95 protein-coding genes, 1 tRNA gene and 2 riboswitches (1 of these 98 running past the window's edge) are annotated in these 115343 nt (G+C 49.3%); of the genes, 48 read left to right on the forward strand and 48 right to left on the reverse strand.

The window, feature by feature from the left end:
• Positions 1–199: 199 nt before the first annotated feature.
• The 4 genes from ACXAF9_RS10610 to ACXAF9_RS10625 all read left to right on the forward strand — a co-directional run bounded on the left by ACXAF9_RS10610 (position 200) and on the right by ACXAF9_RS10625 (position 5721).
• Entirely contained in the window at positions 200–529 is a 330-nt protein-coding gene (locus tag ACXAF9_RS10610; protein WP_475073844.1) for a helix-turn-helix domain-containing protein, read from the forward strand.
• 107 nt (positions 530–636) lie between these two features.
• Positions 637–1662 carry an S-methyl-5-thioribose-1-phosphate isomerase gene (gene mtnA / locus ACXAF9_RS10615; protein ID WP_475073846.1) on the forward strand — a complete coding sequence of 342 codons (1026 nt, stop codon included), beginning with the start codon at positions 637–639 and terminating at the stop codon, positions 1660–1662.
• A gap of 134 nt (positions 1663–1796) precedes the next feature.
• Entirely contained in the window at positions 1797–4655 is a 2859-nt protein-coding gene (rapA, locus tag ACXAF9_RS10620; protein ID WP_475073848.1) for an RNA polymerase-associated protein RapA, read from the forward strand.
• Positions 4656–4812: 157 nt separating this feature from the next.
• The gene (locus ACXAF9_RS10625) at positions 4813–5721 is read left to right on the forward strand and encodes an EamA family transporter (protein ID WP_475073849.1); all 909 of its coding nucleotides are present in this window, start codon (positions 4813–4815) and stop codon (positions 5719–5721) included.
• 46 nt (positions 5722–5767) lie between these two features.
• Here the strand turns inward: ACXAF9_RS10625 and ACXAF9_RS10630 are convergent, their stop codons facing one another.
• The 4 genes from ACXAF9_RS10630 to ACXAF9_RS10645 are packed head-to-tail and all read right to left on the reverse strand — an operon-like array spanning position 5768 to position 8132.
• On the reverse strand, positions 5768–6187 hold the full coding sequence (locus ACXAF9_RS10630; RefSeq protein WP_475073851.1) for a phnA protein: 420 nt from the start codon (positions 6185–6187) through the stop codon (positions 5768–5770).
• A 3-nt stretch (positions 6188–6190) separates the two neighbouring features.
• Positions 6191–6736, reverse strand: a complete 546-nt coding sequence (locus ACXAF9_RS10635; protein WP_475073852.1) for a 1,2-dihydroxy-3-keto-5-methylthiopentene dioxygenase — start codon at positions 6734–6736, stop codon at positions 6191–6193.
• Between the two features lie 46 nt (positions 6737–6782).
• The gene (gene mtnC, locus ACXAF9_RS10640) at positions 6783–7460 is read right to left on the reverse strand and encodes an acireductone synthase (RefSeq protein WP_475073854.1); all 678 of its coding nucleotides are present in this window, start codon (positions 7458–7460) and stop codon (positions 6783–6785) included.
• A 3-nt stretch (positions 7461–7463) separates the two neighbouring features.
• The gene (locus ACXAF9_RS10645; RefSeq protein WP_475073855.1) at positions 7464–8132 is read right to left on the reverse strand and encodes a methylthioribulose 1-phosphate dehydratase; all 669 of its coding nucleotides are present in this window, start codon (positions 8130–8132) and stop codon (positions 7464–7466) included.
• A gap of 312 nt (positions 8133–8444) precedes the next feature.
• Here ACXAF9_RS10645 and purT point away from each other — a divergent pair, with 312 nt between their 5' ends.
• Entirely contained in the window at positions 8445–9629 is a 1185-nt protein-coding gene (purT, locus tag ACXAF9_RS10650) for a formate-dependent phosphoribosylglycinamide formyltransferase (protein WP_475073858.1), read from the forward strand.
• Between the two features lie 116 nt (positions 9630–9745).
• Here the strand turns inward: purT and ACXAF9_RS10655 are convergent, their stop codons facing one another.
• Complete coding sequence (locus tag ACXAF9_RS10655) at positions 9746–9964, reverse strand: bacterioferritin-associated ferredoxin (RefSeq protein WP_475073860.1); 219 nt, start codon at positions 9962–9964, stop codon at positions 9746–9748.
• Positions 9965–10115: 151 nt separating this feature from the next.
• On the opposite strand from ACXAF9_RS10655, the gene bfr (ACXAF9_RS10660) reads away from it, so the two are divergent.
• Together bfr (ACXAF9_RS10660) and bfr (ACXAF9_RS10665) are read left to right on the forward strand one after the other, a co-directional pair.
• Positions 10116–10580: a bacterioferritin gene (bfr, locus tag ACXAF9_RS10660; protein ID WP_475073861.1), complete on the forward strand. Its 465-nt coding sequence runs from the start codon at positions 10116–10118 to the stop codon at positions 10578–10580.
• A gap of 15 nt (positions 10581–10595) precedes the next feature.
• On the forward strand, positions 10596–11066 hold the full coding sequence (gene bfr, locus ACXAF9_RS10665) for a bacterioferritin (protein ID WP_475073864.1): 471 nt from the start codon (positions 10596–10598) through the stop codon (positions 11064–11066).
• Positions 11067–11099: 33 nt separating this feature from the next.
• Here the strand turns inward: bfr (ACXAF9_RS10665) and ACXAF9_RS10670 are convergent, their stop codons facing one another.
• Complete coding sequence (locus tag ACXAF9_RS10670; protein ID WP_475073865.1) at positions 11100–11918, reverse strand: phosphotransferase family protein; 819 nt, start codon at positions 11916–11918, stop codon at positions 11100–11102.
• Positions 11919–11957: 39 nt separating this feature from the next.
• A riboswitch (TPP riboswitch) is annotated at positions 11958–12052 on the forward strand.
• Between ACXAF9_RS10670 and thiB the strand changes: the two genes are divergently transcribed.
• The 3 genes from thiB (at position 12050) to ACXAF9_RS10685 (ending at position 15264) form a co-directional block, all read left to right on the forward strand.
• Positions 12050–13030: a thiamine ABC transporter substrate binding subunit gene (gene thiB, locus ACXAF9_RS10675; protein ID WP_475073867.1), complete on the forward strand. Its 981-nt coding sequence runs from the start codon at positions 12050–12052 to the stop codon at positions 13028–13030. Its footprint overlaps the riboswitch before it by 3 nt.
• 19 nt (positions 13031–13049) lie before the next feature.
• Positions 13050–14657, forward strand: coding sequence for an ABC transporter permease family protein (locus ACXAF9_RS10680; RefSeq protein WP_475073868.1), 1608 nt, complete (start codon positions 13050–13052; stop codon positions 14655–14657).
• Positions 14644–15264: an ATP-binding cassette domain-containing protein gene (locus ACXAF9_RS10685; RefSeq protein ID WP_475073869.1), complete on the forward strand. Its 621-nt coding sequence runs from the start codon at positions 14644–14646 to the stop codon at positions 15262–15264. The genes ACXAF9_RS10680 and ACXAF9_RS10685 overlap by 14 nt, the downstream gene beginning before the upstream one ends.
• An 81-nt stretch (positions 15265–15345) precedes the next feature.
• On the opposite strand, the gene pyrC is transcribed toward ACXAF9_RS10685, so the two are convergent.
• On the reverse strand, positions 15346–16383 hold the full coding sequence (pyrC, locus tag ACXAF9_RS10690) for a dihydroorotase (protein ID WP_475073870.1): 1038 nt from the start codon (positions 16381–16383) through the stop codon (positions 15346–15348).
• A 335-nt stretch (positions 16384–16718) separates the two neighbouring features.
• Here pyrC and ACXAF9_RS10695 point away from each other — a divergent pair, with 335 nt between their 5' ends.
• A complete protein-coding gene (locus ACXAF9_RS10695) occupies positions 16719–18935 on the forward strand; it encodes an NADP-dependent isocitrate dehydrogenase (protein ID WP_475073872.1) in 2217 nt (738 codons plus the stop codon).
• Positions 18936–18987: 52 nt separating this feature from the next.
• Positions 18988–19557 (forward strand): hypothetical protein, encoded by a 570-nt coding sequence (locus tag ACXAF9_RS10700; RefSeq protein ID WP_475073874.1) that lies wholly within the window; start codon positions 18988–18990, stop codon positions 19555–19557.
• 114 nt (positions 19558–19671) lie between these two features.
• Here the strand turns inward: ACXAF9_RS10700 and fldB are convergent, their stop codons facing one another.
• Complete coding sequence (gene fldB / locus ACXAF9_RS10705) at positions 19672–20178, reverse strand: flavodoxin FldB (RefSeq protein ID WP_475073875.1); 507 nt, start codon at positions 20176–20178, stop codon at positions 19672–19674.
• A gap of 338 nt (positions 20179–20516) precedes the next feature.
• Here fldB and ACXAF9_RS10710 point away from each other — a divergent pair, with 338 nt between their 5' ends.
• The 5 genes from ACXAF9_RS10710 (at position 20517) to ACXAF9_RS10730 (ending at position 25697) form a co-directional block, all read left to right on the forward strand.
• A complete protein-coding gene (locus ACXAF9_RS10710) occupies positions 20517–21788 on the forward strand; it encodes a nitrate- and nitrite sensing domain-containing protein (protein WP_475073877.1) in 1272 nt (423 codons plus the stop codon).
• 265 nt (positions 21789–22053) lie between these two features.
• Complete coding sequence (locus ACXAF9_RS10715) at positions 22054–22863, forward strand: formate/nitrite transporter family protein (RefSeq protein ID WP_475073879.1); 810 nt, start codon at positions 22054–22056, stop codon at positions 22861–22863.
• Positions 22864–22915: 52 nt separating this feature from the next.
• A complete protein-coding gene (locus ACXAF9_RS10720) occupies positions 22916–24646 on the forward strand; it encodes a bifunctional protein-serine/threonine kinase/phosphatase (protein WP_475073880.1) in 1731 nt (576 codons plus the stop codon).
• A 65-nt stretch (positions 24647–24711) separates the two neighbouring features.
• Positions 24712–25314, forward strand: a complete 603-nt coding sequence (locus tag ACXAF9_RS10725) for a methyltransferase family protein (RefSeq protein ID WP_475073882.1) — start codon at positions 24712–24714, stop codon at positions 25312–25314.
• Between the two features lie 56 nt (positions 25315–25370).
• Positions 25371–25697 carry a DUF1904 family protein gene (locus ACXAF9_RS10730; protein ID WP_475073884.1) on the forward strand — a complete coding sequence of 109 codons (327 nt, stop codon included), beginning with the start codon at positions 25371–25373 and terminating at the stop codon, positions 25695–25697.
• On the opposite strand, the gene ACXAF9_RS10735 is transcribed toward ACXAF9_RS10730, so the two are convergent.
• Positions 25698–25973 (reverse strand): HNH endonuclease, encoded by a 276-nt coding sequence (locus tag ACXAF9_RS10735; RefSeq protein WP_475073887.1) that lies wholly within the window; start codon positions 25971–25973, stop codon positions 25698–25700.
• A gap of 426 nt (positions 25974–26399) precedes the next feature.
• Between ACXAF9_RS10735 and ACXAF9_RS10740 the strand changes: the two genes are divergently transcribed.
• Positions 26400–26885, forward strand: a complete 486-nt coding sequence (locus ACXAF9_RS10740) for an EAL domain-containing protein (protein WP_475074152.1) — start codon at positions 26400–26402, stop codon at positions 26883–26885.
• Between the two features lie 93 nt (positions 26886–26978).
• Here ACXAF9_RS10740 and ACXAF9_RS10745 read toward each other — a convergent pair whose 3' ends face one another.
• A complete protein-coding gene (locus ACXAF9_RS10745; protein WP_475073889.1) occupies positions 26979–28277 on the reverse strand; it encodes a D-serine ammonia-lyase in 1299 nt (432 codons plus the stop codon).
• A 134-nt stretch (positions 28278–28411) separates the two neighbouring features.
• A riboswitch (yybP-ykoY riboswitch) is annotated at positions 28412–28533 on the forward strand.
• Positions 28534–28582: 49 nt separating this feature from the next.
• On the opposite strand from ACXAF9_RS10745, the gene ACXAF9_RS10750 reads away from it, so the two are divergent.
• Positions 28583–29155 carry a manganese efflux pump MntP gene (locus ACXAF9_RS10750; protein WP_475073891.1) on the forward strand — a complete coding sequence of 191 codons (573 nt, stop codon included), beginning with the start codon at positions 28583–28585 and terminating at the stop codon, positions 29153–29155.
• Between the two features lie 253 nt (positions 29156–29408).
• Here the strand turns inward: ACXAF9_RS10750 and ACXAF9_RS10755 are convergent, their stop codons facing one another.
• Entirely contained in the window at positions 29409–29783 is a 375-nt protein-coding gene (locus tag ACXAF9_RS10755) for a hypothetical protein (RefSeq protein WP_475073894.1), read from the reverse strand.
• A gap of 339 nt (positions 29784–30122) precedes the next feature.
• On the opposite strand from ACXAF9_RS10755, the gene ACXAF9_RS10760 reads away from it, so the two are divergent.
• The 3 genes from ACXAF9_RS10760 to ACXAF9_RS10770 all read left to right on the forward strand — a co-directional run bounded on the left by ACXAF9_RS10760 (position 30123) and on the right by ACXAF9_RS10770 (position 32608).
• Positions 30123–31028, forward strand: a complete 906-nt coding sequence (locus tag ACXAF9_RS10760) for a DUF6685 family protein (RefSeq protein WP_475073896.1) — start codon at positions 30123–30125, stop codon at positions 31026–31028.
• 334 nt (positions 31029–31362) lie between these two features.
• Entirely contained in the window at positions 31363–31899 is a 537-nt protein-coding gene (locus tag ACXAF9_RS10765) for a thermonuclease family protein (protein WP_475073898.1), read from the forward strand.
• 415 nt (positions 31900–32314) lie between these two features.
• Complete coding sequence (locus ACXAF9_RS10770; protein ID WP_475073900.1) at positions 32315–32608, forward strand: hypothetical protein; 294 nt, start codon at positions 32315–32317, stop codon at positions 32606–32608.
• Between the two features lie 337 nt (positions 32609–32945).
• On the opposite strand, the gene ACXAF9_RS10775 is transcribed toward ACXAF9_RS10770, so the two are convergent.
• The 5 genes from ACXAF9_RS10775 to pspF all read right to left on the reverse strand — a co-directional run bounded on the left by ACXAF9_RS10775 (position 32946) and on the right by pspF (position 37837).
• Positions 32946–33089 carry a hypothetical protein gene (locus tag ACXAF9_RS10775; protein WP_475073902.1) on the reverse strand — a complete coding sequence of 48 codons (144 nt, stop codon included), beginning with the start codon at positions 33087–33089 and terminating at the stop codon, positions 32946–32948.
• A 306-nt stretch (positions 33090–33395) separates the two neighbouring features.
• A tRNA-Ser gene (locus tag ACXAF9_RS10780) sits at positions 33396–33483 on the reverse strand.
• Between the two features lie 131 nt (positions 33484–33614).
• Positions 33615–34865 (reverse strand): cell division protein FtsZ, encoded by a 1251-nt coding sequence (gene ftsZ, locus ACXAF9_RS10785; protein ID WP_475073904.1) that lies wholly within the window; start codon positions 34863–34865, stop codon positions 33615–33617.
• A gap of 92 nt (positions 34866–34957) precedes the next feature.
• Positions 34958–36286, reverse strand: a complete 1329-nt coding sequence (gene ftsA / locus ACXAF9_RS10790; protein WP_475073905.1) for a cell division protein FtsA — start codon at positions 36284–36286, stop codon at positions 34958–34960.
• Between the two features lie 474 nt (positions 36287–36760).
• A complete protein-coding gene (gene pspF, locus ACXAF9_RS10795) occupies positions 36761–37837 on the reverse strand; it encodes a phage shock protein operon transcriptional activator (RefSeq protein WP_475073907.1) in 1077 nt (358 codons plus the stop codon).
• A 196-nt stretch (positions 37838–38033) separates the two neighbouring features.
• On the opposite strand from pspF, the gene pspA reads away from it, so the two are divergent.
• The 3 genes from pspA to ACXAF9_RS10810 are packed head-to-tail and all read left to right on the forward strand — an operon-like array spanning position 38034 to position 39460.
• Entirely contained in the window at positions 38034–38699 is a 666-nt protein-coding gene (pspA, locus tag ACXAF9_RS10800) for a phage shock protein PspA (RefSeq protein WP_475073908.1), read from the forward strand.
• 41 nt (positions 38700–38740) lie between these two features.
• Entirely contained in the window at positions 38741–38980 is a 240-nt protein-coding gene (pspB, locus tag ACXAF9_RS10805; protein ID WP_475073912.1) for an envelope stress response membrane protein PspB, read from the forward strand.
• A gap of 33 nt (positions 38981–39013) precedes the next feature.
• Entirely contained in the window at positions 39014–39460 is a 447-nt protein-coding gene (locus tag ACXAF9_RS10810; RefSeq protein ID WP_475073913.1) for a PspC domain-containing protein, read from the forward strand.
• A gap of 17 nt (positions 39461–39477) precedes the next feature.
• On the opposite strand, the gene ACXAF9_RS10815 is transcribed toward ACXAF9_RS10810, so the two are convergent.
• Together ACXAF9_RS10815 and ACXAF9_RS10820 are read right to left on the reverse strand one after the other, a co-directional pair.
• Entirely contained in the window at positions 39478–40857 is a 1380-nt protein-coding gene (locus ACXAF9_RS10815; RefSeq protein WP_475073915.1) for a DNA recombination protein RmuC, read from the reverse strand.
• A 4-nt stretch (positions 40858–40861) separates the two neighbouring features.
• On the reverse strand, positions 40862–41212 hold the full coding sequence (locus ACXAF9_RS10820; RefSeq protein WP_475073917.1) for a hypothetical protein: 351 nt from the start codon (positions 41210–41212) through the stop codon (positions 40862–40864).
• A gap of 214 nt (positions 41213–41426) precedes the next feature.
• Between ACXAF9_RS10820 and ACXAF9_RS10825 the strand changes: the two genes are divergently transcribed.
• From ACXAF9_RS10825 to gcvP, 7 genes are all read left to right on the forward strand, one after another.
• Positions 41427–42065, forward strand: a complete 639-nt coding sequence (locus tag ACXAF9_RS10825; protein WP_475073918.1) for an O-methyltransferase — start codon at positions 41427–41429, stop codon at positions 42063–42065.
• 95 nt (positions 42066–42160) lie between these two features.
• Positions 42161–44470 (forward strand): intermembrane phospholipid transport YdbH family protein, encoded by a 2310-nt coding sequence (locus tag ACXAF9_RS10830; protein ID WP_475073920.1) that lies wholly within the window; start codon positions 42161–42163, stop codon positions 44468–44470.
• 84 nt (positions 44471–44554) lie between these two features.
• Positions 44555–44701 (forward strand): YnbE family lipoprotein, encoded by a 147-nt coding sequence (locus ACXAF9_RS10835; protein ID WP_475074154.1) that lies wholly within the window; start codon positions 44555–44557, stop codon positions 44699–44701.
• Positions 44702–44732: 31 nt separating this feature from the next.
• Positions 44733–45086 (forward strand): YdbL family probable chaperone protein, encoded by a 354-nt coding sequence (locus ACXAF9_RS10840; RefSeq protein WP_475073922.1) that lies wholly within the window; start codon positions 44733–44735, stop codon positions 45084–45086.
• 23 nt (positions 45087–45109) lie between these two features.
• Positions 45110–45637: a disulfide bond formation protein B gene (locus ACXAF9_RS10845; RefSeq protein ID WP_475073923.1), complete on the forward strand. Its 528-nt coding sequence runs from the start codon at positions 45110–45112 to the stop codon at positions 45635–45637.
• Positions 45638–45668: 31 nt separating this feature from the next.
• The gene (locus ACXAF9_RS10850; protein ID WP_475073925.1) at positions 45669–46724 is read left to right on the forward strand and encodes a lipid A deacylase LpxR family protein; all 1056 of its coding nucleotides are present in this window, start codon (positions 45669–45671) and stop codon (positions 46722–46724) included.
• 172 nt (positions 46725–46896) lie between these two features.
• The gene (gene gcvP, locus ACXAF9_RS10855; protein WP_475073929.1) at positions 46897–49785 is read left to right on the forward strand and encodes an aminomethyl-transferring glycine dehydrogenase; all 2889 of its coding nucleotides are present in this window, start codon (positions 46897–46899) and stop codon (positions 49783–49785) included.
• Between the two features lie 89 nt (positions 49786–49874).
• Here the strand turns inward: gcvP and ACXAF9_RS10860 are convergent, their stop codons facing one another.
• The 3 genes from ACXAF9_RS10860 to ACXAF9_RS10870 form a co-directional block, all read right to left on the reverse strand.
• Positions 49875–52226 (reverse strand): TonB-dependent receptor, encoded by a 2352-nt coding sequence (locus ACXAF9_RS10860; RefSeq protein ID WP_475073932.1) that lies wholly within the window; start codon positions 52224–52226, stop codon positions 49875–49877.
• Positions 52227–52292: 66 nt separating this feature from the next.
• A complete protein-coding gene (locus ACXAF9_RS10865) occupies positions 52293–53216 on the reverse strand; it encodes a FecR family protein (protein ID WP_475073936.1) in 924 nt (307 codons plus the stop codon).
• On the reverse strand, positions 53216–53743 hold the full coding sequence (locus ACXAF9_RS10870) for a sigma-70 family RNA polymerase sigma factor (RefSeq protein WP_475073940.1): 528 nt from the start codon (positions 53741–53743) through the stop codon (positions 53216–53218). The genes ACXAF9_RS10865 and ACXAF9_RS10870 overlap by 1 nt, the downstream gene beginning before the upstream one ends.
• 234 nt (positions 53744–53977) lie before the next feature.
• Between ACXAF9_RS10870 and ACXAF9_RS10875 the strand changes: the two genes are divergently transcribed.
• The 5 genes from ACXAF9_RS10875 to tal all read left to right on the forward strand — a co-directional run bounded on the left by ACXAF9_RS10875 (position 53978) and on the right by tal (position 60715).
• Positions 53978–55978 (forward strand): DUF2207 domain-containing protein, encoded by a 2001-nt coding sequence (locus ACXAF9_RS10875; RefSeq protein WP_475073943.1) that lies wholly within the window; start codon positions 53978–53980, stop codon positions 55976–55978.
• Between the two features lie 54 nt (positions 55979–56032).
• Complete coding sequence (locus ACXAF9_RS10880; protein ID WP_475073946.1) at positions 56033–58003, forward strand: DUF2207 domain-containing protein; 1971 nt, start codon at positions 56033–56035, stop codon at positions 58001–58003.
• A 58-nt stretch (positions 58004–58061) separates the two neighbouring features.
• Entirely contained in the window at positions 58062–58631 is a 570-nt protein-coding gene (locus ACXAF9_RS10885; RefSeq protein WP_475073949.1) for a LemA family protein, read from the forward strand.
• Between the two features lie 108 nt (positions 58632–58739).
• Entirely contained in the window at positions 58740–59723 is a 984-nt protein-coding gene (dusA, locus tag ACXAF9_RS10890; protein WP_475074156.1) for a tRNA dihydrouridine(20/20a) synthase DusA, read from the forward strand.
• 38 nt (positions 59724–59761) lie between these two features.
• A complete protein-coding gene (gene tal, locus ACXAF9_RS10895; RefSeq protein ID WP_475073951.1) occupies positions 59762–60715 on the forward strand; it encodes a transaldolase in 954 nt (317 codons plus the stop codon).
• Between the two features lie 1198 nt (positions 60716–61913).
• On the opposite strand, the gene ACXAF9_RS10900 is transcribed toward tal, so the two are convergent.
• From ACXAF9_RS10900 to cobB, 11 genes are all read right to left on the reverse strand, one after another.
• A complete protein-coding gene (locus tag ACXAF9_RS10900) occupies positions 61914–62402 on the reverse strand; it encodes an STAS domain-containing protein (RefSeq protein WP_475073954.1) in 489 nt (162 codons plus the stop codon).
• Positions 62402–63649: a PP2C family protein-serine/threonine phosphatase gene (locus ACXAF9_RS10905; RefSeq protein ID WP_475073956.1), complete on the reverse strand. Its 1248-nt coding sequence runs from the start codon at positions 63647–63649 to the stop codon at positions 62402–62404. The genes ACXAF9_RS10900 and ACXAF9_RS10905 overlap by 1 nt, the downstream gene beginning before the upstream one ends.
• Before the next feature lie 58 nt (positions 63650–63707).
• Positions 63708–64418, reverse strand: coding sequence for an MlaA family lipoprotein (locus ACXAF9_RS10910; protein ID WP_475073958.1), 711 nt, complete (start codon positions 64416–64418; stop codon positions 63708–63710).
• A 132-nt stretch (positions 64419–64550) separates the two neighbouring features.
• Positions 64551–65465: a porin gene (locus ACXAF9_RS10915; protein WP_475073960.1), complete on the reverse strand. Its 915-nt coding sequence runs from the start codon at positions 65463–65465 to the stop codon at positions 64551–64553.
• A gap of 313 nt (positions 65466–65778) precedes the next feature.
• Positions 65779–69702 carry an ATP-dependent RNA helicase HrpA gene (gene hrpA, locus ACXAF9_RS10920; protein ID WP_475073962.1) on the reverse strand — a complete coding sequence of 1308 codons (3924 nt, stop codon included), beginning with the start codon at positions 69700–69702 and terminating at the stop codon, positions 65779–65781.
• A 68-nt stretch (positions 69703–69770) separates the two neighbouring features.
• Positions 69771–71423 carry an AMP-binding protein gene (locus tag ACXAF9_RS10925; RefSeq protein ID WP_475073964.1) on the reverse strand — a complete coding sequence of 551 codons (1653 nt, stop codon included), beginning with the start codon at positions 71421–71423 and terminating at the stop codon, positions 69771–69773.
• Positions 71420–72253 (reverse strand): class II glutamine amidotransferase, encoded by an 834-nt coding sequence (locus ACXAF9_RS10930; RefSeq protein WP_475073966.1) that lies wholly within the window; start codon positions 72251–72253, stop codon positions 71420–71422. The genes ACXAF9_RS10925 and ACXAF9_RS10930 overlap by 4 nt, the downstream gene beginning before the upstream one ends.
• A 5-nt stretch (positions 72254–72258) precedes the next feature.
• Positions 72259–72705, reverse strand: a complete 447-nt coding sequence (locus ACXAF9_RS10935; RefSeq protein WP_475073968.1) for a bactofilin family protein — start codon at positions 72703–72705, stop codon at positions 72259–72261.
• Positions 72654–73598 (reverse strand): M23 family metallopeptidase, encoded by a 945-nt coding sequence (locus ACXAF9_RS10940; RefSeq protein WP_475073969.1) that lies wholly within the window; start codon positions 73596–73598, stop codon positions 72654–72656. The genes ACXAF9_RS10935 and ACXAF9_RS10940 overlap by 52 nt, the downstream gene beginning before the upstream one ends.
• Before the next feature lie 131 nt (positions 73599–73729).
• Positions 73730–75100 carry a nucleotide 5'-monophosphate nucleosidase PpnN gene (ppnN, locus tag ACXAF9_RS10945; RefSeq protein ID WP_475073971.1) on the reverse strand — a complete coding sequence of 457 codons (1371 nt, stop codon included), beginning with the start codon at positions 75098–75100 and terminating at the stop codon, positions 73730–73732.
• Between the two features lie 121 nt (positions 75101–75221).
• Positions 75222–75938: a Sir2 family NAD+-dependent deacetylase gene (gene cobB, locus ACXAF9_RS10950; protein ID WP_475073973.1), complete on the reverse strand. Its 717-nt coding sequence runs from the start codon at positions 75936–75938 to the stop codon at positions 75222–75224.
• A 138-nt stretch (positions 75939–76076) separates the two neighbouring features.
• On the opposite strand from cobB, the gene ACXAF9_RS10955 reads away from it, so the two are divergent.
• From ACXAF9_RS10955 to ACXAF9_RS10965, 3 genes are all read left to right on the forward strand, one after another.
• Positions 76077–77465: a PhoH family protein gene (locus ACXAF9_RS10955; RefSeq protein WP_475073975.1), complete on the forward strand. Its 1389-nt coding sequence runs from the start codon at positions 76077–76079 to the stop codon at positions 77463–77465.
• Positions 77466–77558: 93 nt separating this feature from the next.
• A complete protein-coding gene (yidD, locus tag ACXAF9_RS10960; RefSeq protein WP_475073977.1) occupies positions 77559–77834 on the forward strand; it encodes a membrane protein insertion efficiency factor YidD in 276 nt (91 codons plus the stop codon).
• Between the two features lie 64 nt (positions 77835–77898).
• The gene (locus tag ACXAF9_RS10965) at positions 77899–80142 is read left to right on the forward strand and encodes a hypothetical protein (protein ID WP_475073979.1); all 2244 of its coding nucleotides are present in this window, start codon (positions 77899–77901) and stop codon (positions 80140–80142) included.
• A gap of 62 nt (positions 80143–80204) precedes the next feature.
• Here ACXAF9_RS10965 and ACXAF9_RS10970 read toward each other — a convergent pair whose 3' ends face one another.
• On the reverse strand, positions 80205–82379 hold the full coding sequence (locus ACXAF9_RS10970) for a TonB-dependent receptor (RefSeq protein WP_475073981.1): 2175 nt from the start codon (positions 82377–82379) through the stop codon (positions 80205–80207).
• A 254-nt stretch (positions 82380–82633) separates the two neighbouring features.
• Entirely contained in the window at positions 82634–83497 is an 864-nt protein-coding gene (locus tag ACXAF9_RS10975; protein ID WP_475073982.1) for a mechanosensitive ion channel family protein, read from the reverse strand.
• Positions 83498–83689: 192 nt separating this feature from the next.
• Between ACXAF9_RS10975 and ACXAF9_RS10980 the strand changes: the two genes are divergently transcribed.
• Complete coding sequence (locus ACXAF9_RS10980; protein WP_475073985.1) at positions 83690–84259, forward strand: TIGR04211 family SH3 domain-containing protein; 570 nt, start codon at positions 83690–83692, stop codon at positions 84257–84259.
• A gap of 63 nt (positions 84260–84322) precedes the next feature.
• Here the strand turns inward: ACXAF9_RS10980 and mqo are convergent, their stop codons facing one another.
• Positions 84323–85807 (reverse strand): malate dehydrogenase (quinone), encoded by a 1485-nt coding sequence (mqo, locus tag ACXAF9_RS10985; protein ID WP_475074158.1) that lies wholly within the window; start codon positions 85805–85807, stop codon positions 84323–84325.
• A gap of 519 nt (positions 85808–86326) precedes the next feature.
• Here mqo and ACXAF9_RS10990 point away from each other — a divergent pair.
• Complete coding sequence (locus ACXAF9_RS10990; RefSeq protein ID WP_475073988.1) at positions 86327–86569, forward strand: GrxA family glutaredoxin; 243 nt, start codon at positions 86327–86329, stop codon at positions 86567–86569.
• A gap of 254 nt (positions 86570–86823) precedes the next feature.
• On the opposite strand, the gene recD is transcribed toward ACXAF9_RS10990, so the two are convergent.
• The 4 genes from recD to ACXAF9_RS11010 are packed head-to-tail and all read right to left on the reverse strand — an operon-like array spanning position 86824 to position 95805.
• Entirely contained in the window at positions 86824–88683 is a 1860-nt protein-coding gene (recD, locus tag ACXAF9_RS10995) for an exodeoxyribonuclease V subunit alpha (protein WP_475073990.1), read from the reverse strand.
• Complete coding sequence (recB, locus tag ACXAF9_RS11000; protein WP_475073991.1) at positions 88680–92285, reverse strand: exodeoxyribonuclease V subunit beta; 3606 nt, start codon at positions 92283–92285, stop codon at positions 88680–88682. The genes recD and recB overlap by 4 nt, the downstream gene beginning before the upstream one ends.
• A gap of 1 nt (position 92286) precedes the next feature.
• Complete coding sequence (gene recC / locus ACXAF9_RS11005; protein ID WP_475073992.1) at positions 92287–95535, reverse strand: exodeoxyribonuclease V subunit gamma; 3249 nt, start codon at positions 95533–95535, stop codon at positions 92287–92289.
• Positions 95536–95589: 54 nt separating this feature from the next.
• Positions 95590–95805 (reverse strand): hypothetical protein, encoded by a 216-nt coding sequence (locus ACXAF9_RS11010; protein WP_475073994.1) that lies wholly within the window; start codon positions 95803–95805, stop codon positions 95590–95592.
• A 194-nt stretch (positions 95806–95999) separates the two neighbouring features.
• On the opposite strand from ACXAF9_RS11010, the gene ptsP reads away from it, so the two are divergent.
• Both ptsP and ACXAF9_RS11020 read left to right on the forward strand, forming a co-directional pair.
• The gene (gene ptsP, locus ACXAF9_RS11015; RefSeq protein WP_475073996.1) at positions 96000–98261 is read left to right on the forward strand and encodes a phosphoenolpyruvate--protein phosphotransferase; all 2262 of its coding nucleotides are present in this window, start codon (positions 96000–96002) and stop codon (positions 98259–98261) included.
• A 124-nt stretch (positions 98262–98385) separates the two neighbouring features.
• The gene (locus tag ACXAF9_RS11020; protein ID WP_475073999.1) at positions 98386–99189 is read left to right on the forward strand and encodes a response regulator; all 804 of its coding nucleotides are present in this window, start codon (positions 98386–98388) and stop codon (positions 99187–99189) included.
• Between the two features lie 59 nt (positions 99190–99248).
• Here ACXAF9_RS11020 and ACXAF9_RS11025 read toward each other — a convergent pair whose 3' ends face one another.
• From ACXAF9_RS11025 to ACXAF9_RS11065, 9 genes are all read right to left on the reverse strand, one after another.
• Positions 99249–101042 (reverse strand): methyl-accepting chemotaxis protein, encoded by a 1794-nt coding sequence (locus tag ACXAF9_RS11025; RefSeq protein WP_475074001.1) that lies wholly within the window; start codon positions 101040–101042, stop codon positions 99249–99251.
• A gap of 175 nt (positions 101043–101217) precedes the next feature.
• Positions 101218–101985 (reverse strand): M48 family metallopeptidase, encoded by a 768-nt coding sequence (locus ACXAF9_RS11030; protein WP_475074003.1) that lies wholly within the window; start codon positions 101983–101985, stop codon positions 101218–101220.
• A complete protein-coding gene (locus ACXAF9_RS11035) occupies positions 101985–104021 on the reverse strand; it encodes a transglutaminase TgpA family protein (protein WP_475074005.1) in 2037 nt (678 codons plus the stop codon). The genes ACXAF9_RS11030 and ACXAF9_RS11035 overlap by 1 nt, the downstream gene beginning before the upstream one ends.
• Positions 104018–104959, reverse strand: a complete 942-nt coding sequence (locus ACXAF9_RS11040) for a DUF58 domain-containing protein (protein ID WP_475074007.1) — start codon at positions 104957–104959, stop codon at positions 104018–104020. The genes ACXAF9_RS11035 and ACXAF9_RS11040 overlap by 4 nt, the downstream gene beginning before the upstream one ends.
• 14 nt (positions 104960–104973) lie before the next feature.
• Entirely contained in the window at positions 104974–105891 is a 918-nt protein-coding gene (locus tag ACXAF9_RS11045; RefSeq protein ID WP_475074009.1) for an AAA family ATPase, read from the reverse strand.
• A 115-nt stretch (positions 105892–106006) separates the two neighbouring features.
• On the reverse strand, positions 106007–106489 hold the full coding sequence (gene slyD, locus ACXAF9_RS11050) for a peptidylprolyl isomerase (RefSeq protein ID WP_475074010.1): 483 nt from the start codon (positions 106487–106489) through the stop codon (positions 106007–106009).
• Between the two features lie 123 nt (positions 106490–106612).
• Entirely contained in the window at positions 106613–107605 is a 993-nt protein-coding gene (locus ACXAF9_RS11055; RefSeq protein WP_475074012.1) for a hypothetical protein, read from the reverse strand.
• Between the two features lie 508 nt (positions 107606–108113).
• Entirely contained in the window at positions 108114–109418 is a 1305-nt protein-coding gene (locus ACXAF9_RS11060) for a M18 family aminopeptidase (protein WP_475074015.1), read from the reverse strand.
• Positions 109411–109980 (reverse strand): FKBP-type peptidyl-prolyl cis-trans isomerase, encoded by a 570-nt coding sequence (locus ACXAF9_RS11065; RefSeq protein WP_475074017.1) that lies wholly within the window; start codon positions 109978–109980, stop codon positions 109411–109413. The genes ACXAF9_RS11060 and ACXAF9_RS11065 overlap by 8 nt, the downstream gene beginning before the upstream one ends.
• A 169-nt stretch (positions 109981–110149) precedes the next feature.
• On the opposite strand from ACXAF9_RS11065, the gene ACXAF9_RS11070 reads away from it, so the two are divergent.
• The 4 genes from ACXAF9_RS11070 to ACXAF9_RS11085 all read left to right on the forward strand — a co-directional run.
• Entirely contained in the window at positions 110150–112237 is a 2088-nt protein-coding gene (locus tag ACXAF9_RS11070) for a carboxy terminal-processing peptidase (protein WP_475074021.1), read from the forward strand.
• A gap of 42 nt (positions 112238–112279) precedes the next feature.
• Positions 112280–113065 carry a hypothetical protein gene (locus tag ACXAF9_RS11075; protein WP_475074024.1) on the forward strand — a complete coding sequence of 262 codons (786 nt, stop codon included), beginning with the start codon at positions 112280–112282 and terminating at the stop codon, positions 113063–113065.
• A gap of 182 nt (positions 113066–113247) precedes the next feature.
• Positions 113248–114930 carry a 30S ribosomal protein S1 gene (gene rpsA / locus ACXAF9_RS11080; RefSeq protein ID WP_475074026.1) on the forward strand — a complete coding sequence of 561 codons (1683 nt, stop codon included), beginning with the start codon at positions 113248–113250 and terminating at the stop codon, positions 114928–114930.
• A 92-nt stretch (positions 114931–115022) separates the two neighbouring features.
• Positions 115023–115343: the beginning of a M48 family metalloprotease gene (locus ACXAF9_RS11085; RefSeq protein ID WP_475074028.1), read on the forward strand. Its footprint extends 1548 nt past the window's final position; 321 of the gene's 1869 nt are visible here — the first part of the coding sequence; the start codon lies at positions 115023–115025; its stop codon lies off the right edge, out of view.

Below are 115343 nucleotides of genomic sequence, written 5' to 3' on the forward strand. Positions count from 1 at the left end.
GGGCTCGAGGCCCCAATGACTGTTCGAGTTATTGCTATAGAGTCACGCAGCGCTACACACTTGTTATCGGTCTCTCGTAAGAGGAGCCGTCAATGCACCGAGCTGCTGCATGAAAGCCCTCAATGGCCGTTGAGGGTGGGCCTCTAATTTACCCTTAAAACAACAGGATTAACCATACAAGCAATTCAGCCAATAGGCGTTGGATGCCGTCAGCCACTACCACTGGCCAGGTAACGTTCGTGAGTTAAAGCACACGATTGAGCGCGCTCACATTTTGGCGGTCGAAGAGATCTCCACTCAGGAGCTGCCTTCGTTGTTTGAACACCTTAACGACGATGCCGACGTTTCACTGGATGACATTAAACCCGGCACAACCCTTAAGGACGCCGAGAAGGCGTTGATTATGGCCACACTCGATGATTGTGAGCACAACAAAACTCAGGCCGCCGACCAATTAGGCATCAGCATCAAAACGATTTACAACAAGTTAGAACGCTACGATGAGGACAATACCGAGAAATCGGCTTAACCTCTCGCATCGATACACAGGCCGGTTATCTGGCCTTTTTCGTTTTTCCCAAACCATCCATCCCGTATACTTCGGTTTTTCTTAAGCTGACAGAGCCCTCAAGCGCCATGAACTCCTTATTTGCGACGAGCATCCGTTACGATCAAAACGCTCTATTTGTCCTCGACCAACATAAGTTACCTCACCAAGAGGTTTGGCTGGCGTGTGACAGCGTTGACGATATGGAATCCATGATCCAGCGTTTGCAGATTCGTGGCGCCCCCCTGATCGGCATTGGCGCAAGTCTGTTACTTGGGCACATTGCAGATACTCAGAAGCCGACCCAAGCTCAGTTCATTGAATATGCCGAGCGCCTAAGAAAAGCACGACCAACCGCCGTCAACTTGATGAACAATATAGATAGCCTGCTTAACGTGGTTGCCACATCGGGAATCGAGGCGGTTAGCCAAGAAGCGGAGCGACTCTTTCACGAAGATGTCGCACTCTGTAAAGCGATTGGTGAAGCCGGAGCTTCGCTCATTGGGGATAAAGCGAACCTATTAACCCACTGCAATACGGGCAGCTTAGCCACCGCCGGAATCGGCACAGCCATCGGCGTGATTCAAACCGCGGCCGAGCAAGGTAAACATGTGCATGTCTATGTGGATGAAACCCGCCCGCTCCTTCAAGGCGGTCGATTAACCGCATGGGAGATGAAAAAACTGGGCGTTGATCACACATTGATTTGCGACAACATGGCGGCCTTACTGATGCGGGCGGGTAAAGTCGATGCCGTTTTGGTAGGGGCCGATCGCATCGCCGCCAATGGGGACTTTGCCAATAAAGTCGGCACCTATTCGTTGGCGGTCAATGCGCATTTTCATAAGGTGCCTTTTTACGTCGTGACGCCCTATACCACCATCGACCCACACTGCCCAAATGGCGACGCGATCCCGATTGAAGAGCGCGCGGCCGACGAAGTACGCGGTGTCAGCGGCGCGTTTGGCGATGTCATTTGGAGCCCCGAAGAAGCCCCGGTGTTTAACCCTGCGTTTGATGTGACCCCAGCCCAATTGATCACTGGCTGGATTTTGGACAAAGGCGTTTTCAACCAAACGGATGTCGAAAACGGCGTGCTGACTCAGTTTTCATAACGGTAAATTAGACGGAACTCTCAACGATACCCGCACTCATTTAGAATAAATTAAGGTGTGCGGGTTTAAACCCATCGTCTAAACTTCTATCATTCACGCCCCTTTGCAACCGTCAAACGAGAGAGCTTTATCCCTTGTCAGCGTCAGAATTCATTCCCGGCCAACGATGGATCAGCAATCCAGAGCCTGATCTTGGACTTGGCATGGTCGTCAGTATTGACGATCGTCGTGTCACCCTTAACTTCCCAGCCGCCGAAGAAGAGCGCACCTACGCGATCCATAATGCCCCGGTCAGCCGAGTGCAGTATGCCGTAGGCGATGTGATCCAAACCGCCGATGGTCAAACCGGCGAAATCAAAGATCGCTTCGATAACAACGGCTGTCATATTTACCTGTGTGAGGATGAGTCAGGGAATGAGCTCATCGTCCCCGAGATCAATCTTGAGCACAGCGTGCAGTTTAGCCGCCCACAAGATCGACTCTTTGCTGGCCAAGTTGATAAGCTCAGTCAGTTCCGTTTGCGCATCGACACGCTGGAGCATCACCACACGCAAACCTCGGCAACCACCTTCGGTTTAGCCGGTGGTCGCGTGCAGTTACTGCCGCACCAGTTTTACATTGCGCACGAAGTGGCACACCGTTTTTCACCCAGGGTACTGCTCGCCGATGAGGTGGGTTTGGGTAAAACCATCGAAGCGGGTTTGATTGTCCACCAGCAACTGCTGACCGGCCAAGCCGAGCGTGTCTTGATTACCGTACCTGACAGCCTGATCTATCAATGGCTGATCGAGATGCTGCGCCGCTTCAACCTAAAATTCAGCATTATGGATGAGCTTCGCTGCACAGCGATGGAGCTCTCGGGCACTGACAACCCGTTTGAAAGCGCGCAACTGGTTCTGTGTACGCAATCCATGCTGACGTCGAATCCAGAACGTCTGAATCAGATGCTCAACTGCGATTGGGATTTGATGGTTGTCGATGAAGCCCACCACTTGGTGTGGGACGAAGCGGAACCTGAGCCCCTGTATCAAGCGGTTGAATCCTTAGCTAAGGCGATTCCGGGACTCTTGCTGTTAACCGCAACGCCAGAGCAACTGGGCATCGAAAGCCACTTTGCGCGTTTGCGACTGCTGGACCCAGACCGTTACAGCTCGTTAGATGAGTTTAAAGAAGAGCAAGGCCATTACGATGAGGTCAACACCCTGGTTCAAACCTTAACCAGCGAGCAAGGCCTTACCCTGCTATCCACCGATACCCTGCTTCGTGGTCAGTTGGATCAGTACCTTGGTGAAGGCACCAGCGACACACTGATTAACAGTGAAGACCCTGAGGCCACATTGGATGGCTTGATTAACCAGCTGCTGGATCGCCACGGCACAGGCCGCGTTCTGTTTCGTAATACGCGCGATGCCGTTCCAGGCTTCCCGACTCGTGTCTTGATCCCGCATCCGCTGTCGGCACCGCACGAGATGGATTACCGACCTACCGACGGCCCAATCGAGACGCATCTGCGCCCTGAACTTTGGCTCGGTGATAACTGGTTGGAAGAAGACCCGCGCGTCGAGTGGCTGGACGAATGGCTTAAAAAGCATCGCACCGAAAAAGCCCTGCTGATTTGCGCCAACGCAGATACCGCACAAGCGTTAGAAGAGTTTTTACGCTTACGCAAAGGCGTACGCTCGGCCGTCTTCCACGAGAAGATGACCTTGATCAACCGTGACCGCGCCGCCGCTTACTTTGCAGACGAAGATGAATACGCGCAGGTTCTGATCTGTTCCGAAATAGGCAGCGAAGGCCGCAACTTCCAGTTTGCACAGCACCTGATCATGTTTGACCTGCCGTTGAACCCAGACCTTCTGGAACAACGTATCGGTCGTTTGGACCGTATCGGTCAAAAACACGATGTCCAGATCCATGTGCCGTACTATGAAAACAGCCCTCAAGCGGTTCTGATGCGTTGGTTCGATGAAGGCATTAACGCCTTCCGTCACACCTGCCCTGCCGGCCAAGAGCTGCTCAACCAGTTTGAAGAGCCACTTACCCAGCTGATCAGCGAAGGTCTGGATGAAGCGGTTTTCGAAGGTTTGATCGAAGCATCGAAGGCGGCAACTCAGGCAATTCATGCTCGCTTACAAGCCGGTCGCGACCGCTTGCTGGAGATGAGTTCATGTCGCCATACCGTGGCTGCGGCGCTTCTTGAAAGCGTTGAAGAGCACGAGATGCGAACGCCGCTTCGTAACTACATGGAGCGGGTATTTGACCAGTTTGGTGTGGATCAACAAAGCGACACGACTCACTCGGTTATTTTGCACCCAACGGATCAGATGGCGGATCACCGCTTTCCGGGGTTACCGGATGAAGGCTGCAAAGCAACCTACGCGCGTGAAGAAGCCCTCTCCCGAGAAGACATGCAGTTTATGTCGTGGGAACACCCCATGGTGCAAGGTGCGATGGAGATGATCCTTGGCAGCGACTTTGGTAACGCTTGTGTTTGCACCGTTAAACTTCCGCCACTGCAACCTGGCAGCATCCTAGTAGAAGCGGTGTACACCCTACACTGCGCCGCGCCAAAAGCCCTGCACTTGCAACGCTACCAAACGCAGCCGATTGTGCGTGTAGTGATGGACAATAATGGAAATGACTTATCCAAAATCATCACCGGCGAGCACCTTAATAAGCTGGGTGAACGGGTAAAACGCCATGTGGCGCAAAACCTGATCCGCCATGCAAAAGAGGTGATCTCGAACGTATTGGATAAATCCGACGCGATCGCTCGCAAACAGGAACAGCCCTTGGTTGACGCGGCCTTGAGCAACGCCACTCAAGAGCTCGATGGTGAAATCAGCCGCCTTGAAGCCTTGATGAAAGTGAACCGCTCCATCCGAAGCGAAGAGCTTGAACACCTTCAAGAAAAGCGTGAAACCATCCTTCGTCACCTAGGCGATGCACAGCTTCGACTCGACGCCATCCGTGTTGCAGTCGTTAACGAGTAAAGCTACATTTGATCACTCTTCCGTAAGGCAGGACTCACCTGCCTTTACGTCCTTAGAAGAGTGGTCATCCCTTCTGATTCTGCCGACGTGTGTGGCACTCATCACAAAGCATTTCGACAGCCTGTAAGGCTCTGACCTCGAATCATTTGAGGTATTTATGACGCTGCGACACTGGGGGTTAGCACTGCTGGTTGTGATTGGCTGGGGGCTTAACTTTGTGGTTATCCGTTTCGGTTTAGATGAGCTGCCACCGCTGTGGCTGGGCATGCTGCGCTTTGCAGCGCTTGGCTTAATTGCTGTGGTCTTTATTAAACCGCCTAAGCTCCCGATGAAGCAGATGTTGGCGTACGGCTTAACGCTCTCTTTTGGTCAGTTTGCGTTTCTGTTTGTAGCCATGTACTACGGCATGCCAGCAGGCCTTGCGTCTTTGGTGCTGCAATCCCAAATGCTGTTTACTCTTCTCTTTGCTCGCCTCTTTTTAAACGAGAGCTGGCAACCGCAGCAGTGGTTAGCGGTGGTGGTTGCCATTCTGGGCTTAACCCTACTGGCATCACAAACCGCCGATACCCAGATGACCACCATCGGTTTCGTGCTCACCATTGCTGCCGCGATGTGCTGGGGTGTGGGGAACATCGTTAACCGTAAAATTGCCTCAAGTGGCAATGTGGATCTGATCAGCTTGGTTGCCTGGGGCGGTATGATACCAATCATCCCTTTTGCAGCCTTGTCGCTTATCTTCGAAGGGCCAGAGCTGATCATGGAATCGATGGCGGCCGCCACACTGAACTCAGTCTGGGTCGTGCTGTACCTAAGCGTAGTCGCCTCACTGTTTGGTTATGGCGTATGGGCGTATTTGATGCGTCAGTACCCAGCGAGCACAGTTGCGCCGCTCACCCTCTTGGTGCCGATATTCGGTTTATTAAGTGCATGGGTCTTATTGGGCGAACAAGTAAACGCGCTACAGATGCTCGGGGTCGCCATTTTGATGCTCGGTCTGCTGATCAATACGTTTGGCGGGAAGGTGATTCAGCGCTTTAAAAAGCGCACGCTGGCAACCGACGTTTAAATTCACAGAGACAGGAGACTTAAAATCTCCTGTCTCTGAACGTGCATTAGGCCTTCATGCCGATCTGCCATTGATCAACCCAAGCTTGCTCGTCTTCTACTAAAAACACCTGTTCAAGCAACTCTTGCGCCCATTCGACGCCCAGCTTCTCATTCAGGTGATTTAACATCACCACGGCGGTGACCTTAGCGGGTATTACTTCGCTCCACATGGTGGTGCCCAAGCAGCGCCAACGATTAGGCTCGATGCGTTTTGGGTGCTCAATCTGCTCTTTGCAGGTCTCGCAGATCATGAGGCAACGCTCGTATTCTGGCTCAGTCGGTACCGGTGGTACTTCAAAAATACTCAGCGACACACCACTGTCTTGACACACCTCGCACTGCGAGCCGCACCGGCGCACCAGATCTTTACCAAACAGGCTTAGCTCTTGTTGACGAGCCTGATGCTTATCGCGTCCTTTAGACATGGATTATCCTTCAAACATCGGAAAATGATTGGCAATGTCATTGCCGGTAAAATGCGCCACCCAACCTTCTGGATTATCAAAGAAGCGGATCGCGGTAAAGTTGGGGTTAGGCCCCATATCAAACCAGTGCGTTACGTTAGCGGGTACCGAGATGAGATCATCTTTACAGCAATGCACTTGATAGACCTTATCGTCGATGTGCAAATAAAACACCCCTTCACCGGCCACAAAGAAACGCACCTCATCTTCGGTGTGGGTATGTTCGCTTAGGAATTTCTGACGCAACGCATCTTTATCTGGGTGATCAGACGACAACGAGATCACATCCACCGTTTGATATCCCTCACCGTCCACCAAACGCGTAATCTCAGACTGGTAGGCCGCAAGGATCTCCTCGTTGCTCATGCCTTGTGTAATCGGGGTATCGGCTTCCCAACGCTCAAAGCGAACACCCGCGGCATTCAGTGCGGTTTGGATCTCCTGCCCATCGGTTGTATTCAGTAGAATCTCGTTCGCGTTATCGTCGCGGGCAATGGTTAATGCACTCATGACTCTTTTCCTTTATTGGCTCGCACCCTTACGGGTTCTTTTATTCTTAAAAACGGATCTGGCTAAAATCGGATACCCAGGTGTGGGCCGGTCGCTTTGGCGCCTCATCACGGCATAACAAGATCGTCTCGTACCCCGCCTCTTTTGCGGCATCAAGCTCCGCCTCGACATCCGATAAAAACAGAATATCCGAAGGGGTAACGTTCATCGCTTTGGCGATCGCATCGTAAGCGGTGCGTTCACGCTTTGCCCCGGTGCGCGTATCAAAGTAGTGATCAAACAAGGGCGTCATATCACCAAAATCGCTGTAACCGAAAATCAGCTTTTGTGCTTCAACCGAACCCGACGAAAAGACATTCAGTGACAGGCCTTTGGCTTTCCATTCAGAAAGATACTGATGCGCATCCTCATAGACATGCCCGGTAAACGCCTTTTGCTGATAGCCATCGGCCCAGATCATCCCCTGCAAAGCTTTTAACGGGGTGATTTTCTGGTCGGTATCAATCCAATGGATCAGTATCTCTGCTACGCGCTCCAACGAGGCGTTTGGCTCGGCCGCCGCGTCTTTTACGGCATCGATTTGAGCCTGCACATCCGGCTGATCGTGATGCGCCAAAACAAAATCCTTCATGGCCTTGCGCGCATAGGGAAACAACACATCATGCACAAAGCGGATATCCGTTGTGGTGCCTTCAATGTCCGTTAAAATGGCTTGGATGCTCATGCTTTACTGTCCTTCTTTCTGATAGACACTGGCCGAGTCTGTACCCAAGCGACGCATCTCCAGCTCGCAGGCAAACAAAAACTCCAGCCCTTCGATGTGACGACGCGCTTCTGCCATCGTCTCGCCCCACGCATACAGGCCATGCCCACGGACTAAAAAACCCCATGTGAGCGGGTTTTGATGCCAACGCGTTGCCAAACGTTCTGCGAGCTCGGTCATGTCTTGGGTGTTATCCAAAATACAGATTTGAATCGCTTCATCGTGGGTGGTGTTACCCGCCAATGACTTTTGCATCTCAAACCCCGCTATTGTCAGGCTATCTCCAGCGGTTAAACGCGACAAGACCGTTGAAGCGACCGAGTGTGTATGCAGCACGGCACCAATGCTTGGGTTCAGTTCATACAATTTGGTGTGCAAGAGCGTTTCGGCCGAAGGGGTTAAGCTGCTCTTTACGGGCTGGCCCTGAAGGTCCACTCGTAATAGATCATTCGGCTTTAAAAACCCTTTATGGCGACCCGATGCCGTTACCAAGGCACCACTGAAATCCTCTTCGTGAAAACGAATGGAAAAGTTACCGCCTGTGGCTGGGCACCAACCCTGTTGATCGATCCACTGACCGGCTTCGATAATGGACTGACAAGCGTCTTGCCAATCATGCGCGTCTAAAGTCATCTGTTTTCTGTATGTAAGTCATCAAAGATGGCGCGTAGTGTACGCCCAAGGGGCATTATTGTGCCAGAAACGTACCGAGGAATCGCTAGGATGGAAAATAAGGTCAGGGGCGGCACGAAGCCGCCCCAACAGGAGCCGAAATGATTTCGGCTAAGAGGCCCAGAGGGCAATCGAATTCACAAGGACTCACGGATGGCGATCACATGAGGTTGATAAAACCAGTATAGACCACTCACCCTTTTTGCCAATGTCCGATTTTTCCAGAAATCCCGTATAATCGGTGAATCCATTTCATAAAGAGGATTACGCCCCATGGCTACACTCGGTACTCCCTATTCAGCGCATTCGACCCGTGTTCTTTTATGCGGCGGAGGCGAGCTTGGTAAAGAGGTCGTTATTGAACTGCAACGCCTTGGGGCCGAGGTCATTGTGGTCGACCGCTATGCCCATGCACCGGCCATGCAAGTCGCCCACCGAAGCCATGTGATCTCCATGCTTGATGGTGAAGCCCTGCGCGAAGTGATCGAAGCCGAGCAACCTCAGTACATCGTCCCAGAGATCGAAGCGATCTCAACCACCACCTTGGTGGATATGGAGCGCGAGGGTTATACGGTGATTCCTACCGCAAAAGCCGCCCAGCTGACCATGAACCGCGAAGGCATCCGTCGACTGGCCGCAGAAGAGCTGGGGCTTTCGACCTCCCCTTACCGTTTTGCGGAAACAATCGAAGAGTACAAGGACGCCATTAAAGAGGTAGGCCTACCGTGCGTAGTCAAACCCATCATGAGCTCATCCGGTAAAGGTCAGAGCACCGTCGCCAGCGAAGAAGAGATCGAAAGCGCTTGGCAATATGCCCAAGAAGGCGGTCGTGCCGGTGGTGGTAAAGTGATTGTCGAAGGGTTTGTCGAGTTTGATTACGAGATCACCCTATTAACGGTTCGCCACATCGATGGCACATCCTTCTGTGAGCCGATCGGCCACGTGCAGAAAAACGGTGACTACCAGCAATCATGGCAGCCACAGGCGATGAGTGATGCAGCACTGGCCAGCGCTCAAAACGTGGCAGCAAAAATTACCGAAGCCTTAGGAGGCCGAGGCATCTTTGGCGTCGAGCTGTTCATCAAAGGCGATGAAGTCCTCTTTAGCGAAGTATCACCTCGCCCGCATGACACAGGTTTAGTTACTTTGATTTCTCAAGATCTTTCAGAGTTCGCATTGCACGCCCGTGCCATTCTAGGCTTGCCAATTCCGAATATTCACTTCCATGGACCAAGTGCCTCCAGCGTGATCTTAGTCGAAGGCCAATCCAAGGACATTCAATTTGGTAACTTAGGTGCCGTATTGACCAACCCCAACACACAGCTGCGTTTATTTGGTAAACCGGAAGTGGCTGGAACACGTCGTATGGGGGTCGTTTTGAGCCGTGCCGAACAGCTTGAGACGGCGCTAGAAACCGCCAAAGCGGGTTCCGCCAGTGTCGAGATTACGCTTAACTGAGAGGCGTCATAAGAGTCAGATTCATTCACCATAAAAAAAGACCTCAATTGAGGTCTTTTTTATAGTGCGTTTGTTTTTTAGCTGTCATAAAAAGGAAAAACTAACCTGATAGTTTTTCAAACAGCTGAGTAACTCATTGAATCAATTTCATCACGATCAAAATGGCTCTTGATCAAGTCACGAGCAACACGGGTGCATTTTCCGCAACAGTTGCCGACAGAAAGGGTTTTGTTCAGTTCGCGAACCGTATTTGCCCCCTCTTCTACCGCTTGGAGGATCTGAGAATCGGTTACACCGTTGCAAATGCAGACATACATAATGCTAATCAATCCCATTTGTTTAATAGAATGATAATAGTTCTCATAATCCTTTATATCAAGACAAATACGACGGTTTTCAATTACTATTTTTCAAGAAAAAATTGACTTGCGTTAATTAAATTCATGTTTACACTTACCAGCATCAAACATATCTGGAGACTTCCTCATGCAAGGCGATAAACAGGTCATTGCTATCCTAAATAAAGTGCTGACCGCTGAACTTACGTCTATTAACCAATTTTTCCTGCATGCACGCATGTACAAAAACTGGGGTCTGGATGAGCTCAACAGCAAGTCTTACAAAAAGTCCATCAAGGATATGAAACAAGCGGACGAGCTGATCGAACGCATTCTGTTTTTAGAAGGTCTTCCAAACCTTCAACACCTAGAGCGTCTTCGCATCGGTGAGCACACCGAAGAGATGCTGCAAGGTGATATGGACTTCCAAAACGAACAGCTGAGCTTGCTGCGCCAAGCGATCGCCTTGTGCGAAGAGAAGTCCGACTACGTTAGCCGCGATATTCTGGAAGAGATTCTGGAATACGAAGAAGAGCATCTGGATTGGATCGAGACACAGCAACATCTGATCAAATCCATGGGTATCGAAAATTATCTCCAGAGCCAAATGTAATCGAGGTTTATCACAATGAAAGGCAATCAACGCGTCATCGACGGCTTAAACTCTTTATTGGCGATGGAGCTGGCCGCTATGGATCAGTACTTCATCCACTCCCGCATGTACCAAGACTGGGGCTTGGAAAAGCTTTACGAGCGCATCGATCACGAGTTTGACGATGAGAAAGGTCACGCGGCCCTCTTAATCGAACGTATGCTGTTCCTGGAAGGCGTGCCAGATATGGTTACCCGTGAAGGCCTGAAAATCGGCTCCGATGTGGTTGAAATGATCGAAAGCGATCTTCGCATCGAGTACGAAGTAGGCAACCGATTAAAAGAAGTGATCAAGATCTGTGAAGAAGAGCAGGACTACCAAAGCCGCGAGATTTTGGAAAAACTGCTAGAAGATACCGAAGAAGATCACGCTCACTGGTTAGAGCAACAGCTGCGTCTGATCAAAATGATCGGTATGCCAAACTACGTTCAGAGCCAAATGGCGTAAACGGACGGTAATTGGTTCATTCAATAAGGGGGCTTAGGCCTCCTTATTTGTATTTAGCACCCAGAGTTTCTCGAGTGCCTGCATCCAGTCCTTTGCACGCTGCATCCCCTCCTCAAACACGGTTGCACTCATTAACGAATCCAGCTCTAAACTTTGATGGATCTCTAAAGCTGGTATCCTCCAATATCGCTCTAAGCTGTAAAAATCCGCCCATGGCTGCCCAAAGCCTGCGTATTCCCAATCAATTAAGACAGGCGTATTCCCACGGTACAAACAGTTACCAGGGTGAAGATCATGATGCACACACCAAGGCTCAAGCGTGGGCAAAGCGTTAAACGCTGCCACAACTTGGTCCAAACTCTGGATATGACCTTGCGTGTGTAGGTCATCCCGATAAGCTTGCCAAAGCCCCTCATAATCCAGATAAAGCGATTGATCATTCGGTGGCGGCAGCGACTTAAGCGCTTTTACCAAAGCAAGAATGGCTTGGCCTTCCAAACGAAGATTTGACCGTTGTGATTCAAGATAAGGCATCACCAGCCACCCCTCCCCCTCAGCAACCATAGGGACGGCTTGTGCCAAATCATCTTCAGTTGGCAGTAGCGAGAGCAAGGTGAGGATTTTCTTTTCCCGCGTGGCACTCGCCCCTAACGGCAAAGCCGTGGGGCTGATGCGCAAAACCACCGAAGGCTTCTCATCCCCCACTCGGTTACCCACCCAAAGGGCGTTTGTCGTACCTGTGTGGGATAACGGTTGCCATTGCAGGGTTTGACCAAGCTGTGCGTGAACACTCTGCAATAACATCGGAGACAAGAGATTAGATGAGGCTTGATGATCGGTCGTGTTGGTCATTGAAGGAAGCGTATTAAAAGTCAGTTGTGTTACACTTTGCCGCACTTATCGGGGTGCCTGAGCATGGGGCTGAGATTACACCCGTCGAACCTGAAACGGATCATACCGGCGTAGGGAATAGGAAACCAACTATGAAGTACTTTACACGCACCGCTTTACTGGTCGCACCTTTCATGGCTACTCAAGCGTTCGCTTCGGATCTTACCATTTATACATACGATTCGTTTAACTCCGAATGGGGCCCAGGCCCACAATTAGAGAAGGCCTACGAAGCGCACTGTCAGTGTGACATTGAGTTTATCAGTGTGGACGATGGCGTCAGCATTCTAAATCGTGCACGCATCGAGAGCACCTCGACCAAGGCCGATGTCCTATTAGGTCTGGATGAGTCGTTGATGAAAGCAGCCAAAGCGGAAGAATTGGTTCAAACCCACAACACGGACTTATCGGGATTAACCCAAGCACTCGGCTGGGATGACAACACCTTTGTCCCCTTTGACTATGGCTACTTTGCGTTCATCTATAACAGTGAAACAACGCCTACGCCGGTGGACTCATTAAAGGCTTTGGTCGAATCGGACGCTTCTGTCCTCTATCAAGACCCACGTACCAGCACACCGGGACAAGGTCTGCTCTTTTGGATGAATGCTGTGTACCAAGAGGACGCTGCTCAAGCATGGTCACAACTTGCTAAGCACACGGTAACCGTGACGAAAGGCTGGTGGGAAGCCTACAGCATGTTTCTAGAGGGTGATGCGGATTATGTACTCAGCTACACGACCTCCCCGGCTTACCACGAAGTGGTGGACGGTACGTCCAAGTATAAAGCGGCTCAGTTTGAGGAAGGCCATATCCGACAAGTGGAAGTGGCGGCCATTTCGGCGTATTCAAAGCGCACCGAACAGGCTAATGATTTCTTGGCGTTTTTAATTTCGCCTGCCGCCCAAAGCATCATCCCAACCACCAACTGGATGCTTCCGGTCATTGACGGTGTCGAGCTGCCCAACGCATTTGATCATCTGGTCACGCCAAAAGCGGTTGATGTACCGCTGGGTGATCTAATCGACCATCGCAGCGACTTTATCAAGGTGTGGCGCACCTCGGCTCAATGAGGCTGGGCTGATCTCACTCATGATCAATACCCACCCTACCCCAGCGTACCGAAATGCTGGGGTTATCCTGTTGTTTGTCCTATTACTGCTACCCAGTGCCGGTGCCTTTTGGGGTTTAACCCAGCAAAAAGGTGGTGGGCTTGATCTTGCACTGCTCGGCGACCCGTACCTTCAACAAATCATTGGCTTCACGTTAAAACAAGCTCTGCTCAGTGCCGCCTTAAGCACAGCCATTGCGCTGCCCATCGCTTGGTGTGTTTTTAAACGTCCAGATACGCGTTTTAAAGCCGCCTTTTTATGGGGGTGTTTACTCTGTTTTATTGCCCCAACGCTCGTGGTGGTTACAGGCTTAGTGGCCTTATTAGGGCGCTCTGGGCATGTAACAACTTGGCTTAATGAGCTTGGCATGGATGGCTGGAACCTTTATGGCCTATCGGGCATTTTACTGGCGCACCTTTTCTTGAACGTCCCTTTTGCCATACGTACTTTTTATGCCCAATTAAACACCTTGCCCGACACCAGCCTAATGCTGAGTCGCCAATTAAAATTAAGCACCTGGGTGCACTTTAAACGCATCGAATGGCCCATCTTGCAGGCAGTGCTTGGCCCCGTATTTGGGTTCATTTTTATTTTGTGCTTTAACAGCTTTGCGGTGGTGCTGGCCTTAGGTGGCGGGCCAAAATCGACCACGCTGGAAGTCGCCATCTACCAAGCCCTGAAATACGATTTCAACATCCCAGAAGCCTTGCTGCTCTCTTGGTGTCAGCTTGTCATAGCCGGTGGGCTTTACTTTGTGTTTACCCGAAAAGAGAGCATCCATCGCCAAAGCATGGAGCGCCCAACCCCCTTTCGCCATTTGCGCTATGCAACCGGTCCCTTAGGGGTGCTCTGCTTTTGGGTTTTAGCGCTTGTTGCCTTTTTATGGACACTGCCTTTTTGGTCACTGCTGCCAGGACTCAGCGCCTTTTTTAAAGCAAGCTCACTAGAGCGGTTGATCCCACCCACACTGATTACCCTATGCCTTGGCCTCGCGTCAGCCTTGATCAGCGTATTCTTAGCTTACCTAGCATTGAATCCCATGCGCCGCGCACTGCTCGGTGGCAAGACACGATACGCACAAGGGTTAAGCTGGTTGGCGTCCCACAGTTTATTTGTGCCTGCGATGGTGCTCTCGGTGGGTATTTTCATCGCTCTACTCGGTACGATTGATCTTGAGCGCTATGGCTTAGTGGTGATCGCACTGTTAAACGGTTTTCTGTTAATGCCCTTTGCGCTGCAGCGCTTAAAGCCTGCATTGTGTTTGTACGATCAACAAAACCACGCTTTGGTTTCATCGTTAAAACTGCCCCCACGAAAGGCGATGCGCTTAGAGTGGCTCTACGCCAAAGCCACCATCAAAAATACGTTTGGTTTTGTGATGGTATTGGCCATGGGTGATGTGGCCCTATTTGCTATTTTTGGCCCCTCTGGCAGTACCTCATTACCTTGGCTGATTTACAGCTTGGCAGGCTCCTATCAAATCGAAGCCGCCAGTGGCGCGGCACTGACCCTCTTAATGCTCTGCGCCATTATATTAGGCATCTGCGAAACAGACCCACATCGGAGAGAAACGCATGCTCAACATTAACAACGTCTGTTACCGTTATGCGCCCTCCAACGCCTTAATGCGATACCAACTCTCGGTCAGTGAGGGAGAGATTCTCGCACTGCAGGGCGAAAGCGGTGTTGGTAAAACCACCTTGTTGTACTTAATTGCAGGGTTTTACGCACCAGAGTCCGGGCAGATATTCTGGCAGGGAACCTCCCTTACTGATTTACCCGTCGATCAGCGCCCTGTGTCCTTTTTGTTTCAGGATCACAACCTGTTCGAGCACATCAGTGTCTGGGAGAACCTGCAACTGGGGTTCGGTCAAGATCAGCCGCCGAAAGAGGCCCTTCGCGAAGCCGCCGTCCATCTAAAAGTGGAGGATCAACTCAATAAAATGCCATCGCAACTCTCTGGCGGACAACGCCAGCGCATCGCGTTGATTCGAACCCTGTTACGACCGGAGCCGATCATACTGCTCGATGAGCCTTTTGCAGAACTGGACCCAAGCACACGTCAGCTAGCCACAAGGTGGACAAAAGACACGGCCAAACAACAGGGTAAAACAGTGATGATGGTAACCCACCAGAAAGAGGATGTAGAAAGTGTGGCCGATCGCAGCTTATATCTGCGGTTAGATCTGGTCTAGCCATACCAACCACGATGAACTCGTACGCACAAAAAAGCCGGTTGAAACCGGCTTTGAGTTAACATTTTTTTACGAAGTCGCTTACGGCGTTTCGATCTTCCAATCCACGGTTTGGCCTGCATAGAAAGGCACAATTGGGCGGCCATCTGGCAAAATGATCTGATCCGGAATGGTCCAGCTCTCTTTCACTAAAGTCACAGTGCCTTGGTTGCGCGGCAAGCCGTAAAAATCAGGGCCGTGCAAGCTGGCAAAGCCTTCCAACTTATCGAGCGCATCCAACTCTTCGAAGACCTGGGCGTACAGCTCAAGAGCACTCCAAGCGCTGTAGCAGCCAGCACAGCCACACGCATTTTCTTTAGCTTCTTTTGGGTGTGGTGCAGAATCAGTCCCCAAGAAAAACTTAGGCGAACCCGATTGAACCACAGCGCGCAGAGCCTCTTGGTGAGTGCGGCGTTTGAGCACTGGCAAACAGTAGTTGTGCGGCTTTACCCCACCCACTAACAGATCGTTACGGTTCATCATCAAATGCTGAGGTGTAATGGTCGCCGCTACATGGCCGGACTGCCCTTGCACAAACTCTGCCGCATCTTGGGTGGTGATGTGTTCAAACACCACTTTCAATTCTGGGAAGGCTTTTACAATTGGTGCCATTTTTTGATCGATGAACACTTTTTCGCGATCAAAAATATCAATGTGCGAATCCGTGACTTCACCATGCACCAACAGCAACATGCCCTCTTCTTGCATCACCTCAAAAACCGGATACAAACCCTCTAGCTGGCTGACCGCCGCCGATGAGTTGGTCGTTGCACCGGCTGGGTACATTTTGGCAGCTACCACACCTGCAGCTTTCGCAGCACGAATCTGATCGGCTGAAGTGTCGTTGGTGAGGTAGATGGTCATCAAGGGTTCAAACGCTGAACCTTGTGGGCGCGCTGCAAGAATACGATCGCGGTAAGCGATGGCATCGTCTGCCGTTTTAACCGGTGGAACCAAGTTAGGCATAACAATCGCACGTGCGAAACAGCGCGCTGTCGCTGGTACAGTTTCTTTTAAGATGTCCCCATCACGAAAGTGTAGGTGCCAATCATCCGGTGTCTGGATTGTGATGCGTGTCATACCGATTCCCACAGTCTTACTCATTGTCGAAGGCCCATAGTATACGTCTTTAAGAAGCCCCCTGCGACGCTAAGCGATGTCGTAATATTTCGGATTAACCTATTGAATAAGGTGAAACTGACCGCAAAGGTGTTTAGAATGTGCTCGCTTTGTAATTTTTTTACAAAAGCCAGAGGTGCATTAGCCTTTAGTGCATAGTCCTGGCGTATAACAGGATCAGCACTTTCGGTATAATTGCCCCAGTTACAAAAAATGGCTTGACCGGTGGAACGGGACGATCACAAGTTGTCTCAACATCAAGTCTTAGCTTTCCAGCTAAACATTCGGGGATGAACATGACTAAACAAACTATCTACTACACCCTCACTGATGAAGCGCCTTATCTTGCAACCGCTTCATTTTTACCTATCGTACGTACCTTCGCACAAGCGGCAGATATCGACGTAAAAGTAACCGATATCTCTCTGGCGGCTCGTGTTTTGGCTGCTTTCCCCGACTACCTGAACGACGATCAAAAGATCGAGGACGGTCTGGCTTTCTTGGGTGATCTGACTCAAGACCCTCACGCTAACATCATCAAACTGCCAAACATCTCTGCATCGGTTCCGCAGTTAAAAGCGTGCATCAAAGAGCTTCAAGGCCAAGGTTATGCGGTACCTGCGTTCCCTGATGAGCCATCATCAGACGAAGAAAAAGACGTTCGCGCACGTTACGGTAAAATCCTAGGTTCTGCGGTAAACCCTGTACTGCGTGAAGGTAACTCTGACCGTCGTGCACCTGCTGCGGTTAAAGCCTACGCTCGCAAGTTCCCACACTCTATGGGCGCTTGGAGCAAAGCTTCACGCACTCACGCCGACTACATGCGCGGTGGTGACTTCTTCTCCAGCGAACAGTCCATCACAATGGAAAACGAAGGCGATGTGCGTATCGAGTTCGTATCTAAATCCGGTGAGGTATCACTGAAGAAAGAACTGCACCTGGAGCAAGGCGAAGTTCTGGACAGCATGTACATGAGCTGCAGCGCTCTGCGTGATTTCTTTGAAGAGAGCCTGAACGACGCGAAAGAAACCGGCGTTATGTGGTCTTTGCACGTTAAAGCGACCATGATGAAGGTATCTCACCCCATCGTTTTCGGTCACGCGGTAACTGTGTTCTACAAAGAAGTGTTCGATAAGCACGGCGACCTGTTTGAAGAACTGGGCGTTAACCCAAACAACGGTTTGGGCAGCGTTTACGACAAAATTCAATCTTTGCCGGAGTCTAAGCGTCAAGAGATCTTGGAAGACATCCACTCTTGCTACATGCACCGTCCTGAATTGGCGATGGTTGACTCAGTTAAAGGCATCACTAACTTGCACGTACCAAGCGACGTTATCGTTGATGCGTCCATGCCTGCGATGATCCGTAGCTCTGGCCAAATGTGGGGCCCAGATGGCAAAACCAAAGATACCAAAGCGGTTATGCCAGAGAGCACTTATGCTCGCATCTACCAAGAAGTGATCAACTTCTGTAAAACCAACGGTGCATTCGACCCAACCACTATGGGTTCTGTGCCTAACGTGGGTCTGATGGCGAAAAAAGCCGAAGAGTACGGTTCGCACGATAAGACATTCGAAATGGCAGAAGACGGTACCATGCGCGTTGTGGATGCAAACGGTACGGTTCTGATGCAACACGATGTTGAGAAAGGCGACATCTGGCGTGCTTGCCAAACCAAAGACATCGCGGTTCGTGACTGGGTTAAACTGGCGGTGACTCGCTCTCGTCAATCCAACACACCGGCTGTGTTCTGGTTGGACCCAGAGCGTGCGCACGATATGGAACTGGCGAAGAAAGTTCGCAAGTACCTAAAAGAGCACGATACAGAAGGCCTAGAGCTGCACATCATGGGCTACAACGAAGCGATCCGCTTCTCGATGGAGCGTATGATCCGCGGTCAGGATACCATCTCTGTTACTGGTAACGTCCTGCGTGACTACCTAACTGACCTGTTCCCAATCATGGAACTGGGTACATCCGCTAAGATGCTGTCTATCGTGCCAATGCTGAACGGCGGCGGTATGTACGAAACCGGTGCTGGCGGTTCTGCACCTAAGCACGTACAGCAAGTTCAAGAAGAGAACCACTTACGTTGGGACTCTCTGGGCGAATTCTTAGCACTGGCAGTTTCTCTGGAAGAGCTGGGCATCAAAGAAGACAACGAGCGCTCTAAAGTGCTGGCAAAATGTCTGGATCAAGCTACCGGCAAACTGTTGGAGAACAACAAGTCTCCATCACGTCGCACTGGCGAGCTGGACAACCGTGGTAGCCACTTCTACCTAGGCATGTACTGGGCTGAAGCGCTGGCGGCACAGACGGATGATAAAGCACTGGCTGATCAGTTCGCTCCGCTGGCGAAAACGCTGAGCGAGAACGAAGACAAGATCATCTCTGAGCTGGCAGCCGTTCAAGGCCAAGCCGCTGATCTGGGTGGTTACTACCACGCTGATCCTGCAAAAGTCTCTGCGGTTATGTGCCCAAGCGCTACGCTGAATGCCGCTCTGAAAGGCTAATATCGCCTCCCTCTGAAAAGAATCAAAAGCCCGGCAATCGCCGGGTTTTTTTGTGCTTGCATCCACTGCTGCTGCCCTTTGTACCACCAGCACCGCTTTTGCAGAACTGGAACTCAACGCCAGCCTCGAACTTGATACGGATACCCGCGATACCACACAAACTGAGTGCGTTTACGATCAAAACGGACATGTTGAATTAGGTGCCGTTGGTACAACTTACCGCGGCGATTACTTTGCGAAAGCCGTGGGAGTGGTGCGTCTTCAAACAGACGGTGGCGAAGTGGATCAAACCGGCTTTGGTATCAACACCGGTATCAACGTGGGTGAAGGCTTCATCAACTTAGCGGCGTCTCGTTTAAAAGATGATGATACCGACCTTGATACAACATCGTTCGCAGCTAACATGACTTATGGAAACTTTGGCTTGGGTTATATGCACTCAAATGCAGAAGTTGCCGGCAGCGATGATCAGAAGGTGAACACCTTATACGCCGCGTACACCATGCCAATTTTGGACCTTGAGAACGCCAGCGTTACTTTTGCTGCGTCCATGTCTAAAGCCAGCAATGTGGCGGATGATAAAGCCAACGCGTTACGCGTACGCTTTAACTACGCGTTCTAAGCACAAGCAAGTGGCGGTCGACCTAGCCCCTTCTGGGTTGGCCATCACTTAGGCACAGGACGTTGATTCCAACAAAAAAGCGGCTCATGGCCGCTTTTTTATAACACTTAACGCTTACAGAAACGCAGGGCGAATCTGATCACACCAGGTGTTGATGCGCTCTTCTGACTGATCACGCTGAGTATCTTCATCCAACGCCAGACCAACAAAATGCTTTTTATCGTCCGTTAGGGCTTTTGACTCATCAAACTCGTAACCCTCAACAGGCCAATGGCCTACAACGGTCGCGCCACGTGCAACGACTTTGTCGTGTAACATGCCCATCGCGTCAACGAACCATTCAGCATAGCCAAGCTGATCACCCAGACCAACAAATGCCGCTGTTTTACCTTCGAAGTCGAAGTTTTCGACCTCTTCCCAAACTTCTTCCCAATCTTCTTGGACTTCGCCGTAATCCCATGTCGGAATTGCAAAGATAAATTGGTCAAACGCATCGATGATATCCAGACCTACATCTTTCACATCAAACAGTTCGGTGTTCTCTTCACCGAGGTTTTGTGCGATTTTAACGGCCACATCCGAGGTATTACCTGTGGTTGACCCGTAAATGATTGCAATCATTCAGTGCCTCTATTTAAAACAGTGCTTTATGAGCTGGTAAATAAGAACGCGGTAGCAATGCCGACAATAAAAACCGATGACAATAGAGTCGTTAGACTGTTTGTGACCAGTGCTTTCATCTGTTGCCTCCTGCGTAGATATCATTTGTGCGATAATCCTATAGCAAGGATCAATAAAACTCAAATGATAATTATTTTCATTATCGAGATCAGTGAAGAATTCGCCCTCTCTGATCGCTACCGCGGCGATTAAAGGCTTAGAGCCGTAATTGGCCAAAGGGTTGCATAATAAATAGGAGATCTTTGCCATCCACCCGAACCGTGTGATCCGAGGTTAAGATGAAGTCCAGAAAAGACACCCCCGAATTTTTTATTTTGGCGGCCAAACAATGCGAGATCGATAACCTAAAAGAGTTAAAAACCAGTTGTCAGTTGGTTGTACTGGTCAGCGACTTAGTGCACGCCTTGCAGCGCGAGCGCGGTATGTCGAATGTCTTTATTAAGTCCGATGGCCAACGCATGCTCGATGCCAGACATCAGCAGATTGTCCAATGTGAAGCCTATGAACGCGCTTTTCGGGAGCACCTTTCCAGCTTAACCCACAAAACAGGGCAGTTGCACAGCAGTGTACGCCTGTTTAACGCCATTTCGTTTGTGCTCCATGCTCTGGACGAACTGCCGCCACACCGCGATGCGGTTGCCCGATTATCCCTAACAGCCGCTGACAATACCCTGTTCATTAGCGAGCTGATCACAGGCTTACTCAACATCATCTTTGAAGCAGCCGACATCTCCACGGACCCAGACACAACCCAATCCTTAGTTGGGCTTTTCAACTTTATGCAAGGCAAAGAGTTTGCGGGCCTTGAGCGTGCCTGGGGCGCCATTGGGTTTGCCGCTGGGCAGTTCTCGGACATTGTTATGGAGCGCCTTAACAACACCCAAGAGAAACAAAACTACTGCTTTAATCAGTTTATTGAGTTCAGCAAGCGCGAGAGCCAAACCGAGTGGGCCAACTTACAAGCGTCTAAACCTTGCCAAGAGTTTGCGCGTTTGCGAGAGATGATCCAAAGCTCCGACCAATCAGCCCTGCCCACGGATTTGAGTGAGGTGTGGTACGACATCGCCACCCTCCGCTTGGATTTAATGCATGAGCTTGAACTGAACTTGATCAAAACCTTGATCAACACCTGTGATGAAAACTTGCAGCGCACCTTGGGCGAGTATAAAAGCCACGAGTACACACTGTCGGCGCTGGCGAATATGCGTGCGCCCACCTCCTCCATTGAATTGGCGGCTGAATCCTCCGATGCAAATAACGATACCGATGAGTCCTTCAGTCACACTCAGCAAAAATCTTTGCTCTCGTTAATTCAGTCTCAGGCGACCCAGCTTAAGGAGATGGAACACGAGCTGGATCGGGCGAAAAAGTCCCTGCACGAAACCAAGGTGATCGAGCGCGCGAAAGCCATGTTGATGCAGTACCAAGGTCTGACCGAAGAGCAAGCGCACCGACAACTGCAAAAAGCGGCCATGAACAGTGACCGCAAACTGATTGATGTGGCTGAAAACGTGTTAAGCGTCTCCAGTGTGATCAAAAAGAACGCATAAGCTGATCATTTAAGTGCAAGGTGGGCGACTCCCCTTGCGCTATTTAGCCTCGCAAAACCCCAACCTTTTGAATCTATTCGTGTATTAAAGTCTGGCCTCTTTTTTGCTAAAGCTTTACTGTTCTGGCTAAAGGCGGCTTGAACACACAATGTTTGCAGTTTGGATAAAGGCGTCCTTCCCAAGGTGATATCACCTTAGGAGACGCCTTTTTTGTTGTTGGTCTTCCGCTTGGGCGGCCGTAGGCTCTGATGAATAAGGAAAGTCGATGTCATACTTACTCCCCTCTGAATTTGTGACCAAAATGGTGGACTCGGGTGAAGAGAAGATCTTCATGTCCACTAAAGATACATTAATCCGCGCGTTTATGGCGGGCGCTATCTTGGCGCTTGCGGCCGTTTTTGCCATCACAGTCGCGACCCAAACAGGCTCCTTGCTGATTGGCTCTATACTGTTCCCGGTGGGTTTCATCATGTTGTACCTAATGAAATTTGACCTCTTAACCGGTGTATTTACCCTCGTGCCCTTAGCCTTAATCGACAAACGTCCTGGCTGCACAATGGGGCAATTACTGCGTAATTGGGGATTGGTCTTCTTGGGTAACCTAGGTGGTGCACTGACTGTTGCCGTGATGATCTCCTTCATTCTTACCTACGGTTACAACACCGACGGTGGCGCCATCGCGGCGAAGGTTTCAACCATCGGTGAATCACGCACAGTAGGCTACGCGGCACATGGTTTTGATGGCTGGTTAACAATTTTCATCCGCGGCATGCTGTGTAACTGGATGGTCTCCATGGGGGTTGTTGGTGCCATGATCTCAACCTCAGCAACCGGCAAGATGGCAGCGATGTGGATGCCGATTATGCTCTTCTTCTTTATGGGTTTTGAGCACTCCATTGTGAACATGTTCCTGTTCCCATTCTCGATGATCATGGGCGGTGACTTCACCGTTATGGATTACATCATCTGGAACGAGCTCCCAACCGCTTTAGGTAACCTCGTTGGCGGCTTCGTCTTCGTGGCTCTGCCTCTCTATTACACGCACGTGCGCACCAGCAACAAACGCGCACTTTAATGCACTTTGCCAGAGCACAGGTCTTGGCCTGTGTTCTGGGTGACCCTTACAGATGAAAATAAAACTATCGGTTGGGCAATTCAGTGATGCAGGCGTTAAAGCCATCAATCAAGATGCCCTTGCTTATCAAACCCATCTTGGTAATGAGCAATCCCTTAAAGGCCATATGTGCGTTATGGCCGATGGCATCAGCTCAAGCCAAGTCAGCCAAGAAGCCAGCCAAAGCGCCGTCTCGGAGTGCATTAATACCTACTACTTAGCCCCAGAAACCTGGGCGACCGAAAAAGCGATCGACTACACTCTAAAAACCATAAACGGAGCTTTATTAAAACGCACGTACTTAAGCCCGTTTAAGTACGATAAAAATAAAGGCTACGTTTGCACCTTAGCGGGCATCGTGTTTAAAGGTCAGTACGCTCACCTTTTTCACTTAGGCGACACCCGCATACATCGCATCGGGAAAAACGGTTTTGAAACCCTCACCAACGATCATCAGGTTTGGGTCACTCAGCATCAAAGTCATCTGAGCCGAGCCTTAGGTGTCACCGAGGAGCTCCAACCCGAACATCAAACACTGCGCCTTAAAAAAGGCGACATTTACCTGATCAGCACCGATGGTATCCACGAGTTTCTCACCCCAGATGAGATCCTAAGCACCGTTTTAAAGCATCGCGCCTCTTTAAAGATGGCCGCTCATTGCCTGGGTGAGATGGCTCTAAAGGCTAGAAGCGATGATAACGTCTCGGTGATGCTGATCTCGATCGACGATCTCATAACACAGACCAATGACGACCAAGGCTTACATAATCAACTGGGTGATCTACCCTTTGCCCCAGACTTAAAGGAAGGGGATACCTTTGAGGGCTACCGCTTACTCACGCAACTGCATGCCAGTGCGCGAAGTCACGTCTTTTTAGCTTTGGACGAATCCCAACAACAAAAGGTGATTTTAAAGCTCCCCTCGACCGACTTGCGGGATAATCCCAGCAATATTGATCAATTCATGCTCGAGGAGTGGATCGCTCAACGAGCGGATAGCCCCTATTTGCTCAAACCCTATTCGAAAGGACGCCCAAGAGAATCGATCTATTCCGTTATGGAGTTCATCGAGGGGCAAACGTTAAAGCAGTGGCTTTTGGATCACCCTCACCCAAGTGTTGAGGAGGTACGCGAGATCATTGAACAGGTCGGCAAAGGGCTGCAAGCGATGCATCGAAGAGACCTTCTCCACCAAGACATCAAACCCGACAACATATTGATCAGCCCCGACGGCCAAGTGAAGATCATTGATTTTGGCTCCACTCGGGTTGCAGGCCTCACTGAGGCAGGTCTCGGCGCACACTCAAGTGCTCTTTTGGGAACGGCGCTGTACAGCGCACCCGAGTACTTTTTAGGCGATGGCGGTACCGAGCGCTCCGATCAATACGCTCTCGCAGTATTAACTTACCACATGCTGTCGGGGCGCTTCCCATATGGCGTTAATGTCGCTAAAGCCCGTACTCTCAGTTTACAAAGACGATTAACTTACCAAAGCGTGCTGGATCATGAGCGAGAAATCCCGCTGTGGCTGGATGAAACCCTAAAACGCGCACTCAGCATCAATCCGCAAAAGCGCTACATCGATATCTCGGAGTTTTTGTACGATTTACGCCATCCCAACAAGGCCTATTTAAAAAAAACACGTCCTCCTTTATTGGAGCGTCATCCGACACGTGTTTGGCAAAGTATCTGCGTTGTGCAGTTATTGCTGACCTTATATCTCGTGACACACTTAACCCATTGATAAGTTTAATTGTATTTTGAGATCAGGCGTGATCAGATAAGGGTTAATCAGTTAGGACGCACGCCATGTTAACGGAACTTGTCATCACCCATTTTCTCGGGATCTATTTCTTGATGATAGGCCTCCTTTATGGGTTTAAGAGCGTCGGCCATGCGCATCGCACCGGATTTAGCCACATCCACTATGGTCAAAGAGGCTCAGCGACCTGGTGGAACCGACAGTGCTTTAACCTATTCCGTGGTGCGATTGTATTGGTGTGTTTGATGCGGATCGCCTATCCAATTGATCCTTACCTCGGCATTTTCCAATCCCTTTATCAACCTTGGTTAATGAGCCTTGGGGTACTCTTGATGCTTTGTGCATTTGGGATGACCTCTTATTTGCAAGGTTTTGTCGGAGATGCGTGGCGCTCTGGCATTGATCAGCAAAGCTCACCCAATCTGTTTGTGCACGCCATTTACGGGCGGACTCGCAACCCCTGCTTTATTGCCATCATGATCGGTCAGCTCGGCTTCTTTTTAGCACTGCCGAGTGTCTTCTCGCTGGTGTGTTTGTGCGTGGGCGTCATCACCCTGTATCGCCAAGCTCTAGCAGAAGAGACGGCACTGACCGAGACGTATGGACAAGTGTACGTCGACTATCGAAACCGAGTCCAGCGCTGGCCCTAGGGCTCAGTTACGTTTTCCGTTAGACTCCTCTTTTTTAATCTTTAGCGGAGCCCATCGTGCCTCAACTGATCCTTCATGCTTACGACACTAACGATGTGTGTAAAAACAGCCAAGCCCTTTTAGAAGCCTTGGCCGATGTTATGGATACCCCGATTGATTGGTTCACCATCGAAGTCATGTCATCTCAGTTTGTTTTTGGTAACCAAGTGGTCAAAGGCGCGCCCAAAATCGAAGTGTTATGGTTTGAACGCGGTCAAGAGGTTCAAGACAAAGCCGCGAAGTTGATCGACGACTGGTCAAAAGCGCTGGGTTACGCAGACCTTGAAATGTGGTTTACCCCACTGGATAAATCCCGTTACTACGAGAACGGCGAGCACTATTGATCAACGCCCGACCGATTGTTTGCTGACCCATTGAATGTGCTTTTGCAGCGCAAGGTCAGCCTTAAGCAAAGCCAACGTGTGAAGGTCACGCGCTAAGGTCATCTCATCATGAAAACGATGAATCGCCCGATGACAGTCATAACACACCATCACCCCCTCGTTTAGCGCTTCTTGAGTGTAGTGTTTTTTAAACCGAGGTCGTCTGTGCATTTTACGTGGAATCAAATGATGAAACGTCAGTTTCGTGACACGAGAGCACAGCTGGCAGGGTTCCATTTTTATCCCTCTCAAAATAGATAACTCATTGAAGTATCAATATTTATTCTATCAATCAAATTGCGCGTTTGTTCAAATTCTGAAATAGTTAGAAGAACCATTAACCGATTCGCCTTAGATAGCATAAACTGATAATACAGCTGTTCATATTATGTTCATCTAGTTACCATCAAGGAAGGCTACTCCATGCTTGAAAGCATACTCTACATTGAAGAAGACGAAACGGCTCGCCCCCCCTCTATGAAGACTATTTCAAGCAGAAAGCCAAGAAGGTACTGACCGCGACAAACGGTACTGAAGGTCTGCGAATTTGCTTAAAAGAAGACCCGCAAGTCATCATCACTGATCTAAAAATGACTACAAAGAGCTAAGCGGTAAATACGAACAACTATTGGACAACATTAATCAAGGCATTGTTACGTCGCAATTAACATCTCCTCAAGGGACCTTGAGAACCAAGACTTGGTGAAGCAATTCAAAAAAGCCGTGACCGAGCAAAAAATCTCGGGGCATGAAATTGTACTGGAGTTGACCGAGCGTAAGTTCATTTTAGGCAACGACAACCAATCGAACGCCATGAAAGAGTACACCGGTTGCGGCATTAAAATCGCGATTGATGACTTTGGTACGGGCTTCTCGAACTTAGGCTACCTGAGTGATTTACCGATTGATCTGATTAAGATTGATCGCTCATTCGTGAAAGAGATTGGCGCCAGCAATAAAGCCGAAGAGATCATCAAAGCCACCATCAGCATCGCCAACGCGCTGTCTCTAAAAAGCATAGCCGAGGGGATCGAAACCCAAGCCCAGCTCGACTTCCTGCGTGAGCATGGTTGTGATTTTGGTCAGGGGTATCTGTTCAGTGAGGCGAAGAGTCTGAGTGCCCTGTTAAAAGAGGTCGAGATTCAGTAATTTCGTACCGCTCGATGATCACAAAGCCATCCCTATCCGGTGATGGCTCTGAATTTGAATCAGTCGTTTATGGCTTTAAAGCAAGCTTTGTGGCTAGAGCGCCGCTTTGTAGTAACGTTGCCACTCATCCTCTGGCACCATGCTGCCGCCCGTTGACCACACGATGTGCGTGGCATGTTCGGCAAGCTCGCGATTGGATTGGATCACATCCAAATACCCCTTAAACCCAGCCGCCGCGGAAGGCTCCACGCGTTCGATCTCCCGATCAAACAACAGCTTAAGATAACGGTATAAATCTGAGTCATCAACGGTACTGATCCCCGAGAGCAAAGCATCCATCATTGGCCCGACAAAAGCCGAGGCTCGGCCCACTGCCAACCCATCAGCACAGGTGTGATTGGTTAGACCGATCTCTTGCACAGAGACTCGGTTATGCTCCCCACTGGCCATACCCAGCAACATGCAAGGCGATTGAGTTGGCTCGATAAAGTAGCAATGCACATCATCCCCAAATACCTGCTTTAGCCCAAACGTAATACCGCCAGGTGCGCCACCAACACCGCACGGCAAGTAGACGATTAACGGATGCTCGGCATCAACCCGAATACCCTCGCGGCTGATCTGATCCTTTAAGCGAAGCGCCGCCACGCTGTAGCCTAAAAATAAGGTTTGCGAATCTTCATCATCAATAAAATAAGCGTTCGGATTTTGCTCAGCCTGTTTGCGCCCTTCGGCCACCGCCACACTGTAATCCAAGGTGTGCTCGACCACCGTAACGCCCTTCTCGCGCAGCAGAGCCTTCTTCCACGCTCTCGCATCCGCCGACATATGCACAACCACCTCAAACCCAAGAGCTGCGCCCATAATGCCAATGCTCAAGCCCAGATTACCGGTAGAACCAACCACAATTTGATGCTGAGCAAAAAAAGCGCGCATCGGCCCATTGGCCAACTGGGTATAATCACGATCCGAATCAATTAATCCTTTGGCAAGCGCCAGCTGCTCGGCATGGTAGAGCACCTCGTAAATGCCGCCACGAGCTTTAATGGAACCTGAAATCGGCAGTAGGTGATCGCACTTAAGGAACAGATCCCCACAGCGCGTCTCCCGAGCAATGTCGCACAGAGCATCCTGCATATCTGGGACCGCTTCCAATGGGGATTCGATGATCCCGCCGGTCGACTCAATCTCTGGGAATACGAGTGCTAGAAAAGGCGCAAACCGAACCAAACGCCGTGCAGCATCCAGCATGTTTTCCATTCCAAGCGTCAACTCCGCCTCTTGAAACCCTTTGACCTTAGGGTTTAACCAAAACGTAGGCTTGGCATCTTTTAAAGCGGTAAAGGGCGCTTGATTAAAATCAATGGATGAGGGTAACGACGAGCGTTGCACGGTATGTCCTTAAGCTTAGGGGTAACAGCGCTAAAGAATACTCTTTTCTGATACGCATCTACAGCACCCAAGGCTTTGAAAGCCTGATTAACCAGAGCGCCGAATGGCAAAACCCGATGAGTTTGGTATACTCGCGCCTGATCTTTGGGGAGTAGCCTGCTTCTACCAGAAGCGTTCGTATCAACATATTTGGCCACATGCCATGGTACGAACACCTTTCGGTTGGCGAGACCAACGATGTTCCATGCCTAAGGTTGGGCGTGTGGATCATCGTGGACTCGATAAGCCCAACCGGATAATTAGACATGAACCTGATCACCGTGCTTTTCATCGCCTTGGCGATGTCCACCGATGCGTTTGCCGCCGCCATTGGCAAAGGCGCAATGCTCGATAAACCCAAGCTCTCACAAGCGCTTAAAATGGGCTTATTGTTTGGCACCATTGAGGCCATAACCCCCCTTATTGGATTTATGATCGGCCACGCGGCCTCCTCTTACGTCGAAGCGTGGGATCATTGGATCGCCTTTATCATCCTTTTCTTCCTTGGCGGGCACATGATTTACGAAGCCCTAAAACCCAGCGATGAAGAGGATCAAACCGCTTCAAAACCCACTCAGCATAGCTGGCTTGTATTAACCCTAACCGCGATCGGTACCAGCATCGATGCCACTGCGGTCGGTATCAGCTTTGCATTTATGGATGTGAATATTTGGATAGCCGCACTGATGATCGGCAGCGCTACCTGCATCATGGTGACACTCGGTGTGATGATCGGTCGGGTGGTTGGCTCACTGATCGGGAATCGCGCCGAAATGATGGGCGGCATCGCACTGATCATGATCGGCAGCTGGATTTTGTACAGTCATTTAATGGGGTGAAAATTTAGATTTTAAAGATGGAGGCTCCAACGCCTCCTGCTATTTATTCATACAAATCAATACACCAAAACCAACGCACGAGGCGAAAATCTCAAATTGGTACTTAAAGGTATCAGGCTGTAGGTAAGATAAACAGAACATACCAACTACGATCAAAATACCACCAAGTACCCATCTCAAGGTTCTAGGTAAGAACTTAAATGCCAAGTAGCTGAACAAGCCCCCTATCAATCCGATCAGAACGTAAATCATATTAATATTCGTCTAATGTAAGATGGGTTCCATTGAAAGAGTATTGAGGACCAATACCCCCATTCACTTCGATAAATGTCATTATTGCCACATCACCGGCGTTAAACTTATGCATATTATTTATAAGGTACTTACGAACTCTAGCCCCAACAAAAAGGCCTATAGCGCCACTGATGCCCTTTTCAGACATTTTGTTTTCCTTCACCTTCGTAGGTAGCTTCCTACTGACCAAGAAAGACAAAATACCAACAACAGCTCCCGATACAGCATTAGCAAAACGATACTGTTTGTAAGTTGCCTTGTTTGCATCAGCAGCACTAGGTGGTTCATAAATAACAGTATAAAGCTTTATAGGTCGGCTATCTCCATGCTTCATCCCCTGAACAATACGTCGAAGCAAATTAATAGAAGCGACATGGGCCGCAGCATCTTCGATGGGGATCTCATCATAGTGGATCGCTCGCTTAAAGTTGTCACAGAGGATGTGGTCGCCGCCAGGGGAATTTGTATGTATAGAGATCGACCTGCAAAAGGGGATGCTGCAATCCTACCACGAGGACTTTCCGCCCTATTGGATCAGGGATGACGATGAATTTATTGTCCTCGGCGTGGTCACACAATCTGTTAGGATTTTCTACACATTAAACAAGGATCTCGTTTAACGCAGTATAAGCATCAGCCTTATGTTAATTAAGGATCAACAGAAGGAATAAACATGCTAAACCGATTAATTGGAGTATTCTTCGATACCCCAGAACCAATCCAACGCCTACTTTCAAACCACCCAGATATGCTTTCCGTTTTAAAAACACCGAAGCAACATATCGGTACTGAAAGTGTTGTACGCTGGGAAAGCTGGGTATCATCCCTTAGCCTCAATGCAAGGCAGCTAAATGGCTGGTGTCATAAAAACGGGCATTACGATTCCTTTAGCTTAAACGCCAAAGATTGGTTAAACATCGTTGACGAGTCAAAAACAGAAAGCTGGGAATGTAAAATTCAAGATGTTGTAGGTCTGTCGGCCTCAAAGTCGACACTAGAAGACTTCGAATCATTGGATCAGATGGTTCAAAAAAACGCTAAAGAAATGATAGAAAATATTTCTGAAGAAGGTTTACAAAAAAACCTCTCCTGGAGCGAGATCAGAATCATCAACCGCGAAAAAACCGGCGATCATTTTAAGTATCATTCATGGGATGGTCGGTTATTTCTTTGTAACTCAGGTGGTTCTCATCACTTCGCCGCAGCAAGGTACATCGCGAAAAGAATAGAGCAAGACGTTAACCTAAAAGGGGCTTTCAAAAACTTAACTCTAAACAGAGAACGAGTGGCTAAGCTCTGTAAAACATTTGATATGTACGTCATAGACTATCGAGCAGAATCTTTCATAGATCTATTCAAAGCTATGCGTTCATACAAAGCCACATACCTAACAACGGATCTACCAAGACCTTATCACAATAAGAAAGTAATCCTACTGCCCAAAGACGACGAAAAAGCCATGAAGGTATCAGCGCTATTTCGAGAATCAATTGGCTCTACACTGAACGATCACTTTGAACTCCTCTTAGCAAAGCCACAGTCTTTAAGCGATAACACCCACTCAGCTGTTGCAGCTTAGTAAAGATCAGCCATAAAAAAGGAGGCTTACGCCTCCTCATAAATGCACAGTTTAAAGTGCCTGAGAAACGGCTACTCAGGTCACTCAGTACAGAAAACTAAGGACAACTATTCACTCAGTATGTAATCAGCCTAGGGAAGCTGCGAATAAGTCATTTCCGTAAGCGTTCGACCAAAATATCTTATTGAAAGTAAAGGATTTAATTATTCGTGGTTGTCGAGTGGAGGACTTATTCGCAGCTTCCCTAGTACAGACTGTTAATCATGCAAGAAAGCATTAAACAATGTAGCATCGTGAGCTTTACCAAACAGACCGTAAAGAACTCAAAAAACACATGCACACTAAGACCAGACTGACCCTACTCCTTTCCACTTCCCAAACCGCTCACGCTGCTAAAGAATACGGTAACGTGGTCGTTGTTAAGGTCGGTACCGTCATCGACGGGAATTCATTCAAAGTGGACATCAACGAATGGCCACCCATTGTAGGTAAAGGGATTACCGTGCGAATAGCAGACATCGACGCGCCAGAGCTGCGCGGCAAATGCGATCGGGAAAAACAGTTAGCCCGCCAAGCCAAACAACATTTGGTTCCCCCCCTTCGAGGTGCCTCTAAGGTAGAGCTTAAGAATTTACAGCGGGGCAAGTACTTCCGCATTGTGACGGATGTTTACATTGACGGTGCGCTGTTCACGATCAACAGCAGCAACCGTTTGTTTTTTAAGAAATATGAGAATCGTGGAATGATACTAAAACACACATCCAGTAAAGAAACCTTAGTTCAACAAAAATGCTTTTCAAAGAAAATAATCCAAAAAAAGGCTCCCATTTGGAGCCTTGAAGTACAAACAACCTACTACTGTAGTCCTTGAAGGAAAAGATACGTTCCGAAAAACGACTCTTTCGATACCCTGCATACAAACTGCTCAACCCAATGACATCCACATTCTCTACACCGAATCCGCGTCTGCATGAGCAACCTAAAAAAAGGAGACATATGTCTCCTTGGGAAAGTGTGGCATGGGCTACGGAACTAATTTGAATAAAAAAGCTTATACGCAAAATATGACATTTACATGAATTTTTAGTATTTGATTTTAAAACGAGCAAGTCCTTCTTTATCGTAATCATACGTACAGATGCTTATTTTTCATGAGTAGATAAGTCCTACATTTTCTCAGGGTGTCTAGAACTATCAGCGTTTTGGGACTACATTACAATTTCATGACAGCAAGCAGTAGGCAGAAGTATGCTGATCTTAAACCAATCCACCTAAGGGGTGACGGAATGGAAGTAGGTGATAGCATCAAACGAGCAGTAGAACGTATGAAGTATGTAAACATGTTCATAGAGGCAGAACTCCCCCAAGGCCAAAGGCCTACTTTTAGTTACTTAACACAAGACAACACCTTACTAATAACAGCACAATGGACCGAAGAAAAAACGGCACCCCAGATACACTTAAGCTACTACGAGGAGGACTTAGCAAAGTTTTCGCAACCAGAAATTCTTATCGCCAACAACATCATAGATGAGTACTACAGACAAACCGAAAAAAATGAACTATGCAGTTCTGCATGAAATATTAAGGAAGCTGCGAATAAGTCATTTCCGTAAGCATTCGGCCAAAATATCTTATTGAAAGTAAAGGATTTAATTATTCGTGGTTGTCGAGTGGAGGACTTATTCGCAGCTTTCTTAGCATTAGCTACGGTCAGGGGCTCGCAAATAACAGTATGCAATCTAATTGGTCGCGGATCTCCTATCTTCATTCCGGCCCTTCCCAGCGCACCGAAGCGGAAAAACTCGTTCAAAAATACGCCGACTGTAAAAAGATCAACAGGCGTACCGAACGGCCACAGCCTTCATGCAGTGGGAAAAGGAGATGCTAAGCTACATCAAGCACTATAACCTCTAATCAAACTGACCCACGCAGCACCGCCGCTGCGATATCAGGATCAATCTTCCGATCCCCTTTCTTCAAAGCCGAATACAGCATGGCGATAACAGCGCGCGCTTTATCCTCTGGCCGGTATTCGGCTTCTGAAGCGATTGACTCCAAGCCCCCCCCATCAACATGATAGCGTCTTTAAGCAGCTTCATATCCGCTAGGTTGCTCATCATGTGTTTTAGATCATAAAACGGTTTAAGCCCAAGTTTAAGGGGTTTATGCTTATGCACACCACCAGCGAGTCCCAAGTTCATTAGGAATTTACAAAGGGCATATCAACAGTTCAACACGACTGTCAATCTTGCTGGATAAACAAAAATAGAAATGATCCAGAATAGCTATTGCAAGTATGCTAATAGATAAAGGAAGAAGTACAGGAGATAATTGAGAAACGCTTCATATGCGGGGGGCTTTAAATGGCGGTCAGGGAGGGATTCGAACCCTCGATACGTTGCCGTATACACACTTTCCAGGCGTGCTCCTTCAGCCACTCGGACACCTGACCGTTTCGAGGCGCGTATAGTAACACGCTCCTTTATAAGTTCAAATAATTTAAGCAGTTTTTTGGAAAAAGCATAAAAAAAGGCCTCTCAATGAGAGGCCCAAAAAGCACCTAAAGGTCTAAACGACCAAGATTTAGTCAGCCTGACGACGAAGGAAGGCTGGGATATCCAAGAAATCCATGTCGTCAGTGCCTGTTTTCTTTACCGTACCTTGTTGCTGTTGGCGCATCTCTTTTTCAAGCTCGGCCGCCGCAAGGTTACGTTGACGCTGCTCTTCGGCACGGTTACGCAGTACCGTTGGCAGCTCTAATTGGTTGTAATCTGAAGCCGACTTACGTGCTGCAGGCTGCTGTGGCTGAGAAGCACTCGAAGAGCTGACTGCACGGCTTGTAGTACCGCCGTTTGCAACTTGAAGCTCTTCTGCTTGCGCTTGACCAAGGCCCGTTGCAACAACGGTCACTCGCAGCTCGTCGCTCATCTCTGGGTCGATAACGGTACCGACAACAATGGTCGCGTTTTCGGAAGCGTATTGCTCAACGATGTTACCCACCTCGGAGAATTCACCCAAGCTCAGATCCAAACCAGCGGTAATGTTTACCAAGATACCACGAGCACCTTTAAGGTCGACATCTTCCAGCAATGGCGAATTGATCGCCATCTCTGTTGCGATGGTCGCACGCTCATCACCACGGCCATCACCGGTACCCATCATCGCCATGCCCATTTCAGACATAACCGTGCGCACATCGGCAAAGTCGACGTTAATCATACCAGGACGTGTGATCAGATCAGCGATACCTTGTACCGCATTACGCAATACATCGTTAGCCGTGTTGAATGCGTTGATCAGGCTGCAATTGCGCCCCATCACCTGCATCAGTTTTTCGTTCGGGATGATGATCAAAGAATCAACGTTTTCTTTTAACGCTTTGATGCCTTCATCCGCAATTTTCATGCGCTTGCGGCCTTCAAATGGGAATGGCTTAGTCACAACCGCAACCGTTAGAATTCCCATCTCTTTAGCGACTTCGGCCACGATTGGCGCAGCGCCCGTACCTGTACCACCGCCCATACCGGCGGTGATGAACACCATGTCCGAACCACGGATCATTTCCGCGATCTGTTCGCGGTCTTCCAGAGCCGCTTGACGGCCGACATCTGGGTTTGCACCGGCACCAAGGCCTTTAGTCAGCTCACCACCGATCTGGATGATCGATTTAGCCAACATGTTAGTCAGTGCTTGGGAGTCGGTATTCGCGCAGATAAAGTCGACACCGTCGACTTCAGTCGTCACCATGTGCTGAACCGCGTTACCGCCGCCACCACCAACACCGATCACTTTGATGACTGCACTTTGTGGCAGGCTATCAACGAGTTCGAACATGATCATTCTCCTTCAGGTTTTACTGCGCTCTGTTATTACTATGGCGCTCTTTTAATCTGCAATTCGTATAACGCAAGACACTGTGCCCTGCGCTAGAAATTCCCTTTGAACCACTCTTTTACCCGTGTCACCACACCTGGGCCTTCTTTCACAGGCTTCGGCGCCTTTACAGGCCGCTCTTTGACGGCGGTCACAGGCTCATCCTCGGCAACGTTCAGCGGAAACTCGCTCATCGGCGATATACGCTTAGGTTCCGATGTTGCACCACCACTTGAGTGATTCCCTTCAGCGGCGTACTGCAACAACCCCATTCCGGTCGAGAAGATAGGGTTTTGTAAAATATCATCCATGCCACGCGTCCCCTGTGGCATCGCTAACCGAACCGGCATATGAAAGATCTCTTCGGCTAACTCCACAACACCTTCCATCTTGGCAGTGCCGCCGGTCAGCACGATCCCCGCAGGGATCAGATCTTCAAACCCGCTTCGGCGAATTTCGGTTTGGATCAGGGTAAACAATTCGTCGTAACGAGGCTCCACCACTTCGGCCAGCGCTTGACGCGATAAGTCTCGTGGTGGTCGATCACCCACGCTTGGCACCTTGATCGTCTCATCAGCGTTTGCCAACTGAGCCAGCGCACAAGCGTATTTAATTTTTAGTTGTTCAGCGTGCTGCGTTGGCGTACGCAACGCCATCGCAATGTCATTCGTGACTTGGTCACCGGCTACAGGAATAACGCCCGTATGACGGATCGAGCCTGCCGTAAAGATCGCGATGTCGGTTGTACCGCCACCGATATCCACCATACAGACACCCAAGTCCTTCTCGTCTTCGGTTAACACGGCATAGCTTGAGGCCAATTGCTCAAGCACCACCCCGTCCACTTCGAGCCCACAGCGTTTAACGCATTTCTCGATGTTTTGGATGGCGTTTTTAGCACCCGTTACCAAATGCACTTTGGCTTCCAAGCGCACCCCTGACATACCTAAGGGCTCTTTGATGCCCTCTTGGTGATCGATCAGGTATTCTTGCGGCAAAATATGCAAGATGCGTTGATCCGCCGGGATCGCCACAGCACTGGCAGCGTCAATCACACGCTCTAGGTCGTGCTCGGTAACTTCCCGATCACGTACCGCAACAATACCGTGTGAATTCATACTGCTGATATGACTGCCTGCAATACCCACCGTAACTGAGTGGATTTTACAACCGGCCATTAGCTCAGCCTCTTCAACCGCCCGATGAATCGAGTTCACCGTCGATTCGATGTTGACCACAACGCCGCGCTTAAGACCGCGCGATGGATGAGAGCCGATACCCACGATTTCAAGCTGACCATCCCGACGCACTTCCGCTACCAAGCACACCACTTTAGAGGTGCCGATATCCAGTGCGACGATCATCGTATGCTCATTATCCATTGTTACAACCAGTGACCAACTTTTAATCAATTAAAAACCGTTTTGGTTTTCTGACCCGCTATTGTAAGTGAAGATTTATAAAAACTCAGCACTTTTTGTCAGGCGAAACCCATAAAACTAAATGTACAAAAATTCACCAATTTATGCCAATACTCCATCGGCACTTTTTTTTGAATCTTTAGTGTTTTCCTTACATTTCAGTCGATTACAGACGGACTTTTTTTAAAAAAAGTTCGATACGTAAGGTTTATTTCTTATAAAAACTTAGAAACCACAAAAAGCCCAAAATCAAGATTCAATCTTGAATAAAACCTATAAATCAAAATTCAATTTTGATTATTCGTACAATTATCAAATTTCAATTTTGATTATTCACACCAATATCAAAAATCAATTTTGATTGGAAATAACGATAAAAAGTCCCTTTTTTATAAAGCATCACAACACATTCATCGACCACGACCTGCCCTACCATCAAACCCGATTATGGCTTTTCAAAAACGATTTAAGCGGAATCATATTATGCTTACGCATCTGCCCTCTTAACTGGTGATACGTCAGATTAAGTTTCTGAGCAGCCATTTTTTGATTAAACGCCGAATTCTCCAACGCCTCCAATATCGCTTGCTGCTCCAGAGCCGAAATCTGAGCCTCTAAGCCTCTTTCCGGCATTACCGCCTGTTCATTAACCACCACCTCAACTTCACCAAGCTGAGCCCTTGCTTTACCACTCAACTCCTCTTGCTCGGACGATGCATGTTCGGGTGTTGCTTGCCATGGCGGCAGAAATGGATCAATCAACATATCGCCAAGCAGCTCATCAGGCTCATCCATACGGTAGACACTGCGCTCCACGACATTTTTTAGCTCGCGCACATTGCCTGGCCATTCATGATCCAGCATCTGATTAATCGCTCGCTTACTAAAACCTGGGAAGTAATCCAAACCAAGGTCCAGACACATCCGGCGCGCAAAGTGTTCGGCCAGCAGTAAGATGTCATCTCGCCTTAACCGAAGGGGTGGCAAGTGGATGACATCAAACGCTAGACGATCCAACAAATCGGCTCTAAAGCGACCTTCATCGCTCATCTTTTTTACATCGGCGTGTGTTGCGGCGACTAAGCGAACATCGCACTGCACCGTTTGATGCCCACCTACACGCTCAAATTCCCCGTATTCCACAATACGAAGCAGCTTTTCCTGAACCGAGGCCGAGCTGGTCGCCAATTCATCCAAAAACAAGCTACCGCCATCGGCCCGCTCAAACCGCCCTAAGTGACGCTTAGACGCCCCCGTAAAAGCCCCTGCTTCGTGACCAAACAGCTCACTTTCCAACAAGTTGTCGTTCATCGAGGCGCAGTTGACCTTCACAAAGCTCTGATCCCATCGTTTTGACAGGTAATGCAGACGCTCTGCGACGAGTTCTTTACCGGTGCCTCGCTCACCCAAAATCAGAACCGGCTTGTTCAGGGGCGCAACTCGGGAGATCTGATCCAACACATCCAGAATCAGCGGTGACTCACCCAGCAACACGCTTTTATCACTTAGCATAATTGACCAAATAATAGCATTATCGATCACTATTTAGTCAATAAAACTAACTAAAATTAATACAAAAAAACCCTTAAAACCCAATAAATCATTTAAAATCAATCAATTAACAAAACCGGCACACGACTCGCTATACAGATACCAAACACGAGCCGACGTTTAAGGCCCGCTAAACACCACTCACAAGGAGTTAAACATGGGTATTTTTTCGCGTTTTCAGGACATCATTAACGCCAACATCAACTCGCTGCTGGACCGCGCTGAAGATCCAGAAAAAATGATTCGCCTGATGATTCAGGAAATGGAAGAGACGCTGATCGAAGTGCGCACCACCTCTGCCAAAGTCATCGCGGATAAGAAAACTCTGGAGCGCCGCATGGTGTCTTTAGAAAAAGAGGTCACTAATTGGGAAGACAAGGCTGCACTGGCACTGCTGAAAGACCGTGAGGACCTTGCCCGCGCCGCGCTTTCTGAGCAATCCGCCGCTGCCGAAACACTTGGTTTGGCAAAAGAAGAACTGACTGCCATTGAATCGCAACTGGCCGAGTTGAACGAAGAGATCGCGCAACTGCAAACCAAGCTTAACGATGCAAAGGCGAAACAGAAGGCGATGTTGGCACGCGATCAAACCAATCGTTCTAAGTTAGAAATCCGCCGCCGCTTCAACCGCGATAAGCTGAACGAAGCGTTCGAAAAGTTTGAGCGTTACGAGCGTAAAATGGATGATATGGAAGCTGAAATCGAAAGCTACGATTTGGGTAGCCAAGACTTGGCCGAAGAGATCCAAAATCTGGAGCGTGACGAAAAGGTCGAAAAAGCGTTGTCAGACCTAAAAGCACGCATGAAAGAGAAGTCGGAGTAACCTCCGACTTTTCCAAGGACATTTAAACCGCGAGGACGCATATGGGCAGCATTTTATTCTTCTTTATTCCGACCGTCATTTTTCTGGGACTCGTTGTTCCTTTATGGTTGGTGCTCCACTACATCGGTGTATGGCGCTCCTCCAAGGGGTTATCAGAGGATGACAAAGAATTACTAAGCGCAGCATTAAACGAAGTCGACAAACTCGACCGCCGCGTTCAAAGCTTAGAAACCATTTTGGATGCCGAACAGCCCGACTGGCGCGAACGGCACACGGTTTAAGACTTACCCTTTATTAATTTAAGGAGAATCTCGATGTTCGACGCTAAAAAACGAGGATGGGATATCGATCTGTATCGAAGTCGCCGCTCACGCTGGTTTGCAGGCGTTTGCGGAGGCATCGCAGAAAACATGAAATGGTCACCGACAGGTGTTCGTCTTGTGACCGCTTTCTTATTTATTGTTACCGGCTCTTTTGCTTTTTTTGCCTACCTTGCCGGTTGGTTATTGATGGCTAACCGCCCATCAAAACCGTTTTCAGGTCGTGTTTATGAACACGAGCCACAAGAACAGAACGCCTACTACGAGGGTTATACCTCACGCAGTAACTTAAAAGATAAGGTGTTTGAAAAACGCGCCGGAGCCACAGGCAAGATTGATGAACTTCGTGAGCGACTTGCTCGCATTGATGCTCGAATCCGCGCTATGGAGACACACGTTACTTCGACAAAGTATCAATTTGATAAAGAGATGAAGAGTTAAACCCACCACCTGCCGCATCATTCATCGGATGCGGCATCACTCCATTTGGACGTCAGCGATTTCTTACCCGATACACCCAGCGCATTCAACTTCATCGCTTGTTGCACAAGATTACCCCGCCCAGTGCTTAGTCGCTGCACCGCCTGATGGTGCGATGCCTGAGCACGATCTAAATGACGCCCGACTTCATCCATGGACTCAGTAAACATCACAAATTTGTCGTACAGATCCGCACCGCGCTTTGCGATCTCTTGGGCATTTTGATTCTGATGCTCGTAGCGCCAGATGTTATGTATGGTCCTTAGGGTGACCAAGAGTGTTGCGGGCGATACCAGTACGATGTTGCGATCAAAAGCGTATTTAAACAGATCCCCATCTTGCTCAAGGGCGAGCAAAAACGCCCCTTCGATCGGCACAAACATCAGAACAAAATCCAACGACCTAACGCCTTCTAAGCGCTGATAGGCTTTTTCGCTCAAGCCCTTAATGTGCTGACGCAGGGAGTGCAGATGGGCTTTTAACTGAATAGCACGATCATTATCGCGCTCGGCCGAGCAATATTGCTCATAGGCATTTAATGAGACTTTCGCATCAACAATAACGTCTTTACCATCTGGCAGATGAATGATCACATCCGGTTGATAGCGCTGTTGCTGCTCAGTGATGGAGACCTGAACCTGATACTCATGCCCTTTACGAAGACCAGATTCCTCCAATACCCGCTCAAGGATCACCTCCCCCCAGTTACCTTGGGTTTTAGTGTCGCCTCGTAAGGCTTGTGTCAGGTTAATCGCATCCTGACTCATCTTTTGATTCAGGGCTTTTAAGTTATGAATCTCGGCGTGCAGTGCCCGTCGCTCCTTGGCTTCTTGGACATACACATCCTCTACTTTGCGCTTAAAGTCCGAAAGCTGCTCTCGAAGCGGCGAAAGAAGCGAACCCATCTCTTTCTGGCTGCGCTCCGAAAAACGCGTGGTTTTGTCATCAAAGATCTGATTCGCAAGGTTCTGAAACTCTTGCTTGAGTTGATCTCGTGCTTCTTTTAAGAGCTCGATCTTCTCTTCATGGTTGGCACGCTCAGCTTGAGATCGTGCTTCCATCTCGGCCAACTGGGTTTGACGGATGGCCAACTGCTCGGTCAAGTCTTGATGCTCATAGTTTAGGCCATCAAGTTGATCCTTAAGCGTCTCGCAGAGTTTGGTCTTTACGCTTAACTGCTCCGTTTGCCTAACCAAGTCCAGTGCTTGAATGTGCAACGCTTGATCCAGTTGATGCAGCTGCACCTGGGCGGCTTGTTTGGCTCTTACCAGTAAGATAACTACAACTATCAGCGCCATGAATAAAACGGCACTTAACAGCATCCATACCTCGACCGAGATCACAGCACTATCAACCACAAAGTTACCAGTAGATGTAAAGCGTTGGGATAGCAGCCACCACCAGAGCCGTCATCAAACACAGGTTCACCAGCGGTGAGAAAATCCGATCAAACAGGATGTAATGCGCCACCGGGAAGCTTACGAATACGCACGCCAATGGAATCCACCACTCTAACAAACGAAAGCCGTATGCTAATGCGCCAATTAATGTCAATGCAGCAAGGTTACCGGCAAACACGACCGTCACTTGGGCGTTTTTGCTGGCTAAGGCTCCGGTACGTTGATCTTCGGGCAGTTTATTCAACTGGCTGGCACTTAAGGCCGCCGACATCGCAACAAAACCGCAGATCAGAAAAACAACTAATGGCGTCACAAATTCACCTGTCTTTTATTATGGGATGAGTGCTTTGCTAAAAGCGTGTGGGCGCGATTGTAGGCCAAAACAACAGTGACCCCAACCACCAAGAAGAATGATACACTATTGCCTTTCAGGATTAAGCGTTGGGTCGGCGATCTATGTGTACGCTGACAGTTCGGTTTGATCCCTCTTTTTGTATTGCATAAACACGCTGGAGAACTCGCCCCCCATGGAGTTTTTGGTCAAAGAGTCCGTTGAAGATTACGCTTTTCTGAACACTGGAAAAGAGCCTGAACTGCTGCAAGAACTGATCGATGGCACCAATGAAAATATGGGTTGGCCACAGAAGCTCTCTGGCCGTTTGGTTGGCCGCACGTTAAAGATGTTAAGTGCCATCCACCAGCCTAAACGCGCGCTTGAAATCGGTATGTTTACTGGATACTCAGCGCTGTCCATCGCCGAAGGTATGCCCGATGATGGCAAGCTGATCTGCTGCGAGACAAACCCGCGCGCCATCGACTACGCGAAAACTTTTTTTGATCGCAGTGAGCACGGGCACAAAATTGATGTCGTGTTTGGTCGTGCGCTCGACACTCTGGATACCCTTGAAGGCCCACTGGACTTTACCTTTATTGATGCCGATAAGCGCAACTACCTAAACTACTGGTTAAAAGTCAAAGAGTTAACCCGCCCTGGCGGTTTGATCATTTTGGATAACGTGCTGTGGTCTGGCAAAGTGCTGCAACCTGAATCCGAAATCGACGATACCCTGGTCGAAACCAATCGAATGATCGCTGAAGACCCAGACGTTGAGAATGTCTTTTTAACGGTACGCGACGGCCTTAACGTGGTTCGTAAAATCCGCTAAGGTGTCGGCACACAACAATTAAGGGAGTCCCTGAGCTCCCTTTTTGATTAGATCATCAGTAACGTTTAGCAACCCGAGCAGTAAGGAGTTTCAGGTTGAAAAAATGGATTTTAGCGGGCCTGAGCATTTTTGTTATCCTTCCAGTCGGTACGTATCTGGCACTGCCTCAAATTGCCAGCCATACCATTGAAGAGTGGCTAACCGACCAAGGGTTTGAAGACACCCAGTTTGAGGTGGAATACCCCACCAATCGATCTTTAACCATCCGCACCTTGCACGCGAGTAAGTCCTCTAAAGATCAAAAAGTCACCTTAAGTGCTGGCCCAATTACACTGGAATACCAGCCAACTCGCTTATTGTTCAGTCGCAAGTTTGACAACATCGCCTTGCAAACGGCGGATCTCACCATCGATCAAACTCAAAAAAACGACAACGCCCAAGAGAGCGCACCGTTTACGTTTGATCTTGCCCTGTTACTCCCGGACTTTTGGATTCAGCACGTCCCTGCAGAACAGATGATGATTGGCCAAGTGAAGACCACACTTAAACAATCAGAATCTGAGCAAATCGACATCACTGGCAACCTACTTTACGAGCAACAAACCCTCACCAGCCGAATACAGGTCACGCTGGCGGATAAAACGAAGCTCTGGGGCGATTTGAGCTTAATGGCGAATAATCGTTTCACTTTTGATTTACTGGATGACGACCAAAATGTACTAAGCGCCGAAGGTCGCGCCATGACCGAAGGGGAGCGCCTTCACTGGGTGCTTAACCACGAAACCAACCTTGCCAAACTGCACGAGCTGCTTTGGAAGTTTCCTAAAACCATGGCCGACAAAGTGCCAGGGTTTACTGGCGCGGTTAAAGGGCGCACAAAAATTAGCGCGCAACAGCATTTAACGGATGACATCAAAGCTTGGCTCGATGACGTATTCATTGAGGACCACAGCCAAATCAACGCGGTTATCCTAAGCCCTACGGACACCATTAAAGTGATCCAACTGGATGGTGAAGTGGATACTCAACTCACCGAAAACAAAGGCCTTAAAGCCAAGTTTGATAAAAACACTCAGTTGACGTTGCTCAACTTAAGTGGCCCTGATTGGAAAACGGAAAAAGTATCGCTAGCCTCACAAGAGCCTTTTGCGATCACCTATTACGATACGCTTAGGATGACCCCGTTTCCGATGACGTTGACACTTGCGCCCATCACGGCCAGTGGCATGGAGATCAAAACGCGGCCTATAGCAATCAAGGTTGAAACCTTGGATATGGTCAAACGTCGCCTAACTGCCAGCTTCGACAGCGAGCAGATCCAGATTAAACACTCTTCGCAGCGCATCCCGGAAATGTCGTTAAAAGGTCTGATCACACTGACCGATGACACGTTGCAAAGCAGCTTTTTTGCAGCGAACCCACCGCTTAATTTGGATATTAGTGGCGACATCGACATCAAACCTGAAACGGATCAGATTAAAGTAAGCTGGTTGTTAAAAGAACTGCCGCTTGAAGAAGCACCCATACGTTATCGAAACTACCTGCCGTTTAAGTGGCCATTGGATTGGAAACTCACGGCCGGACGATATGCGAACAATGGCACCCTGACAATCTGGGGCGGAAAAATCGACGGGAAGATCAATCACGCTGCGCGCGGTGTGAAACTCAACAATGACACCCTGTCTTTGGATAAGATTAAATTTAAGTCCTCGACCTTTATTCGTGATCAGCGAATGGATGATGTGGGCAGTCTTACCATCGAGACGTTAGACACAGGTTACGTGCTCGAGAACATCAAAGCCGAATATCGTGTCGATCAAATTGGCACGGCGGGATCGATCCTGAATGTAAAAGCACTTGGGTTTGATTTCCTAGAGGGTAGCGTCGAAGCCACCCCGTTTATGACAACCCTATCGGACCTGAACCTTCGCACCGACATTCGTTTAAACGAACTTTCTTTGCATGAACTACTCCAACTGGAGAACCAACCGGGTCTTAAAGGCGAAGGTGAACTGAGTGGCACGCTTCCGATTCAGGTTACTCAGGGCAAGATCAGCGTAACAAACGGTGAGCTGGCCGCTAACGCCCCCGGCAATATTCAGTACCTTGCCGACGAAAAGGTGCTGGCTTTAGCAGCAACGAATCAGGGGTTGGACATCGCCTTAAAAGCGCTGTCGAACTTTAATTACGATACGCTTTCGGCTAAGGCCACCTATAAACCGGACGGCAGTTTGTTGCTGAGTACCAAATTAGCAGGACAAAATCCTGACTGGAATAATGGACAACCGGTCAACTTTAGCGTGAATATAGAAGAGAATGTGATTCAACTGATGAAAAGCCTGCGCTTTAGCGACGAGCTCGAAGAGCAATTGAACAAAAAATATAACGCACAGCGATCCCAGTAGTTTTTGAAGGACAGGCCAATGGCAATACGTGATCCAAAACGCACACTAACAACACTGATCTGTGTCACCTTCGCTACGGCTTTAATGGCTGGGTGTTCTCCTAAAGTTCAGGTCGAGGTGCCCAACGAGCCTATAACGATCAACTTGAATGTGAAAATTGAACACGAAATTTTGGTTAAGGTGGATAAAGAGGTCGATACGCTTTTAGAAGAACAAAGCGACCTTTTCTAACCCAAACACGTTTTCGACACAGGTGGTATTTATGAACACAACCAACACTTATACTCTGGCAAAACGCGGTTTAGCTTGGGTGCTTTTTACCGTTTTATCCTTACCGGCATGGGCCATTGATTTAGATTCTGCCAAACAGCAAGGCTTGGTTGGTGAAACCCCAACAGGTTACTTGGCCGCCGTTGCCAACGCACCTTCGGCCGACGTAAAGCAATTGATCAGCTCCATTAATCAACAGCGTAAAGCCGCCTACACCGAAAGCGCCGAAAAAGCAGGCGTTTCAGCGGACGTAGTGGCAAAACGTACCGCACAGCGTCTGTACCAACGCGCACAAAGTGGCGAATATTATCAGCAGCCCGACGGTCGCTGGGTTCAACAACCCTAAATTAGCAACCGTCGAGGTTTTACATGGCTAAACAACAAGATTCCGGTTTTTTCACCTACCGCACACTGCACTTTTTAGGGTTTGTTTTAAGCACATCGGCGGTGGCCATTGCCGCGACCGTTTATGAAAGCACGTTAAGTGATATTGAGTGTGCCGCCTGCACCACAGTGCGCCTTATGCTGCTGTTAATAGCCGCTATTCACTTTTTAGCGTGGTTGATTAACCCGTGGAAAGGTTTGCAACGTTTCTTTGGCATCCTGTTAAGCATCGGGTCGGTCATCGGCTTGGTGGTCACTGGGCGATACCTTTGGGTCTCCCCCGATTCTGTGAGTGCCGATAGTGAGTGTTCGTTAGTTCAAGACAATGCGTTTGGGTTTTTACCCAACCAACTGATCGAATTTTTTCAAACCCAATCAGACTGTCTCAACCAATCGTCATCAGTTTCAGGTATTTCTTTGGACATTGCGGCGTTGATCCTTTTAGTGGTGTTAGCCGTAATACACTGGCGTATTCTGACGAGAAACCCTCGGCAGCGCGTTTCACTGTTCTAATTGTGATTCATCACTTCAAAAAGGAATCGGTATGTCCAAAGTTTCGCTTAAAGCGCTGTTGTATTCTGGGCTCGTCTCTTCTGGTTTGATGGGGGCTTCTGCACCAGCCTTGGCAGCAGACCCTTGGACCTTTAACGCCTATTTCGAAAACGATCTCTTTGGAGGCACCGATGATAACTACACCAACGGTGTACGTTTTTCATGGGTGTCGCCCAACCTTGATAACTACAACGACGATGAGCGCCTCCCATTGTGGTTACGCAGGATTAATGCTCAGTTCACGCCGCTCTATCCTGTTCCAGAGAGTTACTCTGATCAGGTGATGCGCAAACTGATCTTTACCGTCGGTCAAGAGATGTACACACCCGAGGATAAAGAGCGTAAAACGGTAGCCCCTGATGATCGCCCATATGCTGGCTGGTTGTATTTTGGCTTTGGCTACCACGCCAGAACCAACAACCAAATGAACTCAGTAGAAGTGAACCTCGGTATCGTAGGTCCACACTCGTACGCACACGAGACACAGGACTTCATCCACGAATTACGTAACATCGACACCTTCGCGGGTTGGGACAACCAGCTGGACGACGAGTTGGGTGTGCAAGTGATCTTTGAGCGCAAAGACCGCGTCTTAGCCAACTTTTACACCCCATCTCTGCAATACGATGTCATTACTCACTACGGCGGCAGTTTGGGTAATGTTCAAACCTACGCCAACGCCGGTGTCGAATACCGTTTAGGTTGGAGCCTACCGGATGATTTTGGTACCTCTTCATTGCGACCAGGCGGCGATAACAGCGCTCCCGGTAACCGCGACCCACGCTTAAAATACAAAGCGCGCGGCTTCCACGGGTTTGTATCCTTAGACGCCAGAGCCGTCGCACACAACATCTTTTTGGATGGCAACACCTTTTCCGATAGCCACTCGGTCGACAAAGAGTACTTTGTTGCCGATGCCGCATTTGGTTTTGCTTGGGTATATGACCGCTGGAAAGTCTCTTACGCCCATGTGTATCGAACCAAAGAGTTTCGTATTCAAGAGAAAGCTCAAAAATACGGATCCATCAGCGTTTCCTATTCCTACTGAGGGCGTATAAACGCCCTTTTATCTACGACTAAAGAGGAAACCTAAGTTTCCTATAGGAAATTTTTTACGTTCAAACGTACATTCAGAGAGTCAGTTACGGTATTATTGTCGGCAATTAGTATCCTTAGAACTCACCGTTCTGGGTTTTTATACTCACTCAGGATTTCATAGCATGACCGATACCTTTCGCTCTTTGTCTGATCTGCAGAACTCATCCGATTTTCTAAGCCGCCACATTGGCCCATCCGCCGACGAGCGTGATGCCATGTTGTCAGAGCTTGGTGTAAACACACTTGATGATCTGATCAAAGAAACGGTTCCTGGTAGCATCCAGATTGAATCGCCCATTGGTTTAGACAAACCATGCACAGAGCAGGAAGCGCTGGGTTACCTTAAAGCGGTTGCGCAAAAAAATACGATCAATCGATCTTTGATCGGTATGGGTTACACCGACACCATCACACCTAATGTGATTCTGCGTAATGTGTTGGAAAACCCAGGCTGGTACACGGCTTATACTCCCTACCAACCCGAAGTTTCTCAAGGTCGTCTAGAAGCCATTCTTAACTATCAGCAGATGGTACTGGACCTAACCGGCTTGGATCTGGCCAACGCCTCTTTGCTGGATGAAGCAACAGCGGCCGCCGAAGCCATGACCTTGTGTAAGCGTATGGCAAAAGCCAAGCGCAGCAACACGTTTTTGGTGGATGAGCACCTGCACCCTCAGAACATTGACGTTATCCGCACCCGCGCAGAGCCTCTGGGTTACGACGTAATTGTCGGTGATGTTACAGCGCTTTTAGATCAGCACGAGCCGTTCGGCGTTGTTGTTCAATACCCAGGCACTCACGGTCATGTTAAAGACCTCACCGCCTTAATTGAAAGAACCCACGAGAAAAAAGCCCTCTTCTGTGCCGCTGCAGACATCATGAGCTTAGTGATGCTCAAATCCCCAGGCGAGATGGGTGCCGATGTAGTCTTCGGTTCGGCTCAGCGCTTTGGTGTACCGATGGGTTACGGCGGCCCACACGCGGCCTTTTTTGCCACCCGTGACGCTTACAAGCGCTCGGTGCCGGGTCGTATCATCGGCGTATCGATTGATACACGCGGTAACAAAGCCCTGCGTATGGCGATGCAAACCCGCGAACAGCACATCCGCCGTGAAAAAGCGACGTCTAACATCTGTACGGCACAGGTATTGCTCGCCAACATGGCTGGCTTTTACGCGGTTTATCATGGTCCTAATGGCCTAAAAACCATTGCACAGCGCATCCACCGCTACACCGACATCGTTGCAAATGCGCTTAAACAAAAAGGGATCGAAACCGTCAATGATACTTGGTTCGATACGTTAACCATCGAGCTTGGTAACGATCGCGATCTTGTCTACGAGCGCCTGGTGGCCATGGGCATCAACACCCGTAAAGTGGCTGATAGCCAATTGGGCATGACGTTTGATGAGCGCAGCGACAACGCCTTGGTCAATGCCATCTTCACGGGCCTCTTTGGTGAAGATCATAACCTCAGCATTGAAGCGCTGGACTCCGACCTGGCTAGTATCCCTACCGCGTGCGTCCGTGAGTCCGCCATCCTGACCCACCCTGTCTTTAACAGCTATCACAGCGAAACCGAAATGCTTCGCTACCTGAAACAGCTGGAAAACAAAGACGTATCGTTAGCGCACAGCATGATCGCGTTGGGTTCGTGCACCATGAAACTCAACGCAACAGCTGAGATGATCCCGGTCACCTGGCCAGAATTTGCGAACCTTCACCCGTTTGCGCCACTTGAACAAGCGGCTGGATATCAGCAAATGATTACCGAGCTTGAAGAGATGCTAAAAGCCATCACAGGCTTCGATGCTATCTGCATGCAGCCAAACTCGGGTGCACAAGGTGAATATGCAGGCCTTTTGGCGATCCGCAACTATCACTTTAGCCGTGGTGATCATCACCGTAACGTTTGCTTGATCCCTTCATCGGCTCACGGCACCAACCCTGCATCTGCCGCCCTTGCGGATATGAAAGTGATCGTGGTTGCGTGCGATGAGAAAGGCAACGTCGACATTGACGATCTTAAAGCCAAAGCCCTTGAGCACAAAGATGATCTCAGCTGCTTGATGATCACCTACCCATCCACACACGGTGTGTATGAAGAAGGCATCCGCGAGATCTGTCAGATTGTTCACGATCACGGAGGTCAAGTGTACATGGACGGCGCGAACCTAAACGCGCAAGTGGGCATCTCTCAACCGGCCGAGATCGGTGCAGACGTCTCCCACATGAACCTGCACAAAACCTTCTGTATCCCGCACGGTGGCGGCGGTCCTGGCATGGGTCCTATCGGTGTTAAGGCGCACTTGGCACCATTTGTGGCAAACCATGCTGTGCAGACGATTACTGGCCCTAACCCGGAAAACGGCGCGGTCTCCGCCGCACCTTGGGGCAGCGCGAGCATCCTGCCCATCTCTTGGATGTACATCAAAATGATGGGCGGCGAAGGTCAACGTTTGGCGACCGAATACGCGATCTTGAACGCCAACTACTTGGCGAAGCGTTTGGCCGAGTTTTACCCAGTGCTTTACACGGGCCGAAACGATCGTGTTGCGCACGAGTGCATCATTGATATTCGTCCGCTGAAAGACGCATCGGGTATCTCCGAAGAGGACGTTGCAAAGCGCTTGATGGATTTTGGCTTCCACGCCCCAACCATGTCCTTCCCGGTACCTGGCACACTGATGATCGAGCCAACAGAGTCCGAATCCAAAGCGGAGCTGGATCGCTTCATTGAAGCGATGGCGACCATTCGTTCCGAGATTGCACAAGTGGAACACGGCGAGTTAGACGCGGAGAACAACCCGCTGAAACACGCTCCGCACACCATGGTGGACTTGATGGATGCCGACTGGAACCGTCCTTACACACGCGAACAGGCCGCTTTCCCTACCGCTTATGTAAAAGCGTCCAAAGTGTGGCCAACGGTTAACCGTATCGACAACGTGTACGGCGATCGAAACCTGTTCTGCTCTTGTGTACCTATGGATGCGTACCAAGAAGATTAATGCTTATGGACACCCCATGCTGAAAAGCATTGGGCCCTAGATGCAAAAGCCGTCGTAATGACGGCTTTTTCGTTTGTGGTAGAAGCTGATTACCAACGTGTTGCAAAGGTGGCCAACACCGTACGCCCTCGTGCTCGGTAGCAGTAACCCGAATCACACATGATGTAGCGCTCATCCGTTAGGTTATTGGCGTTAATCTGAACCGATGCGCCCGGCAAGTAATCGTCTAACTCATACCCCCAAGCGGCATCGTACAAGGTGTAGGCATCGTTTTTTTGGCTGTTATCCGAATTGCCAAACGAGCTGCCCATGTAGCGTGCGCCTAAGCCCACGGTCATATGGCGTGCAACATCCACATCCGCCCATACGGAGAGCAAATGCTTGGGTTTACCAATGGCCCACTTTCCTTGGTTCCCATCGTTGCTTTTCGTTACTTTCACATCCTGAAGCGTGTATGCGCCTTTGAATCTAAGCGCTTCGCTCGGCTCCCACTGCACCTCAAGCTCGACACCTTTGGATCGCTGCTCACCGGTTTGAATCTGAAAACCGGTATGGTCAGGGTCGGCCGTCAGTACATTACTTTGGGTAATATCATAAGCGCTCAGGGTCACCAAGGTATTGGTCGCTTCCGGCTTATATTTGATACCCAGCTCCCATTGCTCGGTTTCAGCTGGACTAAAATCATCACCCGCATAGTTTTGCCCAAGCTGCACACTGAACCCGGTTGAGTAAGAGGCGTACGGTGACCACTCCTCTGTTAGCGCATACAGCACCCCTAAATTAACACTGGTGGCCCTGTGGTCCTGACGCTCGGTTGTTCCGGTTAAGCGCTCTGTGTTTCGGGTTGAGGCTCTGTCATGACGAACACCCGCTGAGATATGAAGCTGATCTAACTGAATGCGGTCGGATAGATACAAGCCTATTTGATCCATTCGCTTATCTGGAGAGCTAAGCGCCGTCGTCGGCTGTCCAATCGCTTGGGAATAATCCGGATTGGATAAACTGATATCAGGGGCATCACCGGTCATATACTGGATATCCGCCTTCATCCACAGATAGTCCATGCCCAAAGACACTTCGTGCGTTAACCAAGATTGATCAAATTTCGCACTTAACCCTGTATCGACAATAAAGGTGTTCATTTGCTCGTACACGCCAACGCTGTATCGAGACAACGATGTTGTCGTCGATGAGATCGAGTCTGTAGCGTCTACATATTGGTTCTCGGTATCTAAGTAACCGTACCGCGCTCGTTGATGCAAAGACCAGGTATCATTTAAGGCAAGATCCAGCTGATAGCCGATTTGATACTGCTGCTGATCCAACCCATCAAACGCCTTATCACCCGCCCAAAAATCACTGAGGGTTCCATCGGCGTTATCGGCGGTGCGAGGTGAGGCCGAGGTCTCGAAGCGATGAATTTGCGCGTAAACAGTGACATTCGTATCGTCATTAGGAGCCCACAACCAAGAGGGCGCTAAATAAACGCTGTCGTTGTTGATGCCAATCATATTGGAATTGGATTCACGAACTAAGCCCACAAAACGAACGTATTGATTCTCTTGCCCTGTTACCTGATCATTCGCATCCATTGCCAACTGATAGTGATCATCGAGCCCCACTTGTGCACTCACTTCATGGAACGGCGTTTCGTTGGCCCATTTGCTGGTGCGGTTGATCGCCCCGCCGGGTGCCATTTGTCCAAACTCGATGGAGCTTGGCCCCTTTAACACTTCCACTCGTTCAAGTGCATAAGGCTCCGTATGGAAAGACGCTAACCAACCGGAGTTCATCTGTTTAAGACCATCAAGGTAGTCAGCATTCACGGTAGAGCTAAAACCACGAACACTGATCTGGTCAAACCGTGGGTCCATGCCATAGGCCGAGACCTGCACACCCGGTGTGTAGCTTAAAACCTCCTCGATATTGGTGGCCGCACGCTTAGTGATCTCTTTCTCTGTGATCACGGAAACCGACTTAGGCGCTGTCATTAAGTCCGTTGCTGTATTACCTAAACTCAAAATACGCGATGGGGCGACGCCGTTCCGATCATCAAAGGTACGCTGCCCACGCGGGTTCAGCGTGTTGTCCTCGACCGATATCGGCAGCAAGTTCTCACCTTCGGAATTAAGGATCTTATCAATTCGATATTGGCGCTCACCGGTTTTGACCAACACGAGGCCATGCGGGGCCACCCACTGACGAACCTGCTGTTCAAAACCGACCGAACCTTTAAGCGCAGGTACACGACCTGATTGGATGGCAGTAAATACGATCTTCACATCCGCCTGCTGAGCCAACCGAAGAATGGCTTGCTCAATGGACGAAGCAGGTACCTTGGCGTTGACCTGAATATCGGCAACGGCGGCCTCGACCACCAGCATAAGACTAGAGGCCAGCATCATGGCTGGAAAAACACGGGGAAATAGAGGGTTGTGCATGCTGAAATGATCTCTGATGTTTCGACTGATAATGCATAGCCGAAGAGATCCAACAAAAGTGACACACTAACCTCGTTTTACGTAAGAAAAATATCGGCCCACACGATAAACCCGAATGGGGAACGCTTGTTCAAGTTGACTCAGGACTTCCTGTGTTTGATAAAAATCAAAGACGCCATACACCTTGAGCGTTGCTATTTCCGATGAATATTCGATCCAATGGGACTGATATCGGCTGAGTTCTTCCAATACGCGCTTCATTGGCCAGCCATCGACTACCCAATGCCGCTGCACCCAATCAACCGCTTCGACCTGCCCTGTGTGAACGTCTATTTGATGGGTGATGTGACTGACGTGCCCAGAATCGCCTGCGGCTAACTCAACGGTGTCAGCCTGCTTGGCACTCAGCCTAACACGCCCTTCCACAACCTTGACGCTGGATTGATGGGGCATTGAGGGGGTATTACTGCTCACCGAAAATACGGTACCCATCGGCTCCGCCGTTAAGCTTTCGGTTTCGACCCGAATAGGGTTGTGCATTACGCTGGGCTCAGATTGGATGAACACATCCCCATGATGCAGATAAACTCGGTGGGTTTGGTGTTCAAAGCGCAAAGAGATACGTGTTTGGGCATTTAATACCAAGGTTAAACCGCGCTCTAGCTCCAGCGTTTTTTGATCCCCACCCGCAGTCGATACATATTGGCTGCGCTGATAGTGGATGCCCACAGCGGCACCTGCCCCAAGAAGGGCCACCACCGATAGAAACCGACGTCGTGAGTTTGGCTTAGCCCGATACGCTTTTTGTCGAACGGGGCTGGGTAAGCGCTCCAACTTACCCACCAGCAACTGTACATGTGACCAAGCGCGTTGGTGTTCAGTCGAAGAGGCCAACCAATGCTCTAACCCTTCCTGTTCGGCTTGCGTTAGTGGTCGCTCATTGGCCTTCATGGCCCACTCGACCGCTTGATCGCAAATGCGCTTATCCATCACTGCGACCCATCTAACATGTGCTGATAGAGCAGATGACTCATGGCCGCTTTTACGTAGCGTTTTGCGGTCCGCTCAGAAATGGCTAAGTCCTCGGCAATCTGAGCGTACGGCATTTGGCGAAACTGATACAACACAAACGCTTGGCGCTGCTCAAACGCCAATCCGGCCAACGCATGATCAATCGTTTTGAGGGTTCGCAGAAGTTCGAGATCCAGATCAGGGGCATCATTGGACACATCACTGATCGACAACGATTCAAGATACGCCGTTTCCAGAGATTGCTTACGGAAACTGTCGACCAATAAGCCGTGAGCGATGGTTTTCAAGTAGGCTTTCGGGTTCTCGACCTCACTGCTAGCCCCCGTTGCGCTTCGTTGTAAAAGTCGAAGATAGGTATCATGGGAGAGGTCTTCGGCTAAAGCGCGACAACCGGAGCGCTGATACAACCACCCTCTTAACCAAGCCGTGTGCAGCTTATACCACTGTGAAATAATCTGATATTTCGCCGCAAGCGAGGCAACCATCCGAACAACCACTCATGAATGATAATAATTATTATTAATATTCAATCATACACCTTGTTCGGATGACAAGTAGTAGAGCTTAGGACACTTTGGATTTTAACCGGCCCACTCTTTGGGAAATCAAGCCATACGTTGTTCCATTTAACGCCGGACGAATATCGATCAAATCTCACACACAAATGACGCTTCTGTTAATATATGTCGCTCAATTAACACGAAAGGGATTTTTGTGTGATGTTTAATGCCGTCCGACTGTTTCAACACCTTGCTGCTAAAAGCACGGTACTTCTCTTTACTCTGCTGTTGGCCATGAACGCCATCGCCCAAGAGGCGATCACCCGTTTTGATACCACTATTGATGTTCGCCCCTCGGGGGATCTGATCATAGAAGAAAAGATCCGCTTCCAAGCCGAAGGGGATAAAATCCAGCGTGGTATGTATCGGGATATCCCAACGTTTCATGGATTCAGCGATGGAGCGCCGTTTCGGGTCGAGTTTGAGATGATCTTCGCAGAGCGTGATGGAGGTAGCGAGTCTTACCGCATTGAAAACCTGCTCAACGGAAAGCGCATTTACTTAGGCCAGCGCGATTATTTTCTTCCCTTTGGCGAACACGAATACACCCTTAAATACCGGATGAAGCGACATATCCAGTTTTACACGGACCGGGATGAGTTGTTTTTTAATGGCATTGGCCATGGCTTTGCGTTTCCCATTGAATCGGGCAGCGTAACGGTTAACTTACCCAGCAACACCCCAGATATTTTAGATACAACCGTCTACACAGGCCCCAAAGGAGCGCGCGGGCAGGATGCCAACATTACGGTTTTAAGCCACAACCAAGCACGTTTTGATCTAACCCGCTCTCTCGCCCCAAACGAGGGGATGAGTATTGTCATTGCTTGGCCAAAGGGGGTTGTATACGAACCCACGTTTACCGATCAGCTGAATTGGTATCTGCACGATAATGTCGAGTCTTTGGTGGGTGGCGTGTTCTTACTCATCACCTTTATCTTCTTGCTGACCTGCTGGATTAAGGTGGGCAGGAACGCAAAAATGCCTGCCGTAATTGCTCGATATAAGCCGCCTAGGGACCTATCCCCTGCAGCATGCGACTTTATTTTGAATCAAAACCTGTCGGATCGGGGCTTTGCAGGCTTGCTAACCGGAATGATCGTTAAGGACTATCTCACGATGGTAACCCAGCCGATCAGCAAAGCGTTTACCCTGACCCGTGTGGCACCAAAAAATAAAGCGCTGGATCCTTTTGAAAAAGTGGTAGCGAATCAACTTTTCAAGAAAGTGGGTAGTCAACAAGCCTTTGGCTATGTGTCCAACCCCAAGGTCGGCACCGCACAACGAAAGCTTACCCAAAAACTTAAGAAGGAGTACGGGCATTTAAACGATGCCAGCCACTCGGCCTACGCTTGGTTTGGTTTAATCATCGGCCTGCTGGGCTTTGGGTGCTTTGTTTTGATGAAGCCAAGCCAGAACTATTTTGGTATCGCAGCGCTTGCATTGATCTTGGGTGGTCTCTTTTGGGGTTCCGTTTTTACTCTGATAGAAAGCCTTTTCAAACTGCGGTTTTTTAAACTGATCGGGAGCCTGCTTTTTGCCGGAGCAACCGGTGCCATGATCTATTTTCTGCTGATTACTGGCATCGAAAAGCTGGCCTTTACACAAGTTGCTTCTGGTGTTTATCTATTTCTTTTGGTGATGATCGTATTGGGGTTTGGGTACATTCTAAGCGCGCCAACGGAGGAATCCCTCACAATTCAAAGTGAGATTTTGGGTCTTAAACTCTATTTAAGCTTGGCCGAACAAGAGCGTCTGGATTTTTTCAACCCACCCGAGATGACACCTGAACACTTTGAAAGCCTACTGCCTTATGCCATCGCCTTAGGCGTTGAAACCCAATGGGGAGAGCACTTTAGGGCACAGCTTGCGCACATCGACACCCGAGAGATCGACTATAACCATCGTTTTTCAGAGCGTTTTGGCATCAGCGATCCATGCGATACGCATCACATCGGGGACAGCATGAAAGGCGGAATATCCGCAACCGTGGCCGCTACGGCAGCGATGGCCAGCACAGCGGCCGCCAGTTATTCATCATCGGAGCGCTCTTCAAGGTCTTCATCCAGCACCTCGTCAAGCAGCTCTTCGGACAGCGGATTCAGCAGCAGCTCCTCATCCGGTGATGGCGGTGGCGGTGGGGGCGGCGGTGGCTGGTAACCATATGAACGCGCTCACTCGCCAAATCACTGATCACAATAATAGGGCTTTACGATGCGCCTAAAAACGATCCACCTTTGTTTCATCGGTTTTCTGATGATGTTCAGTGCCTTGTCCGGTGCTGATGAGCGCATTACGCATTATCAAACGGACATTACCGTTGAGCGTAATGGCGACCTTTTGATTTCAGAAACCATTACAGCCGATGTCGAAGGCAAAGAGATCAAGCGCGGCATCTATCGAGACATACCGACCCAATACGGCTCGAACCACTTTGTGGGGTTTGAGCTGCTTTCGGTCGAGCGAGATGGTCAAAGCGAGTCATATCACACCGAACAGCGTCGAAATGGCATCCGTATCTACACGGGTAAACGGGATGTCCTCTTACCGGTGGGTGAGTACCGCTTTACCCTTCGATATCGAATGAGTCGTATGATCGCGTTTAAAGACAACCGTGACGAGTTGTTCTTTAATGCCATAGGCCATGGTTTTATCTTTCCGATCGATTCTGCTGATGCCTTCATCACCCTGCCTAAAGGCACCCCCATCTTAGACACCAATGTGTTTACAGGGCCACAGGGCAGCAAAGCACAAGACGCAACGATCACGACGTTAAGTGATGGGCAGGTTAAATACACACTCACCTCCCCTTTATCGCCTAATGAGGGCATGAGTGTCGCTATCGCTTGGCCTAAGGGGGTTGTGACGGAACCTGAACCCTCGCCGCTTGATACTCAGGAAACATCGAACGATTCATATATAAGCATTTATTTTCCACCCTACACCCCAAAGTTGATCGCACTATTCGGTACTCTTTTCTTACTGATGTATCTACTATGGGCATGGAAGAAGGTAGGTAAAGATCCTAGAAAAAATGCTATTTTTGCACGCTTCACACCACCTGAAAATTTGTCGCCAGCCGCCTGTAATTACATCTATTATCGAGGCTTCAGACCTGAATCGATCTCTGTGGCGCTGATTAATTTAGTAATTAAAGGCTATTTTGATCTCACAAACCCAAGTAGAAGATCGTATGTGTTTACACGGACATCAAAAGAGATCAATGCATCTGAGATTTCTCAAGGAGAATCAACTCTTCTAGCAGCCACCGCTGATACTGGCAGTTCTTTGGACTTTAATGGAAAATACCAACCCGCTATTCGCTCACTCCGAGGTCGCTTCGCTAGAGCGTTGAAGATGGAGCACGGGAAAAGTAATTATAAACTGAACCGTACCTACTACTATTTTAGCTTTCCATTCTTAATCATCACTCTTCTCGGCATGTACCTTACGCATCATAATTTGGATGAGGTATTGATAGGCACTGTAACCGCTGCTATCTGTGCCTGTATCATTTTATTCATCAGCACAATCGCTCAAAAACTCAGTCAGATCCTAAAGCTGCGTGGATGGAAAAAGTGGTTGAGCATCGTTCAGGTCTTTGCTCCCATCGGATTCATCATCTTTTTTCTAGATATTAAGTTCGATAGCATTCGCTCTTTTGATATGGATGACTACCCATTGTTCACGAGCCTAGAAATCATGATGTACCCCCTCTTCGTGTCTGTGGCCTTGACTCTAATGCTCGTGTTCAAGTGGCTACTAGAGTCACCGACCGTAGCTGGTCAGCGTCTGATGGAGCAAATTGAGGGTTTTAAACTGTATCTAGGTATCGCAGAACAAGACAGACTCAACTTCCAGCACCCTCCGGAAATAACACCGGAACTGTTTGAAGCCTACTTGCCGTATGCGATCGCTTTGAATGTTGAAAATGAATGGGGGGATCAATACGCTTCGCACATTCAACATACGACATACGCTCATGCACCCAAAAATGATTTTACATCTCGTTTAGATCATATCGCAGGCTCCGGAAGCCTTGGATTAGCATTAGTCTCAGGTCTATCCAGCAGCATTGCGTCCGCTTCTAGACCGCCTTCGTCTAAATCATCACGAAGCGGTGGCTTTAGCCGTAGCTCCTCCTCGGGTGGTGGGGGCGGCGGTGGAGGCGGCGGTGGCTGGTAATCCCAGCAACCATGCCCTATCCTTTCACTTTCGACAGACATCTACATAAGGACATCTTGTGACGACACTGATTGTTATTCTGGCTGTAATTGCGGTTGTCGTATTTTATGGCATCGCCATCTACAACTCTTTGGTCGATAAACGCGCACGCTGTGAAGAAGCGTGGAGCGGGATCGAAGTTCAACTGAAACGACGCCATAACCTGATCCCTAACTTAGTCGAGACGGTCAAAGGCTACGCATCCCATGAGAGCGAAACCCTTGAGAACGTGATCAAAGCCCGCAACTCGGCTATTGCAGCGGATAGCAATAACCCAGCCGAAACCGCCGCAACGGAAGGTATTTTAACCGGCGCTTTACGCCAGATCTTTGCACTCTCTGAGGCGTATCCGGACCTTAAAGCCAACACTAACTTTTTAGACCTCCAAGAGCAGCTGCAAGCCTTGGAAGATGAAATCCAAATGGCCCGCCGCTTTTATAACGGCTCGGCCCGTGACTACAACGTTTTAGTGGACAGCTTCCCCAGCAATTTAATTGCCGGTAAATTCCAATTTGAGAAACGCGACTACTTTGAGCTTGACCCAGCCGAAGCTGCCGAAGTGCGTAAGGTTCCAAAAGTCTCGTTTTAAACGAGACTTGTTAACGCCCAGCCTGAGAGCCTCTCAGGCTTTCTCCCTTTGCTCTGCCCCATATCAGTCCGATAACAGGTATAATGCTCTTTTTGATTATCTGAGCTTATTTCTGTGTCTTCTAAAAAGCCCCTTAATCGACGCTTTACGATCGCCCCCATGATGGCTTGGACCGATCGCCACTGTCGTCAATTTCATCGAACCCTCAGTGAACATGCGGTTGTTTATACCGAAATGGTGACAACAGGCGCCCTGATTTACGGTGATAAAGATCGTTATCTCACCTATAACGAAGGGGAACACCCGGTTGCGCTTCAGTTAGGCGGAAGCGTGCCGAGTGAATTGGCTCAATGCGCCAAAATGGCCGAAGAGTATGGCTATGACGAGGTCAACCTAAACGTCGGCTGCCCCAGTGATCGTGTGCAAAATAACATGATTGGCGCCTGCTTGATGGGCCATCCTGAGCTGGTTCGAGACTGCTTAAAAGCGATGCAAGATACGGTGTCTATTCCGATAACGGTCAAACATCGACTCGGAATTGATGAGTTAGACAGCGATGAGTTATTGCATCAATTTATTGATACGGTTCAAACCTCTGGCTGCACTACTTTTATCGTACACGCACGTAAGGCAATCCTTCAGGGATTAAGCCCTAAAGAGAACCGTGATGTCCCCCCTCTTCAATACGACCGAGTGTATCGCGTTAAAGAGGCCTTCCCGCACCTAGAGGTTTTGATCAATGGCGGTATCAAAACGTTGGATGAGTGTGATGCCCACCTTCAGCATCTAGATGGCGTAATGATTGGGCGAGAGGCCTACCATAATCCGTATCTTTTAGCGGACGTTGACCAACGACTGTATGGCACCAAAACGGACATCAAAAGCCGGGCGCAGGTCATGGAAGAATATTTCCCTTACATTGAAGACCAACTGGCTAAAGGTGTCTCCCTTAACCATATAACCAAACATATTTTAGGCTTATTTCATGGCATGCGCGGCGGAAAGCAATTTAGACGCGTATTAAGTGAAGAAGCCTACAAACCTGACGCTGGCATCGACGTTTTGAAACAAGCGCTTGCCAAAGTACACTGATATGACTTTCTGTTTATAAGCTAAGGAGCTGTCTCGAAATGGACTCTCAACTGGATCAACTCAAAGCAATGACCACGGTTGTGGCCGACACTGGTGACATTGATGCAATTCGACAGTTTACCCCCGTCGATGCGACCACCAACCCCTCTTTGCTACTGAAGGCTGCAAGCTTACCAGCCTATCAACACCTCCTAAAAGAAGCCAAGCAATGGGCGGTTGAGCAATCCAACGAAACAGCCGAGCAATTGAGCTTAACAGCCCAAAAACTCAGCGTGGCGATCGGTTGCAAGATTTTAAACATTATTCCGGGGCGCATCTCGACCGAAGTGGACGCACGGCTTTCGTTTGATACCCAAGCCACGTTAGAGCAAGCGCGCAACTTGATTGCACTGTACCAAGCAGCGGGCGTAAGCAAAGACCGAGTTCTGATTAAAATTGCTTCGACGTGGGAAGGCATCCAAGCGGCCCGAGCGCTCGAACAGGAAGGGATCAACACCAACCTCACCCTGCTCTTTAGCTTTGCCCAAGCAGCCGCATGTGCCGATGCTGGCGCTTACCTGATTTCGCCGTTTGTGGGTCGAATTTTAGATTGGCACAAAGCCGCTGACCCAAGCCAAGACTTTGAAGGCGAAAACGATCCGGGCGTTCAGTCTGTTACCCGTATATATAATTTCTACAAAGCGAATGGCTACAAGACCATTGTTATGGGTGCAAGCTTTCGAAACACATCGGAAATTGCATGCCTTGCCGGTTGCGACCGCTTAACCATTAGCCCACAACTGATGCAAACACTGGCTGAAACCTACGAGCCATTACCTCAAAAACTGGACGCAACAAAGGCGTCATCAACAGATGAGATTCCAGCGCCGGATGAAGCTACCTTCCGATGGATGATGAACGAGGATGCGATGGCCACAGAAAAGTTGGCCGAAGGTATTCGCAACTTTGCAAAAGACCAAGTGAAGTTAGAAGCCTTGCTGGCTGAGATTTAAAAACGAGGGTTATGACCTGAAAAAGCAAAGGGCCCTTATGTTTGCATCCTGCAGTAAGAGCCCTTCTTCCACTTCCTTGTAGTGTATCAATCATCCTGATTGATCTGTCCGAAGCTTAAGCCTTCCTTGAAAATCCGTTTCAAAGCACTTCCCTGTTAGCCCCGCCGACAAAGAGTATTCTACGGATTACGAGTCCGTTTTATATAGGAAAAATTCCTATTCTCATTTACAAGCGAACTTTTTGTTGTACAACGGAAACACTTCTATGCACAGGCATAAGAGGCAAGATAGATATAGATAATGATGTAATTGCGACAAGAGAAATGAATGTAGATTGAGAGGTAGAGCTGAGCGATAACCGGGAGAAAAGCAAAGGGCCCAGCTGTGCATCCTGCGTTAGGGCCCTTCTATCTACTTCCATGTAGGCCATCGGAAATCCTTACCGATGAGTCCGAGACGTTGATCCTTCCTTGCAAGATCCGTTTGAGAGCACTTCCGTGTTCGTCCCGCTGACCATGTGTATTTTACGGATTTCACTCAGTCTGCCTATAGGAAAAAGTCCTATTTTCCTGACTTTGATTTCAAAAAAACGAGGCCCTAAAAAACGTTGGTGCCAATCGGCTGGCGATACAAAAAAGCTATATAAGAAGATAATACAAAAACGAATAACCGCACTTAGGATAAAGGCTATATGGAAATCAAAAGTGAGATAAAAGATAGGCTAGAAAAGACAAAGGGCTCTTACCGCATCCGTTGCATTTAGAGCCCTTCTTTCTACTTCCGTGTAGATCATTAATCATCCTGATTAACGTGTCCGAGGCGATCTGATCATCCTTGCCAAATCCTTTTGGTTAAACTTCCGTGTTCGCCCCGCTGACAATGTGTATTCTACGGATTTCGCTAAGCCTGCCTATAGGAAAAAGTCCTATTCTTGACTCAATTATCAAATAAATAAAATGGGTAAAGGGATGTAGATCTGAGAAAAAAAGAGAAGGGGTAAAACGCAAAAAAGGCTCTTAATGCGTCCTGCAATAGAGCCTTCTTAATCAAGTTCCGTATGATGCACTTAACATCCTGCTAAGTGTGTCCGAGACATTTATTCAATCCTTGCAAACTCCGTTTGATGACACTTCCGTGTTTGCCTCGCTGACCGTTTTTATTCTACGGAACTCAGAAATAAGAGATATAGGAAAAATTCCTATTTTTCTTCAAGTGCTGAAATTAAGCTACTAAAAGCATCATGATTTGCTTGGTTAAGTGACATCAAAACCTTATGTGCATTGATGATGCGCTCTTGAGTGGCATCGAGAGATTCTTGCACCATAGGGATCTCACGAAGCTCCATCACCGTTTCAGGCAGGCTGTCTAATATCACGAAGATTCGATCAAACCCCATACTCATTAGCATACGAGTGACATCTTCATGTGTGCTAACAAGGACGGGCGGTGCTAAGTTGCGCTCTTTAGCGCGAATGGCAATTTTAGCGATCAAGCCAAGCGTTGTACTGTCTAAAAACTCAGCGTCCGTTAAATCGACGAGCAAGTGCTCACACTGATGCTGCGACAGGATAGTTTCGAGGTGCTGGTCAAGCGCACTGCATAAAGTTAAGCGCACTTCACCGACAAATTTGATGACGTAGTGTCCATCTAGCATCGTATAGAAGATGGACCCTTGGTCGTGTCCCATTACTGAGCTCTCGCTATGGTCATGATCGTGATATCGTCAGGCAGATCATTCTGGCCTGGAAAAGCATCATCGTCATCAAAAGCGTGATGTTCCATAACAAACGCTTCTAACTCTTCAAGCGCAACTGCATGCTCGGTCACCCAGCTTAACAGCGCAGTCTCTTTATCAAGGATACTCTTTTGGGGGAGCAATTCTAGAACACCATCTGAGCAAAGTGTTAATGAAAAATCATCAACCAAAGGCAGCGAGATTTCTTCAAAATCACTCTCGATCATCAAACCAACCGGCAAACCCCGCCCTTCCAAATAACGCGTTTCACCACCCTGCTTAATAATCGGCATAGGATGGTGGCCTGCAACGGAGTAGGTTAAGGTATTTTTTTGACTATCGATCAGACCACAGAAGATGGTCAAATGTTTATCCAAAGACATACGACAGATGTCACTGTTCATTCGACGCAAGGTTTTGGCAGGCGAAAGAATATCGTGGCTGGAGTTACGGCGATGATTACGCAATAAGCGGAAGGTGAGGTTTTTAAGCAACACCGTAATCAACGCTGAGGATGTACCGTGCCCCGATACATCCGCCAAATAGAAGAGTGTTTTATCGGGCTCAACTTGGATGACATCCACAAAGTCCCCACTGGCAATCAGCGAAGGCGTCAAAGAGTAATCGTACTGGTAACCGTCAATCAGTTGTTCAGGCGTTGGCAATATGCGCTGTTGAAGCTGATAAGCCGCCTCTTGATCATCACGTAATTCACACAGTGTTTTTTCAAGATGCTGACGGTAGGTCTGCCCCTGACTTAACAAATGACATCGATCCAGAGCGCGATGGGCTCGTTCCAAGAAAGGTGCAGTATTGTCTTTGAGCTCAGATAGGGTAAACACATCATGTGCACCCTTTCGAAGCGCCAACATGATTAAAGCGGGGTCGTCCAAACCATCAACGATGACGAATGTCTCTGAGCAGTAATCTGATAACTCATTTAACGCTTCATCATACGGGTTTAAAAGGCGCAACTGGCAATCTTGCTGACAAGCAGAGGCATTTTTGCCCATCCAGTCAAGATCCGATGCTGCCGTAACATGAATCACGTTCAAGCCGGTCGATAGAAATGGCGACCACGTGGAAAAACTTTGTTCGCTGACAGCTTCTTCAAAGCCGTTGAACACATCGATTAACCAATGACCATCCGCTGGTGAAAAGTTAATCAGCTGAATCGACCCTATGGATTCGTCAGGCATACCTTACTCACTCACGGCCAACCTTGTACATATAGGTGGCCGTAATTGTGGCTACTGTTTAGAAATCGTCTGGGTTAAATTCGGTATCCATTCGACCGTCTTTAACCGCGAATTCGCGCTGCTGCAAGTAAGCATCGCGGACAAAAATATACTCATCACCGGTGATCAGTTTTTCAAGCTTAAACAACTGAACTCGCTGATCCAGCGCATTCAGACCTAACCCTACATTGCGAGTCGGTACATGATCAACGCCCTGAGTCCAGACATTCGTATAACTGTCTGGTATTCGACCCAATCCATCACGTACTGTTGATGGGCCAAAAAACGGCAAAACCAAATACGGCCCACTGTTCACGCCCCAGTACCCAAGCGTTTGGCCAAAGTCCTCACCGCTTTTCGGTGAGCCCATCGGCGTTGCTACATCAAACAAACCACCAATACCAATGGTGGTGTTCAGCATAACGCGCGCAAAATCGTGAGCAGCGGCATCCCCTTTCAATTGAAAGACGTTGTTCACAAACGAAGTAACATCACCCACATTCGAGAACACATTGTGTACGCGCTGCTCCACAAAGTCGGGTGTCACAAAGTGATAACCTTTAGCCAATGGGCGCAGAATTAACCGATCAACACCGGTATTAAAACCATAGGTAACTCGGTTAACAGATTCCCAAGGGTCTGGGGTGTAAGACTCACTGTCGGCATAAACCACAGGACTAAGCATCGCCGAAGAGCCGATGGCTACAGCAAGTAAAAAACGTGAAGACATTCGAAAGTCGATCCTTGTCATAAGCTATACGGATCATTTTAGGATAGTGCACTGCAAAAAAAAATGCCTACCCCAACGAAAAAAGACTCCCGAGGGAGTCTTTTTCTTAGAAAGTATCTAGTCTACGAGAGATTAGAACTTAACAGTGTAAGAAACGTTGAACTGGTCTTGCTCGTCGTCGTTACCCCAGTCTACAGAAGAGTATTCAACACCAACTGCAGCTTTTTTACCCAGAGAGTAGTTCATACCGATAACCCACTCGTCTGCGTCTTCGTCATCAACGTCCAGTTTAGAGTACTGAGCGTATGGAGCAGCAGCGCCAGCTTGGTATACAGCAGAGATACCAAACAGGTCAGCGTCATCACCGTCGTCGTAGTGCTCGTAAGCCAGACCAACAGTCAGAGGACCGAACGCGTAAGAACCACCCAACAGAGCGTTAGTAGCGTCGTCAGAAGAACCAGCGTAAGTGTTCTCGAAAGACCAGTAACCAGCAGACAGGCTCAGAGGACCAGCCATGTAGTTAGCACCCAGAACGAAACCATCAACGTCGTCTTTTGCGTTAGACGCTTGACCGTCCATTACCGCACCAACGTAGAAATCGAAACCGTTGAAGCTAGGAGACAGGTATGCAGCAGTTGAACCCAGACGGTCTGGGTTGTAGTACAGTTCACCTGCTTTGTTAGAAACGTCACCGTAACCTTCAACAACGTCAGTAGGGTTAGCTACACGACCGAATACAGCTGTACCGAAGTCACCAGTCAGACCAGCGTAAGCGTAACGAGTTTCCAGACCAGAAGTTTCGTCGCCAGAGTTGCTAGCTTCGTTCAGTTCAACTTCGATTTTGTAGATAGCAGAAACGCCTTCGATAGTAGTTTCAGCATCACCTTTCAGACCGAAGATTACGTCGTCCATGAACAGGTCAACGTCGTTGTCTTCTTTTGCTTGCAGAACAGCTTCAACTTTACCGTACAGAGTAGCGTCAGCTTGAGCAACCATTGGAGCAGTCATTGCGCCAGCAACAGCCAGAGCGATCAGTGACTTTTTCATTAAATTTCCCCTTCAATATTCAACATACTAGTAGTGAATTCTAGTTTTTCTTAACACATCTGATGAAGATTCAACGGATGCTTATCAAGAAAATACTATACATTTGGAATATTTCAAATAAATGAATTAAAAAAACAGGTTTTAATTCCTTTTGAAACACCCCGAAATCACTTGTTTACGTTTTAACGAATTACCCGCTCGAAAGCAAGCAGTTAACGTAAATTGTGAGCATTACAGCACAGCTCAATAGGCTACGCAAGTCCTTGAAACTTCGTATCCCACATTTTTGTGGTTTCCGTTTCTTTTTTTGATCTTAATCAGCTTGCAATGCCCGCCACTCGGCCGCTACTCGTTTTTCGGAGACCGTTTCGAGCGTTCCCACTTGCTGGGCAAATAAAGAGATACGGTATTCCTCTAAATACCACCGAAAGCGATCTAATCCATTTTGCCACTCACCAATCGATTTGAGTTTATCCATTGCTGCAAAACACGACTGGTAATAAGAAGACAACTGATCACTTAATAACCGCTGACGAGGTATTTCCCGAGCAAACTTTTCTAACCGTATTTCGATCGCTTTCATATATCTTGTGTGCTGATTAAAAACAAACCACGAAATATTGTTTAAATAGCCTTTATATACCAAAGCGGACAGCTGCATTTGTACATCTTTAAGGATTGTGATGGTCTCGAGTGTTTGTCGGCCATTCAAAGCACTTTGCACCTTATGAAAATGTGTATGTACCTCATAGACGATAGCCGCCACCTCGAGCAACCTTGCCTTCAACCCTGATTTGGCCAGCGTTAGGCGTCGATCAAAATCCGCTTGATCTCGCGGCAGTGAGTCATCAAGTTCCATCAGGCTGTTGAGCGCTTGAATTTGAATACCCTCAAGCACGGACGCTTTATCCATGACCTTTGAGACCAGCAGCGTGGATTCATTCAGCTTTGGTAGCTGCTTCACGGCATTCTTTAACTCGACACTCAGTGCTTTTCTCGCCAAAAGCAACACACCTAAGCGGGTTTGATGATCTGCCCACTCTGGGTTCATAGCAACCTTAAGCTCACAACTGTCTTTACCCGCCACCAGCATAGGCCAAGCATCCACCTCCATACCGCCAGCCTGCTTAAGACGTATGTGCGTAGGCAATGTGCCAAAATCCCAAGAGGTGATACCCTTACGCCCCCAAGTATCACCCGGTGTTTGCTGTACAGCATCGTCGACTTGTTGGCCCAAAGATCGGATCAAAACATCTAAGTCTCGCGATTGCGCTAAGAGTTTTCCCTTTTCATTAAGGACTCTAAAGTTGATTCGATGATGATCATCCAAGTTTGCATGGCGAAGAGCCCCTTCATCAAACGGGTGTCCCAACATCCGCTTTAACTGGTGCGCCATAACCGCAAACAGATCCCCTTCACCAAACACACCAGGAACCATTAACGCTTCATATAAAGCCTTAGCATAGTCGGGCACCGGCACACATTGCTTTCGTAATTGTTTTGGCAAGCCACGTAAAAGCGCTTCACATTTCGCCTCCAGCATTCCTGGGACCAGCCAATCCAAACGCTGCACCGGAAGCTGCTTTAATAACGCCAAAGGCACTTCTAGGGATACGCCGTCATCATCTGCGCCTGGATCAAAATGATAGGTCAGCGGCAATTTAACACCGCGCCAATGCAGCTCATCTGGGTACGCTTTTTTAGAGATATGATCGGCCGAGCGTTGCAGGATATCCTCTTCCGTTAGGTACAGAGCTTTGGGGTGATCTTGCTCAAGCTGCTTACGCCAGGACTCAAAGCCCTTCCCATTTACAATATGGGCACCACCGTGCTCGGATAAGGTACGCTCGTAAAAATCAAACAGGGTATCTTCATCGACCAACAAATCCTTACGACGGGATTTGGCCTCGAGCTCTTCGACCTCCTCCAAGAGGGAGCGATTGTGTTCAAAGAACCCAGCTCGCGTCTCATAATCGCCTTCGACCAGAGCACTTCGAATGAAGATGTCGTGCGATGTATCAGGGTCGATAGCGCCGTAGTGCACGTATCGTTTAGGTACAATCAATAAGCCATACAAGGTCACCTGTTCTATGGCGACCACTTGAGCCCGCTTTTTCTGCCACACAGGCTCTAGGTGTGTTTTCTTGATCAGGTGCTCAGCTAAAGGTTCAGCCCACAGCGGATCGATCTTCGCCACACATCGCGCATAGACCTTACTGGTTTCGACAAGCTCAGCAGCCATCACCCATTTTGGTGACTTCTTAAATAAGCCTGATGCCGGGAATATATGAAAACGACGGTTACGTGCCCCTAGGTACTCGCGATTTTCCTGTTTAAAGCCCATATGGCTGAGCAAACCAGATAACAACGACTGGTGTACCGATTTGTAATCGGCAGGTTCTGCGCTCATCGACATTTTCATATCACGCACGACCAATACCAGCTGACGATGTACGTCTCGCCATTCGCGCATGCGTAAAAAGGATAGAAACTGCGCTTTACAGTATTGTCGCAATTGGTTTTGGGACAGCTCTTGGCGCTGTTCTTCGTATCGATTCCAAAGGTTAATTAAGGTTACGAAGTCAGAGTCATCGTCCCGATCGACGGCGTGGCGCTGATCCGCCGCTTGCTGTTTGTCGTTGGGACGCTCCCTTGGGTCTTGCACGCTGAGCGCACTGGCAATGATGAGGATCTCATTTAATGCGCCCTGACGATCCGCTTCCAAAATCATCCGTCCCAAACGTGGGTCTACCGGCAAACGAGCAAGCTTTCGACCCAAGGTCGTTAACTCACGCTTGGGTCCTACGGCGGCCAGCTCTTCCAGTAGCTTGAAGCCGTCGTTCACAAAACGCGGATCCGGCGGATCAATAAAAGGAAACTCCGAAATGCTGCCTAAACGCAGGTGTAGCATTTGTAAAATAACCGCCGCTAAGTTGGTGCGGCGAATTTCTGCATCGGTAAAATCCGGTCTCTGCTTGAAATCCTCTTCACTGTACAGTCGGATGCACACCCCAGGCGCAATACGACCACATCGCCCTGCCCTCTGGTTAGCACTGGCTTTGGAGATCGCTTCGATGGGCAGGCGCTGTACTTTAGAGCGATAACTGTATCGAGAGATACGCGCAAAACCACTGTCGATCACATAGCCAATCCCAGGAACGGTTAACGAGGTTTCGGCCACGTTTGTCGAGAGCACCACGCGTCGGTATGCCGTGCGCTTTTGATCAAAAACACGGTTTTGTTCGGCAAGGCTCAACCTTGCATATAAAGGTACCACTTCGGTATCGCGAAGATCCGCCTTGCGAAGACGCTCGGCCGTTTCACGAATTTCCCGCTCGCCACTTAAAAAGACCAACACATCCCGTGGGCCGGTATGCCCACTCTTTTCGAGTGTCTGAATCTCGTCTAGGGCATCAAGAATCCCCTGCTGCTGTGTGCGGTCTTCGCTGTCCTCCTCTTCAGAGAACAAAGGTCGATAAAGCACATCCACCGGGAAGGTTCGCCCCGAGACTTCAATCACAGGCGCATCATTAAAGTGCTTTGAAAAACGATCCAAATCGATCGTGGCCGAGGTAATGATCACCTTAAGGTCAGGACGCTTTGGTAACAGACGCTTCAAATACCCCAATAGGAAATCGATGTTTAAGCTGCGCTCGTGCGCTTCATCGATGATGATCAATTCATAGCGGTTAAGATAACGATCGTGCTGAGTTTCGGTCAATAAGATACCGTCAGTCATCAGTTTGATCAGACTGTTTTCCGAAACCTGATCCGTAAAACGAACTTGATAACCGACTTTATCGCCAAGCGTCGTGTGTAGCTCATCTGCGATACGGTTGGCCACGGTACGGGCCGCTAGACGCCTTGGTTGTGTGTGACCGATCAAGCCTCGTGCACCCAGCCCAAGTTCTAAGCAAATTTTAGGCAGCTGAGTGGTTTTACCAGAACCGGTTTCACCTGCAATCACCACTACTTGATGGTCGCGGATGGCTTCTTTAATGGCCTCTTTTTTATCAGTAACAGGAAGGTCCGGATAATCGATCGTGCCGATTAAGCTTAACCGATGTTCGGTCGTTTGAGCGCTGGCTAAGGCTTTCTCTTGCCACTGCTGGATGGATCGACTGACGGGTTTGCCGCTCTTTTGACGCGATTCAATCGTCTTTTTTCGCTGCTCTAGATCAAAACGATCCAACGTTTGACACTGATTGATCAAGGAGACATCCAAGCTCTGACTCAAAACAACACTCACTATTACACTTTGATAAATTAGAAGAAGACGGTAACCCGATGGGTATCGCTAGCCTTTTAAGCGTGCATGGCCTGCCGCGATGATTTGGCCAACTCTTCATCACGCAATTGGCGGCGTAACACTTTACCTACTGGGGTATGGGGCAAGCTCTTTCGAAATTCAACCAGCTTCGGCACTTTATAGCGTGTTAGGCGCTCGCGACAATAGTCCCGAATCTCCCGCACACTTAATCTTGGATTCGAAGAGACCACAAACAACTTAATCAGTTGCCCGGTCTGCTCATCCGGCATGGCAATAACCGCGCACTCTCGCACATCGGGGTGGCAACTGATGATGCGCTCAACTTCTGATGGGTATACGGGGAACCCAGAAACGATGATCACATCTTTTTGCCGATCCACAATTTGCAGATAGCCGTCAATGGTGGAGCGAGCGATATCCCCGGTGGAAAACCACTCGCCCTCAAACACTCGGGCATTGAGGTCGGGGCGATTCCAATACCCACTCATCACCTGTGGGCCTTTGATCCATAACTCGCCTGTCTCGCCATAACCCAGCGTATCGCCCTCTTCATTTAGGATCTTAAACTCGGTATCGGGTAAGGGCTTCCCTACCGTGCCGGCTTTATCGTCACCGGGTAGATGAGCGGCAACAACCGGAGAGGCCTCCGTTAAGCCATACCCCTCGATGATGCGATTACCGGTCATGTGATACCAGAGCTCATTAGTGGACTCACTCAATGGGGCGCCCCCTGAGCAGGTCACCTTTAACGCAGAAAAATCCAACTGGGAAAACGGCAAGTGGTGACACAAGTTCACGAACAGAGCATTGGTACCTGCAAAAAACGAGCACTTATGTCGGGCAAACTCATGGGTCAATCGATCCAGATCTTTAGGGTCTGTGATCAAGGCCATATGCGCCCCAAAAGCGGTCATCATTAAGCAATGCAATGTCAGGGAATAGATATGATACAGGGGTAAAGGCGCCACTACGCGCTCGGCACCGTACTCCATATAGGGTTCGAACACTTGATGCAGCTGGCGCATGTTCGCTAACAAATGTTCATGCTTTAGCATCGAGCCTTTGGATAAGCCGGTTGTGCCACCCGTGTATTGGATCAACGCAAGATCATCCGCTTGGATCGATTCTGGCCGGTACAGCTCCGCTTGACCAATTCTGAGCGCCTTACGAAAACGGATCGGGTGCGGTATGTCGATTCGCAGTGCAGCCACATCGGCATCACTGCGTTTAAGGCCAGCAAACGCACGTTGCGAAAACGCATGCATATCCAGCGTTTTTGTCAGCATCACCTCTTTTACCGAGGTAAAGGGAAGAATGTCTGCCACCACGGGCAAGAGCTGATCCCAGACCAATAGTACCTTAGCGCCACTGTCCTCTAGGATGTGTTTGATCTCGTAGGCGTTATGGCTTGGGTTAATGTTGACCACGACCATACCCGCTTTTAGCCCTCCCACCAGCGCAATCGGAAACTGCAACAAGTTAGGTAACAAAACGGCAAAACGATCGCCTTTTTCAAGGGTTCCGGTAAATTGAAGATACGCCGCCAGCTGGGAGCTAAAATAATCCCATTGTTGATAAGTAAGCGCAGAGCCAGAGTGGCTAAATGCCACGCGATGACCATACGCATCAGCGGACTTATGCACCAGTTCTGGGATGGTGGAAGACGCTTTTAACTGCGTGAACTTCATCCTTGTTCAGTGCCTGCGTCGTTTGACTCCTCGGTTGGATCAATCTGGGCTTTACGTTGATCCATCACGCCGCCTTTTTTGAAAACCAAAAGTTCACCCGTCTCCAAGGGTGTCCATACCTCGTTATCGGTCAAAGGCTCGGTGGCGATCACCGTTACTATGTCGTTTTCTTGGGTTTCTTCGCAGAAATCGACCGTTAACTCATGATCCATCAAGCGCGCTTCACCAAAGGGCGTTTGCCTTGTGATCCAAGAGAGCTTCGTCGTGCAATAGCAGATCAACAGCGAAGACTCCGACAGCATCATGTTATAGACGCCATAACTTCGCAGCCGCTCACAACACTGATGGATAAAGTCCAACACAGGCGTCATATCATCAGGTTTACTTGGAAAGGCAGCACGCAACTCCCCCAACAACCAACAAAACGCAAACTCACTGTCCGTTGTGCCTACTGGCTGATAGAAGCTCAGTGTTAACTCATCAAACACTTTTGGGTCTAGCTGGCCATTATGGGCGAATGACCAACTGTACCCCCAGAGTTCACGAATAAACGGATGGGTGTTTTCCAAACACACCGAGCCTACGTTGGCTTGGCGAATATGACTGATAACCACCAAACTTTTAATCGGGTGCTGACGAATCAGATGTGCGATTTCGGAATCCACGCTGGGTTTGGGGTCATGGAAAGAGCGAATGCCTTTACCCTCGTAAAATGAGATACCCCAACCATCGCGATGCGGACCGGTTCCGCCTCCACGTTGCATCAAGCCACTGAAGCTAAAGCAAATATCGGTTGGTACATTGGCACTCATGCCCAGCAGTTCACACATGAAACTCAGCTCTTGTTGTTCAGGGTGATTTTATCCGGCAACGAATCGATCGCCTCAACACCCGATGGCTCTTTGGAATGAGAGATATGCAGCGAGGATTTTTCGTTCATTTTACGCTCGCCCAAGAAACAACCATCAGGGTCGATGGCCATCACCTTGCTGCTGACTGTGGCGCGTACCTTGCCGCCTTTCTCGATGTGCAGCTCTTCACAGTACACTTCGCCCTCTAAAAGGCCGCTGACAATCAGCTCTTTGGCTTTAATCACGCCACTCACATGGCCCGTTTGGCCAATAGAGATGTTATCCAACGAGGAGATATTGCCCTCGAAAATGCCATCGATGTGCATTTTACCAACGACACTCATATCGCCAGAGAACTTATTGCCCTCAGCAATGATGGTTATTGCAGACCGGTTTGGTTTAGCGGGTACAGATTTTTTAAGGATGCCCATTTAACGCTCTTAACTTGTTGGAATAACGTATCGAAATTAGCAATGTTCCACGCCACAAACGGACCTGGATTGATCGGTGTATACAGATAACGCACTTCATAGTGTAGATGCGGCCCTGTTGATTTACCCGTATTGCCACTCTCGCCTATTTTCTGCCCTTTGTGAACGTATTCACCTGCACTGACATCCAGTTCATTCATATGAGCATAGGCAGATCGGAAGCCATAATTGTGCAACAAAACAATTTGGCGTCCATACCCATCGCCTTTGTTGCCTGCAAATTCCACGATGCCATCGGCGGTCGCATACACGGGCGTGCCGATTTCCGCTTTATAGTCGATCCCTTTGTGCAGTACTTGCTGCTTACGGATCGGATGGAATCGCATACCAAAACCATCATTTACGCGAATCGCCTGTATCGGCAAACCGTTAGGAATACTGTTGAGCATAAAGAGTCGTTGGTTGGCCATCATGGTCAATGACTCTAAACGCTCGGCGGTTAAGTCGCCGGTATCTGGGATATTCAGTAGCGTTTCGAGTTCCTGCAAACTTTCGCCAAGGTTAAGCTGAAGTTCACCGATGCGCGAGTTTTCCTCTTGCAGTTGATCACGCTCATTTGCCACCTTGGATAAAGAGGCGCTCAGATCATCCAGCTCATTTTTATAAAGCGTCTGGGTGCCCAACATCATCTCGTATTGATCGGCCAATATTTGGTGGTCTTGTTCAAGCACGGCCAAATCATCGGAGGTTTTTACCAGCAACCAATTGGAGACAAAAAAGCTTGCGGCAGAGACCAAAATAAAAAATGCCACAACAAAACGCGCTACCTGACCCAAAGAGTACTGCTTAGACCCTTTTACCGTTGTCAGTGTAACGATTAACTTATTCTTCAAACAAACAACCCTTTCAACATCATTGGCGGTGTAAATATACCGATTAATCACCTTAATGTCATAAGGTGATCGTCAAACTGTCGTTTGCCTAAAGATCAAAAAAGGCGCCTTAGGCGCCTTGGATCATTCGGTTATCGAACAATGCGATAACAGGGTTCGTATTGCTCGTGATCGATCTTCATTCGACGCTGCTCAACAAAGGATTCCAACAAGGCATCTAATGAAGCCATGATGTCTTCATCCCCTGTCAGCTCAAACGGTCCAAATTGACGGATCGCTTCAACGCCTGGCTCTTTAACGTTACCAGCCACAATGCCCGACAGAGCACGACGCAACTGAGCCGCTAAGATGTAATCATCTTGGCCACGCTTCAAATTCAGTTTAGCCATGGCTTCGTGCGTTGGCTCAAACGGCATCTGAAAATCGTAAGGGATGTGCAGCTGCCAGTTAAAGTGGAACGCCTCATCAGATTGTTTTCTGTGCAGGGTCACTTTCTCAAATTGCATGCGCATCTCTTCGGCAACCGCGTGCGGATCATCGATGATGATCTTGTAGCGATTGGCGGCCGACTCACCAATGGTGTCACGAATAAAGCGGTCCACCGTTTCAAAGTAGGCTTCACTGCCCTCTGGGCCTGTGAAGATCAGCGGGAATGGAACGTCTTTATTCTTAGGATGCAGCAGAATACCCAACATATAGAGGATCTCTTCTGCCGTACCGGCACCGCCTGGGAACACAATAATGCCATGCCCTAAACGAACAAACGCCTCCAGACGTTTTTCGATGTCCGGCATGGTGATCAATTCATTCACAATCGGGTTAGGCGATTCGGCAGCGATGATACCAGGCTCCGTTAAGCCCACGTAACGCGGGTGGTGAACACGCTGTTTCGCATGCGCCACCATAGCGCCTTTCATTGGGCCTTTCATAGCACCAGGGCCACAGCCTGTGCAGATGTTTAATCGACGCAAGCCCAGCTCATACCCCACTTTTTTCGTATAGCGGTATTCGTGACGACTGATGGAGTGACCACCCCAACAAACGACCAGACTTGGCTTAACATGAGGGCGCATTGCGTTGGCGTGGCGCAGAATGTGAAAAACGGTATTGGTTAATCGCTCCGACGCATCTTCGGTGTTGCAGCACAGGTCCAGCTCATCCCCCACATACAAAATGTCACGCAAGATGGTAAATAAATGCTCGCGAATACCTTGGACAAGCTCGCCGTTCACAAACGCAGTTGAAGGCGCGTTGACCAACTCAAGCTCCACACCTTGGTGCTTGTGGCGAATGTGAATGTCAAAATCTTTGTATCGATCCAGCACTAAGCTTGCGTTATCAAGCTCACTGCCGGTATTGAGGACCGCCAAGCTGCACTGCCTAAACAACTTATACAAACCGTTGTTGCTTTTATCCTGAAGCTTAGCCACCTCGTGGGGTGATAGCGTATCCAAACTTTCAAGCGGCTTTACACTGGCACTGACGTATTGTTCGGTGATCATAATGCACCACCTCCATCCTTAAGAGAATCAATCAGGCACCGAACCTTGTCGGCGCACTCTTTATCAACATAGACCACTTTGCGGCCTAGGTATATCCCTTTATGAGACAAAGTGCTTGATTTTACTCTTGTTTGCCTAAAATTTGATCAACCAGTTTGGGAACTTGCTCACCGGCAAGGCCAACACGATGCTCATCAAACAAAGACTGTTGGCGCGTGGTCTCTAGGTTCACCTCGATGGCGTAGGCGCCAACTTCGGTCGCTAATTCCACAAACCCAGCCGCAGGGTACACATGGCCAGACGTCCCGATAGAGATAAACAGATCACAGTTTGAGAGCTGATCATAGATGCGTTCCATCTCCATCGGCATCTCACCAAACCAAACGATGTCTGGGCGCAGATTGCCGGGTTCGCCGCAACACAGACACATGGCTGTCGTCGATATGGGCGTATCGATGCTGTAAACGTATCCTGATTTTTGACAGCGCACTTTCAAAAGCTCCCCATGCATATGGATCATATCCATGGAGCCTGCGCGCTCATGTAGGTTATCGACGTTTTGGGTGATCAATAAAAAATCGCCATCAAACTCCTGCTCCAGTAACGCCAGCGCTTTGTGAGCATCGTTGGGCTGTACCTCACCTAATTGCGCTCGTCGCGAGTTATAAAAGCGATGCACAAGCTCAGCGTCGCGCAAGAACCCTTCAGGGGTTGCGACATCTTCGATGCGATGATCTTCCCAAAGCCCATCACTGGCTCGGAAAGTACGAATCCCCGATTCTGCAGATATTCCCGCACCGGTTAGCACCACGATGGACTGAAATTGCGAATAATCCATTGTTCACCCAGCCTCCTTAAATACGCTATGAATCAAAACTTTGGCTTCTATCTTGACCTTCTTCGTTTCAAAGTAGACTATCATGAATACATCCGTTGTTAAGACGGGTGATCACAGGGCTGCAAAAGGATAGAGCCGATGAGTGCAACGAAACTCTATATTCTCGACACCAACGTCCTACTGCATGATCCAAAATGCTTGTTTGAGTTTAAAGAGCAAGATGTCTGCATTCCTATGACCGTTCTGGAGGAATTAGACGACATCAAGGATCGTAAGAAGAACGTTGCCCAAGAAGCGCGAAGTGCCATTCGGGCCATCGATGACATCATCTCAACCGCACAATCCCCCTCTCAAATTACCAAAGGCGTACAAATTGCGCTGCCAGGTAAAGATCGCGAAACCAAACTGGGTAAACTTAGCATCTTCCCTGACCATGAGTTAACGGTAAAACAGGGCTTCTTGCCCGACATCAAAAACAAAGACAATTTAATCATCAACTGTGCGCTACACCTGCAAACCACCACGACCTCTCGAGAAGTGGTGCTGGTCACCAAAGACATCAACATGCGCCTTAAAGCCATGGGCGCTGGCATGCAAAAAGTTGAAGATTACCGCACCGACCAACTGGTATCGGACATCGAACTGCTACCGGCCGGTCACTGGCACCTTGAAGGCACCTTCTGGGAAACCGTTGAAGAGGTCGACAGCTACCAAAAAGAGGGGCATATCTATCATAAGGTAGCGCGCTCTTTGTTGCCTGCGGTCAACATTAACGAATACGTATACGATGACACCAAAGAGTTTGCCGCTCGCGTCACCGAACTCACTGACACCCACGCCATTTTGCGGGATTTAGGCGTAGATCGCCTAATGCAGCAAGAGTGCTGGGGCATCAACCCCATCACGATTTTCCAAGGCTTTGCGATGCAGGCGTTACTCGACCCTGACATCGACCTGTGTGTGCTGAACGGTGCCGCAGGCTCCGGTAAAACCTTAATCGCTTTAGCCTGTGCACTGGAGATGGTGATTGAGCAGCAACGCTTTAACAAGATCATCGTTACCCGCTCTACCCCACCGGTCGCCGAAGACATCGGCTTCTTACCGGGCACCGAAGAGGAGAAAATGACCCCTTGGTTGAGCGCTATCCACGATAACTTGGAAGCGATGCACGAGGGAGACGAGCGCCCACAAAGCAGCATCAAGTATGCAATTGAAAAGGGCAATATCCAGTTTAAATCTTTAAACTTTATCCGAGGGCGCAGCATCCAAGATGCCATCGTCATTATTGATGAAGCGCAAAACTTAACCCCATCTCAATTAAAAACCATCATCACCCGCTGCGGTAAAGGGACAAAAATGATCTGTTTAGGCAACTTGGCTCAGATCGACTCCAATTACCTGACTGCTTTAACATCGGGCTTAACTTATATCGTTGAGCGGTTCCGTGGGTTTGAAGGCGGTGCGACGATCCACCTTGAAGGTATTTTCCGCTCCCGTTTGGCCGAATTTGCCGAACAAAACCTGTAGTCACGCTCTCAGCAGGGCGCACCGCCCTGCTGATTTCTTTTTATTCATCGCAAAATCACGTAGGCTTAGCCTCTACTTAATCAGCGTTTTGCCATGAAAGACATCCTCACTAACAACATCAAATGGGTACTGATCACCTTAGTACGCATCTATCAATGGACGCTCAGCCCTCTTCTTGGCAAAAACTGCCGCTTTTATCCCACGTGCTCCTCCTACATGATCCAAGCGATCGAGACACACGGCATTTTTAAAGGGCTATGGCTTGGGACCAAGCGCCTGGTCAAGTGTGGCCCATGGCACGATGGCGGGATTGATCCAGTGCCTGGAACAGAGTGTCCAAGCTGTGATCACGACACTCATACACACTAAAGCTTGCCAACCATAGGCTTTGTGACCTAGTTTTAGGTAAGACCATCGGCCAGGAAGGATTTAGATGTTCTCACCTTTGATCGTTATCGCATCGGTTCTACTCTACATCGCGTGTCTCTTTTTGGTAGCTCATTTTGCTGAGCGTAAGGTATCCAGAACCGGACAGGCGTTTAACCACCCCTTTTTCTACGCCCTATCGCTGGCTGTTTATCATACTTCTTGGACGTTTTATGGCAGCGTAGGCTTTGCAACCACATCCGGTTTATTGTTTGCCGGTATTTATGTGGGCGCTCTGATCGGGATTGGCACCTGGTGGTTCACGCTACGTAAAATGGTGGCGGCCAAAGAAGCCTTTCGTATCACCAGCGTTGCGGACTTTATCTCTACCCGATATCGACGATCTCAACGGATTGCGGCCCTAGTGACCTTAATCGCGTTACTCGGCAGTTTTCCCTACATCGCCTTGCAACTTAAAGCGATCTCCAACTCATTCACCATCATCACTTATGATCATAGCTCCGCCTGGTCCAACAGCGGTTTGATCGTCACCATCATCATGACCTTGTTCACGATCGTCTTTGGCGTAAGGCGCCTAGACCCTACTGAACGACATCAAGGGATGATCGGCGTATTGGTGGTGGAATCCATCGTTAAGCTGCTGGCCCTAACGGCGGTTGGCCTGTTTGTGTGTTACGGCCTTTATGATGGATGGGGCGATATTAAAGTTCGCCTTCCGGAAGCGGGGTTAAGTTACCTAACCTCGATGAGCGCAGGCCCCAACAGTTTTAGTATGTGGATGACTCTGATTGTACTGAGTTTTTCCGGGATCATTCTCCTGCCGCGTCAATTTCACATATCGGTGGTGGAAAACGGTCATCAAAAACAGATCCGCACAGCGATGTGGATGTTTCCGCTGTACATGATCGGGATTAACCTCTTTGTGATCCCGATAGCCGCGGCAGGCCTGTTAACGGAACTCCCGGCCGATAAAGCCGACTTTTTTGTATTGCTGCTACCACAAGCGGCAGGGCAAGATTGGCTCACTCTGCTCGCGTTTATGGGGGGATTTTCAGCCGCCACCGGCATGATCATTATCACCACCATGACCTTAGCCACCATGGTATCCAACCACATGTTGCTGCCTTTTTTTGAGAATTTTTCCAACACGCACATTCTCAAAACCCATCTACTTCAAACACGCTGGGTGCTGGTGGCCTTAATTCTCTTTGGTAGCTATTGGTTTGAAACCGAATTCAGTAACGCCTACATTCTGGTGGCCATCGGTTTATTGTCGTTTGTTGCTATCTTGCAGTTTGCACCAGCGGCTTTTATTGGCCTATTTTGGGCCCGTGGTAACAGCGCTGGCGCTTTTGCAGGCCTTCTGTCAGGTTTTCTGGTCTGGTGCTACACATTGGGTCTTCCCACCTTTATCAAACAAGGTTGGCTTGCCCCGGACATCTTGATTCATGGCCCTTGGAGTTTAAGCTGGCTAAGGCCCGAGGCTCTGTTTGGGCTCGATCATTTTACGCCGGTCACACACAGCGTTATCTGGTCCTTAGGGGTCAACACCTTTGTGTACATTGCAGGCTCAATGATCTATCGCCCAAGTAAGCAAGAACGCACACTGACCTCTGAATTTATGGCGGCCCTGCAACCCCTTAACAGCCGAAGGACAGCTCGCCCTGCAGGCCTTGATGCTTACATCCCAATGAGTATCAAACGTGATGAGGCACACTCGTTGCTGGCACAGTACCTAAGCTCGGACAAAGCCGATCAGGCTGTTGATGAGATTGTCGAAGATCTTCAAGTGGCCCACAAAGCGCACATCACCATCATCGAGCTTATGGAGTTCCACCGCATGCTGGAGCACCGTTTAGCCGGACTGGTCGGCGCCGCCAGCGCCCACAGCGCGATTGAACAAAGCATTCGCTACAGTGACCGAGAAGCCAGCGAGCTAAAAGCCCTGTACAGCCATATCACATCGGGCCTGCATCAAACCCAAAGAGCATCAACATCCGATACGGAAGAGGAAGACACCCACAGCGGTTTTGGCATGATCAACACCCTGCAAAGCCAGGTGGATCAGTTAGAAACCCAACTGTCGGAGCAAACTCTGCTGATCCAATCGTTGGAAAACAAACTGGAAAGCCGTTTTGAAGAAGTGTTCCGCTACCGGATTGATAGCCAACGACTCGCCAAAGAGAACGATGACCTAAGACGAAAAATCGAAGAGCTTTCGCGTACGACATCAACCGAAGAGATCACAGAAAGCCCATCTCAAGAAAGCGATACGAATAACGAGCCTTAAAATGCAAAGCCCCCTTCTTTGAGGGGGCTTGAGTTAAACTGCTAGGTTCGCAAAGCTGGTGCTTAATCGAACTTATAGTTTAAACGTAACAATACACTTCTCGGAGTGCCAGGCATCGAGCTTGAGCGCCAGTAGTCCTTATCCAGTAAGTTAGTTACGGCCAAAGAAGCTCGCCATTGGTCAAAGTTGTAACCAAAGGCGGCATCAAAGCGATTAAAGCCTTTCAAGCGAGTCGTGTTATCAGAATTCGTCCAAGCCCCCCCGACATGCGTCACACCGACTTCAGCATAGGCGTCTTCGGTTGGTAAATAACGGATGAACAAGTTACCGGTATTTTTCGCAACGCCAGCAAGGTAGTTACCTTCGTTTTCGGGTGATGACTTATCTTCCTTCACTTTGGCTTTGGTCACCCCATAACCACCGCGCAGATACCATTGATCTGCAATACGCCCCATCATACTAACCTCAATCCCTTGAGATTGTTGCTCACCTTGAACGGCATAGCGATAAGGGTCATTTTCTGGATCAGGTCGGTATCGAATGTTGTGTTTACGAATATCAAACACAGAGAATTGCGTTGTGAAATCGCCGTCTAACCATTCACTTTTAAGGCCAACTTCAAACTGATCGTTGTATTGAGGCTCTGCATTAAAGACCTCTAAATCTTGGCTGGCACTCACGCTGTTCACCCCCACTCGACCACCAAAGGGCGCAAAGCTTCGATTGTAGGATGCATAGACAGAGTGTTCTTCAACAGGACGCCACACCACCCCTAGACTCGGGCTGAACGTTGTGTCACTGACCGTACGCTCGTAATTTTCATCATCTGCGTTGAGTAACTTATTACGAGCATCGCTTTCGTAATCATCAAAACGAACCCCGACCAGAACATCCAAGTTATCCGTCAAACCGATCAAGTCTTGGGCGAACAGCCCGTAATTGGTCGATTTGTAGTAGTTATGCGTTCGAATCTCCAAATCCCCTGAACCACGTGAGCTTTCACGCTCACCGGTCAGCGGATTCACGTACCCGTAAATGGCCGATCCATCTTTGTTTTGGTTGGCCAGCTTAGGCTCGCGCTCTTCGATCGAGAAATCAAACCCCACCGTCAGGCGATGTCGAATGGCACCTGAGTACAGATCCCCAAATACACTCACTGAATTACTGAGCGTGTTATTGGCCGTCTCTTGCCAGTAATACACTTGACTGATCTCATCGACATGGCCTTCACATCCGCCACCGCGTCGATCCACCGTCGTTTCTGATTCGCAGTAAGTGCCTGAGTAGAAATGATCAAAATTTTGATAGGCTTCGCGATAACTTAACGCCCATTCAAGCGACCATTGATCGTTAAAGGTGTACTGAAGATCTGAACGGATAACTTGCAGCTTATCGTCAACGAAATCGCCTTTTTGGGCATAGCCGCGATCCAGAGGTGTGCCTTGTGGTAACACATCGTAAGAAGGCCCCCGATCCGGCACGCGACTCAATTTGTCATAAGTGTATTGTGCCGTCCATTTGAGGTTCTCTTGGTTATCGTACGTCACACTGGGTGAGATCATATTGATCTCTTGCCCGATGCCCTCCCTAAAGCTATCACTGTCGCCATGTTCACCCGTTAAGCGAACCGCCCAGTGATCGGCTACAACCTCATTAAGATCCAGATTTAACCCGTAGTTGTCGTAGGACCCCGCATACACACCGACCGAGCTAACTGAATCAAAGTTGGCGTATTTTGACACCATATTGATGACACCACCGCCACCACTTCGACCGTACAATACGGAGGCGGGTCCTTTTAGAATCTCGATACGCTCGATGTTTGCCGTGCTTCGTCTTACCTGACCACTCTCGCGATTACCATCACGATAAATATCGCCCGTATCGGCACTAAAGCCACGGATAGAAATACCGTCTCCGCGCATATCATATTCAGTTGAAACACCAGGTGTCCCCTGAAGCATTACGCTCAGGTCATTAGAGCCATAAAGCTTATATTTCTGGACGTCTAAGGTGTCGATGGTTTGTGGGATCTCTTTTTTTTCTAACTGATTTCGGGTGATGCTGGCTTGCTGATAATCGACATAGGTTCGGGTTGGGTCTTCCTCTTCCATCGCCTCAATCATTAAGGTGGGCAGAACAACAGACGTTGAGTCCTCACCCTCTGCAGCCAATAGATGGGGAGAGTGAGCACACGTGATGGCAACAACCAATAAGGGGTATCTCTTTGTAAACATTATTAAGCCATTATTTTAGTAGGGTTATTAGCACCGAAAACAACATGGCGCCTTATAATAAAAGCCGCTGAAGTCTACCCAAATAATAATGAGGTTACAAAATATAATGATTATCGATAATTACAGGAAAAAACATATCCAGATCGTTAAAATCACCTAAGCACGCATTCACCTTTTCGCCCTGAATGTTTTTTTCTTAGTCCAAAACCAAAAACGGAGCCCTAAGGCTCCGTTTCGTATCGCAAAGCGAATGTTTATTTCGTATCGCTTGGGACTTGCTCTTGCTCTTTGTACAAGTGCACATCCATTTGAGGGAATGGAATGCTGATACCCTCTTCATCGAAACGCAGCTTAACGCGCTCCATCATATCCCAGTAAAAACCCCAGTAATCTGGCGTATTTACCCAAGGACGTACGATAAAGTTAACGCTGCTGTCAGCCAACTCAGACACGGCAATCACAGGAGCTGGGTCTTTCAAAACGCGCTCATCCGCTTCTACCAGCTCTTTTAGGATGTTCTTCGCTTTGAGAAGGTCTGCGTCATAGCCAATACCAAATACCATATCCACACGACGAGTGGCGCGGCGCGAGTAGTTTGTGATGGTATCGCTGTAGATTGGGCCGTTTGGTACGGTCACTTCACGACCGTCACCAGTACGCATGATGGTGTTGAAGATGGTGATCTTCTCGGCAATACCGGAAATACCGTTAACCTCGACAAACTCCCCTTCACGAAACGGACGGAAGATGACCAGCATAACGCCCGCTGCAAAGTTCTTTAAAGAGTCCTGCAACGATAAACCAATGGCTAAACCTGCAGCACCCACCAAAGCAATCAAGGAAGAGGTGTTCACACCCAGCTGATCCAGAGACGCCACGATGATGAACAACAATAAGAGCGCGTACAGGATAGACATGATGAAGTTAACCAACATGCTGTCCATTTTGGTACGGCCCAGCAGCTTGTTGGCCAGAGCCAAAATGCCACTAACAACAAGACGACCAATCAAAAAGATGGCTAAAGCGGTAACGATATTGATCGCCCACGGTACAATGTAATCCGACTGAAGACTTTCGATCATTTTAGGATCGAAAAAATTCTGGAATAACTCTTCCATTAAATTCTCCTAATGGGGAAGTGAAAAAACCGACGCTATTATGCATCAACAAGATTAATCAAAGCATAACATTCCTATGAAGGTTAGGAACTTTTCTGGTACAAAATGTTCCGAAAGATTTGGAAAAGGTTAGGTCTTACTCATAAGAGGAATGAGTCGCATGTTGGACCGATAAAAAGGATGCTCTTTACAATGAAAAAATCTCTATTGGTAGCGGGACTGCTGTTAGCTGCCAACTTATCGTATGGCGCACCTGGCCATATCGCAGATGACGTGTACGTCTTTGTTCACGGCGGCCCCAGTAACCAATACCGTATTACGGGGCGTGTGCGAAGCGGCACACCAATCGAAATACTCGGTCACAGCCCGGATAAATCCTTTGTGCGAATCCGCTACAACGGAAAAACTGGCTGGGCGGATGCGAACAACGTTGCTTCAGGTGACAGCGTATCGGCACGGATGCCGAAGCTGGAGAAGCAACTGAGTGAAAGCGAAACTTTGATTTCGAATCAATCCTCCGAGATCGAGACGCTTCGTTCTGAGTTAAGTGGTTACAAGTCGGAAAACCAAACCTACACTGACCAGCTAGATAGCCTAAAAGCGGAGATCAAGGAGCTTAACAACACCATCGACAATATGGATCAAACCAACTTGATGCGTTGGTTTACCTATGGCGGTATGGTGGCCTTGGGCGGGGTGTTACTGGGTTTAATCATCCCTTACTTACCCAAGAAGAAAAAACGCCGCGACGACTGGTTCTAAGTCATCGAGCACGCACAAAAAAGCCGACCCAGTCGGTCGGCTTTATCTTATCAGATGTTCTGATTAATCAAGCTGTAGTGTGCTCAGCACGCTTGGGCGAATCTCAGCCAACAGCTGCGTGTTCTCGATCAAAGAGTCACCGTAAGATGGGATCATCTCTTTCATCTTTGTTTGCCACTCTGGCGAAGCCACTTGATCTTTAAAGCACTTCTCAACCAAAGTCACCATGGTATCAACCGCCGTTGAAGCGCCAGGAGAGGCCCCCAAAAGCGCTGCCAATGTACCATCAGCGGCTGTGATTACTTCTGTACCAAACTCAAGCTTACCTTTGCCTGTTTGTGGATCACGCTTGATGATCTGCACTCGCTGGCCCGCGTACGACAAAGACCAATCTTCATCTTTCGCATCAGGGAAGAACTTGCGCAAAGCATCCACACGCGATGAGTGAGACTGCAGCACTTCGCTGATCAGGTACTTGGTCAAATCCATGTTGTTTTTGCCGACCGACATCATGTTCTTGATGTTGTCGCACTTGATGCTTTTTGGCAGATCCAAGATAGAGCCTTGCTTCAAGAACTTGGTCGTAAATCCAGCAAACGGCCCGAACAACAAGGCTTTTTCACCATTGATGATACGAGTATCTAAGTGAGGCACAGACATCGGCGGCGCACCGATGGGCGCTTTACCGTACACTTTGGCCAAGTGCTTATTCACAATCTCTGGCTTTTTACACACCAACCATTGACCGCTTACTGGGAAGCCACCGTATCCATCGCCCTCGGCGATATCGGACTTCTGCAACAGTGGCAATGCACCACCACCAGCGCCTAAAAATACAAATTTTGCGAAAACGGTTTCGAACTGTCCTGTGTTCAGGTTTTTCAGTTCGACTTTCCATTGGCCATCGGTCTGCTTGTCCAAGTCTTTGACTTGGTAATTCAGCTTAAGATCGAAGGCTTCGGTTTTTTCTAGGTAATGCGCCATGCTGCGCGCCAGCGAACCGAAATCCACATCAGAGCCGTAACGAACGCGAGTGCCCGCGACTTTCTCGGATGGAGAGCGGTTTTGCATGATCAAAGGCATCCACTCGGTCAGAACCGCTGGGTCTTCGGAGTATTCCATGTCTTTGAAGGCTTCGGTTTGGCTCAACGTCTCGTAGCGAGTGCGCAGGAACTTAACGTTCTCTTCGCCCCAAACAAAGCTTTGGTGTGGGGTAGGATTGATGAACTGGCGGGGCGTTGGTAGCACTCCAGCGTTCACCAAGTAAGACCAGAACTGAAGACTCACTTCGAAAGCCGCGTTGATCTTGAACGCTTTCGTGGTGTCTATCGAACCATCTTGCTTCATCGGAGTGTAGTTTAATTCGCAGTAAGCCGCATGGCCTGTACCTGCGTTGTTCCAACCGTCGGTACTTTCTTGAGCTACCTGGTCCAGTTGTTCCACCATGACCATTTTAAGAGAAGGGTCTAGCTGGTTAAGAAGAGTGCCAAGCGTAGTGCTCATCGCACCGGCACCTACTAGCAATACATCAACCGATTTCGCCGTCATCTCGATTTTCACCATGTCTGATAAAAGTATGGGATTCGAAGTCTCCATCTCGTGCAAACCATCAGGGGTTAGACGTTTTGCACTGCAGCGAAGCTTTTGGCACTCACCGCGAATGAAGACTGCCCGGTATTTTCATACGCTTGTCATAATATAGACACACAAGTGTCAACAATCATGTTTAGGGCTGTTGGCGCTGAATTATACTGAATCTGAAACAAAAGTCTTGGATATTTGTTACACACTTCATGATCCATTCGTCGCATGAATTTCCACACAATTTAGATGGCTAAAAAGTTATGCAAAAAAAATAAATCCTTAAAAAAGAACACCTTTTGATCAATTTCAGCAAACAGCATTATGGCGGCCCTGAACCACCTTGTTAAAAGGTTGTCTACAGAGTTATGCACAATTTACGTGGACAACTCGTTTCATAAATTCCCACTATGGGTTGCATAAAGTTTAGTCATTGGTGTTGAGAAAAGGTTTCCTCAACAATGAGATCAAACAGAGGAGACAATTATGGAACGAGTAACCATCTTTGGCCGCGCCGGTTGCGGATATTGCAGTCGCGCAGTTGAATTGTGCAAAGCGAAATCGTTTAACTTCCGCTACATTGATATCCATGAAGAGGGTATTACGAAGGCTGATCTTGAAAAAACCGTTGGCAAGCCGGTCACCACGGTGCCGCAAGTGTTCATCGGTCAGGAGCATGTTGGCGGATACACAGAATTTTCAAAAAAAGTTGCGGACCTTGGGCTCTAACGTCTAAAGTGTAAGTAACATAATAAAGAGGTGAACAAGATGATTTTAGCAACACTGGCTGCTGTAGCTTTATTAGCGTACATAGGGAAAATGTTGCTGACGCAGAATCGTTCTGAATCTTTACAGCCTATCCGCATCAAGGTTGAAGACAATTCACCTCGCGGTCGCCGTCGACGCTAGTCGGCACTGACGCAGTAGACCATCTGACCTTCCCCTTCAGGTCAGATGGTTTGTCATACCCCACACCTTTCTTCTTACTGCCACAACCGATCCGACAACCCACTCATGCGAATGGTCGGCGATTGAGCAGACTTAACCAACACCGCTTTATCCCCCCAGAGTAAACACCGCTTCCTCGCTCGGGTAATACCTGTATAGACCAGCTCGCGACTCAGTCCTCGCCCAGCTCCGTGCAAGAGCAAGGTGACCTGATTAAACTCGGATCCTTGGCTTTTATGCACAGTCATAGCAAAAACAGGCTCATGCTGGGGAAGCCGACTGGTTGAAAAGCTTTTCAGTGTCCCGCCTAAATCAAACCACACACGAATCTTCCCGCTGACCTCATCCAACAGCGCTACACCAACATCCCCATTATAAAGGGACAGTGACGGCTCGTTTCGGGTGATCATCACCGCCCTTCCGCTGTACCAGCGGCCATTGGGTGTGATGGCACGCGCTTTCAAAAGCCGTTCCTCAAACGCCTCATTTAAGGACTCTACGCCAAACCGTCCGCGGCGCATCCCGGTCAGTAAGCGAAATTGATTGAACGCCTCTAAAACAAGACTGGCCTGAGCCCCCTTTTCGACACACTCAAAAAAAGGCGTGTACTGTTTCAACATATGGTCCAACAAGGCATCCGGCGTATCACTGGTATCAGAAATCCAATCAACATCATCGTATTGACCGGATAACGCCGTTTTTAAAGCAGGTAGATTCCCCTGATTGACCGCAAATGCCAAAGCCCCTATACCGCTGTCATCCCGAAAACGATAGCTTTTTTTCAAAAACGAAACCGCATTGGCCATTGGCTTTTCAAGCCCTGCACGCAGATCCACTTGGCAAAGGTCCGCCAAGCGCTTTTGAAGATTAGGTGATTTAACCACCACCTCGGGTTGATCGCACAGATCCCCCATGACACTGCCCGCCTCGACAGATGCCAGCTGATATCGATCCCCGATTAGGATCAGCTTCGCATGCGGTGGCAAGGCATCCAGCAGTTTTGCCATTAAAGGCAGATCGATCATTGAAGCCTCATCCACCACTAAAAGGTCCAAGTGCAATGGATTATCGCGGTGGTATTTCACTTGGTTATTGTTAGGCCTTACACCCAACAGACGGTGCAAAGTTTGACCTTGTGCCGGAATGTGCGCTTTTAACCCCGCATCTAACGGTAACGACTCTTTCGCCCCGGCAATGGACTCCGATAAACGGGCGGCGGCTTTGCCTGTTGGGGCGGCCAGTTGGATCACCGGCCAGTGCTCGTTCCCGGCCGCCAATCGCTTGTCTCGTTCAAGGGTCAGATACATCGCAAGAAGCTTCGTCACCGTGGTGGTTTTACCCGTACCTGGGCCGCCGCTGATCACCGCTAAGCGGTTCATCACCGCATTACACGCAGCAACTTTTTGCCAATCGGGGGATTCATCCGCGTCAAAAAGCTGATCCGCCGTGCAGGCGAGCATCGCCATGTGGGCATCCGTTAGGGTGTGATCAAGCTCTGCTCTTACTGATAGCGCGTGGGCTACCTGCCGCTCATACTGAAAATACTGATACAGATAGAAGCGATCCTCACTCAGAACCAGCGGGGTCAACGCCCGTCCATCACCGATCACGGTTTGATCGATCAACGCTTTTGCTGACAAAGTATCACTTGGCAATAAACGGCGAAGCTCGGGCTGAACACTGGTCGGCCACTCACTGGTCACAGAGGCGATTCGATCGAGCCGGACACAGATGTGACCGTCCCCCAACAGACGGCTGACCAAAGCGGCCAACATTTGTTGCGACTCACTGGCGTTAGAGGTCGTACCTAACCAGTTGGCAAAGTGGTAATCGATTGGGCGAATCACCGCCTCATCAAGTAGCCTTGCCCAAACGGGGTTCTCAGATGGATTCATGACGCCACCTCCACAGGTACAGTGCCGTCCATCATGGCATCTAAGCCCTCAATTAAAGCTTTGCAGGGTTTGGTATAAAACACACCTTGCCCCGGCTTGTCGGATTCGAGGCCTCGCAAAAAGAGGTACACCACCCCACCAATATCTCGATCGTAGTCATAATCAGACAAGCGTACTTTTAGCAGTCGATGCAGCGCCAAGGTGTATAACACGTACTGAAAATCATAGCGGTGATCCATCATCGCCATCCCCATCGCCTCTTGTGTGTAGGCCGTGGCATCCTCACCCAAATAATTGGATTTGTAATCCAGTACAAAATACTGCCCCTGATGACGAAAGGTCAGATCGATAAAGCCTTTTAGCATCCCTTGCACCGTCTCGAACTGCAGCGAGCGAGCCTTCGCTGCTAAAGGATCATGCTGGCGCAATAAGCGGTTGATCGCACTGACATGCAAGGGTTTGAACGGCAGTACAAACTCCATTTCTACCTTGCGATCCTGATCCGCAATCTCCGATAACGAGAACCCAAGCGGCGATAACGGGGTCGTCAAAGCACTGGATAAATACGCTTGCAAAGGGTTTACCCATTCAAGCTCAAAGCCGCTGATCGGTAACTGCTTTTCTAACCACTCGGAAAGCTCTGGCCAATTGGGATTAATGAAGGACACCTCTTCGAACAAAGCGTGCAAAAACGTCCCCGCGGTAGCCCCTTTAGGGAAGTGATGAATATCCCATAGGGTTTCCTCCTCGACCTCGACTAGGTGTTCGCCGCGCTCATCAAGCACTTCCACATCCATTTTCTGATCGGTAATGGGTTCATGATGGGCGCTGACGCCGTCATCGGCCAGCACCCGAGACAGTCCGGAATAACTGGTCACGCGCCAATTCCGCTCGACCTCGGCCGTGAACGCTCGCGCTGCGCCTTGTGGTTCTGGGGTTTGATCGGGCAAATCGAACAAGGACAGCTCTAGCTGATCACTTTGCAACTCACCGCTAAACGGCGGCGGTATTACTCTCCAAGTCTGTTTGGGCGCACTCTCTTGAAGCTTCGCTACCCCTTCATCGAGTGTGCGAATCCCCTCTTTGGGGTGTTCTTGATAGGACTCAAGCGTATGCATCAACAAGTAACCAAGCGCCCCTTGGGCAGTATCGGGCTTTTTCGCATTCCCGTAGCAAAGATCGGCCACGCCCATAAAACACGCATGTACAGGACGCGTCATCGCCACATACAGTAGGCGCACATCCTCGGCCAGGCGTTCTTGATCAATTTTCTGCAGCGCATCATCGTCTGGGCTTAGGTGATAAACGCTCTCGCCACTGTCCTCGTGGAACACACCCGACTTAGCGGCTTTGTGACGGCTAATGAAGGGCAAAAACACCACGTTGTACTCCAAGCCTTTGGACTTGTGAATCGTGATAATAGTCACTCGCGTGCGCTCACTTTCTAGGCGCATCTGTTGCTCATCGGCGTTGGCATTTGGGTGGGCGATGTGCTCCATCATCCAACGCAGTAAACCCATCTCCCCTTCTAGGGACTGGCTGGCGGTTTGGAGTAATTCAGCCAGATGCAAAAGATCCGTCAAGCGGCGCTCTCCGTCGGGTTCCGACAACAGGCGAGTATTGATCTTTCGAAGGTCCAACAGGTGGTGAATCATCGGCAATACACCAATGCGCTGCCACAAACGCTGATAATCGATAAACTCATCCACCAGCGTTTCCCAAGCCACCTCGTCATTGAGCACTTGGTCCAGCTCGCTCACGGTCATTGCAAATAAACCAGACGCGATGGCAGTTCGCACCTTGCGCTCATCCGAAGGGGTTTGGATCGCTTGCAAAAGATATAACAGCTCGCGCGCTTCTTGGGTGTCAAACACGCTTTGTCGATTCGACAGATACACACAAGCGACATTCACCTTAGCCAGTGCATCTTGAATCAGCCGTGCCTCGTTCCGATCCCGAACCAAGATGGCGATATCATCAGGTTTAAGCGCCCGCCCCTCCAGTTGGTAGCCCTCATCCAAGAGCATGGCCGACACCTGCTGCGCTGTGTTTGCAGCCATTAAGGTGCCATAGGCTTTGTTCTTTAAGGGCTCATCGGGGTGCCACACCGTCATCGCAGGTAACGGTTTGCCATTATGCGTCAGTGGCTGTTGATCGGCTTTACCGGCCGATTTCACCGGTAAAAACGGTATATCATCGGGGTACATAAAGGGCGCATTGGATTGATGGAACAGCGCATTCACCCCCTCCACCATCGCGGTGGTGGAGCGCCAGTTCGTATCCAAGGTGTAATGCGCTTGCACTTCGCGCCGCGCCATCATGTAGGTAAAGATATCGCCGCCACGAAACGCGTAAATCGATTGCTTAGGATCACCGATCATAAAGAGCGCAGACGCCTCCTTCGATGAGGCCGCGTAAAGATCGGAAAAGATGCGATATTGCAGCGGGTCGGTATCCTGAAACTCATCAATCAGGGCCACCGGGTACTGATGGCGGATCGCCTCGGCCAAACGCTGCCCATCCTGTGCACGAAGGGCTTTGGCTAAGTTACCTAACAGATCATCAAACCCCATCATTTTATGGCGCTGTTTCTCAAGTGCTAGGGCCGTGTGTACCTTATGTAAGGCTTTGCACTGGATGATCTCTTTCACCGGCACGAGCGCCTCATAATAATCATCAACCGCATTGAAAATGGGGTGCGTGGGCGGCTCGCCCTTTTTGGTATTGGCTGCAACTGTCTCGTTAGTGAATCGATCCAACTGGCTTGGGGCTTTATCGACCTCTCCATTCAGAAACGCCGTAATGCTCTCGATCCAAGTAGCCAAGCGTGCTTTTTGATACACACGGCCGTTCATCTCAGCGGCCAGTAATAGATCAGGCAAGTCCGCTGCGCCCTGTTGCCAAACCTCTTTTAGCCTTGTTTTTTGATCATCAAACGCGTGCCACACCTGATTAAGATCGGTGTCGTGCAGGTCTGGCTCTACTTTTAAGCCTTCGGTTTTGATCAATCCAGAGAGCGAAGCGAGAAGATCATCCGGCGTTCGAAAGACGCTCAAGACCTCGTCGGCCAGTGCATCGTCTAAGGGGTAAACGATGGAGCGCCAGGTATCCAACACCGCTTGGCGTACCAAGGCTTGATCGTCGGTGGTTAACTCCATGTTAAAGGTGGAGCCACTCTCAAAGGCGTGCTGTTTAAGCATGCGCTGGCAAAAGCCGTGGATCGTAAAGACGGATGCCTGGTCCATCGCCGAAGCCGCTTCATCAAGTCGCTTAGCCTGCACATCGTGCTGATCGCATTGATCCAGCAAGGACTGCAAAAAAGGATCGTTTGTTTGCCCAGTTAAGAACGCCCAGCGCGCTTCGCGAATGCGCTGACGGATACGGTCTCTTAGCTCTTGGGTGGCGGCCTCTGTGAAGGTTACAACCAACAGGTTTTCGACACCCAGATCACCTCGGCGCTCTTTGGGGCCTGCCAACCCAAGCAGAAGCCTTAAATACAAGGCGGCCAGTGTGTAGGTTTTACCAGTACCGGCACTGGCTTCGATCAGCCCAAGCCCTTCTAGCTCTAGCGTTTCGGGGTTTAGGATGCGCACATCGCTCATGCTAGCTCTCCTCCAAATGGTCGGATACCCCGCTGAACAAGGCTTTGTGGTGCTCGATAAACGCAGGCTTAAACAACGCCCAATCAGGATAGGTTCGTAACAGGTAATAGTTCACCCAATCCCCTTCGACGGCCGCTACAAACGCCTCTTCCACTTTGGCCCAGGCCTTATCCTCATCCTTGTTATCCAATAAAGGCTTAGCCAAGGTCGGCGACCAAGCCATCGGCGACGTCAGTCCTTGCAAATAGCCCTCCAATAAGCGAGCCAGTTGCTCAAGCGCTTGCTCTGGGGACATGGCTCGAAACAGGATCTGCTTATCCAAGGCACGATAGATGGAAGGCGTCGAGTGCCCCACCGCGCACAGTGCCAAGTGCTCTATCCAAAGCGCAAAGAGCTGCTTACCCGAGAGTTTGGTGACGTTATAAACTAAGCGATGATCCGGATAAACGCCGGTTAACCAGCCCTCCAGCGCAACGGTGTTCCCGCTTGATAACAGCACGGATAAACGTACTTCGACAAGCTCTGGCTCACCGTTCATCAGCGGGTGGAGTTTTTCACGAAGCTCAACAACATCTTTGATACGCTGGTTCAGTTCTCGCTCACCCGCACGGCCAACCGGAAGCCCACCTTGACGAAGCAGAAACTGCCCAAGCTCAATGAGGTCTTCCTCCTTCATGGCGGCGTCCATTAGGCGTTTGCGAAGCAGGTATTTAGATAAGCCTGCGGCCTCAAATGGCTCCTCATCTTCTGGAACACCCGCCGTCTCCGGAAAACGTACTTGCAGGCGCTCGGTAAAGAAGGCCTCAATGGGGTCGCGATAAAAACGCACCAACTCATCCAAATCGATGTGCGGTTTATCGACAAAGGGCAGTACGGCATCTAAAAAGCCGCGTTTGCTCTCATGCTGTGCCGTGTTGGCCCAGCGCGGGTTAAAGCTGAATAACCGATCCGACTCCGACACATAGTAGCGTCGGCTGTACGCGGTAAGCGGGTGCTCGACGGTGACCGCTTTAATCAATTTACCCGGCTCAAACTCCGCATCTGGGTTGTAAGCTTGGTCACAATACTCCATCAACTCACTGACCAGTACGGAGGGCACACGCTCGGTATTGTCTTGGATCGAGCGTCCCACATAGCTGATGTACAAGCGTCCTCGAGCCGAGAGCAGCGCCTCCAAAAAGAGGTAGCGGTCATCGTCTCGGCGGGATCGATCTCCCTTGCGGCCATTGCCAGGCTTGGACATCAAATCAAAGCCCATCGGAGGGATGGAGCGCGGGTACTCGCCATCGTTCATCCCCAAAAGGCACACCACTTTAAAGGGGATGGCCCGCATCGGCATTAGGGTACAGAAGTTGATCTGCCCCGAGAGGAAGCGCTGAGTGGAGCGGATCGAGGTCAGCTGCTCGGCCAGATAATCTTTTAAAATATCCGCATGAATGGGGTGCGGATACTGAGCTTCGCTCAAGGTGGATTGCAACGATTCCAGTGCGGATAGAATCATCTCTAGCGCTTCTTGATCCCGCTCATCGGGCGTATAGAAGGTATCGATCAGTTGGTGCAGCGCTTCGGACCATACCTCTAGCGTTTTCTCACCGGTGAACGCTGCGCGAAGTCCAACTAACGCATCAAAAAAGCGTTCAAACTCGCCAAGGGTGGCCGATGCCAAACCGCTGACCTCGCCCAATGGTGCGATGTTGTGCCACAGCCCTTCGGCATCGCCCATCGCGTAGCCGCTCATGAGGCGATCCAACCCAAAAGACCAGCTGTTTTGATCAAAAGCTACGTCGCAAACCTCTTTGCGAGCGCCAGCGTTCACGCCCCACTGGATACCCGCTTGGTTAACCCACGCGCGGATCTGATCAAACTCCGATTTACTCAACCCAAAGGCCCGTAACGTGGCGGGCAGCTCTAGAAGATCAAGGATCTCGGTCGTGGTGAAGCGTTTTCGATCTAAGCTGATCAAGTGCAAAAAGCTGTTGATCAGCGGGATCTCCTGATCGGCGGATCGGTCCGATATCGAAAAGGGCAAATAGGTATCACCGTGCGCATTGCCAAACACGGCATCGATGTACGGGGCGTACGCCGCGACATCGGGCACCATCACAATGATGTCTCGGGGTTTTAGAGACGGGTCTTCCTCAAACATCGCCAACAGCTGATCGTGCAGTACCTCGACCTCACGCATGGGGCTGTAGGTATTGTGCAGCTCGATGCTTCGATCGCTCGCTTGCCATTCAAAGAGATGATCGCGTTTATCCTCACGCGTTTGGTTTTTAAGCTCCAGAATATCGGATTGCACCGCGTGTAACAGCGAGTCATAGGAAGGCTCAGAGAAAAGCCCAACCTCATCCAACCCCATCTCTTGTAATAGGTACAGATAATCACGCCCCAGCTTCCCCATGGACGCCAGCAACGGATGGCCTTCATCAAAGTGAAGCAGACTCGGGTCCCGCCCCTCTTTAAACCATTTACGGTTCAGTCTTGCTAGATACTTAGGGTCGATGATGTCGCCCCAATAGTAGCGGCATGGGTTCGCCACCATGAGGTGAACATCGGTTTTTTGAGCCACGGCCGTCAGCGCTTCTAAATAGTTTTTCGGCAGAGCTGAAATACCAAAGACAAAGACTCGATTGGGCAGGCCATTAATTGCGGTTTTAGCATTCAATGCCGATACAAAGGTGTCGTACATGTTGGCTCGATGCCAATGCGGCAAACCGCGTCCTTGAGTATCAGCGACCAAATCACGCCAGAGGATGGGTTGCCACAGATGATCATCCACGACAGCTTCGTTCTCTCCGGCTTCCCACGCGGCGATCCAATCAGGACGATACACCAAGTATTGGTCAAAGAGGTCGGCAATTTTAGCGCACAAATGGTAGAGACGAAGTGGGTCTTCATCGACCGCTAGGTAGTGCTTAAGCAAGGTAAACTCAGGCGACTCAATGCGCAGCGGCAGTAAACGCATCAAACTCCAAGTCATCGCATCTTTACTGTAGGCGGAGCGCTCGGGAACATCGTCCAAGGCTTCACTGAAAATACGCCACAAAAAACTGGCCGGCAGTGGAAAATCCACATTGGCGCAAATGCCGATCTGCTCGGCCAACTCTAGCTTTAACCACTGCGCCATACCGGGGCTTTGCACCAGTATTTGATCGCACGCAAACGGCTCATCTAACGGGGCTCGCCGAATCATCTCGACCAACACATCGCGTAATTGGTCCAGCGCGTTGGAGTGGTAAAGATAGAGCATGCGTCACCTTGGCAGAACAGAATAGAGTCCGATCACAATACTTACGCTTAAGCGTTAACCGGAATTAGGCGAGGGCTCCGATTCACCTTGGGGTTGTGCGGTAACAAACTGAAAGCCTGACTCTTGCGTCCAAACATCTTTACCCTGTTCGACACGGATAACCCCTTTAAAGCGCGTGTGCAGGTAATCGACCGCATCTTCTAAAGTATCGATATCGCACAACATGACACCGCCGCGATCGTTATCGGTTGTGAACAAAAAACTCTTCATGAATCGAATAAACTCTTTTAGCAGAACTCTTAGCCAAACCGCCGCAGACCACCTGTAAAACCACAGGCACGATCCCTCAACGGTATGTTCGAACTTATCGAACAATATACCGTATATTCAGGCCTTGCGGCCAATGGTAAATCCTTGTTCTGTGTGCGATTATGAATGGCTAATAGTATGGAAGTCGCAAGGACATGCAGCAATCATTCGCCACACTCGCCCAATTGGTCCAAGAAATCTCCACTGCCGAAAACGCGGTCAGCGCGATGCAGGGGATTGTGGCGCGTTTAGCGGATATTATGGATGTGCCTGTGTGCAGCTTGTATTTAAAATCGCCAAGTCGATCCAAGCTGATTTTAGCCGCCACACAAGGGTTGGCCGAATCTTCCATTGGTAAGATCAAATTGAGCCTAGACGAAGGCTTGGTGGGTACCATCGCTGCTACAAAACACCCACTTAACTTACCGGATGCGCCCTCTCACGATAAATTCGTCTTCTTCCCAGAAGCGCACGAGACGGCATACAAGCAGTTTATGGGCGTACCACTGATCCACCTTCGCCAATTGATTGGGGTGCTGGTGGTTCAAGGCACCCCGCAGAAAGCCTTCTCCCAAGAAGCCGAAGCCTTCTTGGTGACCATCGCATCTCAATTGGCCGGCACGCTGTATAACATTCAAAAATCGGGTGAGTGGCTATCCAGCCGTAAGCCACGCAAATTGTTTCAGCGTTACTCCGGCATTATCGGCTCCGATGGCATTGGTATCGGGGAGCTAACCCCGATCCACGCACACATTGACTTACAAAACGAGCCCAGCGCCAAAGCCGAAGACCCAGAGCGCGAGCTGCGCCGTTTTGAGCGCGCACTCACCACCGTTTCTGAAGATTTAGCCCTTGGGGCAACCAAAATCGAGAAGGAACTGCCCGAGGACATCGCGACGCTGTTTGGCGTCTACCGCATGATGCTCTCAAGCCCTGAATTCAGTGATGAGCCGCGCGCTTTAATTCGCGAAGGGTATACAGCCGCGTGGGCGGTTCGACAAACCGCGTTAAAGCTCGCTTCCAGCTTTGAGAAAACCGACGACCCTTACTTAAAAGCCCGCGGGGAAGATGTTCGCAACATTGCGATCAAGCTGATGACCCAGATGGCTAAGCGTGAGCAAGACAGCGAGCGCGACACCGACCAGCCGATGATTTTAATGGGGGATTTGATCAGCATTGCCGATCTATCCGAGTACCCATTAGATAAAATCCAAGGGATTGTCTGCCGGTCAGGTTCGGCCCTATCGCACACCGCCATCGTTGCCAACGCCTTGGGTATCCCAGCCATCATGGGCGTGTCGGACCTTAAGATCAAAAAATACAAAGGCCAATGGGCCGTGTTGGATGCCAGCCGAGGCGACATCATCATCTCCCCACCGGAGCAGATGCTCAAAGAGTTTGAGCGCATCAAGGCCAGCGACCAGCAGTTTAACCAGTCACTGGCCTCGCTGCGCGATGAGCCTGCGGTCACCTTGGATGGTTTTCACGTAAGCCTCTTTACCAACACCGGCTTATTAGCCGACGTATCCCCTGGTCTTAAAAACGGTGCCGAGGGGATTGGGCTTTATCGCTCCGAGATCCCTTTTATGATCCACGACAGCTTCCCCACCGAGGAGGAGCAGTATCAGATCTACAAAGAGGTACTGGATGCATACGCACCGCGCTCGGTGTCCATGCGCACGCTGGATATCGGGGGTGACAAGCAACTGCCCTACTTTGAACTCAAAGAGGAAAACCCCTATTTGGGTTGGCGCGGTATCCGTTTCACACTGGACAATACCGCCTTACAGGTGACTCAGCTTCGTGCCATGGTACGCGCCGCGCACGGTCGGGATAACCTGCAGATATTGATCCCCATGGTAAGCCGCATTGACGAAGTCAAAACCATACGCGACTTACTTACCCAGGTGATCAGCGAGCTGCAAAACGAGGGCAAACAAGCCATCATGCCAAAGCTTGGCATTATGATTGAGGTGCCCTCCACACTGCTGTTGCTTGAGAAGATTGCCCCGTACATTGACTTTGTGTCGATCGGCTCAAACGACTTAACACAATACTTGCTGGCGGTGGATCGGAACAACCCCAAAGTGTCGCGTTTGTTCGATAACTTGAACCCGGCCATGCTCTCTGCGCTTAGGTTTATTCGACAAAAATGCACGGAGCTGCAACTGCCCGTCTCCTTGTGCGGTGAGATGGCCGCGGACCCAGCCTCCGTTTTGCTGCTGATCGCAATAGGCTTTGACCGATTAAGCCTAAGTGCGCATAAAATCCCTAAAGTGAAGTGGCTAATCCGGCGCATCGAGCGTGAGCATTGCCAGCGACTATTTGCCAAGGTATCCACTTTAGAAGATGAAACTGAAATCCGAAAAGTGCTCTCCAAAGCTCTCAAGGAAATTGGCCTAGAAAACACTAAGTAAACTAACCGTAAAGAAAATCCGTGATTGGACGATATTTTAAAGGGGGATGCGTTCCCCCTTCCAAGCAAATTTTTATTTACGTGTTAGACTTGATATAACCCGTTGATCATCGCTGAGACCCTTGATGAATTTTGAAGATCTTTTTGTTTTGGTCATTGAACCCTCCCGCGTTCAGCGATCGATCATCACAAATCATCTAAAGAGCTTTTCGATTGAAGATATCGAAGAGTTTTCTACCGCTCATGAGGCGCTGGCGTTTATGCAAACGCAAAAGCCTGATTTGGTGGTATCGTCTATGCACCTTCCAGATATGACCGGCACCGATGTGGTGACAAAGATGCGTGAAGACGAGTCTTTGTCAGGGGTCACGTTTATGCTGATCTCCTCGGAAACACATCACCGTTACCTAGAGCCCATTCGCCAATCCGGTGCGATTGCTCTTTTGCCCAAACCTTTTGACCGTGACGATTTGGAAGCGGCGCTGCAAAGCATCCTGCTTTACCTATCTGATCAAACGGTCGAGGAAGAAGGCGTATTTGATGATCGCTTTGAGGATTTGAACATTCTGGTGGTCGATGACAGCCGGATGTCTCGTAAGTACGTTGCTCGAATCTTGAGTGGTATTGGCATACACAACATTACTGAAGCCACGGATGGGACCGAGGGGCTTGAGAAGATCAATACCACTCGGTTTGATATGGTGATCTCAGACTACAACATGCCTAATTTGGATGGTCGTGAAATGGTGGAGCGCATCCGCCACGAGACTGACCAAAGCAGTGTACCTGTCGTTATGATTACCTCAGAAGAAGATCAACAGCGCTTAGCTGCGATACAAAAAGCAGGCGTCACCGCGTTGTGCTCTAAACCCCTATCCTACGAATTTGCGAAAGGTATCATTGCGCGCTTGGTTTTAGAGCAACACTGACACACGCCTTTCATCAGACATAAAAAACGCCCAAATTGGGCGTTTTTTATGTGCAGCGATTACTCCGATAACAAGCAATCTGGATTAAAGCCCATGATCAGGGAGCCCCAGTGCTGATCATTGATGTATAGCGGGATTGATAAGTCGTTTAGAACCTCGCCGGTATCACGCACAAAGGTCTGTAATAGGAAAGGATTCGTATGATTGCAACGACGTTTCTCGGCTCGGTTACCATCGAATTTACGACGATGACGACTCTTTAAGTTATCGACATCGAAATTGCCGGTCATGTTGTTCGATACCTTGGCGTGGTGAGCAGCCGCATACCCGTTTTTATCTACCGCAATGGCGTAGATAAACTCGGAGCGCTCTGCAATAAAGCTATCAAACAAGGGACGCATCACCGCTTCATAAGCGCTGGCGTAACTGACATCAAACTTCTCGGGTTTTTGATTCGGGTTCATCCGTTTGTAGTCAGTATCAAACAGGTTTTGACCATCATCCGACAGCTTTTGTAGCGCCTGCTGAGTTTGCGCTGCCCAGCGGCGTCCCGCTTGAATCATGCTCTCAAACCCACCGTAACCAATGATGAACCTTGAGAGCAGCTCTTGGGTTTCTTCGGTGGCGATTTCCAACTCTTCGGAGTGGTTGATCGACTCTTTCATCTCATCGTCGATGTGTTGAGCAATCTGGGTAATTTCCGTTACATGACCGTGGGATTGCTTATTGCTGTACGACAACTCATCAATGGCCGCACTGATACCGGCCAAACGCATATTGACGCTCTCAAAATCCGTTACCAACGAGTGGAACTGATCGTTGGTGTTTGCAATAAAGCCTTCGGTATTTTGCACGTACTCGCGTATATTTTCGGAACGCGTCCGCGTATGCCCCATCAGGTCACTCATCTCAAGAATGTTCTTATCGATCTCGTTAGTGGCTACGCTGACTTTCTGCGATAAGTTGCGCACCTCATCCGCAACCACCGCAAAACCGCGGCCTGCATCCCCAGCTCGGGCCGCCTCAATCGACGCGTTGAGCGCCAGCAAGTTGGTCTGATCGGAGAAGTCCTGAACCATGGTCAAGATACGTGTGATGTTTTCGGAGTTTTCGTTCAGCTTTTGAACCGTTTCTTGGAAGTTGTTGACCAGTTCCGAAATGGAGCGAACCTGATCCAACACCTTCATCATCTCTTCGCTGGACTTACGCACATCGCCCATATTTTTTTCGTTCTGCTCACTGATGTGCAGAGTGGTTTCAGCAACCTCTTGAACCGCTTGCGAGGCTTCTTGACTGGATTGGAACACCAGTTGGGCTTGCTCTTCTTGCTTAAGCACCGAACCACTGGCCTTGTTCAATACCTTTTGCATACGGGTTGCGCCAAGTGCCACACTGACGGTCCGACGTCGAGATTCAGCAATCATCCGACGCAGACGCTCCGCAAATTGGTTATAGCTGTGGGCCATATCGCGGATTTCATCGTAGGTGAACTCCGGCAAGGTAACCGAAATATCCCCATCGTTATTCTTGATGTGCTTAAAGACCGAAATCATGGCGTTAATGGGGCGCAGAAACAGGTGGCGCATAAAGAAGATGGTAAAAATCCCACCCAATACCGCCAAGCCAATCGTAATCAGCCCCCATTGCATAAAGGCATCCAAATCGGCCACCAAAACTGCACTGACATCAGCGGCAATGTCGCTTTGCGCCAACGTGCTTTTTAAGTGATCGAAATAGTGGTATCCAATCAATAGCATCAACATGTGAGGCATCAAAAGGAAGAGCACATTACCCACAATTTTCTTGGTTAATGTATTAAAGAAAGTGCGTTCGATGGCTTGGTATAGACTCATGTGAAGTCCTAATTCTTCTTCTGCTGATCGCCATCCTGGCCTATTTTGTTGATCCCACAGCTCCTTTAAAGGTAGCAGTAAATTCAGGTTTCACAGGGATCATCGGCCAAAAAGAAGGTTCTTTTACCGCGATATTTGGCACATTCTACAATTCGATACCAAAGTATGATCTAGATCAGGCTTTCCAACTCAGCCAACTGCCGCGCTCATTAAAATACCGGCGCCACACATCGTAGTCTGGACAAAACTGAGCGACACGCTGCCAAAACGCTGGGCTGTGGTTAAACACACTTAAATGCGCCAACTCATGAATCACAACATAGTCGATGGCCTTGGGGCTCGCTAACATCAATCGCCAATTCAGCGCGACCTCACCTTTGGATGAACATCGCCCCCACATGCGCTTAAAGGACTTAACTTCGATGCCAGAAGGGTTTACCTGCATGACCTTCGCCCAATGCTCCGTTCGCGCCTTTAGATAAGCTTTCGCTTCGCTTTGGCACCATTGGCTTAACAACTCATCCACCCGCGCTTGTTCCGGCTTTTGACTTCGACTCCCCAGATAGACAAAGAAAACCTCTCCATCAAAAAGCACCTCGTTTCGTTTTGCAGCACGAATCATAAGCGGTCGCTCCTCACCAAGCCAAGAGAGCGAGGCGCGCTGATACGGAGAGGGTTGGTGCTCTGCGATATGCGCGACTTGACGCTCAAGGTGACCGACTATCCAATCAGCTCGCTCCAGCAGCACACTCTCAATCCAGCGGATAGACGCATTCATCGGTGCGCGCACCCAAAGCTGGCCCTGTTTTATTTCAAAGCCCAATGTCTTTCGTGAGGATCGGACCAAGCGGTAGTCAATATTCTGGCCACGCAACGATAACCCACGATCCTCCGGAGGAGGTTTCGGGCGGCTGGAGGGTGTTTGTCGACGTTTAAACAGCATTATGATCGGCGGTGGTGTTTAGCCATGGACTGGATGGAGCGCCAAAGCGGCTTCCACGCATCATGCAGCTTACCACTCTCTGCCTCGCGCTCGTTATAGTAATACCCTTGGGCAGCATTCAACCATTGAGTCGCCGGTTCAGACAGTGCGGGATAAACCTCCACAAGGCGTGCTAAGTAGTGTGCAGCGGTTTCTCCCGATTTACGTTGCAAACGTCGGTCCACCTTAGATAACCGGTGAGAGATTTTTTCAAGCTGTACGCCAACAACTGTGGTGTAACGCGCTTTTTTTCGTTGCATCCACAAGAGAACGAGGCCTAAGCACACACCCGGAATGATCACGATTAACGCCAAGGCCACCCAACGATAGCGACTGTTAAGCCAGCCTTGCAGCCACTGATTATCCTGACTTTGATAATCCAACACCATACGATGCCAACGGTAGTTAAGCGCATCGTATTGCTGGCGCAAACCACTGATAAAGCTCCAATGCTTTTCAAGACGAATCAGAGAGATCGGTGCATCGGCCGCAAACGCCTGATCATCAGAAAACAATTGATCGAACGATAGCTCAACCCGCTCAGGCGCAACCGCAGCGGTAGGATCAAAGCGTACCCAGCCTTTGCCTTTTTCCCAGTACTCGACCCAAGCGTGTGCCTCGTATTGGCGAACGGTCATATAGCCTTCAACCGCGTTCCACTCCCCGCCAAGGTAACCGCCCACAACCCGCGCCGGAATACCCGCTAACCGAAACGCAATGGCCGCTGCCGAGGCAAAGTGTTCACAGAACCCTTCTTGCGTATCAAATAGGAAGCCATCGGTGGAATCACCACTCACCAAAGCCGGGCTTAAGGTGTATCGGAATGATCGGTTAAATAACTCAATAAGCCGCGCTTTTACCGTTTGCGCAGGCTCACCCACTAAACCTTGCTCCTCTAGCCAAACGCGGGTGCGCGGTGCACTCTGGTCAGGTACTCGTAGGTAACGACGACCAAGCGGTGCCTCAGGAAGGTACCCCTCGTTTGCGACACTGACGGCCCGATAAGACAAACGGCTATCTACATCCCGCGTGGATTTGATCGTTTGGTTTCCAAAGGTTAGATAAGAGCGCGCCTCGACACTGACAGGATAATCCAGCACGGACAACCAAGGACGCCCCGTTGGCTCCAGTACCACCCGATACTCAAAAGCGGCATCGTTCATTTGGGTGGCAAACTGATCGGTCGCGGATTCTTCGACATACCATGTGCGCCCATCAAAATGACTCATGGTCATCGATCGCCAATAGCGTTGTTCGGGTAACGGGGCTTCCCCCTGAGTAAACTCCACTCTAAACGCGATGTCAGTATTCCGGGTCAGTTGCTGGACCGACCCCGGAGACATGGTCTCGGATAACCCCGTTTTAGCCACCGCATGCTTGTACTGGACGCTCCACAAAGGGCCAATTCGCGGAAAAACAACAAAGAGCACAACCAATACCGGGATAGACTGCAGCAAAAGAACACCGCTTTGCTGTACGACAGAGCGCGTCTTAACCTTCGAATCCAGCCCGCGATGCATCACAATGGTCGCAGTTAACGTCACCCAAAACACCATCACCCCCACTAGGGCCAGCAGCATGGATTGGTCAAACAGAAAACTGACCGCAATGGTGAAAAACGCCACCATGATGATGGCCCAGCCGTCTCGGCGACTGTTAAGCTCCAAAAGCTTAAGAGCAGCCCCTGCCACCAGCAAAATCGAGAGACCCGCCAGCCCATCGGCATGAGCAGCACTGACCAACACCCCAGCACCTGCGATCAACATTAGCGCGGCTTTGGTCAGTTGTTTAATCGGGCGATGTTGGGTGTAAAACTGCCAGCCCATCAAAAGCGCTACAAAGGCGGCCATCAAGATCGGCAGTTGAGGAAGATGCAGCATCATTAAGCCGACGGACACCAGCAATAACCAACGCTTTTGGGTGAGCGATAGGGTCTCGTAACGCATCTTATTCGCCCTGGGCGTACGACGAAACCAAGCGCTCACTCGTCCTGTCATGATCGCCCCTTAGGCGTTAGCCCAAAACGTGCTAACTGCTCCAGCACTTGGCGTTTATGCGACTCGCCGACACTCGGCAGTAAGATACAACCCTCTTGGTGCCACCCATACGACGTGCCTTGCTTCTCAAGCTCCAACACCCAAGCGGTCAAACGGGATAAGCGCGTTTCTGTATCTAGCTCCGGCCACAGCGCCATGGACAACCAAGTAACGGACTGGTCTTTCTCCTCAAACTGCAGCGAATATAACCCCTGCCCCTTCGCGGCTTTTCGCCAAGCGATACGACGCAAAGACTCACCTTGCTGGTACTCTTTTAAAGTGTCTAGGTCATCTTCAGGCTCTAGAGGCGCGTTTTGATCCGAACGAGGCGCATGCTCTGTTAAATCAGTCAAAAGCCCGCCCATAATCGGTTCGGGATACACCAAAACAGCATGCGGTATCGACGTACGACTCCATGCACGAAGTAACCCAAGTGGATAGATGGTTTCAACCGTCACAACGCCCATAGGACGATCACCACGACGCCGGACTTTAAAGCCTAAATCCATATGGCCAGAAGACGATAAATCCGCGGTACTGGTAACACCACCTGCCAGTGACGCTTTGACTTGGTATTTATCTGCATTCGCTTGAGTGGCCATTCGATAATGCGTTGGACGATTAGCAAAACAAGGACTGGGCGCTTCAAAGCGCAGCGTAATACCGCTTAGATTATTAAAGGTATGCAGGATGGCGGTAATCATGACCGAGGCCATCAGAAACGCAACGGCATACGCCAAGTTATTTTGGTAGTTGATCCCCAGTAAAAGCACCCCGAACCCTACCAACACATAGAACCACCCGGCTTTAGTCGGCAGAATGTAAATACGCCGCTGCGTTAGCGTGACGTGATCACTCTCAGGAAAGCGCGATACCAACCATCGTTCAAATCGATTCATCCGCTTCGCGCCTACTATTGAAACACATCCACACTGGCAAGCAGGCGCTTAGCCCACAGTTGGCTGCTTTCGGTATGCGCATCTCTCACCATCAGACGATGTGCAACCACCGCCTCAAACACGGCCTGAACATGATCGGGGGTTACATAACTTGCCCCTTCTAGATACGCCCACGCTTTTGACGCTTCCAGCAAACCTAAGGCACCACGCGGCGAGAGACCGAGTAAGATCCCCTCGTGGTCCCTTGTTGCTTCAGCCAAACGCTGTACATACGCCACAAGCTCTTCGGAAACGGTGATCTGCTTAACGGCCTTATGCGCTTCTAACAGTGCGGCATCATCGAAGATATTGGGTAGTGCATCGATGTCCACCCGCGTATCACCGTGCAGCAGCAACTTACGCTCGGTTTCAGGGTCAGGGTAACCCATCGATAAACGCATCAAGAATCGATCCAATTGCGACTCTGGTAATGGATAAGTACCGTATTGGCTGAGTGGATTCTGGGTGGCGATCACAAAGAAAGGCTCAGGGAGCGGCCGCGTTTGCCCGTCCATCGAGACTTGCTTCTCCTCCATCGCTTCTAAAAGGGCGCTTTGTGTCTTCGCCGTAGAGCGGTTAATTTCATCGGCCAATAATAGCTGTGTAAAAACGGGGCCTTCATGAAACTGGAACGCCCCTGTCTGAGTATCAAACACAGGGCCACCCAACACATCCCCAGGTAAAAGATCACTGGTAAACTGGATTCGGCGATACTTTAGGCCGAACACTTTGGCAAGCGTGTGTGCCAAGGTGGTTTTCCCCATTCCGGGTAAATCCTCCAAAAGCAGGTGCCCGCCGGACAATAAGCACGTCACACTCAAGCGTATGACAGAACGTTTACCGTAAATAACCGATTCAATGGTCGACAGTGCTTCATTTAGACGTGCTTGCATCCGCATCCTCTGCTGTAGGTGATCATTAACACTTAATATGACCTATCGGCCGAAAATGAATTCCCATAAAAAAACGCAGCAAGAAGCTGCGTTTTTTTCACATCAAAGCAACGGCTTAGTGGTGATGACCGCCTTCGCCGTGTGCGTGACCGTGAGTCACTTCTTCTTCGCTCGCTTCGCGAACTTCAACTACTTCAACCGCAAAGTGCAGATTCTGACCTGCCAGAGGGTGGTTACCATCCAACGTGATGCCATCTTCTTCTACTTCAACCACGGTTACAGGCTGCTCACCCCAAGGCGCTTGAGCCATGAATTGCATACCTACTTCAACGTTGTCGATACCTTGGAAGTTGTCGTGTGGTACTTTTTGAACCAACTCTTCACGGATAGGGCCGTAACCTTCTTCTGGAGTAACCGATACGTCCAATTTGTCACCTACGGTTTTACCGACCAGCGCATTTTCCAAACCAGGAATGATGTTGCTTGCGCCGTGCAGATACGCCAGCGGAGATTGACCTACCGATGAATCAAGCACTTCGCCTGCATCGTTTTTCAGTGTGTAGTGAATAGAGACAACGGATTTTTCAGCTACCAACATGATAACAAACCTTTTTTTAACCATTTTTTTACTGAAAAGGTTCGAATCAGTAACAACAAACCCAAAACCTTACAGAACACGGCTACATCGTAACGCGCCTTTTCTTAAAAAACCACCGAAGGCTTAGCTTCTGGAAAAGCGATTAGGGGCTCGGTCAAAACGCCAACAACCGGGCACCGTTAAGCGCACCCCGCCTACCCAACGATCCAAGGTATGGGTTTCTAACCAATCTTGGCCATCCTGAATCGATTTGCCGTACTCTGAAAGGCCGATAGATCCTTTCGTAAAGGCCTCGTCAAACCCCATCAATTCAGGAGGTCTAAAAGCCCCCTCGCCTTGCCAAGTTAACAAAGGCGATTCGGCGTGGATCATCTCGTTCAAAATCAGCCAAAACGATGCATCTCCCATAAAGGGCGCTTGCTCCTGAGCTCTAACGGCCTTGAACAGATCAAAAGGGGTTAGATCACCCTCTTGGAGAGCAGAAAGCACATATGCTTGTGTCAAACTGAGCCCAGAAGCGTCGGGGTATTCAGCACACAAACGCACAATGGCCTCTTTCATGTGAGGGAAGTGACCGTCTAAACGACGCCACAGAGCATCATCATGCACGGCTTCCTCTAATGCTCGGGGAGAAGGCGCGGTAATCGCATCCCACAACCGAGAGCAATCATCTAATACAGAGTCGCTGGCGGTTTCACGCTGTTGAAAAGCAGTCTTTAATGCTTGATCCGTTGAAGCATCTTCATAGAAGCCTTGATGGAGCACCACAAATTGAGGGGGATTACAGTGTTTGCCCTCGCCTGCAAACCAGGTAAAGACTTGCAACAAATGCAAATGGTCGTATAGCTCTGGGGTTAACCAAAACACAACCTCACCCGCTTCTGCACCGCTTTGCAAAATGGTATCACGAGTCTGGAAATGCAGCTGGGCTTCCATATGGGTTGCCCAATGTCGGCCTGCAATAAACGCGGCTCGTATCTTGGACATATCCTCAAGCGTCAAACCACTTGGCAGTGCACCTTCATGAAGAACATCGTTCCAAGCCAAAAAGTCACCTGGAAGACCCAAGGTACTCAGTCGCTGTGTTGCTTGGTCACCATGATTAATGTGTAGCATTTTAGGGACTCTTATCTCAACAAAGTGTAAAAACGTCGCTATCCGCTTGCAAAACAACGATCTAAAGATGAATAACAATTCAAAAAATAGGAATTTTTCCTATAGGCGTTTAATTCATCTTTTCCTAATATCATTTCATCGGATTCTAACTAAGCAAGGAAGCTTTACTATGAACAACACCTGTCCGGCCTGCAATCAACTTTTAAAACACCACGACGGTGAAGCACACATCGGTTTAAAACTGATCAGCAAACTTCCTGGTAGTCATCTCTTCAAATGCAACCAATGCCAAAGCTACCTGCATTACCATCAAAACGTATGGGAAATGCTACTGGAAGGATTGAGCCAAAACCAAAAGCCTCTCGTGCACGTTGCTTAATGCCTACTGAGCAATCGTTTGTTGCACCCCTTAAGGCTTCGAACCACCAGTAACATCGCTTTCTAGAATCCGCTGTTTCCGAATCTGGTAAACGGGTCGCTATGTTTAGCGACCCGTTTTTGTGTTGGATTAAACAGACTCTGTTTCTAAAAACGCCGTTAAGATCTTCACCGTCGATACCACATCTTTGGTACCTGCCATTTCACGGATGGAATGCATACCAAATTGCGGAACCCCGATATCCAGCGTTTTGACACCCAGTTCAGCCGATGTAATCGGACCAATCGTACTGCCACACGCCATATCAGAGCGCACCACAAACGACTGTGTAGGCTCGCCAACGGATTCTGCGATCAATTTAAATAAAGAGGCTGTCACATCGGTTGTTGCGTATCGTTGATTGGCGTTGATTTTGATCACAGGTCCCTGATTTAGCAATGGACCATGATTCGCGTCGTGTTTGTCCGAGAAGTTCGGGTGGATGCCGTGTGCGTTATCCGCCGAGATCATCATTGAGTGCGCCAGTGTTCGACTAAAATCCGCCTTACCCGCCAGGATCCGCTCTAGGCAGTGCTCAAGCATAGGGCCTTGCGCCCCAACTGCACTCATGCTGCCGACCTCTTCATGATCATTACAGACCAGTAATTGGCCGTAATCAGAATCCGACGACAACAAGGCTTCCAACCCCATAAAGCAACTGAGCAGATTATCCAAACGTGCCGACGCCAAAAACTCCTCGTTTAAACCAATACGAGCAGCACCTTGGGTATCGTAAAAGCACAGATCAAAGTTGAGCACCTCTTGAACATCTTCACCTTGGCCTTGAAGATAATCTTTTAACCACACTCGGAAATCGGGCTTTTCATCGGTTTGACCTAGCAAAGGCGGCAAATAGGTTTGCGCATTGATGGACCGTGTGCTGTTCGCTTCGCGGTCTAGGTGGATTGCCAAGCTTGGAATAATCGCTACGGGCTTTTCAAGATTAATTAAGCACGAACTCAAGCCAGTACTGGATTTAAAGCTGACACGACCGGCCAGCGAAAGATCACGGTCAAACCAAGGGTTAAGAAGAACACCGCCGTACACCTCGACACCCAGCTGCCAATACCCTTGACGATGTAGGTCTGGATTGGGCTTTACTTTTAAGCACGGTGAGTCGGTATGCGCGCCAATCATTCGAAAACCGGTTTGCTCTACAGGCTGGGCCGGCATTTTCCAGGCGATAATACTGGAGCCGTTACGCGTCGTAAAATACGCCCCGCCAGCGTCTAAGGTCCATTCGTCTTTTTCATCTAATGCGACAAAGCCAGCACTTGTGAGTCGATCTACCATTGTATTAACGGCGTGGTAAGGCGTTGGCGATGCATCCAAAAAGTCAAACAAACGCTCTAGGGTAGCTTGGTCGTTTGGGTTCAATGAAGCGGTGTTATTCATGCTGGTTTCCTGACTGGGTCTGCTTGTCCAGAGTCTGGAAGCCGACCAACTTGATGTGATAAATCAGAGCTGAGTTTGCAGGGATGTCCGTGGAAGGACTGGTTGCCCCATACGCAAGCTCTGATGGTAAATAAATAATCCAATGATCGCCCGGGTGCATCAGCATAAGCGCTTCACGCCACCCTTTAATCACTTTGTTCAACGGAAAGGTCGAAGGTTTAGAGGCACCTAAGGTATTAGCGAACTCATGCCCATCAATCGTAGTACCTTTATAAAAGACATCCACCTGATCACCCAAACGCGGCGACGTTGACAGGTCACTCGCTTGCTCGACGACTTCATACTGAAGACCCGATGCTGTGGTGATAACCCCTTCGCGCTTGGCATTATCAGCCAGAAACGCATCACCCGCTTTGCGCGTATCATCATTTAATGCTTTGTCGATCAGGGATTTTCGAAACTCGGCCTCTTCCTGTTCGGAGCGCCCGTCAGAGCACGCAATCAACAGACACGAGATAACACCAATGACCAGTGTTTTCTTGGAGAAATGTCGAATAGGCATTGAAAATCATCCCTGTCAGGCTCATAAATTGTAACAACGTATTGATTTTACATTAACAGAACCACTAGCTACACTCGAATGACAGGCAAAGGGAACATTGATTTGCACCAACTGTCTTAGAGTTAAGTCACAAGTTCAGTTATATCGCCACAGCCGGAAGTAAGCTCCTATGAACAGATCACTACAAGCCACGTTATTGGCGTTTACCTTAGTGCCGAGCGCACTGTTTACCTCAACAGTCGCATTGGCAAAAAGCGAATTGCCGGCTTTAGTGCCCGACAAGGTTCAATCAATGACTTTGCAGGAGATCACAGCGCGCCTGAGCTCTGGCCATTACAACAAAATTGTTCTGAATGACCGACTTTCAGCTGAGATTTTAGATACCTATCTGAACAATCTTGACCCTGCGCGCAGCTACTTTTACCAATCTGATATTGATGAGTTTCAAAAATACCGTTCCCAGTTGGACGATGACATCATCAATGGAGATCTTGAACCGGCTTACTTGATCTACAACCGCTTCCAACAGCGCTCTAGCGAGCATTTAGATGCGGCGATCAAACGCTTACAGTCTGACGAACCTTTTACGTTCGATGTCGATGAAACTCTCGACATCGACCGTGAGGATGATCCTTGGATGCAAAGCAAAGCCGATATGGAAGATCTGTGGCGCAAACGCATCAAAAGCAACCTGCTTAACTTAATGCTGGCGGACAAAACCGAAGCTGAGGCTCGTGAAACGCTGATCAAGCGCTACACCAATCAACTCAAACGACTGGGCCAAACTAACTCTGAAGACGTGTTCCAGCGCTTTGCTAACGTTTATACCGAACATTTTGACCCGCACACCTCGTACTTTTCACCGCGTGGTAGCGAGAACTTCAAAATCAACATGAGCCTCTCACTTGAAGGTATCGGTGCTGTTTTACAGAGCGAGAACGATATGACTAAGGTCGTTCGACTGGTACCGGCTGGCCCTGCGGACAAAAACGGTCAACTGAAACCGGCTGATACCATCGTAGGCGTTGGCCAAGGCAAAACCGGCGAGATCGAAGATGTCGTCGGCTGGCGTTTGGATGACGTTGTGGATTTGATTCGCGGCCCGAAAGGCTCCACGGTTCGTCTTGAAGTGATCCCTAGTGACAGTAAAGACAACAGTCTGCGCAAAACCATTGCCATTGAGCGGAACACCGTCAAGCTTGAAGAACAAGCCGCGCAAAAACGTGTGATCGATGTAACGCAAAACGGCGTTTCACACAAAGTCGGCGTTATCGAGATCCCGACCTTTTACATTGACTTTGCTGCATTGCAAAGCGGTGATCCGAACTACAAAAGCACCACTCGTGATGTCGAAAAGCTGATCAACGAGCTGAAACAAGACAACGTCGAAGCGCTAATTGTTGACCTTCGTAACAACGGCGGTGGCTCACTGAGAGAAGCCAACGAGCTGGTAGGCTTATTCATTGACCGAGGCCCAACGGTTCAGATCCGTGATCCGAACGGCCGTGTCGATATCATGGGCGACTTTAATCCCAAAGTTGCCTACGACGGGCCGATGGCGGTCATGGTTAACCGCCTAAGCGCCTCAGCTTCCGAAATTTTCGCTGGCGCCATTCAAGACTATGACCGCGGCTTGATTGTAGGCGGCCAAACCTTTGGTAAAGGTACAGTACAAACGCTGCAGCCGATGAATCACGGCCAGTTGAAACTGACCCATGCGAAGTTCTACCGAATCTCTGGCGAGAGCACTCAGAACAAAGGGGTTATGCCGGACATCGCTTTCCCTAGTCTTTACGACACCAGCGAAATCGGCGAAAGCGCGCTCGATGGTGCATTGCCTTGGGACAGCGTAAAGCAAGCACGCCATGGTTATTATGCCGAGCTCGAACCTCTGAAAGGCGAGCTGGCTAAACGCCACCAAATCCGTGCGGATGTGCAGCCCGACTTCGTTTTTATGCGCGAACAAGTCTCCTACTTGATGAGCAACAAAGACGACGATCTTTTGCCATTAAACATCGAAGCACTTAAAGCTAAGCGTGATTCCGCCGAAAAATGGCAGATAGATACTGAAAATCGTCGCCGTGAGGCCAAAGGGTTAAAACCGATCGAAACCCTAGCCGACCTTGACGATGAGCAGCAAAAGGACAGCTCTGGCCGTGCCATTACGCCCGAATCAGAAGCCATGGTTGAAGAGACCGCGCGCATTCTGATGGATGTGATCGACCTTGAAAGCTCGTTCAAAACCGCCTCAAAATAAGCGCCCCTCCCTCTTTGGGGCGCAAGCCCCAAGGAGTACTGCATGAGCAGCGAAAAAAAACCGGCTATTCTCATCATCACCGCGGTTATTGTATTGATCGCCTTAGGTGCCGGTGGTTTTCTTGTCTTCAAAGCGATGGATCAAACCGCACAAAACGCGAAAGAGCTTGAGCAGTTTGGTTATGAAATGGTGGCCTCTTCAAAAAGCTTTGAGACCACAGGTGAGCTTGGTGCAAAGCAACTCCCCCCTACGTTCGATGAAAGCAATCTCCCTCCGACTCAGAAAGTGATTAGAGGCCTTATGGGCGACAAAGACACTTTGATGATGGAGAACAGTACTTTAAGAGAAGAGATTGAACTTTTAAAAGCTGAAATAGCGCAACTCGAAGAGTACAAGCAAATGAATGAACGGTTTGCACCTGCTCGCTTAGAAGATGAACTCAGCGAGGTCGAACGCCAAGTCAAAGCGTTTTTGATTCGAAACCCCGATGCCGATCGCTTCACAACCTTACAAATCGAGACCATGGCCGCGGCCGCCGCTGCGGAGTACAAAGATTACATCACTCGCAACCGTTTGATGCTCTCTGAAGACCGTAAACAGGCTTTGATTGCGAACCACCTCCCTGGCTACGCATTTTGCGTCGGAGATGGCATAGAGGTGGCCGCCAACTCGCCTCAAGAAGCGCGTCAGTTGGCCATCTATTTCCGCACCGATGATCCAAGTGGCTTATCGACCGCTCTTATGCAGGACCTAACCACCGTCATAACCCCTTGTCAGCAATCCTTTCGCAGCCAAATGGACCAAATCGACAGCCAAACTGCCGGTTGAGGGTGTTTTATTCCTTTACACGCTGTATAATACGCGCTCAATTTTCTAGATGATGGGGTCGTGCACCAGCCTTACGGCCCCCTCGTCCATTAACTAGACCCTGCAAGCTGGTGTTGCAGGTATGTGCCAGGCGTTATCACCTTTTTCTCAGATAACCCTAGGCCCAACGATAGGACACTTTCATGAGCGAAAGCTTTGCTGAACTGTTTGAAGAATCATTAAAAGACATCGATATGACTCAGGGCGCCCTGGTCATTGGTGAAGTTGTAGACATCGACAGCGACTGGGTAACAGTTAACGCTGGTCTGAAATCTGAAGCCGTGATTCCTCGTTCACAGTTCCTGAACGATGCCAACGAACTTGAAATTCAAGTCGGTGACAGCGTTAAAGTATCTCTGGAAGCCGTAGAAGACGGTTTCGGTGAAACTAAACTGTCTCGCGAAAAAGCGAAACGCGCTGAAGCATGGGAAATCCTGCAAGCGAAGTTCGACAAAGAAGAGACTGTTAACGGTTTCATCAGCGGTAAAGTTAAAGGTGGTTTCACTGTTAGCATCAACAACATCCAAGGCTTCCTGCCAGGCTCTCTGGTAGACGTTCGCCCAGTACGTGATGTTGACCACCTTGAAGGTAAAGAGCTGGAATTCAAACTGATCAAGCTGGACCAGAAGCGCAACAACGTTGTTGTTTCTCGTCGTGCCGTTCTGCAAGAAGCAAACAGCGCTCAGCGTGACGAAATCCTGGCTGCTCTGGAAGAAGGTCAAGTAGTTAAAGGCTTCGTTAAGAACCTGACTAACTACGGTGCGTTCATCGACTTGGGTGGTGTTGACGGTCTGTTGCACATCACTGACATGGCTTGGAAGCGTATCTCTCACCCATCTGAGATGCTGAACCCAGGCGACGAGATCTCTGTTAAGATCATCAAGTTCGACAAAGAAACAAACCGTATCTCTCTAGGTCTGAAGCAACTGTCTGAAGATCCATGGGAAGCGATCAAAAACCGTTACCCAGCTGGCACTCAGTCTAAGGCTCGCATCACGAACCTGACTGATTACGGCTGCTTCGCGTCTATCGAAGATGGCGTAGAAGGTCTGGTACACGTTTCTGAAATGTCTTGGACTAACAAAAACATCCACCCATCTAAAGTTGTTCAGATCGGTGACGAAGTTGATGTAATGATCTTGGACGTTGATGAAGAGCGTCGTCGTATTTCTCTGGGTATCAAACAGTGCACAGTTAACCCATGGGTTGCTTTCGCTGAGCAATACTCTACTAACGACAAAGTATCTGGTCAGATCAAAACCATCACTGACTTCGGTATCTTCGTTGGTCTGGAAAACGATCTGGACGGTCTTGTACACATGTCTGACATCACTTGGGAAGGTGATGCAGAAGCAGCTCTTCGCCAGTACAAAAAAGGCGACGAAGTTGAAGCTGTTATCCTGTCTATCGATGCAGAGAAAGAGCGTATCTCTCTGGGCATCAAGCAACTGGATAGCGATCCATTCGCTGAGTACCTGCAAGCTAACGAGAAAAACACCATCGTTAAAGGCACAGTAACAGCTGTAGACGCTAAAGGCGCTACTGTTGAACTGGCTGAAGGTATCGAAGGCTACCTGAAAGTTTCTGAAATCAGCGCTGAGCGCATCGAAGATGCGACAACGGCTCTGAAAGCAGGTGACGAATTAGAAGCTAAGATCGTTAACATTGATCGTCGCAACCGCTCTATCGCACTGTCTATCCGTGCGAAAGACCAAGCAGACGAGAAAGCCGCTCTGGCCGCTGTACGCAGCCAAGAAGTTGAGACCGCTGGTCCTACAACTATCGGTGACCTGATCAAAGCTCAAATGGCTAACCAAAACAACTAATCTTGTTTTAGGTTGATCAAAAAAGCCGCTGTTTTTACAGCGGCTTTTTTATATCTTAGGACAATTAATACACAGCCAGACAAGGATACGTTATGGCGATTAACACTGAAGAAGAGTTCATTTCCCTCGTTCGTAAAGCGGAAAAGGAAGCCCAAAACCGACCTAAACTATACCTGCTCAAACTCGCCCTTTTTGCATGTTTCGGCTACGCCGTTATCTTACTCACCTTAACGACATTGCTCGGCATGACAGGCGGGTTAATTCTATTAGCGATTTTTAGCACCGGCATCTTTTTGCTATTGGTTAAGAAGAAACTCATTTTTGTTTTAGGCTTTGCTATTTGGGTACTCATAAAGGCCTTATGGGTCCAACTACCAGCCCCCACTGGCTACAGCCTAAAAAGAAAAGACTTT

The organism is Neptunomonas sp. ABH4_499 (assembly GCF_056160565.1).

Coding starts and splice junctions, on each gene's coding strand:
- mtnA (WP_475073846.1), top strand. CDS start 637: ATGAACTCCTTATTTGCGACGAGCATCCGTTACGATCAAAACGCTCTA.
- ACXAF9_RS10625 (WP_475073849.1), top strand. CDS start 4,813: ATGACGCTGCGACACTGGGGGTTAGCACTGCTGGTTGTGATTGGCTGG.
- ACXAF9_RS10630 (WP_475073851.1), bottom strand. CDS start 6,187: ATGTCTAAAGGACGCGATAAGCATCAGGCTCGTCAACAAGAGCTAAGC.
- ACXAF9_RS10635 (WP_475073852.1), bottom strand. CDS start 6,736: ATGAGTGCATTAACCATTGCCCGCGACGATAACGCGAACGAGATTCTA.
- mtnC (WP_475073854.1), bottom strand. CDS start 7,460: ATGAGCATCCAAGCCATTTTAACGGACATTGAAGGCACCACAACGGAT.
- ACXAF9_RS10645 (WP_475073855.1), bottom strand. CDS start 8,132: ATGACTTTAGACGCGCATGATTGGCAAGACGCTTGTCAGTCCATTATC.
- purT (WP_475073858.1), top strand. CDS start 8,445: ATGGCTACACTCGGTACTCCCTATTCAGCGCATTCGACCCGTGTTCTT.
- ACXAF9_RS10655 (WP_475073860.1), bottom strand. CDS start 9,964: ATGGGATTGATTAGCATTATGTATGTCTGCATTTGCAACGGTGTAACC.
- bfr (WP_475073861.1), top strand. CDS start 10,116: ATGCAAGGCGATAAACAGGTCATTGCTATCCTAAATAAAGTGCTGACC.
- bfr (WP_475073864.1), top strand. CDS start 10,596: ATGAAAGGCAATCAACGCGTCATCGACGGCTTAAACTCTTTATTGGCG.
- ACXAF9_RS10670 (WP_475073865.1), bottom strand. CDS start 11,918: ATGACCAACACGACCGATCATCAAGCCTCATCTAATCTCTTGTCTCCG.
- thiB (WP_475073867.1), top strand. CDS start 12,050: ATGAAGTACTTTACACGCACCGCTTTACTGGTCGCACCTTTCATGGCT.
- ACXAF9_RS10680 (WP_475073868.1), top strand. CDS start 13,050: ATGATCAATACCCACCCTACCCCAGCGTACCGAAATGCTGGGGTTATC.
- ACXAF9_RS10685 (WP_475073869.1), top strand. CDS start 14,644: ATGCTCAACATTAACAACGTCTGTTACCGTTATGCGCCCTCCAACGCC.
- pyrC (WP_475073870.1), bottom strand. CDS start 16,383: ATGACACGCATCACAATCCAGACACCGGATGATTGGCACCTACACTTT.
- ACXAF9_RS10695 (WP_475073872.1), top strand. CDS start 16,719: ATGACTAAACAAACTATCTACTACACCCTCACTGATGAAGCGCCTTAT.
- fldB (WP_475073875.1), bottom strand. CDS start 20,178: ATGATTGCAATCATTTACGGGTCAACCACAGGTAATACCTCGGATGTG.
- ACXAF9_RS10710 (WP_475073877.1), top strand. CDS start 20,517: ATGAAGTCCAGAAAAGACACCCCCGAATTTTTTATTTTGGCGGCCAAA.
- ACXAF9_RS10715 (WP_475073879.1), top strand. CDS start 22,054: ATGTCATACTTACTCCCCTCTGAATTTGTGACCAAAATGGTGGACTCG.
- ACXAF9_RS10720 (WP_475073880.1), top strand. CDS start 22,916: ATGAAAATAAAACTATCGGTTGGGCAATTCAGTGATGCAGGCGTTAAA.
- ACXAF9_RS10725 (WP_475073882.1), top strand. CDS start 24,712: ATGTTAACGGAACTTGTCATCACCCATTTTCTCGGGATCTATTTCTTG.
- ACXAF9_RS10735 (WP_475073887.1), bottom strand. CDS start 25,973: ATGGAACCCTGCCAGCTGTGCTCTCGTGTCACGAAACTGACGTTTCAT.
- ACXAF9_RS10750 (WP_475073891.1), top strand. CDS start 28,583: ATGAACCTGATCACCGTGCTTTTCATCGCCTTGGCGATGTCCACCGAT.
- ACXAF9_RS10755 (WP_475073894.1), bottom strand. CDS start 29,783: ATGAAGCATGGAGATAGCCGACCTATAAAGCTTTATACTGTTATTTAT.
- ACXAF9_RS10760 (WP_475073896.1), top strand. CDS start 30,123: ATGCTAAACCGATTAATTGGAGTATTCTTCGATACCCCAGAACCAATC.
- ACXAF9_RS10765 (WP_475073898.1), top strand. CDS start 31,363: ATGCACACTAAGACCAGACTGACCCTACTCCTTTCCACTTCCCAAACC.
- ACXAF9_RS10770 (WP_475073900.1), top strand. CDS start 32,315: ATGGAAGTAGGTGATAGCATCAAACGAGCAGTAGAACGTATGAAGTAT.
- ftsZ (WP_475073904.1), bottom strand. CDS start 34,865: ATGTTCGAACTCGTTGATAGCCTGCCACAAAGTGCAGTCATCAAAGTG.
- ftsA (WP_475073905.1), bottom strand. CDS start 36,286: ATGGATAATGAGCATACGATGATCGTCGCACTGGATATCGGCACCTCT.
- pspF (WP_475073907.1), bottom strand. CDS start 37,837: ATGCTAAGTGATAAAAGCGTGTTGCTGGGTGAGTCACCGCTGATTCTG.
- pspA (WP_475073908.1), top strand. CDS start 38,034: ATGGGTATTTTTTCGCGTTTTCAGGACATCATTAACGCCAACATCAAC.
- pspB (WP_475073912.1), top strand. CDS start 38,741: ATGGGCAGCATTTTATTCTTCTTTATTCCGACCGTCATTTTTCTGGGA.
- ACXAF9_RS10810 (WP_475073913.1), top strand. CDS start 39,014: ATGTTCGACGCTAAAAAACGAGGATGGGATATCGATCTGTATCGAAGT.
- ACXAF9_RS10825 (WP_475073918.1), top strand. CDS start 41,427: ATGGAGTTTTTGGTCAAAGAGTCCGTTGAAGATTACGCTTTTCTGAAC.
- ACXAF9_RS10835 (WP_475074154.1), top strand. CDS start 44,555: ATGGCTGGGTGTTCTCCTAAAGTTCAGGTCGAGGTGCCCAACGAGCCT.
- ACXAF9_RS10840 (WP_475073922.1), top strand. CDS start 44,733: ATGAACACAACCAACACTTATACTCTGGCAAAACGCGGTTTAGCTTGG.
- ACXAF9_RS10845 (WP_475073923.1), top strand. CDS start 45,110: ATGGCTAAACAACAAGATTCCGGTTTTTTCACCTACCGCACACTGCAC.
- ACXAF9_RS10850 (WP_475073925.1), top strand. CDS start 45,669: ATGTCCAAAGTTTCGCTTAAAGCGCTGTTGTATTCTGGGCTCGTCTCT.
- gcvP (WP_475073929.1), top strand. CDS start 46,897: ATGACCGATACCTTTCGCTCTTTGTCTGATCTGCAGAACTCATCCGAT.
- ACXAF9_RS10860 (WP_475073932.1), bottom strand. CDS start 52,226: ATGCACAACCCTCTATTTCCCCGTGTTTTTCCAGCCATGATGCTGGCC.
- ACXAF9_RS10865 (WP_475073936.1), bottom strand. CDS start 53,216: ATGGATAAGCGCATTTGCGATCAAGCGGTCGAGTGGGCCATGAAGGCC.
- ACXAF9_RS10870 (WP_475073940.1), bottom strand. CDS start 53,743: ATGGTTGCCTCGCTTGCGGCGAAATATCAGATTATTTCACAGTGGTAT.
- ACXAF9_RS10875 (WP_475073943.1), top strand. CDS start 53,978: ATGTTTAATGCCGTCCGACTGTTTCAACACCTTGCTGCTAAAAGCACG.
- ACXAF9_RS10880 (WP_475073946.1), top strand. CDS start 56,033: ATGCGCCTAAAAACGATCCACCTTTGTTTCATCGGTTTTCTGATGATG.
- tal (WP_475073951.1), top strand. CDS start 59,762: ATGGACTCTCAACTGGATCAACTCAAAGCAATGACCACGGTTGTGGCC.
- ACXAF9_RS10900 (WP_475073954.1), bottom strand. CDS start 62,402: ATGGGACACGACCAAGGGTCCATCTTCTATACGATGCTAGATGGACAC.
- ACXAF9_RS10905 (WP_475073956.1), bottom strand. CDS start 63,649: ATGCCTGACGAATCCATAGGGTCGATTCAGCTGATTAACTTTTCACCA.
- ACXAF9_RS10910 (WP_475073958.1), bottom strand. CDS start 64,418: ATGTCTTCACGTTTTTTACTTGCTGTAGCCATCGGCTCTTCGGCGATG.
- ACXAF9_RS10915 (WP_475073960.1), bottom strand. CDS start 65,465: ATGAAAAAGTCACTGATCGCTCTGGCTGTTGCTGGCGCAATGACTGCT.
- ACXAF9_RS10925 (WP_475073964.1), bottom strand. CDS start 71,423: ATGAAGTTCACGCAGTTAAAAGCGTCTTCCACCATCCCAGAACTGGTG.
- ACXAF9_RS10930 (WP_475073966.1), bottom strand. CDS start 72,253: ATGTGTGAACTGCTGGGCATGAGTGCCAATGTACCAACCGATATTTGC.
- ACXAF9_RS10935 (WP_475073968.1), bottom strand. CDS start 72,705: ATGGGCATCCTTAAAAAATCTGTACCCGCTAAACCAAACCGGTCTGCA.
- ppnN (WP_475073971.1), bottom strand. CDS start 75,100: ATGATCACCGAACAATACGTCAGTGCCAGTGTAAAGCCGCTTGAAAGT.
- cobB (WP_475073973.1), bottom strand. CDS start 75,938: ATGGATTATTCGCAATTTCAGTCCATCGTGGTGCTAACCGGTGCGGGA.
- ACXAF9_RS10955 (WP_475073975.1), top strand. CDS start 76,077: ATGAGTGCAACGAAACTCTATATTCTCGACACCAACGTCCTACTGCAT.
- yidD (WP_475073977.1), top strand. CDS start 77,559: ATGAAAGACATCCTCACTAACAACATCAAATGGGTACTGATCACCTTA.
- ACXAF9_RS10965 (WP_475073979.1), top strand. CDS start 77,899: ATGTTCTCACCTTTGATCGTTATCGCATCGGTTCTACTCTACATCGCG.
- ACXAF9_RS10970 (WP_475073981.1), bottom strand. CDS start 82,379: ATGTTTACAAAGAGATACCCCTTATTGGTTGTTGCCATCACGTGTGCT.
- ACXAF9_RS10975 (WP_475073982.1), bottom strand. CDS start 83,497: ATGGAAGAGTTATTCCAGAATTTTTTCGATCCTAAAATGATCGAAAGT.
- ACXAF9_RS10980 (WP_475073985.1), top strand. CDS start 83,690: ATGAAAAAATCTCTATTGGTAGCGGGACTGCTGTTAGCTGCCAACTTA.
- mqo (WP_475074158.1), bottom strand. CDS start 85,807: ATGACGGCGAAATCGGTTGATGTATTGCTAGTAGGTGCCGGTGCGATG.
- ACXAF9_RS10990 (WP_475073988.1), top strand. CDS start 86,327: ATGGAACGAGTAACCATCTTTGGCCGCGCCGGTTGCGGATATTGCAGT.
- recD (WP_475073990.1), bottom strand. CDS start 88,683: ATGAATCCATCTGAGAACCCCGTTTGGGCAAGGCTACTTGATGAGGCG.
- recB (WP_475073991.1), bottom strand. CDS start 92,285: ATGAGCGATGTGCGCATCCTAAACCCCGAAACGCTAGAGCTAGAAGGG.
- recC (WP_475073992.1), bottom strand. CDS start 95,535: ATGCTCTATCTTTACCACTCCAACGCGCTGGACCAATTACGCGATGTG.
- ACXAF9_RS11010 (WP_475073994.1), bottom strand. CDS start 95,805: ATGAAGAGTTTTTTGTTCACAACCGATAACGATCGCGGCGGTGTCATG.
- ptsP (WP_475073996.1), top strand. CDS start 96,000: ATGCAGCAATCATTCGCCACACTCGCCCAATTGGTCCAAGAAATCTCC.
- ACXAF9_RS11020 (WP_475073999.1), top strand. CDS start 98,386: ATGAATTTTGAAGATCTTTTTGTTTTGGTCATTGAACCCTCCCGCGTT.
- ACXAF9_RS11025 (WP_475074001.1), bottom strand. CDS start 101,042: ATGAGTCTATACCAAGCCATCGAACGCACTTTCTTTAATACATTAACC.
- ACXAF9_RS11030 (WP_475074003.1), bottom strand. CDS start 101,985: ATGCTGTTTAAACGTCGACAAACACCCTCCAGCCGCCCGAAACCTCCT.
- ACXAF9_RS11035 (WP_475074005.1), bottom strand. CDS start 104,021: ATGACAGGACGAGTGAGCGCTTGGTTTCGTCGTACGCCCAGGGCGAAT.
- ACXAF9_RS11040 (WP_475074007.1), bottom strand. CDS start 104,959: ATGAATCGATTTGAACGATGGTTGGTATCGCGCTTTCCTGAGAGTGAT.
- ACXAF9_RS11045 (WP_475074009.1), bottom strand. CDS start 105,891: ATGCAAGCACGTCTAAATGAAGCACTGTCGACCATTGAATCGGTTATT.
- slyD (WP_475074010.1), bottom strand. CDS start 106,489: ATGTTGGTAGCTGAAAAATCCGTTGTCTCTATTCACTACACACTGAAA.
- ACXAF9_RS11055 (WP_475074012.1), bottom strand. CDS start 107,605: ATGCTACACATTAATCATGGTGACCAAGCAACACAGCGACTGAGTACC.
- ACXAF9_RS11060 (WP_475074015.1), bottom strand. CDS start 109,418: ATGAATAACACCGCTTCATTGAACCCAAACGACCAAGCTACCCTAGAG.
- ACXAF9_RS11065 (WP_475074017.1), bottom strand. CDS start 109,980: ATGCCTATTCGACATTTCTCCAAGAAAACACTGGTCATTGGTGTTATC.
- ACXAF9_RS11070 (WP_475074021.1), top strand. CDS start 110,150: ATGAACAGATCACTACAAGCCACGTTATTGGCGTTTACCTTAGTGCCG.
- ACXAF9_RS11075 (WP_475074024.1), top strand. CDS start 112,280: ATGAGCAGCGAAAAAAAACCGGCTATTCTCATCATCACCGCGGTTATT.
- rpsA (WP_475074026.1), top strand. CDS start 113,248: ATGAGCGAAAGCTTTGCTGAACTGTTTGAAGAATCATTAAAAGACATC.